The sequence below is a fragment of the Pseudoalteromonas luteoviolacea CPMOR-1 genome (assembly GCF_001625685.1).
Taxonomy (GTDB): Bacteria; Pseudomonadota; Gammaproteobacteria; order Enterobacterales; family Alteromonadaceae; genus Pseudoalteromonas; species Pseudoalteromonas luteoviolacea_K.
The window spans coordinates 57175-146836 of record NZ_AUYC01000011.1 but is presented as its reverse complement, the minus strand read 5'-3'; the positions used below and the strand labels follow the sequence as shown (position 1 = coordinate 146836).

At 44.6% G+C, this 89662-nt stretch carries 64 protein-coding genes and 3 tRNA genes; 53 read left to right on the top strand and 14 right to left on the bottom strand.

Annotated features, from left to right (window positions below):
• Window positions 1-98: 98 nt before the first annotated feature.
• The 16 genes from N473_RS01730 (at window position 99) to alr (ending at window position 10895) form a co-directional block, all read left to right on the top strand.
• Window positions 99-174: transfer RNA gene (locus tag N473_RS01730), tRNA-Gly, on the top strand.
• A 124-nt stretch (window positions 175-298) separates the two neighbouring features.
• A tRNA-Gly gene (locus tag N473_RS01725) sits at window positions 299-374 on the top strand.
• Window positions 375-570: 196 nt separating this feature from the next.
• Window positions 571-912 (top strand): 30S ribosomal protein S6, encoded by a 342-nt coding sequence (gene rpsF / locus N473_RS01720; RefSeq protein ID WP_023400735.1) that lies wholly within the window; start codon window positions 571-573, stop codon window positions 910-912.
• A gap of 38 nt (window positions 913-950) precedes the next feature.
• The gene (priB, locus tag N473_RS01715; protein WP_039607617.1) at window positions 951-1280 is read left to right on the top strand and encodes a primosomal replication protein N; all 330 of its coding nucleotides are present in this window, start codon (window positions 951-953) and stop codon (window positions 1278-1280) included.
• Between the two features lie 11 nt (window positions 1281-1291).
• Window positions 1292-1519 carry a 30S ribosomal protein S18 gene (gene rpsR / locus N473_RS01710; RefSeq protein WP_005493466.1) on the top strand — a complete coding sequence of 76 codons (228 nt, stop codon included), beginning with the start codon at window positions 1292-1294 and terminating at the stop codon, window positions 1517-1519.
• 36 nt (window positions 1520-1555) lie between these two features.
• Window positions 1556-2008: a 50S ribosomal protein L9 gene (rplI, locus tag N473_RS01705; protein WP_039607618.1), complete on the top strand. Its 453-nt coding sequence runs from the start codon at window positions 1556-1558 to the stop codon at window positions 2006-2008.
• Window positions 2009-2360: 352 nt separating this feature from the next.
• Window positions 2361-2780, top strand: coding sequence for a type IV pilin protein (locus tag N473_RS01700; protein ID WP_063366443.1), 420 nt, complete (start codon window positions 2361-2363; stop codon window positions 2778-2780).
• Window positions 2767-3228 carry a GspH/FimT family pseudopilin gene (locus N473_RS01695; RefSeq protein WP_063366442.1) on the top strand — a complete coding sequence of 154 codons (462 nt, stop codon included), beginning with the start codon at window positions 2767-2769 and terminating at the stop codon, window positions 3226-3228. Before N473_RS01700 ends, N473_RS01695 begins: the two co-directional genes overlap by 14 nt.
• On the top strand, window positions 3219-3662 hold the full coding sequence (locus N473_RS01690) for a type IV pilus modification PilV family protein (RefSeq protein ID WP_063366441.1): 444 nt from the start codon (window positions 3219-3221) through the stop codon (window positions 3660-3662). The genes N473_RS01695 and N473_RS01690 overlap by 10 nt, the downstream gene beginning before the upstream one ends.
• Entirely contained in the window at window positions 3637-4200 is a 564-nt protein-coding gene (locus N473_RS01685) for a PilW family protein (RefSeq protein WP_063366440.1), read from the top strand. The genes N473_RS01690 and N473_RS01685 overlap by 26 nt, the downstream gene beginning before the upstream one ends.
• Window positions 4200-6026 (top strand): pilus assembly PilX N-terminal domain-containing protein, encoded by a 1827-nt coding sequence (locus N473_RS01680; protein ID WP_063366439.1) that lies wholly within the window; start codon window positions 4200-4202, stop codon window positions 6024-6026. Before N473_RS01685 ends, N473_RS01680 begins: the two co-directional genes overlap by 1 nt.
• Before the next feature lie 256 nt (window positions 6027-6282).
• Complete coding sequence (locus tag N473_RS01675; protein WP_063366438.1) at window positions 6283-6828, top strand: RNA polymerase sigma factor; 546 nt, start codon at window positions 6283-6285, stop codon at window positions 6826-6828.
• Complete coding sequence (locus N473_RS01670; protein ID WP_063366449.1) at window positions 6821-7321, top strand: hypothetical protein; 501 nt, start codon at window positions 6821-6823, stop codon at window positions 7319-7321. Before N473_RS01675 ends, N473_RS01670 begins: the two co-directional genes overlap by 8 nt.
• A gap of 10 nt (window positions 7322-7331) precedes the next feature.
• Window positions 7332-8276, top strand: coding sequence for a DUF4097 family beta strand repeat-containing protein (locus tag N473_RS01665; RefSeq protein WP_063366437.1), 945 nt, complete (start codon window positions 7332-7334; stop codon window positions 8274-8276).
• 130 nt (window positions 8277-8406) lie between these two features.
• On the top strand, window positions 8407-9786 hold the full coding sequence (gene dnaB, locus N473_RS01660) for a replicative DNA helicase (protein WP_039607625.1): 1380 nt from the start codon (window positions 8407-8409) through the stop codon (window positions 9784-9786).
• A 26-nt stretch (window positions 9787-9812) separates the two neighbouring features.
• Window positions 9813-10895, top strand: a complete 1083-nt coding sequence (gene alr, locus N473_RS01655) for an alanine racemase (RefSeq protein WP_063366436.1) — start codon at window positions 9813-9815, stop codon at window positions 10893-10895.
• Between the two features lie 7 nt (window positions 10896-10902).
• On the opposite strand, the gene N473_RS01650 is transcribed toward alr, so the two are convergent.
• The 4 genes from N473_RS01650 to N473_RS01635 form a co-directional block, all read right to left on the bottom strand.
• Window positions 10903-11334 carry a secondary thiamine-phosphate synthase enzyme YjbQ gene (locus N473_RS01650; protein ID WP_039607627.1) on the bottom strand — a complete coding sequence of 144 codons (432 nt, stop codon included), beginning with the start codon at window positions 11332-11334 and terminating at the stop codon, window positions 10903-10905.
• Complete coding sequence (locus N473_RS01645; RefSeq protein ID WP_023400721.1) at window positions 11331-11798, bottom strand: chemotaxis protein CheX; 468 nt, start codon at window positions 11796-11798, stop codon at window positions 11331-11333. The genes N473_RS01650 and N473_RS01645 overlap by 4 nt, the downstream gene beginning before the upstream one ends.
• Window positions 11799-11869: 71 nt before the next feature.
• Window positions 11870-12304 carry a zinc uptake transcriptional repressor Zur gene (gene zur / locus N473_RS01640; protein ID WP_046355917.1) on the bottom strand — a complete coding sequence of 145 codons (435 nt, stop codon included), beginning with the start codon at window positions 12302-12304 and terminating at the stop codon, window positions 11870-11872.
• A gap of 43 nt (window positions 12305-12347) precedes the next feature.
• Window positions 12348-14831: an EAL domain-containing protein gene (locus N473_RS01635; protein ID WP_063366435.1), complete on the bottom strand. Its 2484-nt coding sequence runs from the start codon at window positions 14829-14831 to the stop codon at window positions 12348-12350.
• A gap of 929 nt (window positions 14832-15760) precedes the next feature.
• On the opposite strand from N473_RS01635, the gene N473_RS01630 reads away from it, so the two are divergent.
• From N473_RS01630 to N473_RS01475, 33 genes are all read left to right on the top strand, one after another.
• Window positions 15761-25789, top strand: a complete 10029-nt coding sequence (locus tag N473_RS01630) for a hybrid non-ribosomal peptide synthetase/type I polyketide synthase (RefSeq protein ID WP_063366434.1) — start codon at window positions 15761-15763, stop codon at window positions 25787-25789.
• Window positions 25790-25791: 2 nt separating this feature from the next.
• Window positions 25792-35673, top strand: coding sequence for a non-ribosomal peptide synthetase (locus tag N473_RS01625; RefSeq protein ID WP_063366433.1), 9882 nt, complete (start codon window positions 25792-25794; stop codon window positions 35671-35673).
• A complete protein-coding gene (locus N473_RS01620) occupies window positions 35670-47714 on the top strand; it encodes a non-ribosomal peptide synthetase (protein ID WP_081220888.1) in 12045 nt (4014 codons plus the stop codon). Before N473_RS01625 ends, N473_RS01620 begins: the two co-directional genes overlap by 4 nt.
• A gap of 52 nt (window positions 47715-47766) precedes the next feature.
• Window positions 47767-48732, top strand: coding sequence for a TauD/TfdA family dioxygenase (locus tag N473_RS01615; RefSeq protein ID WP_063366432.1), 966 nt, complete (start codon window positions 47767-47769; stop codon window positions 48730-48732).
• An 87-nt stretch (window positions 48733-48819) separates the two neighbouring features.
• The gene (locus N473_RS01610) at window positions 48820-50190 is read left to right on the top strand and encodes a serine hydrolase domain-containing protein (protein WP_039607632.1); all 1371 of its coding nucleotides are present in this window, start codon (window positions 48820-48822) and stop codon (window positions 50188-50190) included.
• Between the two features lie 214 nt (window positions 50191-50404).
• Window positions 50405-50968: a YcjF family protein gene (locus N473_RS01605; RefSeq protein ID WP_039607633.1), complete on the top strand. Its 564-nt coding sequence runs from the start codon at window positions 50405-50407 to the stop codon at window positions 50966-50968.
• A gap of 79 nt (window positions 50969-51047) precedes the next feature.
• The gene (locus N473_RS26450; protein ID WP_196766350.1) at window positions 51048-51224 is read left to right on the top strand and encodes a hypothetical protein; all 177 of its coding nucleotides are present in this window, start codon (window positions 51048-51050) and stop codon (window positions 51222-51224) included.
• A gap of 140 nt (window positions 51225-51364) precedes the next feature.
• On the top strand, window positions 51365-52969 hold the full coding sequence (locus N473_RS01600; protein ID WP_231099501.1) for a cyclic peptide export ABC transporter: 1605 nt from the start codon (window positions 51365-51367) through the stop codon (window positions 52967-52969).
• Window positions 52966-54168: a prohibitin family protein gene (locus N473_RS01595; protein WP_080760058.1), complete on the top strand. Its 1203-nt coding sequence runs from the start codon at window positions 52966-52968 to the stop codon at window positions 54166-54168. Before N473_RS01600 ends, N473_RS01595 begins: the two co-directional genes overlap by 4 nt.
• Before the next feature lie 490 nt (window positions 54169-54658).
• Complete coding sequence (locus N473_RS01590; RefSeq protein ID WP_081220886.1) at window positions 54659-55921, top strand: AAA family ATPase; 1263 nt, start codon at window positions 54659-54661, stop codon at window positions 55919-55921.
• Between the two features lie 111 nt (window positions 55922-56032).
• Window positions 56033-57250, top strand: a complete 1218-nt coding sequence (locus N473_RS01585; RefSeq protein ID WP_063366430.1) for an AraC family transcriptional regulator — start codon at window positions 56033-56035, stop codon at window positions 57248-57250.
• A 231-nt stretch (window positions 57251-57481) separates the two neighbouring features.
• A complete protein-coding gene (locus N473_RS01580) occupies window positions 57482-57781 on the top strand; it encodes a RebB family R body protein (RefSeq protein ID WP_039607636.1) in 300 nt (99 codons plus the stop codon).
• A 126-nt stretch (window positions 57782-57907) separates the two neighbouring features.
• Entirely contained in the window at window positions 57908-58174 is a 267-nt protein-coding gene (locus tag N473_RS01575; protein ID WP_010380819.1) for a RebB family R body protein, read from the top strand.
• Between the two features lie 71 nt (window positions 58175-58245).
• Entirely contained in the window at window positions 58246-58512 is a 267-nt protein-coding gene (locus N473_RS01570) for a RebB family R body protein (protein WP_039607637.1), read from the top strand.
• Between the two features lie 77 nt (window positions 58513-58589).
• Entirely contained in the window at window positions 58590-58781 is a 192-nt protein-coding gene (locus N473_RS01565) for a RebB family R body protein (RefSeq protein ID WP_063366429.1), read from the top strand.
• A gap of 14 nt (window positions 58782-58795) precedes the next feature.
• Entirely contained in the window at window positions 58796-59131 is a 336-nt protein-coding gene (locus N473_RS01560; protein ID WP_063366428.1) for a RebB family R body protein, read from the top strand.
• Window positions 59132-59172: 41 nt separating this feature from the next.
• Complete coding sequence (locus tag N473_RS01555) at window positions 59173-59532, top strand: hypothetical protein (RefSeq protein WP_063361284.1); 360 nt, start codon at window positions 59173-59175, stop codon at window positions 59530-59532.
• A gap of 40 nt (window positions 59533-59572) precedes the next feature.
• Window positions 59573-60580 (top strand): hypothetical protein, encoded by a 1008-nt coding sequence (locus tag N473_RS01550; RefSeq protein ID WP_063366427.1) that lies wholly within the window; start codon window positions 59573-59575, stop codon window positions 60578-60580.
• Window positions 60581-60594: 14 nt separating this feature from the next.
• Window positions 60595-61080 carry a hypothetical protein gene (locus N473_RS01545; protein ID WP_063366426.1) on the top strand — a complete coding sequence of 162 codons (486 nt, stop codon included), beginning with the start codon at window positions 60595-60597 and terminating at the stop codon, window positions 61078-61080.
• A 37-nt stretch (window positions 61081-61117) separates the two neighbouring features.
• Complete coding sequence (locus N473_RS01540) at window positions 61118-62551, top strand: hypothetical protein (RefSeq protein WP_063366425.1); 1434 nt, start codon at window positions 61118-61120, stop codon at window positions 62549-62551.
• Window positions 62552-62578: 27 nt separating this feature from the next.
• On the top strand, window positions 62579-62836 hold the full coding sequence (locus tag N473_RS01535) for a hypothetical protein (RefSeq protein WP_063366424.1): 258 nt from the start codon (window positions 62579-62581) through the stop codon (window positions 62834-62836).
• Window positions 62837-63012: 176 nt separating this feature from the next.
• Window positions 63013-63450, top strand: coding sequence for a DUF4157 domain-containing protein (locus tag N473_RS01530; RefSeq protein ID WP_063366423.1), 438 nt, complete (start codon window positions 63013-63015; stop codon window positions 63448-63450).
• A 36-nt stretch (window positions 63451-63486) separates the two neighbouring features.
• Entirely contained in the window at window positions 63487-63828 is a 342-nt protein-coding gene (locus N473_RS01525) for a hypothetical protein (RefSeq protein ID WP_063366422.1), read from the top strand.
• A gap of 1255 nt (window positions 63829-65083) precedes the next feature.
• A complete protein-coding gene (locus tag N473_RS01520; RefSeq protein WP_155735504.1) occupies window positions 65084-65782 on the top strand; it encodes a hypothetical protein in 699 nt (232 codons plus the stop codon).
• Window positions 65783-66006: 224 nt separating this feature from the next.
• Window positions 66007-66531: a hypothetical protein gene (locus N473_RS01515; protein ID WP_063366420.1), complete on the top strand. Its 525-nt coding sequence runs from the start codon at window positions 66007-66009 to the stop codon at window positions 66529-66531.
• 297 nt (window positions 66532-66828) lie between these two features.
• The gene (locus tag N473_RS01510) at window positions 66829-67671 is read left to right on the top strand and encodes a glycosyl hydrolase family 18 protein (RefSeq protein WP_063366419.1); all 843 of its coding nucleotides are present in this window, start codon (window positions 66829-66831) and stop codon (window positions 67669-67671) included.
• A gap of 217 nt (window positions 67672-67888) precedes the next feature.
• Complete coding sequence (locus tag N473_RS01505; protein ID WP_231099500.1) at window positions 67889-68629, top strand: hypothetical protein; 741 nt, start codon at window positions 67889-67891, stop codon at window positions 68627-68629.
• A gap of 64 nt (window positions 68630-68693) precedes the next feature.
• Window positions 68694-69086, top strand: coding sequence for a LysM peptidoglycan-binding domain-containing protein (locus N473_RS01500; RefSeq protein WP_063366418.1), 393 nt, complete (start codon window positions 68694-68696; stop codon window positions 69084-69086).
• A 130-nt stretch (window positions 69087-69216) separates the two neighbouring features.
• Window positions 69217-70614, top strand: coding sequence for an ATP-binding protein (locus N473_RS01495; protein WP_063366417.1), 1398 nt, complete (start codon window positions 69217-69219; stop codon window positions 70612-70614).
• A gap of 369 nt (window positions 70615-70983) precedes the next feature.
• Window positions 70984-71256: a RebB family R body protein gene (locus N473_RS01490; protein WP_039607656.1), complete on the top strand. Its 273-nt coding sequence runs from the start codon at window positions 70984-70986 to the stop codon at window positions 71254-71256.
• 58 nt (window positions 71257-71314) lie between these two features.
• Window positions 71315-72343, top strand: coding sequence for a hypothetical protein (locus N473_RS01485; protein ID WP_063366416.1), 1029 nt, complete (start codon window positions 71315-71317; stop codon window positions 72341-72343).
• Window positions 72344-72361: 18 nt separating this feature from the next.
• Window positions 72362-73159: a hypothetical protein gene (locus N473_RS01480; RefSeq protein ID WP_063366415.1), complete on the top strand. Its 798-nt coding sequence runs from the start codon at window positions 72362-72364 to the stop codon at window positions 73157-73159.
• Between the two features lie 9 nt (window positions 73160-73168).
• Entirely contained in the window at window positions 73169-74092 is a 924-nt protein-coding gene (locus N473_RS01475) for a hypothetical protein (RefSeq protein WP_063366414.1), read from the top strand.
• A gap of 680 nt (window positions 74093-74772) precedes the next feature.
• On the opposite strand, the gene N473_RS01470 is transcribed toward N473_RS01475, so the two are convergent.
• From N473_RS01470 to cutA, 6 genes are all read right to left on the bottom strand, one after another.
• Window positions 74773-74849, bottom strand: a tRNA-Ile gene (locus tag N473_RS01470).
• 188 nt (window positions 74850-75037) lie between these two features.
• Window positions 75038-76378, bottom strand: a complete 1341-nt coding sequence (gene accC, locus N473_RS01465) for an acetyl-CoA carboxylase biotin carboxylase subunit (RefSeq protein ID WP_023400706.1) — start codon at window positions 76376-76378, stop codon at window positions 75038-75040.
• Window positions 76379-76398: 20 nt separating this feature from the next.
• Entirely contained in the window at window positions 76399-76860 is a 462-nt protein-coding gene (accB, locus tag N473_RS01460; protein ID WP_023400705.1) for an acetyl-CoA carboxylase biotin carboxyl carrier protein, read from the bottom strand.
• Between the two features lie 19 nt (window positions 76861-76879).
• On the bottom strand, window positions 76880-77341 hold the full coding sequence (gene aroQ / locus N473_RS01455; protein ID WP_039607660.1) for a type II 3-dehydroquinate dehydratase: 462 nt from the start codon (window positions 77339-77341) through the stop codon (window positions 76880-76882).
• Between the two features lie 217 nt (window positions 77342-77558).
• Window positions 77559-79394, bottom strand: a complete 1836-nt coding sequence (locus N473_RS01450) for a protein-disulfide reductase DsbD (RefSeq protein ID WP_063366413.1) — start codon at window positions 79392-79394, stop codon at window positions 77559-77561.
• Window positions 79394-79714, bottom strand: a complete 321-nt coding sequence (gene cutA / locus N473_RS01445) for a divalent-cation tolerance protein CutA (protein ID WP_039607662.1) — start codon at window positions 79712-79714, stop codon at window positions 79394-79396. The genes N473_RS01450 and cutA overlap by 1 nt, the downstream gene beginning before the upstream one ends.
• Before the next feature lie 243 nt (window positions 79715-79957).
• Between cutA and N473_RS01440 the strand changes: the two genes are divergently transcribed.
• The 3 genes from N473_RS01440 to groL all read left to right on the top strand — a co-directional run bounded on the left by N473_RS01440 (window position 79958) and on the right by groL (window position 82653).
• Window positions 79958-80491, top strand: coding sequence for an FxsA family protein (locus tag N473_RS01440; protein WP_063366412.1), 534 nt, complete (start codon window positions 79958-79960; stop codon window positions 80489-80491).
• 166 nt (window positions 80492-80657) lie between these two features.
• A complete protein-coding gene (locus tag N473_RS01435) occupies window positions 80658-80945 on the top strand; it encodes a co-chaperone GroES (protein ID WP_023400700.1) in 288 nt (95 codons plus the stop codon).
• A 58-nt stretch (window positions 80946-81003) separates the two neighbouring features.
• Window positions 81004-82653, top strand: a complete 1650-nt coding sequence (gene groL, locus N473_RS01430; protein ID WP_063366411.1) for a chaperonin GroEL — start codon at window positions 81004-81006, stop codon at window positions 82651-82653.
• Between the two features lie 295 nt (window positions 82654-82948).
• Here groL and N473_RS01425 read toward each other — a convergent pair whose 3' ends face one another.
• From N473_RS01425 to N473_RS01410, 4 genes are all read right to left on the bottom strand, one after another.
• Window positions 82949-84094 carry a cysteine desulfurase family protein gene (locus N473_RS01425; protein WP_063366410.1) on the bottom strand — a complete coding sequence of 382 codons (1146 nt, stop codon included), beginning with the start codon at window positions 84092-84094 and terminating at the stop codon, window positions 82949-82951.
• Window positions 84095-84161: 67 nt separating this feature from the next.
• Complete coding sequence (locus tag N473_RS01420) at window positions 84162-84929, bottom strand: sulfite exporter TauE/SafE family protein (RefSeq protein ID WP_063366409.1); 768 nt, start codon at window positions 84927-84929, stop codon at window positions 84162-84164.
• The gene (gene selD, locus N473_RS01415; protein ID WP_063366408.1) at window positions 84926-85975 is read right to left on the bottom strand and encodes a selenide, water dikinase SelD; all 1050 of its coding nucleotides are present in this window, start codon (window positions 85973-85975) and stop codon (window positions 84926-84928) included. The genes N473_RS01420 and selD overlap by 4 nt, the downstream gene beginning before the upstream one ends.
• A gap of 425 nt (window positions 85976-86400) precedes the next feature.
• Entirely contained in the window at window positions 86401-88548 is a 2148-nt protein-coding gene (locus tag N473_RS01410) for a winged helix-turn-helix domain-containing protein (protein WP_063366407.1), read from the bottom strand.
• A gap of 276 nt (window positions 88549-88824) precedes the next feature.
• On the opposite strand from N473_RS01410, the gene N473_RS01405 reads away from it, so the two are divergent.
• The gene (locus N473_RS01405) at window positions 88825-89658 is read left to right on the top strand and encodes an alpha/beta hydrolase (protein WP_081220885.1); all 834 of its coding nucleotides are present in this window, start codon (window positions 88825-88827) and stop codon (window positions 89656-89658) included.
• Window positions 89659-89662 lie beyond the last annotated feature (4 nt).

Genomic DNA, 89662 nt, shown 5'->3' with positions numbered 1-89662 from the left:
AAATAAAGAATAGACTTATGAAGCGGCACTAGCTCAGCTGCTAAAACGTTAGACGCGACCCGTCGCGCTCCAGCGGACAATTTAGAGCAAACTATGAAGCGGCACTAGCTCAGCTGGTAGAGCGCGACCTTGCCAAGGTCGAGGTCACGAGTTCGAACCTCGTGTGCCGCTCCAAACTTTCAGTTTTTATTCGACTGTTAAAATAAAGAATAGACTTATGAAGCGGCACTAGCTCAGCTGCTAAAACGTTAGACGCGACCTGTTGCGCTCCAGCGGACAATTTAGAGCAAACTATAAAGCGGCACTAGCTCAGCTGGTAGAGCGCGACCTTGCCAAGGTCGAGGTCACGAGTTCGAACCTCGTGTGCCGCTCCAACTCTCTCCTTACTATTTTCTATTTTTCAAATTCTTATAACTTTTCTCTCTATTCTTTCTGATTTCTTGCATAAAACGATTGCTTATTTTTAGCACTATGCGTAAAATACGCGCTCTTTCGGCCATATTAGTCGTTCCTTGCCTTAACCCGGCCGGCCGAAACGGGACGAGGCTATACTAACCGTAAGGAATATCCATGCGTCATTACGAAATCGTATTCATGGTTCACCCAGACCAAAGTGAGCAAGTTCCAGGTATGATCGAGCGTTATACTGGTTCTATCACTGAAGCTGGCGGTACTATCCACCGTTTAGAAGACTGGGGTCGTCGTCAACTGGCTTACCCAATCGAAAAGCTTCACAAAGCACACTATGTTCTTTTGAACGTTGAAGCGCCAACTGAAGTAATCAACGAACTTGAAACTTCTTTCCGCTACAACGATGCAGTGCTACGTAACCTAGTTATGCGTACTAAGAACGCTGTAACAGAAGCTTCTCCTCTTGCTAAAGAAGAGAAAAAAGAAGCAGCATCTGCTTAATCGTTATTGATTCGGATTTGACTCACCTCTAGAGGTAATTGGTGCAAACTCAGGCAGACCCTTATACAAACCAGTTCGTTTTATCTGGGATTGTTTGCAAAACACCAAAATATAGTCAAAGTCCTGCTGGCATTGCGCATTGTATTTTTGTTTTAGAACATAAGTCGATGCAAATTGAAGCCGACCTTAACCGTAATAGTTATGTGCGAATTCAAGTTGTTGCTAGCGGTGATAAATTCCGAAATCAACTAGAGCATTTATACGTTGGGCAAGGGTTGCAAGTGAGGGGGTTTTTAAACCGCCACGAGAGCCGAAATGGCTTGAGTCAGCTTGTACTTCATGCACAACATATTGAAAGAATTAATTGAGGAAATTACTCATGGCACGTTATTTCAGACGTCGTAAGTTCTGCCGTTTCAAAGCAGAAGGCGTACAACAAATCGATTACAAAGATCTAGCTACTCTTAAAAACTATGTAACTGAAAGTGGCAAAATCGTACCTAGCCGTATCACAGGTACAAGCGCTAAGTACCAGCGTCAGCTAGCAGCAGCTATCAAGCGTGCTCGCTACCTAGCCCTTCTTCCGTACACTGACTTACATAAGTAAGCCGGCTGATTAATAGTTTTTAAAAGGTGTAGAGACATGCAAGTTATTCTACTAGACAAGATCGCTAACCTAGGTAACCTAGGTGACCAGGTTTCTGTTAAATCTGGCTTCGCACGTAACTTCTTATTCCCTAAGGGTAAAGCAGTTCCTGCAAACAAAGCTAACATCGAAACTTTCGAAGCTCGCCGCGCTGAGCTAGAAGCAAAAATCGCAGAAGAACTAACAGCTTCTCAAGCTCGTGCTGAAAAACTTGAAGCACTAGCTGAAGTTACTCTAGTTTCTAAAGCGGGTGACGAAGGTAAGCTATTTGGCTCTATCGGTACTCGTGACATCGCTGACGCGATTTCTGCAGTTGGTGTTGAAGTAGCTAAAGCTGAAGTTCGCCTACCTCTAGGTACTATCCGTGAGACTGGTGAATTCGACGTAGCTATCCAAGTACACTCTGACGTAACGGCAACTATCAAAGTTATCGTTATCGCAGAAGCTTAATTTATTAAGCGTAAACCGCACACTCTGTGTGCGGTTTTATCCCTCCTCTGAAAAAATTACAACGACATAAATTTTCAGTATAAAAAATCGGTGAATATCACGATTGATTACGGAAGATTCATATACAAGTTGAAAAATTAATCTAAATCACAAATACGGCAAAATGGCGCCTATATATTAAAATGATAGGTACACATTAGTAATGTCATGTAATATCGTACCCATTTTATATAAAATTGATTTGTGATAATTTAGTTAACTCTTTTTTATTAGATACTTTTTTTTGCTGTCCAAATATCATACAGTGGTGTTTCTGAGATATGACAGCGTTATCATTCAGATTTGGAGAATAATGTTTAATCGTCGTAGTATGCGTGGCTTTACGTTAATTGAATTACTCATGGTTGTGGCGCTGGTGGCTGTGCTTGCGAGTATCGCGTTGCCTAGTTATTTAGATTACTTACGAAAGGGTAATCGAGCTGATGTGCAGCAATTGATGTATCAGAAAGCGGTTTCGCTGGAGCGTCTTTACTCAAGAAATGGAGGCTATCCCAATGAATATAAAATTGAGAAAGAGTCTAAGTATTATACATTAACTTACACGCCCCTTGGTAAGCCTCCTGGTGTGCAAGGCGATTTTAGAAATCTGAAGTTTATGATTAGCGCAGTGCCTATTAGTGGGTCGATTCAGGCCTCTGATATGTGTGGTACGTTAAAGTTGGATGAGCAAGGTGCTGAATTCTCTGATGGGCCGAAAGATGAATGTTGGTAGTGTCTCACAACGTGGGGTGACATTGATTGAGTTGCTTGTTTGTGTTGCGCTGGTAGCCGTCTTGGCGAGTTTGGCGATGCCTTCTGTTATCACCTACATTAAACAAGACCGTATTAATTCGAGTATTCATCATTTAAATAGTGTGTACCAATTTGCTCGCAGTGAAGCTGTGAAAAGAGAAAAGCCCATCAAGTTAGTTAAAAATAATACACAGTGGGATGTGACAATCGTGGAAAACCAACAAGCAACGGTGTTACGTACTTTTACAATTGAGCACGAATCTATACGGGTACAGTTGGTTGATCGTGAGATAAGATCCACTGGTGAATTAAACCAAGTAAGTAATATCTTAGTCACTGATAATGATAACAGTACGCTCGATTACCGTTTATGTATATTGCGAAGCGGTCAGAGTTGGATAAGTGAGGCTGCTGAAAATTGCGTATAGAAAAAGGCTTTTCGTTGATTGAAGTGATGGTGTCAATCGTGATCGCGGGTGTTGCGTTGTTGGGCTTAGCCGGCGCACAATTGAAATCATTGCAATTTGCGAGCAATAGCTTCAATTACACAGTTGCTTTAGTACAGGGGCAAAATGCCATTGAGCGTATGTGGACTGATTTATGTCATTTTGAACATGTGAATCAAAGCTTGGTCGTGGCTAATAACGAGAACGTGGCCAATCTATATCCTGCAGATGACCGTTATCAGTTAAGCATCTTCCCAACTGTATACAACGATGCTGCGACGCCTGCAGCTGATCGTCGAGACGTTAGATTTACCGTAAGTTGGCAAGATGAGCGAATAAAAGATACCACTAATGCATTAAATCAAATTACTTTAGTAGCAAGCTATGTACATGTTCCAACGTCCCCATGCTCTTAATTTGAACGAGCAGGGATATACTTTGATTGAATTGCTCGTTGCGATGGCTGCTGGGCTTTTTTTGTTATCTGGTATCGCGATGTCTTACACGGCGATTAAAAGTACCGTAGTGGCAAGTAAAGAGTTGTCTCATGCACAGGAAGTGATCCGTTATACCAGTCAAGTGATGACACGCAGTATTAAGCAGACCAATGAAGTGCCAGAAGTGGTACAAGCTGGTGGAGTAGGTATTGCATTGCGGGTGAAGCAAGAGGCTGCGCACTTAGCGTGTGATGGCAGTGTGCCAAGTACGGAGTATACCGAATACTATACATTAACGAATGGGTATTTGACTTGTGATATTGGTAATGGGCCCGTTCAGTTACTGAGAGGGCTCCAAGCGTTAGCGTTCTCAGATAGTGGGATATTAATCTCCATAAAAGTGACGCCTAAAGATCTACCAAAACAATTTGGTGATGGTATTCAAATTGATATTGCTGCCAATCGCCTTGTGTTGAAAGGTGCTGTGTGGCAAAAACCTTTAGATGCGAGTAATTGATGAATAGTTTTTCACGACAATCTGGATTTACACTTATCAAAGTGATGCTATTGAGCACTATGGCCAGTGTCGTGGTGTTTACGTCAATGAAAGATACCTTGGTACAAGAACGCTTGAGTGGTAATTTTCAAAAAGATTTGAACGCGCGGTTACAAGCTGAAAAAGGGGTATTTGCCAGTGCGGATGAAATAAACCACTATATGACAGTCACAAATACAAGCGCGACACTGGATGACATTGTAAATAGTATGCCAGCCCCAAGCGATGGTGACTTCACTGACGGTCAATTCTCTACCACAATTACTTCTCCAGAGGCTGGTATTATAGAAGTGGGCAGTCTTGGTAACAAATATGGTGACGACGCTGCCAATAATATGGTGGCGGTCTTTAAATTCACAGATGCCGTTGTTGAGCCAGTGTTTAATAACCCAGTCACAGGGTGTAAAGGGGTCAACTTATCAGGTAGTGGCTTGGTCGACAGTTACGATTCAAAAACGGGTAGCTACGAAGACACCAAAAGTAATAATGGTGATGTGAATACTGTGATTGGCGATTCGGATGTGGTGCTATCGGGTCACTCTCCCATCAGAGGAGATGTGAAAGCGTCCGGTATTCTTTATCTGAAAGGCTCTTCACCTGTGATTGGTAATGTGCAATCAAATACTGGCATCGATATTTCTCATGGTAGTGGTACCCGAGTCCAAGGCGATGCGTTGACGCAAGGGTTTATTATTCACCGAGGTGGTGATATTACCGGTGTTGTAAGGGCTAATGGCAATGTTGAGATGCTGTGGGGCGCAGATATTTTAAATGATGGTAATGACCCTTTAGATATTCAATATGGTGGCACAGGTCAATTTGAGCTAGCAACAGAGCACTCTCAAGATGGGGTGTATTATTCCGCTGCAAAATTTAATGTAAATCCGAATGTAGAGGCGGTGCGGGTATACGATCCGGACTCGCCAAACCACGATGCAAGTACGGTGGATGAATGCGATCCGCTAGCATTGCCAGGCAACATGCCAACCATCATGGCTGCCAACAACAGTCAAGAAAACCTCGTCGTTAAATCTAATCAGATATTTACATTTCGTCCACAGCGCGCCGGGCTTGAGGAGAAAGTCCAAGGGCAATGGCAAGAGACCAGAGAGTGGATATCTAGCGAGACAGATATTTATTTATTTGGCGTGAACAAACAGGTTCATGGCAGACTCAATGAAGACAGTGAATATGTGTATAACATGAAAAGCCTCACCATAGGAGGTGATGGATTAGTCAATGTGAAAACTGTTGCTTCCAATGACATTGGTGGGGGCGATGTGATTTGGTTGATAGATGGCGACTTTATTATGACAGGTAATAGTCGATTGCATATTGCCAAGGGGACCAGCTTAACGATATTTGTGACGGGCAAAGTGAGGCTAGGAGGGAGTGCGCAAGTGATCACAGAAGAGCCCGGTATTACAGAGAGTGGACTGGGTACTTTCAATATTTTCTCATCCTATAAGCCTGAGCCGAATAATAATAGCGCTGATAATAAAAATGGTGTGATTGTCAGTGGTACATCTTCTTTATATGCGGTGATTTATGCGCCATTGACCTCTATTTCTATGAATGGCAGTGGGCAGTTTTTTGGTACAGTGCGTGGTGCCACAATCGAAGCAAATGGGGGAAGCGGGATCCATTTTGATGAAGCGTTGAAAGAGCTCAAGCTGGGCAATGCGGGTACGGTGAAAGAGCCTGCAAAGTTAGAGTTTATGGGTTGGCGTTATAAACACCCTGAAGAGTTTACGGACGATACTGATACCACAAGTAAGGGGGAATAAGCCGTTTAGGCGATAATTTAATTTTACCTGTCATTACGTGCTCAGCCAAAGTCGGGCACGCCTTTTAAAAAACTTTTCTAAATCATTTAAACCTTTTTTAACCTGCTTGCGTCTTAAAAACTATGAAAGGTACTGTTCGGGTAGAGCTGGTTTTCTTATCTACAGTAAAATAAGACTGTTTATATAGTGTGTTGAAAGTCTTCTATTTTTGAGTAGGTATGTCATCATCATTACCTCGCGGTAAAGGAATTTAAATATGTTAGTTGACGCTGTACACCCATTTGATGAGCTTGATGAATTGGTTAAGCGTACTCAGCAGGGCGATCAAGCTGCATTTGCTGCTTTATATGAGCAATGTCACCGGCGCGTTTATGCGTTATGCCTGAGGCTGTTGGCTGATCAGGCTCATGCTGAAGATGCATGCCAGGAAGTATTTGTGCAGCTATGGCATAAAATTACTCAATTTGACGGAAAATCAAAGTTTACGACTTGGCTACATAGTGTGACATCCAATATTGCGATCAGCTATTTGCGTAAACATAAAAACTGGTTGCAAAAAGTGGTTAGTTTTGAAAACAGTGGTATGGATGAGGCGGGGATCGCACTTTGCGGTGACTTAAATGGGTTGGATAAATTAATCCTCAAACTACCAGAGCGAGCGCGACTTGTGTTTGTGTTACACGGGGTTGAAGGCTACCGTCATGAGGAAATCGCAGAAATGTTAAATATGGCGGTGGGATCAAGTAAATCTCAGTATCACAGAGCAAAAAAGTTGTTACAGGAGTGGTATGAAAATGACTAAGCCAACATTTGACGAGTTTTTGTCTGAAGAACTGAGTAAGGCAAAAAAGCAAGAGGGTTTGCCTAAACCCCAGCAGCCACTTTGGCAAGGTATTGATAAAGCTATTAATGCACAAAATGATGCCGTGAGGAGTGCAACACCTAAATCTACTGGGGTGTGGCGTCAAGTGTCGGCGATAGCGGCTGCGACCTGTATTGGCATGTGTGTCATGTATTTCAGTATGAGCACACCCGAGCAGAACAATATGCTGCAAATGAGCCAATATTTTGAGCAGCAAAAGCAAATAATGCTTGTTCAATATAGTAGTCAGCCTGCACTGACAAATGATTGGCAAGTACAGTTACAAGAATTAGAAGAAGCTGAGCAAGCCATCAAGCTTGCACTTGAGAATGACGCACAAAATGCAGCTTTGTTGCAAATGTTGGCTCAGGTTTATCAGCAACAATTAGATTTAATTGAGCGAGTGCATCAACCTCGTTGGCAAGAAATTTAGGAGAAGTAGGATGAAAGCATTGATGTTGAGTTTAGCCATGTTCCCTTTGGCGACGTTGGCAGGTGAGAAGATCGATAAAGAAATTGATATCCCTTTAGATGGTAAAGTGTATATCGAAAATCAGCGCGGTCACGTAGAGATCAAAACATGGGATAAACCCGCATTTAAAGTGGTGGGTGAACTAGATGAAGAGGCCAAGGGCTATCAGCTCGAAAATAAGGGCAGTAAAACCAAGTTTATTGTTAAGATGCCTTCGAGTTCAAGAAATTGGGGCCGTCAGCAAGATGGATCTGAACTGACAATTTTTATGCCTAAGCAAAGTGAATTGGAATTTAAAGGTGTACAAGTCGATGTGGAGGCGGCAGAGCTAGCGGCGGGTGCTTATATCAAAACGGTGAATGGTGATATTAAAGCCGCACAGATCAAGGGTAAAGTGCGCCTTGAGACCGTGAACGGGGATATTGATAGTAAAGGCTTGGATGGTCGAATTCGCTATGAGACAGTGAATGGTGACATAGAAGATATCGATTCGAAGGGCAAGGTGCGTTTCAATGCGGTCAATGGTTCAGTAGAGAGTAAAACACAAGCGACAGAAGTTAGACTAGAAAATGTCAACGGTGAAGTCGATTTTGAGATTGCCCAATTACAAGAGCTAAGGCTGAATACGGTCAATGGTGAAATTGAAGTCAAAGTCGCTAAATTACTGCCCAATGCCAGAGTAAACCTTGAGTCAGTGAGTGGCGATGCTGAGCTTTACCTCCCAGCAGATATTTCAGCCAAATTTGATATTGATGCACATGCAGGTGGTAAAATTTCAAATGAGCTGAGCAATGACAAAGTACACAAAGCTAAATATGGCCCATCAAGAGAGCTTGAATTTACCATTGGCTCGGGTGACGCAGACATTGAGATAGATACGGTCAGTGGCCGCATTGAGCTGAAAAAAAATCGTTAAATGATTTTGGCCCAACCATGTTGGGCCACTACTTTTTCACTATAAGCTTCTATCTCTGAGCTTATCAGCATTCAGTTTTACTAGATTTAAGGTTACAATAACAAATCCACTCATTTGTTTTTGTCGTACTATGGCCAAACCTGATCAACAAGTCGATACACTAAAAGTTCCACCGCACTCCATTGAAGCAGAACAGTCTGTTTTAGGAGGCCTAATGCTTGATAACCAAGCATTTGACCGCGTTGCGGAGCTGGTTGTTGCACAAGACTTTTACACACGCACGCATAAACTGATCTTCGAAGCCATGACTAAACTCGTTGAGCTTGGTCAGCCAATAGATCTCATTACCATTTCTGAAAACTTGGAAAAGAACAACCAATTGGACTCAATTGGTGGGTTCGCTTATTTGGCAGAAATTGCTAAAAATACGCCAAGTGCCGCCAACATTGATGCTTATGCGAGTATTGTACGTGAACGTGCTGTTGTTCGAGAGATGATCTCGGTCGCCAATGAAATTGCAGAAGCAGGCTTTAACCCGGAAGGGCGCACAAGTCATGATTTATTGGATTTGGCTGAAAGTAAAGTTTTCAAAATTGCAGAGCAGCGCAGTAAGAGTACTGAGGGTCCGCAAAATATCCACAGTATTTTAGAAAAGACCATAGATAAAATTGAAGAGCTTTATCAGTCACCACAAGATGGTGTGACTGGGGTCAGCTCCGGTTACTCAGACTTAGATCAGATGACGGCAGGTTTACAACCATCTGATTTGATCATTGTTGCAGCACGTCCATCAATGGGTAAAACCACATTTGCGATGAACTTGGCTGAACATGCGGCAATGACTCAGGATAAACCTGTGCTTATCTATTCACTAGAGATGCCTTCAGAACAGATCATGATGAGGATGTTGGCATCACTTGGTCGGATTAACCAAACCAAAGTAAGAACGGGTCAATTAGATGACGATGATTGGGCGCGTTTATCATCAACCATGGGCCTATTGATGGAAAAAGGGCAAATGTATATCGATGACGCTTCAGGTTTGACACCGACCGATGTCCGTTCTAGAGCACGACGCATTGCACGGGATCATGGCGGGATCAGTATGATCATGGTCGACTACCTGCAGCTGATGCGTGTGCCGAGCTTGTCGGACAACCGTACTTTGGAAATCGCAGAGATATCTCGTTCACTCAAAGCGCTGGCAAAAGAGCTAGAGTGCCCTGTTATCGCACTTTCTCAGCTAAACCGTACCCTAGAGCAACGTGCGGATAAACGCCCGGTTAACTCAGACTTGAGGGAATCTGGTTCAATCGAGCAGGATGCCGACTTAATCATGTTTATTTATCGTGATGAAGTGTATAACGATGATAGCCCAGATAAAGGCACGGCAGAAATTATCATAGGTAAACAGCGTAATGGTCCAATTGGTAAGGTTAGGTTAACCTTCCAAGGACAATACTCTCGCTTTGATAATTATGCTGGGCCAGCTATGGATGATGAGTACTAAACCCAAATTGATGAGGGTCACTGCGAATGCGTTTAGCCACCGCTGAAATTAATATATCCGCACTGCGTTACAACTTAGCTCGTGTAAAAGAAATGGCACCTAGTTCTAAAGTGATGGCGGTATTGAAAGCCAATGCTTATGGGCATGGTTTAGTTAAAATTGCCCAATGCTTGTCCGATGCGGATGCTTTTGCTGTGGCGCGTATTGATGAAGCGTTGGCGCTGCGTGCTGGTGGGTTAACCAAACCCATCATTTTGCTGGAAGGGTTTTTTGATCCTAGTGATTTACCTATTTTGCTTGCCAACAATTTTGAAACAGTGGTTCATGATGAAAGCCAGTTGGCAGCGATTGAGCAAAGCAACCTCGATATGCCTATTTCCGTGTGGCTAAAGATCGATACGGGCATGCATCGTTTAGGCGTTGAGCCTGCGCAGTTCGACGGCTTTTATCGGCGACTAAAGCAGTGTGCCAATGTAAAGCCTGCGGTTAACCTCATGACGCACTTTCCGTGTGCTGACGATACCAACAATGATTTTACGCAAAGACAGATAGATTTATTTTCGTCCATAGTGTCTGGTACCAAAGAGGCGTTATGTTTAGCGAATTCTGCGGGGGTCATTGGTTGGCCGGATGCGCATTTTGACTGGGTGAGATCTGGCCTGATGTTATATGGTGTGTCGCCCATGTTAGGTCAAATAGGCACGGAGCATCAATTACAGCCTGTTATGCGATTGAAAACCCGTGTGATTGCCATTAAGCAGGTTGTAGAAGGTGATCTTGTCGGTTATGGCGGTCGCTGGCAGTGTCCAAATCGGACGACATTAGCTGTGGTAGCCATGGGGTATGGTGATGGTTATCCGCGGCATGCCAAGCAAGGGACACCGGTGGTGATAAAAGGTCAGCGCTATGGCATTGTTGGCAGTGTCTCTATGGATATGATCAGTGTTGATATTGGCTGCAACGAAACACACATTCAGGTGGGTGATGAAGTTGAAATGTGGGGACCTAGTTTACCGGTTGAAGAGGTTGCTGAGTGTGCTGGTACCATTCCCTATGAATTGCTTTGTAACGTGACGCCACGTGTGAGCTATGAATATTGCTGTGAGTGAGCCTCGCTCACTCTAGTAGTTGCCCCTGCAGGGTCGCGACAACTCGTCTTGGTCCACCATGGTCTCTATGTTCACCCAAATAAACACCTTGCCAAGTTCCTAAATTGAGTTGCCCTTGATAGATTGGAATAGTCACTTCGCATCCTAATGTACTGGACTTTATATGCGCAGGCATATCGTCATCTCCTTCATAATCATGACGATAATAATGTTGGTTTTGCGGTACAAAGTGGTTGAAATGGCTTTCCATATCCATTCTAACCGTCGGATCTGCATTTTCGTTAATGGTCAGGCTTGCCGAGGTGTGCTGAATAAATAAATGAAGTAAGCCAACTTTGTAATAGCTCAGTTGTGGGATCTGGGTGAGTAGCTCATCATCAATGAGATGAAAGCCTCGTGTACGAGGCCTCAGTGTAATAATAGATTGGTGCCAACTCATAGCTTGTCGAAGCTGACCTCTATATTTGCATTGCCATCTTCAGAGGTAAAAGGCATGATGATTTTTGCACCTTCACACTTGTGAGTAATGGTGTGCCCAGGTCCAGAGACAACCAATGGCGTCGCCATGTCAAAGTCATAGCCTTTTTCACCAAGCAGATTTTTTGCGCCACCAGTCACCATATTGGTGATCTCACCCACCATATCGGTGACTTCTTCATTGATTTTTTCTGGTCGTTCACCGAGCATTCTTTCCATGATTGCCAAAGCAAGGCTTTCATCAAAGGTAATTGAAAACGAGCCTTTGGTTTGTGGGCCAACCATACCTATTAGCCCAGATACGTCTCCACGGGCGACTTCATCTTTTTTTATCTTTGGTTTACCAGGCGTCAACTCTGTTTGCGCCATCGTCGCTAATACATTTATTAGTGAAGATAAAAAAGGGTTGATGAACTCAACATTCATATTATAGATCCCTTGTTTTATTCGTTATAACTGACATTAGTTTAAGTGTAGTGGCTTTTTTTCTCGCTGCACTACTCTTGACACTTTTCACAAAGACCATGGGCTTCGATTGTCTGTGCTTTTACTTTAAAGCCTTTCTCCGCTGATAAGTTGTTCAACTCGTGAGAAATGGCCCCAGAATGTAATTCTTGTACATGTCCACAGCTGTCACAAATTAAGAGTTGTACAGGGTGGATATGGTCAAAGTGGTGGCACAACATAAATGAGTTTGTGCTTTCGATTTTATGGATGAAACCTAGCTCAGACAAAAAGTCCAGTGCACGATAAACCGTTGCAGGTTTGGCACTACTCTCTGTTATTTTTAATTCTTCTAGCAAATCATAAGCGCCAACACCACCTTGTTTCGTGGCCAGTAAGCGAAATACTTTTTCTCTAATTGGCGTGAAGCGTGCTCCGCGATTGTCGCAGACTTGCTTAGCTTTTGTAACGAGCAGTTCTATATTCATATTCTAAATCCTTACACTACTTCTCAATACTAACATATTCAATTTAATAGTCTTGTATCGACAAGGATTTATTCTCAATATTCAAAGGTTGTTGTGCATATTGCGCTAACCAAGCTTCAAAATCAATTTTTGACATAGGTTTACCTAAAAAGTAACCTTGGCCCAAGTCACAGCCAAGTGCCGCTAAAGTATCTAATTGTAGCTGGGTTTCGATACCTTCGGCGATTACTTTTATACTTAAGTTGTGGGCCATGGTGATGATGGTCTTGACCAGTTGTCTTACTTGTTCGCTGGTGTGCATATCAAAAATAAAGCTCTGATCGATTTTAACCACATCAAATGGATATAAACGCAGATAATTCAAAGAAGAATAGCCTGTGCCAAAGTCATCCATTGAAACAATCACACCGAGTTGATGAAATTCAAACAGGGCATCTTTAACTAGTGCGTCCCCAGTCAGTAAAACCCCTTCTGTGATCTCTAATTCAAGATACTGAGTGTCGATTTGGTACTTGTGGATCATATGGCTTATGGTATTGACCAGATTGGGATCTTTAAATTGCCGAGGTGATAAATTGACAGCAATACGGTATGGCGTAGGGTGTAATGTTTGTAAATAGACGATTTGTAAAAGGGCTTGCTCTAATACAAACTCACCCAGTTCAATGATATACCCTGTTTGCTCTGCGAGGGGAATAAACTCCGCAGGAGAGATCCAGCCTAACTCTTCATTATGCCAGCGTAGTAGCGCTTCTGCACCGACTACAAAACCGTTGGATAAATCGTATTGGGGCTGAAAGTAAACTTCAAACTCTTGTTTGGCAAGCGCACTGCGCATGTGTTCTTCTAGTTTTAAGCGACGGTTTAGATCTTGGCTCATACTTTCGGTAAAAAATGAAAAGGTATTGCGACCCATTTGCTTGGCGCTATACATGGCGGAGTCTGCTTTTCTTAATAGTTCGTTAGGAGAGTCTGCGTCATCAGGAAATACTGCGATACCTAAACTCAAAGAGATCGTAAATGCACGTTCGTCAATCTCAAACGGAGAGCGAAACAATTGCACGAGTTTGGTGGCTATGGCGGTGATATCGTGATGAGTTTGAATGTCGCCAAGTAAGAGAATGAACTCATCGCCGCCAAGGCGAGCGACGGTGTCGTGTTTACGCAATGCTGTTTTTAAGACATTGGCAGAATGGATCAATACTTTATCACCCACTTCATGGCCCATTGAGTCATTCACTTTTTTAAAATCATCTAAATCGATAAAGCCGACAGCAATGAGTTGTTGGTTACGTTTCGCTTCATGGATCATTTGTTGTAATCGATCAAGTGCCAAAAACCGGTTGGGCAGACTGGTCAACGTATCGTAAAAGGCATGTTTGAGTATGACTTCTTCTTGGCGCTTTTGATCTGTGATATCTCGCACTGCAATGACTAACTTATCTGAGTTTGGGATCGCATTGAGGCGCGCTTCGAAATGTTTGCTTTGCTCACCGCTTTCCAACTTATAATCTATTTGCGTCAATTGGCCATTTTGCTCAATCGTTGATATGGCTTTTGAAAAGTGTTTTGCTGCATGTGCTGGGAGTATATCGACCAGTTTTTGGCCGACAAACTGTGTCTCTGGCATCGGTAGATTATCACCATTGCCGTAATGACATTCTAAAATTTTTCCCTGTTTATCGATGATAAAAAAGATATCTGGCAGGGCAGAAAAAATCCCCTCGAGCATACTGTGTTGCTCTATCGCCGTTTGCTCTGCATATTTTTGTTGTTTAAATCCGATCTCAAGGGTGTATGAGGCCCTCGCAATGTTGTTTGCCAACTGTTTGAGCTCACCTTTGCCTTCAATAGTGTGCTCACGAATAAATTTAAAGTCTCCCAGTTGGTTACTGTATCTGATCAATGCAGCGATAGGGCGATGAATAAAATAATAAGTGATGATAAGTGCTAGCAGAGAAATAAAAATAATAGCCAGTACGATAAACCAAGCATTGTGATTGTAGTGAATCAATAAGCGGGCAAAAGTGTCAGATAAGTCATATTGGCTGTAGACAATGAATTTAGACTCTGGTGATGCATTGTTTTGATTGGTGGGAGTTGACACCAATTGATAAGTAGCCAACACACTGGCCGGTTCATCAAAATAATGTACAAACGCTGTAGACGATTGATGCAGCAACACTTTATCGGTAAACGGAAACAAGGTTTTGGCATTCAGCCCAATGTGTTTTTTTTCTGCACTATATAAAATATTGAATTGCTGATCTGCAATGATGATAGTGGGGCGTGGCGGCAACTGTATTTTGGTACGCAGTACTGCATGAATATCTGCAGTAGGATCAGTACCGATAATTTGCGCCATAGACATGGATACTTGCTTGGCCGATATCAGTGTTTGTTCGACAATAAAGTTTTTTTTAACTTGATAACTGAAAACAATGAGTACGAGCGCAAATGCAGCTGCGGAAATAGTGGAAAGGATCGTCAACCAAATTTTGAGGTTAATTGAATACGCTTTATCCATTGTTATTCCTTCACTACCGCGCCTGTCGTCAAACGCATATACCTGCTGCACATTGATTCATCCATTAATGACATTCGCTGGTGATGCTTGTGTGGCTTAACAAGCCGCTACCACAAACCTAAAAAGCCTTACAGCCAACATATTTTGTGGTTGTCCTACGGTTAGTATAGTTTAATTCGACAGATATAAATGGCCGATTGAAGTTTAAATAATTGACAGCGCTGGCATCTCAAAAAACGAACGCATAGGGTAGCCATTTATCTTCTGGTAGCGAGCTATGAGTCAAAATGCGTTCATACAGAGATGTTAGGTTAATGGCAGTAACATCTTGCGGTGTTCAAGAGTAGATAAGATAGCAGTTAATAAAACTATGAGTTGAAGGGAGGGGGGCTCTATAAGTGAATAGCTAGGTATCGAAGAAAGTTATAAAGTTTAAACTTTACGAAGGGTTATATCTTATCCATTTGTTAATTTTTAGTAATTTTGATTTATTTTTTTATTTTGTATGATAGCATCTTAAAGGCAGTAATAAATTAATAAAGAATATTCTGACTTTTTAGGTAATGAGTGTCGTAGTCTGGTTGTATTGCCTGCATGGATAGCATTTTCTTTTATAAAACCCTATAAATATCATTTTTTTATGGTTTTTTGGGTGGTAGTAAAAGGTGTAGTCTATTAACTTAACTTGCAGTGTTTAGTGGTTAATTAACCTTCATAATTTTGCACGTCTAAGAACAGAATCTAGGCCATGTTGGCTATAGGTATTGGTGTTGTTAGTTCGTTGTGAATTTCAAATTGATTAATTTTTTTCAATTTTGTGGTTAGAGCTAGGATTGCGGTAACAGCCTTCATTGCATAAAACTAAAAGCCTGTAGAGCGGCCAGATCCTAGTACAGAGATCACTTAATCACTCTTTGTGTGGGCATGGCATGAAAACAGACTTAGTGACTGCGTTAGTTACATTAGCGAATACACGTGGTGATGACACTGCGTACCAATATTTTTTCTCCGACGACCTTCCAAGTCAATCATTGACTTATCGACAGCTAGATCAACGAGCTAGGCAGATTGCTTACTACTTAGGAGCGCATTTTGAGCAAGGTGATCGTGCACTGTTGCTGTACAACTCCGGGTTTGAATTTATAGAAGCGTTTTTTGCCTGCCTTTATGCTGGGATTGTGGCGGTGCCAGTTTATCCACCAAAAAAGAATCAAAATATCACTCGATTGCGCAGTATCATTGAAGATGCAGGGGCTAAAGGAGTATTGACCAGTGAAAAGGTTAATGAGATCGCTCGGCCACTGTTTGAGTCCGAAGCAAGCTTAAATGATTTGGCCTTGTTCACCACAGACTCCATTGAATGCGAAGTAGCAAATGATTGGCAAGCCATTGCAGTCAATGGCGAAGATTTGGCGTTTTTACAGTATACGTCAGGTTCTACAGGGGCTCCGAAGGGGGTCATGGTGACACACGATAACATCACTGATAATGAAGAAATGATGAAGGTGGCATTCGGCCACAGCAGTCAAACCCCCATTGTGAGCTGGTTACCGCATTTTCATGATATGGGGCTGATTTTCGGCATTTTGCAGCCTATTTATATTGGTGCTCCTGCCTGTTTAATGAATCCAACTTACTTCTTACAAAAACCATTGCGCTGGCTTAAATTGCTGAGTGAGTTCAAAGGCGTGACATCCAGTGCGCCGAATTTTGCTTATGATTTGTGTGTCGATACCATTAAAGAGGAAGAACTGAGCGGACTGGACCTGTCACACTGGCAATCGGCTTTGAATGGAGCGGAGCCAGTTCGCGCGAGCACGCTTGAGCGCTTTTACCATAAATTCAAGCGCTGTGGGCTGCGTAAAGAGAGTTTGTCTCCTTGTTATGGCATGGCTGAAACCACGTTGTTTGCGACCGGAGGCACTTTGCTCGCGCAACCGACAGTACTGACGTTGAACAATAACAAAATGCTCGATGGTGTGGCTAGAATTCAGGAGTCTGCCATTGACGATAGGTGCAATCCCGAGACGTTGGCTTATCAAGCTGTATCCAGTGGTCATGTTTGGTGCGACCATGAAGTGGCCATTGTATCACCAAATACATTGCGGCGCTGTGAGGAAGGGGAAGTCGGAGAGATTTGGGTAAAAGGTGCCAGTGTCGCAAAAGGTTATTGGAATAAACCTGAGCAAACAAAGGAGACCTTTCACGCAACCATTGTCGGAGAAAATGGTGGGCCTTATTTGCGCACCGGGGATCTAGGCTTTTTATATCAGCAGGAGTTATTTGTTACGGGGCGTTGTAAAGATGTATTGATTTTTCGAGGGAAGAATTATTACCCACAAGATATTGAACTCACTGTCAGTGATTGTGATGAGGCACTTGAGAGCAATGGTGGCGCTGCATTTTATATTCATGCAGAGCATGAAGACCGACTGGTAGTAGTACAACAAGTCAAACGCACCGCGATTCGCAAGCTTAATCATAAACAGGTGATAGACAAAATCATCAGTGCTATTGTCGATCAACATGGTATAGCGCCCTATGACGTTGTTTTGATAAAGCCAGGTCGTTTGTGCAAAACATCCAGTGGTAAAGTGCAACGTCAAGAAAATAAAGCGCATTACGAGCAAGCGCGTTTTGACGTTTTGGCTGCGTATAAATCAGCACAATCGAATGACCACACAGCAACTTTGCCTGCACATGAGGTCACTTCTACAGCTGATCCTACTTTATACAATGCCGCGTGTCAGCTTTTACAAAATATCATTGCCATAGAGGTGGGTGCAGAGGGTACGGCGTTAGATATTGATGCCTCATTTTTATCACTGGGCGTTGATTCGATGAAAGCGGTACGTATTTCTGGTGAGTTGATAGAGCTACACGGTATTGAGCTGGAGTCGACCATATTATATGAGTACCCCAATATCAGCGAACTGGCGAAGTATCTGTGTCAATTTGATGAAGTGAAGGCGGCATTAAGTGCGTCAGGTGCAGAGAGCCTAGACTGTGATACCGATACCCAGCGCGCACCAATACAGCCGCAAAATCAGTCACAAAAAAGCACTGCGTCCAGCGTTAATCGTCGCGACACTGATATTGCTGTGATTGGCATGGCTTGTCGGTATCCAAGTGCGAACAATTTGGATGAATTATGGCACCTGATCATGAATGAACAGGACGCAATTAGCACGCCAAGTGACAGTCGTCAGCAGTTGTGCCCCGAGGTAAATGCACAGCGTTTGGGAGGCTATATCGATGATATATCTCACTTTGACCATACGCTTTTCGGTATTTCACCGAACGAGGCAAAGCACATCGATCCTCAGCAGCGCGTATTGTTAGAAAACACCTTTCATGCCATTCAATCAGCAGGGTATATGCCAGCACAATTGGCGGGGATGAAGGTTGGGATTTATGTTGGGATCTCACAAAGTGACTATTTTTCACTTTCACAACAGGTGCAAAAAAGTACCGCTTATCTAGGTACTGGGACGGCGCTGAGTATTGCAGCAAATCGATTATCGTATTTTTATAACTTTACTGGCCCAAGCTTGGCCATTGATACGGCATGCTCTTCGTCGTTGGTGGCTTTGCACCATGCGGTACAAGCCATAAGAAGCGGCGATATTCCTCAAGCGTTAGTGGCGGGCGTTAATCTCATTTTAAGTGATGATGTATCTCAAGCATGTGATAACGCGCAGATGTTGGCTGCAGATGGCCGATGCAAGACGTTTTCTGATAGTGCCAATGGGTATGTGCGCAGTGAAGGGGTAGGCTCGGTTTTACTAAAGCCCTTATCGCAAGCCATTGAAGATAATGACCCTATATATGGTGTGATCAAAGGTAGTGCCGTTAATCAAGATGGCCGTAGTAATGGGATCACTGCACCAAATGGCCGAGCACAGCAACAAGTGATCAAAGCGGCACTCAGTCATGCGGGTGTCAATGCACAGGATGTTAATTATGTAGAAGCTCATGGTACTGGTACTAAGCTGGGCGATCCCATAGAGGTGTCGGCATTACAACAGGTGTATGGTGAGCAGCGCAGCAATCAGCTTATAGTGGGCTCGATCAAAGCCAACATTGGCCATTTAGAGTCAGCCGCAGGGTTAGCTGGGTTAATTAAAACACTATTGTGTTTTAGGCATAAAAAAATTCCCGCACAGCGTTACAGTGATGTGCTCAATAGTCATATTCCTTGGCAAAAATGTGCTATTACGGTGCCAACAACACACACACCTTGGCCCGGAAACCATGAAGCGTTAGGCTTAGCAGGGGTCAGCTCATTTGGCTTTGGTGGCACGAACGCACATGTCATTGTGGCGCCGCCAATTGCGGCAAACACGTCGCAACATAAACCCATTAAGCAACCCAGTTGCTATGTACTGCCTTTGGCTGCAAAGTCGCCGCAGGCATTATCAAAGTGGGTTAAACAATTTGCTCACCAAGCCCAAAATCAGTCCAGTTCGGCATTCAGTGATTTAGTTAAGCAGGTATCGACATTGCCGGCTGTAAAAGGCATTAAAAAAGCGTTTCACGGTGCCGATTTGCAGGCTTTACAGCAACACTTGAGCAATGTGAGTGAGGCTGAGCTCACGCAGCAAACCCCGCTGCGTATAAATGCGCCACAAACGGTGTTTTTATTTACTGGCCAAGGCTCACAATATCCGGATATGGGTCAAGCTTTGTATCACACTGATGACGTATTTAAAGCCGCCATCGATGAGTGCGAATCCTTGTTGCTTGCCCATTATGATACGCGCTTGACTGATGTGCTCTATGGCAAACACCAAGCGGCGCTAAATCAAATCCGCTGGACGCAAGTGGCCATTTTCGCTGTTGAATATGCATTGGCACAGCGGCTCTGTGCGTTGGGGATATCCCCTGATCTATTAATCAGTCATAGTGTTGGTGAATATGCAGCGGCGTGCATTGCAGGCGTATTGTCTTTGGCTGATGCGATTAAGTTGGTGAGTGCGCGAGCGACACTGATGCATGAATTAGGTGCCGGAGGGCAAATGGTCGCTGCAAGGTGTTCACTCGAACAGGCGCAGTCTATCATTTCAGGCCATGAAAAAACGGCAGCGATCTCCGCCTATCATGGCGAGGCTGGAGTGGTATTTTCTGGCAGTGATGATGCCATTGATCACATTTGTCAGCAGCTAACGAGTAGAGAAGTGCGATTTAAGGCACTAAATACGGGGGCTGCATTTCATTCACCTCTTATGTTGCCTATGTTGCAAGCATTTGCTGAGGTTGTAGGCTCAGTTACATTGCATAAGCCAACACTGAATTTTGTCTCTTCAGTGACAGGTCAAATTGAGCAAGACAGACTGACAGATGTACGTTATTGGTGTGAGCAAATTACGAACCCCGTGCGATTTGATGCCAGCTTACAGGCATTGGGAGATATGACATCCATTTGTTTTATCGAACTCGGTCCAAAGCCTATTTTAAGTGGTTTGATCCAGGAAAACTTACCGCGCATCGATGCCACTTATTTATCCGTGTTACGTGATAAGGGAGACGACCGCGAACGATTAGGTGAGTGTATTGCGACTTTGTATGAACTCGGGTTTGAAATTAACTGGCGCGATTTTTATTTGGCTCAATCTGAATCTCTTGCTCAGCGCCAAGCTTTACCACCCTATCCATTTGATAAGCATGTGCACTGGATAGGGGAGGAGGATACACAACCCTCTGCACCACCTAGTATCACACAGCCTCAACCAGCGACTGATGAACTGCATAGAGTGCAAGCCATAGAAGAGTTTATTTTGTCGACGTTGGCAAAAGAACTAGGGATGGATGCTGTGCAAATAGATCCACATTTGGCCTTGCTAGAAATGGGGGTGGACTCCTTAATGATAATGCGCGCAGTGCGTATTTTTGAGAAGCAATTCGATTTAGAGTTCAGCGTGCGGCAGTTTTATGAAGAGCTGAGCAATGTTGCGAGTCTAGTGACTTATGTCGCGCAACATAGTGACTATCTCGCGTTAGATAGGGCCCCTGTCGAGGTCGAAGCGCTGACACAAACAGCATCGTCGCAATTTGATAATCCCTCCACGCAAGCGATTGAACATAGTGTGCTCATTGAGCGTATTTGTCATGCACAGTTGCAAGCTGCGGCGAGCGTAAATACGGAAGCTGCACAGCTCAGTGTTTCCGACGTCACTGCACAGCAATTAGCATGGCTCAGACAACAACCAAGCGATCCTGTAAAGCAAGGGGCGCTGAATGTGAGTGTGGACCCAACTCCACGTATGGCGTCAAAACTTGAAGCATCTAGCGAAGCGCGTGCAGACACTGCCGCCGTTTCAGTATTACCAGGTTTTCAAGCCAAACAGTTGCAGCGCCAAGCAAGTACGCAGGAGATGCGCCAACATCATGAGATGCTGAGCCAGCAGTATTGTGAAAAGACGGCTTCTTCCAAATTACTCGTCTCTGAACATCGCGCCCATTTAGCTGATTGTCGAGCGTCAGCTGGGTTTCGATTATCGAGTAAAGAAATGCTCTACCCAATTTTTGCCAAGCGCTGTGAGGGATCACGCATTTGGGATATTGATGACAATGAATACATCGATATTACTATGGATTTTGGGGTGAATTTATTTGGTCATAAACCGGCCTTTGTTAATGAGGCCATAGCACAACAGCTAGACAATGGTATTCAGTTAGGGTTGGCGAGCCCGTTAGCCTGTGAGGCAGCTTCACTTATCAGTGAGTTAACAGGGTTGGCGCGTGTGTCATTTTGTAACTCTGGCACTGAAGCGGTGATGACGGCACTGAGACTGGCTAGAAATAAAACGAAGCGACAGCGTATTGTCCAGTTTGAAGGGGCTTATCATGGTCATTTTGATGGCACATTGGCGGCAATGGCGCCTGATGGAGAGCGTGTTGAGCCGATGTGCTCGGGCGTACGTCATGAAGCAATTGCGGATAACTTAGTGCTTAAATATGGTGATTTTTCAGCACTTGAACAGATCAAACTGCAGGGGCATGAGATTGCGGCAGTATTGGTCGAGCCTGTGCAAAGTCGTCATCCTGAACTACAGCCATTTGAGTTTTTGAAGCAGCTGAGAGTGCTCACTCGCACACTGGGGATCGCTTTAATTTTTGATGAGATGATCACTGGGTTTCGCGCTCATCCCGGTGGTGTGCAAGGGTTACTCGATATTCAAGCAGATATGGCTACTTATGGAAAAATCGTCGGTGGTGGCTTGCCTATCGGGGTGGTTGCGGGTAGCAGTGAGTATCTAGATGGTATTGATGGTGGGGTATGGCAATATGGGGATCAGTCTTTTCCACAAGCCGATACCACATTTTTTGCGGGGACGTTTTGCAAGCATCCACTGAGCATGGCAAGTGCCGTTGCAGTACTCAAAGAGATTAAGCGCCAAGGTGTTGAACTACAAAACGAGTTGACGCGCAAAACCGTTTATTTACAGGACCAGCTGAACGCATTTTTCACTGAACAGGCGATCCCGATCTCGATAAATACATTTGCCTCGCTCTTTCGTTTTCAATTTAGTCAAAATTTAGATGTCTTCTTTTATGAGCTACTTAATCGTGGCGTATTTATTTGGGAGGGCCGTAATTGCTTCATTAGTGCTGCGCACAGTGATGCAGATATTGCGTTTGTCATCAATGCGATTAAAGAGAGCGCATTGGCATTAAAGCAGGCAGGCTATTTTGGCCGAGACTTACAATCAACCCAGTTGGAAACAATACACAAAAATGGCTGTTTGCTCACTCAAGGTCAAAAGCAATTATTAGCCTTGGCACTGCGAAGTCCAAATGGTGCCTTTGCTTATCATTTGCAGGCCAGTGTGAGTTTAGCGGGCGCATTAGATGTGGAGAAGCTCAAGTGTGCAGTAGGTCAGGTAGTGCGGAGTTTCCCGTTACTGCGCTTTGGTGTCGATGTGGCTGAGCTTACCCATGTGATGCGTAACGAGCCTGAACTAGAGAGTGTGTCTATAGCCCCGGGAGAAACGAAGTCTGAGGTGACACAACATTTGTCAAAATTGCGCTACCACACATTTGATTTTGAGCATGACGGCCTGTGTCGATTTTATTTATTGACGGATCACTTACATCGTCACTACTTGAGTGTGGTGGCCCACCACATTGTCTGTGATGGCATCTCATTACAATTGATCTTGGCAAAAATAGCACACAGTTATTCTACAGGTGAATCCATAGCGTGCCCAAGTGCCCCGAGTTTTGATGATTACACTCGTGCGGTGACAAAATATGCTCAGACTAAGATTTATCAAGAAGACGCGCAGTATTGGCAAGCGCAGCTATCAGCGAGTGAACAGTTAGCACTGCCTCTGAGGCGAGATGCAAAAGCCCAATCTAATTATCAAGTTAAACAACTTAGGTATGAACTCAGTGCGCAAGCAGTGCAAAACCTTCAATCTGTTGCACAGGCACAAAAGTGTGGCCTCTTTGCGACCTTATTGGCGTGCTATGTAGCTTGGTTACATAAGCTATCTCAACAAACGCGCATTGCGGTGAATGTGCCTGTGTCAGACCGCCAATTACTTTCACCCGATGTAGAAGCGGAGGTCTTAGATGAACATTTGTTGGGCTATTGCACCAATATGTTGCCACTGCAACTGGATGTCACTGCGACCATGACGTTTGGTGAATTGGTGTCGCAGGTGCAAGACAAATTGCTCACTGGGTTTGAGCACCAACATCTTCCTTATGCCCATTTGTGTGAACAAGATTGGATCATGCCAAGTACGGTGTTTAATTTTGATCGGGTGCAGGCGCTCCCCGAATTCAGTGGCTTGACACTGACTCCGATGGCAAATAATACCTGTTTTGGTCAATTTGATCTCTCCTGCAATATTTTGAATATCGCTGAGCAGTGGTGGTTTGAACTCGACTATCAAAGTGATAAATATGATGACGAGATGTTTGTGAGTTTTGCGCAATTTTGGTTAACCATGGCGACTCGCATTTGCGCTGATCACACGCTTTTAAGCGACTTGTTTGCGTTACATAAAGAAGAGCGTTACAGCGATATGCTATCCCAGCAGCTCGTCAACTCTGGTGCGTGTTCGGGATACGATATATTGACCAAGATGTTGAGTCTGCAGGTGTTAAAAACGCCACAAAAAATTGCGGTGGAGGATGATTTTACACAGCTGAGTTACCAACAGCTTGAAACGCATTCTAATCAATTAGCAAACTACCTCATCAGCCAAAACATAGGCAAAGGCAGTTTGGTGGCGGTCGCAATGTCACGTACTAGCAAGCTGGTCATTACTTTATTGGCGGTATTAAAAACGGGTGCGGCTTATTTACCCATTGATATCACTTATCCGCAGTCTCGAGTGAGGGACGTTCTGTCAGATTCTCAAGCTGATTTACTTCTGTGTGATGCTCCGTGTGCAGAAATCAAGACCATGATAGATACAAACATGATGTGCATTGATATCGACATGGAAAGTAATGCAGTGTCGTCAAGCCCAAGCACACAGCCAAGTTGTCACATTGGTCATGAGCAGCGCGCTTATGTGATTTACACTTCTGGATCAAGTGGTCGGCCTAAAGGTGTTGAAATTACTCATGGCGCTTTGGCAAACTTTCTTAACTCGATGCAAGATAAGCCCGGTATTGTGCAACAAGATCGTGTACTGGCCATCACGACTATGGCGTTTGATATTGCGGCCTTAGAGTTATTCCTCCCATTGATTTGCGGAGCGAGCATTGTGATTGCCAGTGAAGCGTCGTGTAGTGATCCGCTGGCAATCGCCGAGCTCATTGAGCGACAACAAATCTCCTTTATGCAAGCAACGCCCACGCTATGGAGCCTGATGGTCCAAGCTGCACCTAGTTGTGTGACTGGATTAAAAGTATTGTGTGGGGGTGAGCCGTTAGATGCCAGTTTAGCTAACAAGTTATTGGACCAAGGCGCGCAGCTATGGAATATGTACGGACCGACAGAAACCACGATTTGGTCGAGCATTGCGCACATTACCGATGCGCAGAATATTACTGTCGGCAATGGGATTGCTAACACTGGGCTGTTTGTAATGCCTGAACAAGCCAATGAGCAGTGCCTACCTCTGCCTGTGGGGGTTTGGGGAGAGCTTTGGATAAGTGGTGCAGGTGTATCAACGGGCTACCTCAATCGTGAAACACTCACCGCACAGCAATTTGTGACACACACCATTAATCAGCAACCGCTGAGATTATACAAAACGGGTGATAGAGCACGGTATTTGCCCTGTGGTCAAATTGAATTGCAGGGGCGCCTAGATAACCAAGTGAAGCTGCATGGCCACCGTATTGAGTTGGCTGAAGTCGAGTACCAATTACGTAAATTACTAGGTCATGATGATGTGCGCGTGTTGGTGAAAAAGACGCCTGAAGGTACGGCGCACTTATGTGCATTTTGTATGCTTGGCCCTCAACAGGGTGTGCAATGGGAATACAGTGCAATTCGTCAGCACTTGATGATGAAATTACCCAGTTACATGGTGCCCGAGTTTGTTAGTTGGCTAGAGCAATGGCCGCGAACACCCAATGGCAAAATTGACACTCAAGCTTTAGTGATTCCGCAGATGAAAACCGGTTATATAGCACGTCATCGCGCGCCGGATACGCCGATAGAGCAGGCTTTACTTACGTACTTTATCGAACTGTTACCCGTGGAGCAGATCAGCACCGACAGTGGCTTTTTTGACTGTGGTGGCAATTCGGTAATGGCAATGCAGTTGGTATCACGTATTAATCGTCACTTTGATATTCGCTGTACTGTCGCTGATGTGTTTGACTTTAGCAGTGTCGTATTACTTGCACAGCGCATTGATGTCATTAAGGCACATCCTGAGCAAGCTCAACAGGGTGAGACACGTGTAGAAGCTATCAGTGACATAGTTAGCGGGCGTGATATTAGCGCCGCTTTTGATGATCAATCCATGACAGAGATGGACTTGTAAAAATGGAAAATTCAGCGATTGAAACTTTATTGGCCGAGTTAGATGGCCAAGGCATTTTTGTATATGTGCAAGATGGGCGTTTGAAGCTCAGAAGTCGGCAAAGTGAGATACCCCCGCAAAAGTTAGCGCAGATAAGGGCTCATAAGCAAGCACTGATTGCATACATGCAGCGCCATCATCAAAAGTCAGGCAAGCTGTCACGCGCACAGCAGCGCATTTGGTTTATAGAGCAATATGAAACACACCTTAGCGCTTATAATATGGCCGGATTACTTCGCTTATCAAAGGCGTATAGTGCTGCACAGATAGAAAATGCCTTAAATGTGGTTTTGCAGCGTTATGACATATTGCGCAGTCAATTTAAGCAGCAAGATGGTGAGGCAATACAAAGCGTCAATCAGGATGTGAGGTTGGTATTACAAGTACAAGAGCGTGCCGCGCTCACCGGTTTTGAGTCTGCGGCTCGCTGCATACAGGATGAATTGTCTTATCAATTTGATTTAGATAATGAGTTATTAGTGCGCGCGCGGTTATTAACCGAGCAAGGTCGTGGTTATTGGTTATATGTGTGTATGCATCATATTGTTGCGGATGGATGGTCTATTCGCTTGTTTACGCAGTCGCTCATCGATGAACTTGAAGGGCAAAGTGCAACAGAAAAAACCTTGCAGTACTTGGATTTTGTACATTGGGAAAATAAATATCAGCAAAGCAGTGTCTATCAACAGCATTTGCGTTATTGGCAGCAACAATTAGCGGATCTCAGCGTGTTTGAGCTGCCGACCAGCACACCACGTGAAGCGCATAAGCAATATCATGGTGAAAAATTAGAGGCCTCCCTTTCACAGGAGCAGGCACACCACTTTTCATTGCGTTGTCAGCAATTGGGGATCACCGCATTTGCAGGTTACTTAGGGGTTTTTTACGCTCTGTTACATCGCTATGGGCAAGCTGAAGACATTACCGTTGGTGTGCCTGTTTTAAATCGTACTCAAGCTGAGTTTGAACAGGTTGTCGGCTGTTTTATTAATACCCTGCCAATGCGCAACTTACTTGATGGTCATCAGTCACTGCAACACGTGCTTAGCGAAACTCATCAACTGGTAAAAGCGGGACTTGAACATCAAAGTGTCGCGGTGGAAGAGATCATCGATGCGTTAGATTTAGCAAAATCGACCGCACACTCAGCGTTGTTCCAAGTGTTATTTAACTACAACGGAGTCGCTGAACAGGTGGTGCGCAATGATGGGGTCAGTGCGGAACTATTCGCGCTGGACAATCATACTGCTAAATATGATTTAACTTTAAATATCACAGACTTCAACAGTGGCGTGGTGTTGAGTTTTGATTATGCAAAACAGTTATTTGATGGCCGATTTATTGAGCAATTAAGTACAGATTATATCGCTTTAATTGATTTGGTTTGTGAGGGGGCTGAACAGGGAATTGGACAACTAACACTGCCTTCTACAAGGCAAGCCTCACCCCTTAAACAGATAGAACCGATTATTGCGCCAGTGAGCGTGATAGCGAGGCTTTATCAAAGTGCTCAGCGACACCCAGAGCGCACAGCCTTGATCCAGGCCAATGTTCAAAATGAACAAGGTCCATCCATCATGTGTTATGACACGTTGATCACGCAATTGGAAGGCGTTGCACGGCGATTATATACAGTACATCAGCCGGTATCATCACCGCTGACTTTATTAGTTCAACGTGATATTCAGAGTTTAATCTGGATGCTTGGCGCGATGCGAGCTGGCATTGCATATTTACCCATAGATGTTGACACGCCAACAGAACGTATCTTGGAAGTTATGTCGCAGGCGGACAGTCAGCGTATCGTGTGTGCCAGTGATAAAGTTGCGCATATTGCTGCTTTAAAAGCCAATGGGATAGAAATATTAGATGACAATGACCTATATGCGCTAAGTACTGAGCAACACTTACCGGCGATGCCGTCAGGTGAAGACATCGCTTATGTGATGTTCACCTCGGGTAGCACTGGTAAACCAAAAGGGGTAGTGATATCTCATCATGCATTGGCAAGCTATGTCATCGGCGTGTCTGAGCGTATCACGTTCAACCAAGAGACACGATCGGCTGTGGTAACCGGCCTTGCGACTGATTTAGGGCTAACGGGGATATTCCCGGTGTTTAGCGGGGGCGGGAGCATTTTACTGTGTGATGGTGCCGAACCTGAGAGTCTAGTGCAAGCATGTCATCAACACGAGGTGAATCTGATCAAGCTCACCCCTTCTTTTGCACACGCCTTACTTCCTTGGTTGCAGCAATCTGCTTTAAAAGTCGAGCAATGGATACTTGGCGGTGAAGCGCTCAGTTTGGAATTAACTCAGCAGCTGCGCGATTTGAATCATGACGCGCGATTATTTAATCACTATGGACCAACCGAGACATGTATTGGCGTTTGCACTTTTGAGATCCCAACCACTCATAAAGGACAAGTTGTGCCCATTGGGTTGCCATTTAACCATACTCAATTTGTGATTTTAGATGCACAACAGCTCCCCGTTCCCGCTGGTGTGCCAGGTGAGTTATATATTGGCGGTGAGAGTTTAGCCAGTGGCTATATTAATGCGCCACAGGCCACAGGTGGCGCGTTTGTGACTTTGACAGTCACAGAGTGTGATGCACGTCGCTTTTATCGCACGGGTGATCATGTGAAGTGCAATTTTGATGGCCAGGTTGAATTTTTAGGTAGATTGGATAAGCAAATAAAAATTAACGGCTTTAGAGTCGATATTGCTGAAATTGAAAGTAAGTTACATGCACTTGAGCATGTACAGCAAGTGGCCGTGATTTGTCGCCAAGTCGCACTGCAAAATGTGCTTGTGGGCTATTTTGTTAGTGAGCATAAAAACTCGGATTTGGTTCAAACGGAACAGCAAATCCGTCAGCAGCTAAAACAACAATTACCCATGCACATGATCCCCGCCTATTTGATCCAGCAATCAGCGCTGCCAAAGCTTAGCAATGGCAAGATAGATCGCAAGGCGCTGGAATCTTTGAGTATAGAAGTGTCAGAGGCAACGCGTGCACCAGACTCTGAACTCCATCGTCAACTATTGGGCATTTTTGCGTCTTTGACAGGGTGTTCAGGTATTGGCATTGATCATAGTTTCTTTGCCATTGGTGGCCATTCGTTGCTTGCTATGCGTTTGCTTAATGAGATCCACACGCAATGTGGTGTATCGCTGAGCTTAAAGCATATTTTTGCTAACCCCAGTATTGCAGAGTTGGCGATGTGCATAGAATCACAGGGGGAACAGGCTGAGTCATTGCCAGTGAGAAACATGCCTGAGCAAGCGCGCTACCCCCTATCTTTTGCTCAGCAGCGAATTTGGTTTATTGATCACATGCAAGGCCACAGCGAGCAATATCAATTACAAGGTGCATATCAAATTGAGGGCAAGTTGGACCGTGGACGTTTAACTCGGGCGTTTTCATCGGTTATTCAAGCACATCCAATGTTGCGTTTTACCTTCCATCAGGATAGCGAGGGAACAGCGTATCAAAAAGACAATGCGGATTCGGTGTTTGTGCTTAATGATACTGATTTGTCTGCGTACGCTGGCAGTCATCAACAACATCTTATTGATGATATTGTGGCGGCTGATATCAAACGCGGTTTTGATTTAAGCTCAGATCTAATGCTCAGAGCGTCACTTATAAAATGCGCTCAAGACCGTCATATATTGCTGATCACCATGCATCATATTGTATCTGATGGGTGGTCTATTGCAGTATTGGCCGATGCGCTGAATGATGCATATCGAGTGTGTGAACAGCAAATGTGCGCTATCGAGGCGCCTCAATTCACTTATTTAGATTTCATTGATTGGCAACACAGAGCATCGGAAACGGCCAATTGGCAAGTGAGTATAGATTATTGGCGTGAGGCTCTGTCGGGTATTGCGCAAGTGCATACCTTACCTACAGATAGAGCAAGGTCAAACGAGGCTGTGAAAGGGGGGGAACTTGCTTGCTTTGACGTGCCTTCAGCGCTTCAAAATACGATAAAAACATTCTGTCAACGTCACGGTTGCACCCGTTTCCAAGTGTTAAAAACAGCGTTTAGTCTGTGGATGAGTCGTGCGCAGCAACAGCGAGATATTGTGCTGGCAACGCCGGTGTCAGGACGAGAAAAACAGGCGTTTGAACCTATTATTGGCAACTTCATTAATACCTTGGTATTGAGAGATACGTTTACTTCTGGTACGCAATTTTGCACGGCCTTGGAGAGTAGTAAAGCACAGTTTTTAGCGGCACAATCCCATCAAGTGGTGCCATTTGATGTGTTGGTTGAAGCGTTAGAAGTGCCGCGAAATTTGGCGATACATCCATTGGCGCAAGTGGTATTTCGGGTCAATACCGAAGTTAATGAAATACTCCAATTACAAGATTTAGATGTGCAGTTGATGGCGCAAACCACTCGCAGTGCCAAACTAGATTTGGAAGTCTGTGTCATTGATGATGATAAAACGTGTTGTGTGGAGTGGCTATTTGATACGGCCCTTTGGGATACGCAGAGTATCGCTGATTTTCATGATCAGTATTTATGGGTGATAGAGCAGTGCCTTAATAACCCCGATATTGCTTTGTCTCAATTGCTGTTATGGCGACCTGATGCTGCACAAGCGTTTGTACGTGCAAGTCAATCTATTGATGTGACCACGTGTGACATGACTACCTGGGTGAGTCAATTTAGTGACATTGCGCAACAACATCCGCATCGAACAGCGTTGTGCTTTAGAGCGCAGAGTTGGTCATACGCAGACATTGAACGTGCAACCAATCAGCTGGCGCACTGTTTATTAGAAATGGCGTTTGAGCCGCAATCACGTATTGCATTGTTACTCCCTGAAGGGCCTTTGGTGCTGATTGCTATGTTAGGGGTCGGTAAGGCCGGCCACGTATACGTGCCACTGCATCAGACTACCCCCTCGGCAACGCTAGCGCATATTGTGACTGACGCGGATGTGATGTTGACACTGACGCTCAGCGACAATGCAGAGCTGCTTATCGATGCTGGCAGCGACTTCTTACTACTTGACGATGTATGGGACGACGATGGGATGTTGTCGCCTTACCCTGATACTATGCCAACGACTCATGAGTTGCCTGCGTGTGAGGTCCCCGTAGAAGCACAGGATTGCTATATCATTTATACTTCCGGCTCAACGGGACAGCCAAAAGGGGTGCCGATAAGCCACGGTAATTTGCGAGGATACCTAAATCATGCGCTAAGCAGTTATGTCGTATCAGAGCCGTTGCACAGTGTGGTCAGTACACCTGCGGCATTTGATGCCACGGTAACAGCCATCATACCCACATTAATTAGTGGTGGTATGCTGACTATGTTGCCACAGGGGGCATCGCTTATCCCTGAACTAATTGATCAACTTTGGGCAAAACACGCTTCATTATTTAAGTTAACTCCCGCTCACTTGCGTGCTGTTTTATCTATGACGCATGACAAGTCAAAGTGTGAAACCATGCACCGATTAATTGTTGGTGGAGAAGCCCTGCAAACTGATTTAGTAATTAAATTCAAAGACAAACTACCGAACTGTCACATTGTCAATGAATATGGCCCGACTGAGAGTACTGTGGGGGTCAGTGTATTTGATATCCCCGCGACCATGTCACTGACTGAGTTGGCGGATACACCCGATACGCCCATAGGTAGCCCCATAGAAGGGGCGACTTTATTAGTGGTTGATGAATTTGACCAGCCAGTAGCGCGTAATATGTCAGGTGAGTTGCTCATTGCGGGCAACATGGTGAGTAAGGGATATATCAATCAAGCTGAATTAACTGCGCAAAAGTTCACATTGCGCGCCATTGTGGCGAACCAAATACAACCTGTTTATCGCTCGGGTGATGTGGTGAAGTGGCAGCTTGATGAGCTCGGAGCACCTGTGTATTTACGCTATCTTGGGCGTACTGATGAACAAGTTAAATTACGTGGCTATCGAATTGATTTAGATGCCGTATCACAGTTTATTTTGGCGGTTGAAGGCATTGTTGATTGCGCTCTGACTGTAGATGACCGTGCACAAACTTTAATTGCCCATATTTTATGGCAGGAAGAGCCCCATTATAGTGATCGGCAGTTACGCCAGCAACTGACAGAGAGGTTGCCTGGATATATGATCCCCGCGGCGTTTCATGCTGTCACAGCCATGCCGTTAACTCGTAATGGCAAAGTCGACAAAGCGGCTTTGATATCGACCTATGAAGACGCGCAACAACACCTTGAGAAAAGCAATGTGATAGCGCTGCAACACGCAGATCTGACACCCTTGCAACAAACGCTCATGATGTTATTTCAGGCTGCGTTACCATCAGCCAGTATTGGCTTAGAAGACAGCTTTTTTGAGTTGGGTGGTCACTCGTTATTAGCAATCAAATTAGTCAGCCAAATACGTCAACAATTGCAAGTTGATATCACCCTACCACAATTATTTAAAACCCCAAGTGTACAAGCGCTAGCAGACGCGTTGCCCAGCTTTGACAAGCTGATCAGCGGCGATGAGATCCCCATTGTGTCGCGTACACAAACACTGCCTCTCTCTTTCTCACAGCAGCGTTTATGGTTAATTGATCAGTTGCAAAATGGCAGTAGCCAATATCATATGCCGGCCAGCTTTGTGTTTAGCGGTGAATTAGATTTGGTGGCATTTAATGACGCACTAGCCAGTATCATCGCGCGTCATGAAGTATTACGCAGCATCATACTGCCAGGCGCGAGTAATGAGTCTCCTGAGCAGTTAGTGAGAGAACAGGTTGAAGTGCCTTTGATCTTTGAAGATATCTCACTATTGGATGAGCGTGAAAAATGCCAGAGGGAAAAGCTACTCAAGTCACAGTTTTGCCAAAAAGACTTTGATTTAAGTCAGGATGTTATGTTGCGCGTCACCGTCATAAAACGTGCTCATCAGCGCTATTGGGTACATTTCAATATGCACCATATTGCCAGTGATGGCTGGTCTATGGCTATCTTAGTCAAAGAAATTATCGCGTTTTATCGTCACCATAGAGGTGAGGTGGGTTATCAGTTGCCGCATATACTGGCTCAACCGCTGGATATTCAATATGCGGATTTTGCCCATTGGCAAAGAGCGCAGTTTACGTCTGATAAGCAGCAAGTTGCGATAGATTATTGGCGTGAGCAGTTGGTTGACTGTCCACCTATACACCAGCTACCGCTCGATTTTGCTCGTCCAACCGTGCAAGCACTGGCTGCACAGCAATTCAAAGTCACATTAGATGAAGCGACTACGTCGGCGATTAAGTCTCATTGCCAAGCCGAATCAGTCACCTTGTTTATGTGGTTACATAGCGTATTTTCGCTGTTGATGATGCGCATGAGTGGTGAAGATGATGTGGCCATTGGCTCGCCAGTTGCCGGGCGGACTCAAAAACAACTTAACGACCTCATCGGCTTTTTCGTAAATACAGTGGTTATTCGTGCTCAAGCTGATAAGCGCCTCACGTTTAATCAGTATCTTACTAAGCAAAAGGCAGTGATTTTAGATGCATTTAAACATCAATCGTTGCCATTCGAGCAAGTAGTTGAAGCGGTTAAGCCTGAGCGTAGTTTAAGCCACCAGCCATTATTTCAGATTTTATTTGCACTACAAAACAATGATGTTGTTGATATTGACTTACCTGATCTGCATATTGAAGAAGCGCCTTTAGAGTCACTTAACCTTAAATTTGATTTAGAGGTTAATGCCGTAGAGCAAGGGTCCGAGATTGAATTAGAGTGGCGCTACAGCTGTGCTTTGTTTAATGAAAGCACCATTAAGGCAATGGCAGGGGCATTTAATGTCCTTATCGACGCGGCGTTATCTGGTCCTGATTGGCCCGTAAGTCGCTTAGCCATTCTAACACCTGAGCAGCAGCGTTTACTGGCCGAAGAGGCTGGGCATACCTGTGAGCATGATATTCCGGTATGTTTGCATGAGCGTTTTGAAAATGTCATGTATATGCATAAGGACAAAGTGGCTGTTATCGACGCAGGCGGTGACTCATTCAGTTATGAAACGCTTTGGCAGCGAGCGGGCTCCTTTGCAAGTCACCTATTGGCAAATGGGGTAAAGGCTGATGACAAATTGGCGGTATGCTTATCACCGAGCGCGGATATGGTGGTTGCATTACTTGCTGTATTACGTGCTGGGTGTGCATATGTACCGATTGACCCTAAATTGCCTGCCGCACGCATTCAATATATTTTGCAGGACAGCGAGTCGGCGGGAGTGATCAGTTGTGATGAATTGCTACGAGGATTGGCAAATTTGTCAGACTCTATTACACAATCCCCGCTGACCTTATTTTCAACAAACGATGATGGAAATTGGCCGGCACCGTGTGATCAAGGAGCACTGCCTAAACCGCATGTTGATGCGTTGGCCTATGTGATATACACCTCGGGGACTACAGGGCAGCCAAAAGGTGTCCAAATCAGTCATCAAAATCTTCATCACTATTTGTCATTCGCTATCAGAGAGTACACCAATTGTGCCTTGTCACGGGCGATTGTAAGCACACCAGTCGCTTTTGATGCCACTGTGACTTCCTTATGGGGCGGTTTGTTGGCAGGGCTAGGTATCGAACTGATTGATGACAATGACACCTTGTTAGCTGAACTAGCTAAGCGCTTGTTTAGTCATGAGTCTTATTTATTAAAAGTGACCCCTGCGCACCTAAAAGGTGTGTTAGAAGTGGCCAAACAGCTGTCATTAACACGCCAATTCAATGGACAGCACCGAGTGGTCATTGGCGGTGAGGTATTGTCATGCCAATTGCTCAAGGCATTGGATGTCTTTTTACCTAATACACAATGGTTCAATGAATATGGTCCAACAGAGGCCACGGTAGGCACCAGCACTTATCGCTGTGACAGCCATGTGATAGATCAGCTGATAGGCTCCGGTCAACATGATGTGCCAATTGGTCAAGCAATGCCTTACAGCCACTGTGTGGTGTTAGATGAGCTACAGCAATTTGTGCCAAATGGCGTATTGGGGGAGCTGTATGTGTCTGGTGATGCTATCAGCGATGGCTATTTAGGTAAGTCAGAACTGACAGACGAGAAATTTATCACATTGTCGTTGCAGCCTTCAGGGCAAGCGGTGCGTTTTTATCGCACTGGTGATAAAGCCAAGTGGCAATTTGATGAAGCATCAAATGCCATGCAATTACGGTTTGCCGGACGCATTGATCAGCAAGTGAAATTGCGTGGTTATCGTATTGAGCTGGATGAAATTGCGCACTATTTAGTGCAACAAGCAGAGATTAAAGAAGCTCAGGTGTTGTTGAACGATAAGGGAGACAATATCGAGGCATTTGTGGTGCTTGAAAATGACGGGCAAACAGTGCCATTGCCGCGGTTAGTCGATGAAATACGTGGTATCCAATATTGTGAGCAGCTTGCATTACAGTTACCAACTTATATGTTGCCGCATCGCTTTATTCAAGTAGCGCATTTGCCTTTGACCAATAATGGCAAGCTAGATACTCATTCCTTGAGAAGTTGGGCACAGCAGTGTCAAAGCAAGACTGAGGTAGTTGTGCCAAGCTCTGAGCTTGAAAAAGCGCTGCATCAAATTTTTGCTACTGTGCTGGCGGTAGACGAGTTTGGGATCACAGATAATTTCTTTACTCTGGGCGGGCACTCTTTGTTGGCAATTCAATGTGCTGGATTAATTCAAGAGCAGTTGAATATCGCTGTGCCGATGCGGGTATTGTTTGAGCGACCCACTATAACCGCATTGGTGAAGTGGATCCGGATCCACACTGCTTATGAACAAGCGCAGCTTAGTGATAGTGATTCATCAGAGGAGATGTTCCTGTGATAACGAGTCAGACACTAGAACTTGAATCGCTGATTGCCGAAGCGCTAGATGCAGGCGTCACGTTATACGAAAAAGATGGCCGCTTGGCATTTCGTCAAAAAGATGCTTTTCCCGAGGCACTTAAAAGCAAGGTCATCGCCAATAAAGCAGATTTAGTGGCTTATTTTCAACAACAGCAAACGCACACCGTGACGGCATATGATGGTGTTATCAGCCCGATAGCGCGCACCGAACTACTGCCGCTGAGTTTCGCTCAAGAGAGTATATGGTTTATTGAGCAGCTGCATGGTGGTCAACAGTATCACATGCCTGCCTCTTTTCGTATCTCAGGGAAGCTCAATGTTGATGCATTAAAATGTGCCATGACACAAGTGATTGCACGTCATGAAAGCTTACGTTGTCAGTTTCTTGCTGGGGAGGAATCAAATGGCAAGCCTTATGCGCGCATTATGCGAGACTTTGATACACCGTTTGAGTGGTTTGATGTCAGCCAGTTACCCAATGATGAGCAAGCCACACAGATTGAAAACCATATCCATGATTTTTGTACACGTGAATTTAAACTTGATAAAGGGGGGTTAATACGTGTTCTAGTGCTGTCTGATAAGGATCACCATCAGCTATTTTTTAATATGCACCATATCATTTCAGATGGCGCATCGATGGCGAATTTAGTGCACGAAGTGGCGACTATTTACAACGCCATTCTCGGTAACTTGCAGGTACAATTACCCACTTTAGCGCTGCAGTATGTTGATTATGCGGCGTGGCAACGAGCACAATTGGGTGATGATGACTTTGCGCCCCACCTGGCTTATTTTAAATCGCAATTAGCGGGCTTGGATCCGCTTCAGTCACTGCCTAGTGATAAACCGAGAATGGCCGTGCAAACTGATCAGGGGGCACGTTATGTGCAACGTCTGTCTCGTGATCTGACAGAGCGCATAATATCACTATCTAATGCGCAGCAGAGTTCACTTTTTATGTGGATGAGTAGTAGTGTTATGCTGTTTATTGGGCGATTGACCCAGCAATCTCGGGCGGTAATAGGTACACCAGTACTCGGGCGTGATAACCCTCAACTGGAACACTTGATAGGCCTGTTCGTGAACACCTTAGTGATGCATGCCGAAGTCGATGAGCAGCTTTCTTGTGAGCAATGGTTTGCAGCGCAAAAAGCGCGTAATTTGGCTGCGTTGGAATATCGAGCACTCCCCTTTGATAAACTAGTTGAACACCTAGGGCAGACACGAGATTTAAGTCATCATCCTGTGGTGCAAATCTTATTTTCATTAACCCAGCCTGATGCGCAAACTCTGACGTTAAATGGGCTTGAAGTGGAAGAGTACAAAGCATTAGATGCACAAAGCGTTGCGGTAAAGTGTGACCTAGAGCTACACGCTCAGTTTGACGGAGAGGCATTGGTTATTCACTGGAAATATGACAATGACCTTTACCACAGGGAAACGATTCAAAATTGGGCAAGTAGCTTTACGGTGATGCTCGAAGGCATAGTCAATCACCCGACTATGGCTGTGGGTGATGTGCCATTATTGGATGTATTACATGCCAACCAACTGCTCTCTCAGCCGCAGTGCCAGTCCAGTTGGCCACAGCAACACAGTATCGTTTCGTTACTTGAACAGCAAATCATGCATGCAGGTTTGCGCATTGCGGTGAAAGATGGTGCGTCTTCACTGACTTATACCCAGCTTGGACAGCGTGTTGATGCGCTTGCCTGTGCGTTAATTGCTGAAGGCGTAAAGCCTCAGCAGTTGGTACCTGTGAGTATGACGCGCAGCACCGACATGGTGGTTGCATTATTGGCGATTCTAAAAGCGGGCGGTGCTTATGTCCCTATCGACCCAGATTACCCACAAGAGCGAATTGAATACATCCTATCGGATATCAACAGTGATTTGTTGGTGTGTGATGAGCAAAGTGCTGCGTTGTTTTCCCAGCTTGCAGTGCGATGCATTGTCGCAGATAGAGCGATTGACACGCACAGTGGACGTCAATTTGTTGCGCCAAAGGTACTGCCGGATCACCTAGCCTATGTGATCTATACCTCAGGGACCACAGGCAAGCCTAAAGGGGTGCAAATAGAGCATCGCCATGTCGTGCGGTTGCTGTTCACAGAGCCAAGTTTATTTGATTTTAATGAGCAAGATGTGTGGAGTCTATTTCACTCGTTTTGCTTTGACTTTTCGGTCTGGGAAATGTACGGCGCGCTCTTGTTTGGCGGCAAGTTAGTGGTGGTTGATAGTCACACGGCAAAAGACACCGAGGCGTTTGCTAGGCTACTGCTTCGCGAAGGCGTGACGGTATTAAATCAAACGCCGAGTGCGTTTTATGTGCTACAAAGCTGTATGCAACGGCTGGTGGAAGAAACCCATCAGCCGCCAGCAACTCGATACGTTATTTTTGGTGGCGAAGCGCTGCAACCGAGCAAAATAAAACTCTGGCGCAAGCTGTTGCCGTCATGTCAGTTAATCAACATGTATGGGATCACAGAAACCACGGTACATGTCACCTTTAAGCGCCTCAGTGATGACGACCTTGCTGTTGGTCAAAGTAACATAGGTAAACCCATCCACACGACATCTAGCTATGTGTTAGACAACCAACAGCGCTTACTGCCGCAAGGTGCCATTGGCGAGCTATATGTCGGCGGTGAAGGTGTTGCACGGGGTTATTGGCAACGACCAGAGCTCAATCAGCAGCGCTTTGTTGAGCTGAGTTTAGCAAAGGGGCATAGCGAAAGGCTGTATCGCTCAGGAGACTTGGTACGACTGCTACCGGACGGCGAAATGACGTATATTGGTCGTATTGATGATCAAGTTAAGGTACGTGGATACCGTATTGAGTTGGGGGAAATAGAAAATCAGATCAGGATGCACCCTTGGGTTGATGAAGCGGTAGTGATACTCAATCAGCACCCAGTTAAAGGGGCGTACATTGCGGCATTTATTACTGAAGGTACTGGTGCGGACTTTACTGATTTAAGTGTCCAGCTAAACACCTTTCTAAAAGTGAATCTACCTGATTTTATGTTACCGAGTTTTACGCGCACCGTGTCCAGAATACCACTGACAGTGAATGGCAAGGTAGATAAAAAAGCGTTGTTATCTTTGACTGAAACAGATAACGATAAAGCTCCCTTTGAAGCGCCAATGACACCTGTCGAAATACACGTTGCAGAAGCGTTCAAATCGGTATTGCAATGCCAGCACGAAGTTGGTTTGCAGGATGACTTTTTTACACTGGGTGGGCATTCATTACTGGCAGTGGAGCTGTGTTATTACTTAAAAGCACAGTTTGGCTTAGATGCTGTGCTTTTTGAGCTGTTCCAATATTCAAGTGTTAAAGCGTTAGCGCAGCGACTGGCTGATAAAGCCTCTGTAAGTGAGACATCGGTTGACCCAGTATTGTCGTGTAAACAGCGAATACAGGGCCCTGTATCGTTTGCTCAGCAGCGGTTGTGGGCGTTAGATAACATTCAGGGCGCTGAGCAAGCAGGGGCTGTTTATCACGTTCCCATGTCATTTTTACTTAAAGGGGAATTGAATGTAAGGGCTTTTGAAGCCGCTTTACAGCAGGTGATTCAGCACCACGCTATTTTAAGAACAGTGATCTGCACAGATCAATCCGGCGCACCGCAACAGCGCGTTCTTGTCCATTATTGTCCACCTTTGCAGATTGTAGATGTCGCTGATAAGTCTACTCAGCAGAGCGCCCTCGCATGGCTAAAACTACAACGCGATGATGACCAGCAGGCGTTCGACCTTGAGCGAGACTTGATGATCAGAGTGTACTTGCTGAAATTATCGCAAAGAGAGTTTAAGTTACGCATAAATGTGCACCATATTGCCTGTGATGCGCACTCTTTACGACTTATCGTTGATGACCTCGCCCTTGCATATCGGCACGCGTGCGATGGCACTAAAGCTGACTTGGGTTGTGAAGCAGCTAAACAAGTGACCTATCTTGATTATGCAATATGGCAACAAGCACAGTGCCAAGATGCGACACATCACGCATTTTGGCAAGACTATTTGGCAGGGGCTCCTCAGGTGCATGAGCTGGCCTTGGATGGGGTGCGTAACAACAAATCTCAGCAACTCGGTGCAAAACACACAAGCCATTTTGATAGCACTTTGTCTGAACACATCACTTTGCAATGCCAGCGTTTAGGGATGAGCCATTTTATGTGGCTACACACGTTATTCTCTTTGTGTATTGCCCGTTGCAGTCAAGTATCTGATGTGGTGATTGGTTCGCCTTTTTCAGGGCGTCATCATGCTCAGCTCAAAGACATCGTTGGCTTTTTTGTCAATGTACTCCCCATCCGCATGCAATTTACACCAGAGATGACGATCGAATCCTTATTGGCTGCGCAAAAAGCACAAATTTTAGCGATACATGAGCATCAAGCGGTGCCGTTTGAGCAAATATCAGCGCTTTGTGAACCGCGAACAGACCTGAGCCATCACAGCTTATTTCAAATCAGCTTTGCGTTTGACCCCAAAGATCACACTGAATTGACATTAGGCGACATACAAGTCACTGCATTGGATGAGCTTAATAGTCAGGCAAAGTTTGAGCTCGACTTAACCTGTAGTGAGCAGTCTGATGGCATACGGCTCAATTGGGTTTATGATAAAACCCTATTTTCTCATCATTCAATCGCGGGATTGGCTGAAGCGTTTGAGGTCATGGTGACAGCAGCGGTGACAAACCTAGATCAGCGGGTAACTGAACTGCCATTAGTAAAAACTGAAACATGGCAAAAACAGATATTATGCGGTGAGCAACACGTGCTGTGCTCGCCGAGCGTACTGCAGCCTATTTGGGCTCATCAGAATACCGAGTCTGCCAATCGAACGGCACTTGTCGACAGAGATGGCACATGCATTACTTATGGCGAGCTGCTATCAGCTGCCGAGCAGCTTGCTGTGTATTTAACTGAGCAAGGGCTACAAAATGACGACCGAGTTATGGTCTGCCTACCAGCTGGGAGTCGGTGGATCACCTCACTGCTTGCGGTGATGCGAGTTGGCGCATGTTATGTGCCAGTTGACCCTAGCTATCCACAGTCTCGGATCCACTTTATTGCCAAAGATAGTGAGTGTAAGTTTGTGCTAACAAACTCTTTGGGTTTTGATTTGTTTAATAATAAGGAAGCGAGCTCGGCTCAACTGATTGATGTAGAAGCCCTTGATGTGATGTCTGCTCAAGGGAGGGCGTTGCCGTTGCTCCCTGCAAATTCCGCGCAGCTCGCTTACGTGATCTACACCTCGGGGACTACAGGTCAACCAAAAGGGGTTATGAATACCCATCAAGGATTAATGAACTTGTGCCAGTGGCATCAGCGTGCGTTTGCCGTAGATAGCCACTCTGTAGCGACACAAACAGCCAGTGTGGCATTTGATGCCGCGGCATGGGAAGTGTGGCCTTATTTGGTGGCGGGTGCGCAATTGGTATTTTTACCAAAAACTACCTTTAGTGATGCACGGCGTTTGACGCAAGCAATGCACACGCACCAAGTGACCCATAGCTTTTTAGCCACACCGGTTGCGCAGGCGGTTTTAGCTGACAGCGAGTTTAGCCCGAAGTCATTGCGTTACTTGTTGGTTGGTGGTGACAAATTAGCGCCAGTGGATACCGCGGGGCATCCATTTGTCCTCATTAATAATTATGGGCCGACGGAAAGCGCAGTGGTAGCCACTTCTGGCCTCGTTGACTCGGGCGCAACAACGCCAGATATTGGTCTGCCTATTGATAATACCCAACTACTCATTTTAAACGCGCAGCAACAATTGCAACCCATCGGTGCGATCGGCGAGCTTTGCATTGCAGGCGCCAGTTTGGCAAGTGGATACTTGGGCCGCACAGCGCTTACCAATGAGCGCTTTATTAACTGGCGTACGGCCACTGGTGAGTCAATACGAGTATATCGCACGGGGGATTTGGTCAGGCAGCTTGAAAATGGGCGATTAGCTTATATTGGCCGCAATGATGACCAAATAAAACTGCGCGGCTATCGCATTGAACTGGATGAAATTGAAAGCCAACTACATGCCTTACCTGAAGTAGAGCAAGCCACTGTCTTGTTGTGTGATTCAGGTAATGCGGGCGCCTGTTTAGTGGCCTTTGTCTGTCAAACAGCTGCTTTGGGTGAGCAAACACTTTCTAAGCAGTTAGAAGGTCAACTTCGTGATGAGTTGCCAGCGCATATGCTACCCAGTGAGTATGTATTGTTGACTGAGATGCCGCTGACGCCCCATGGCAAGGTGGATAAGCAAGCATTATGCATGCAAGCAAAACATCATATCAGTGTGCCAATAGCAGGTTCGAAAGGCATTGAAGAAGTACTCCCAAAATCGAGCCGTGCGTTATTACAGGTTTATCGTACATTACTGAAACGGCCTGATTTACAGCCTGCTGATGACTTTTTTGCCATGGGTGGAGATTCAATCTTAAGTATTCAAATTGCCACTCGGGCACGGACACTAGGCTTTGATTTATCCGTCTCTGATGTGTTGACTTATCCAAGTGTCGCGCAGTTAAGTGCACATATCTCGCAGGCCTCTCTGAGCATAGACCACGTATCGAGCAATCAAGTGACTTATATGCCCGGTCGTGGAGAAGCGGATCGATTGCCCACACAGCACTGGTTCTTTGAGCAGCAATTTGCATTGCCTACGCACTGGAATCAAGCGGTGATGTTGGGGCTAGATAAAAATGTCTCAGCGGGGCAATTAGAAGCCGCCGTTACAGCGCTTATCGCACGTCATGACAGTTTAAGGTTGGCGGTAGCGGCTTGCAACACATTGCATTTTATTGATGGGCTTTGTGCATCTAAGGTTGTTCATAAGTGTGACCTGAGCTCTAAGGATGACTGGCAGGGCACATGGCAGACTACCTGTCAGCAATGGCAGCAGAGTTTTCAATTTAATGGCTCGCCTTTAGTGCGTTTTATCATGGCAGATACGGGTCAGCAAGACGACAAAAACCGCGTGTGTATCATTGCCCATCACTTGATCATTGATGGGGTATCTTGGCGTCTTGTATTAGAAGATTTAGCTCATGCTTTGCACGCCACTGTTACTGAAGAGCCCCTCTCCTTAGTGCCTCCTAAAGTCAGTATTCAACAAGTGTCGCAGGCACTGCAAGGTCATGTTGCACATCGCGCTAAAATGGATGATTGGTTGCCAGCAGTGCAAGCTGCTCGTAAGCAAACATACTTTGACATACGCGAAGAAACAACCGCACAGGTATCAGTTCACAGTCTGCAATTAAAGCTGACGACAGCGCAGACGCAAGCTCTACTGACAGAGGCCAATACGGCTTATGGTACGCAAATTCAAACCTTATTACTGGCCGCGGTGCATCTGGCATTATTTAAGTTAACTGATGCGCAATCTCATGTGTTGATGATGGAAGGGCATGGTCGAGAGGCATTACAGGGCCAGATTGATGGCAGCGAGACTCTGGGGTGGTTGACTGCCCTGTACCCACTGCATCTCTTTATAAATGCCACGACAGTGGGAGACATGATCTGCGCAGCTAAAGAGGCACTGGCTGCAGTGCAAGACAAAGCCAGTGATTATGGTACATTGCGTTACTTGCATTCAGATGTAAAAGTGAGAGAGGCATTGGTGATAGACACCAGAAAATTGGTGTTTTTTAACTACCTTGGTCAACTAGATAGCGTGATCCACAGTGCGGGTCCACTTAGTGATGTGCATGAGTCTTGTGGGGACTTGATAGCACTAGAAAATCATTGTTTTTACGCGATGCAGCTGACGTCTTCGATTCAAGCTGAGTGTTTGCGCATGCACTGTGACTTTGATGCAAAGCAAATATCTCAGGCCACGGCTGAGGCGTTTGTCGCTCAATTACAAAGCGCGATAGATGAGGTACTTACGCATTGCTCACAGCAAACAACGCGTCATTACACGCAAAGTGACTTTAAGTTACTGCCCACCTGTTCTAATCGAGGACTCGCTCAGCTACTCGCCCAATACCCTGAGCAGGCTGTCGCAGACATTTACCCGCTTAGTCCACTACAGCAAGGGATGTGGTTTCAAACTCAGCTAGCAGAAGCGCAGGCCCAAGCAACAAGTCCTTACCTCGAGCAATGTTGCTTTACGTTTGCTGGCGACTTTGATTGCGAGGCGTTTATCTATGCGTGGCAACAAGTCATCAAGCAGCACAGTATTTTACGCAGCGCGTTTACAACGCTTGACGGCCAGCCAGTGCAAGTGGTGTTAGAGCAGGCTGCAGCCCCAGTTGAGTTGGTGGATAGTCAAGGGCAGGAAGAGCAAGGGGGTTGTTTTGAACAGCTAGCTCAACAAGCGTATCAGCAAGGTATAGTACTGAACCAAGCATCCTGTATGCGATTGCAACTGGTGTTAATGTCTGAGCAGCGTGTTGGCTTTATCTGGACCTATCACCATATGATCATGGATGGCTGGTCATTGCCAGTTTTATTTAGTGAGTTGCTGCGCTTTTATGCTGCGCGCATAGATGGTCAAGCTGCGGCGATACACTCAGATAACTTTGCAGAGTATATTGCCCATACACAACAGCGTGATCGCGCTGAAGAAGCCGCATTTTGGCAAGCATATCTTGGCGATATGGACTCACCGACTTTGATTAGTGACAGTTTTAAAGCCACACCATCTGAACCTGTGCAATATCATGAATACCATCAGGTACTGAGCGAATCACAGTGCCAAGTGATGGCTAAAACAGCCTCAGGGCTTGGGCTGACTACCAATCAACTTATCCAAGCTGTCTTCGCTTATTGGCTGAGTGTTTGCTTGGGTCGCAATCAGGTGATGTTTGGTCAAACAGTTGCTGGACGCCCGACTGCGCTTAGCAATATGGCCAGCCGTGTTGGTCCTTACATTAATACCCAAGCGGTTTATACCCAGATAGATATGCAGATGTGTGTCGCTGACTATTTGCAGGGGTTCAAAGCCAATGTGACTGCACTCAGTCAATATCCACATAGCAGCTTAAGTGATGTGCAAACATGGAGCCAAATAGACAATCAGCAAGATTTGTTTGATGTACTGTATGTGTTTGAGAACTATCCGACCGATCCCTTGTCCCAAGGGCCGAGCCTGCCATTTGAAATCGTAAGTAGCGACTATCAAGATCAAACCCACTATCCGCTCTCCCTTGTGGTGGGGGGAGATAAGCAATTGTCTTTGACTCTGTGTTATCAAACCAGTGTACTAAGCGAAACACACAGCCAGCACTTTGTATCAATGTTGGCCCAGTTGCTCGAACAAGTCTGTGAGCAACCGACACAACAGCTGTGCACATTGTCACACACCTTACATGGGCAAATTGAGATCGAATTTACCCGCTTTGAAATGGTCGATAAGGCACATATGTTAGACGAGCCTGCGTCACAGGCTGAGACACTTGCAGATGCATTTGTACAAACAGCGGCTGTAAACAGCAGTGAGACGGCCTTGGTCTACTTTGATAGCGGGGATACCAGCCCCAACGCGTGTTTAAGCTATAAAGAGCTAGATGTGCAGAGTAATCGACTCGCCCACTGGCTGGTGGAGCAGGTGGGACACAGTGACTCGCAGCCGATTGTCGGAATTGCGATTGAGCCCGGACCTGATCTGATTATTGCCGTTTTGGCGGTATTAAAAGCGGGCGCGGCGTATGTACCGATGACATCGGCATTGCCGCTACAAAGAAAACAGCTGATAGTGGCATCGTGCCAAGCCGCATTAGTATTAACGGATAGCGCGATTTGGCAAGATCAGGATGTACCATGCCCCACTTATCAAGTTGGTGATATTAATGCGCAACTAGATTGCTATTCAGGCGACGCTTTAAAATCAACAAGCTTAGGGTCTGATCTGGGCTATGTGATTTATACCTCAGGCACCACAGGCGTGCCAAAAGGAGTAATGGTAGAGCAACGCAGTATCCTTAATTATGTGCGCAGCTTGTCTGCGCAATATGAAATAACACGCGCAGATAACTACCTGCAATTTGCGAGTTTTAGCTTTGATGTATTTGCAGAGGAAGTATTTTGCGCCTTGCTCAGTGGCGCAACATTAGTGATGGCTGAGCCGTCTCAGCTGCTTGATTCTGCAAGATTATGCGAATTAACCCATGATGCAGACATTAGCTTAATGAGTTTGCCCACAGCCTATTGGCATCAACTGTGTGCAGCACCTCAAGCATTTAGCTCATCGCTGAGATTGATCACCATTGGGGGTGAGCAAATGCAGCTGGCAGCACTCAAATCATGGCAAAAAAATCAAGGCCCTCAGATACGATTGATCAATGCTTACGGGCCAACTGAGAGCACCATTTCAGCTACCTTGCAAGAAGTAACGGATTGGCAAGATGAAGACATTGCCATAGGTCGTCCTGTCAACGGCTTGCAATTACATGTGCTAGATGCGCAGCTCAGGCCGCTACCTCAGTATGTGACTGGTGAGCTTTATATTAGTGGTATCGGCCTTGCGAGAGGCTATTTAGGAGATACGAAAAAAACCGCTGAGGCATTCATCATTGACTCTCATACCGGGTTGAGATTGTATAAAACTGGTGACTTGGTGAAGGTGAATGCGCGCAACGAAGTTGTCTTTTTAGGTCGCCGAGATGGTCAAGTCAAGGTTAGAGGGTATCGTATTGAACTTGCTGATATTGAAAGTCAGGTGATGGCCATAGAGGGCATTGGTAATTGTGCGGTTGTGGTGCGCCAAGACAGCAGTGGCAATGAGCAATTGGTGGCGTTTATCGAGTCGGCATGTTTACAGGTGGATGCATCAGCGCTGCGCGAGATACTAAGCACTCAGCTACCAAGTTATATGGTCCCACAACTTATCACCTCAATCGATGCGCTGCCCCATACCAGCAGCGGTAAGCTAGACCGCAAAGCGTTAGTGGCGCGTGCAAAAGGGCTCAGCGTGCAAACTCACGCGAAGGAAAAGCCGCAAAGTCGCCTTGAGATTGGTATTGCAGCGCAATTTGCTCAGCTGCTTAAAGTTGACCTTGTCGGGCTAGACGATGACTTTTTTGTGCTCGGTGGTCACTCCTTGTTAGTCATGCAGTTGGTGGCCGAGATCCAATCTCAATTAGCAATTACGGTGCCTTTAGCTGCTGTGATGCAACATAGCACAGTGCGGTCGCTGGCCAATTTTATAGATACCCAGTGTGCCACGCAGTCTCAGCAGGATACATCACCGACAAGCATCATGTGTTTACAGCAAGGGGAAGTGGGCTTTACGCCTGTGGTGCTGATAGCGGGCGCAGGCGGCTTGCTCATTTCATTTGTTCAACTAGTAGATAAACTTGACGCACGCATTCCTGTTTATGGTTTGCAGCCAGATTTAATAGCCGACAAACCTGACGTGATAGGCGATATTCATCAGACAGCGAAACATTACCAGCAAGCACTGGAGCGCGATTTTGAACAAGTCCACGTCGTGACACATTCATTTGGTGCATTCATTGGCTATGAACTGTGTCTTCTGTCGCAGCACAGTGAATTGACGTGTGCCTCGTTGACCATTTTAGATACCCCGCTGCCCAGTCAGCCCTGCGCGTCTGTTGATGAACGGCAAATTGACGCATTTGTGTTACATGACTTATGTGAATTTTTCAGTCTTTCGCCGCGACAAAATGAAATTGAGCACTATAGTCAAATGGCTGGAATGGCAAAGTTTGCGCTTTTATCGGATTGGCTCTCACACGTTGACGTGCATATGTCAGCACAGCAATTAGCAACATTTTATCAAGTATATAAAGCTCAGTTGTTATCGAATGTGGTGATTGATACGCCGTTGTTGAATGTGAAAGTCAACATCATCAAAGCGGCAGACACCAAAGAGTTTGAGGGGCGAGCAGTGAAATTAGACATGGGCTGGCAGCGTGTGGTGGCGAACCTTACTGCACTGGAAGTAGCAGGAGATCATCTATCAATTTTACAAAACAAGGCGGACATGCAAGCGCTTGTTACGCAGATAGAAAAGCACTACATACTGTACAGTTAAATGTAAATATTATGTTGTAATTTTATCTTACCTAGTTAAGGATGGGAATAGAATGGATCAGTTACTAGCGCTCGACAAAGAGGACACGAGGACCGAGTTGGATAGTTTTGTGCATGATCTTTCAGCGCAAAAGCAAAGTGGTTTGGCTTGGGTTAAAAGCCATATTAAAGAAATTAATGAGTGGGTAGATAGAGATGGCGTGGCCTTGCTGCGCGGCTTGAATATTGCGAGCACCCATCAGTTCAGCACGATTTTGGAGGCAATTTTTGGCGAGCAACTCAGCCAGTATATTTATCGCTCCTCACCACGCACTGCACTGAGAAACAACATTTATACGACCACGGAGTATCATGCTGATCAGGTTATTTTGCAGCACAACGAAAATGCCTACTCCAACTGTTGGCCAATGCGTATGGGATTTTTCTGTGTGGTCCCTGCAAAAACAGGTGGTAATACGCCGCTGGCAGACAGCCGCTTAGTGTATCAGCAATTACCTTTGGCGCTTCGGGAGAAATTTGAAAAGTTGGGTGTGATGTATGTACGCAACTATGGCGATATTGACCTGCCATGGCAGGAAGTATTTCAAACTCAGAATAAAGAGGAAGTTGAAGCGTATTGCTGGAAAAACGACATTATTTTTGAGTGGAAGTCTGATAACCACTTGCAGACCAAGCAAATCCGTCCTGCGGTTGCGACTCATCCGCAAACGGGTGAAAAGGTTTGGTTTAATCAGGCGCATTTATTTCACTGCTCAAGCATCGACAATCAGTTACCTGAGTCAATGCGAGAAAGTATTGGGCTAGAAAATTTACCGCGCAATGCCTATTACGGAGACGGCAGCGAGATAGCAGCCAGTGATATTGCCATCATCAATGAGGTTTATCGCTCGCTGACTTTTGCTTATCAGTGGCAGCGCAATGACATTATGCTGCTCGACAACATGTTATACACCCATGGTCGAGAAGCATATACGGGCACCAGAAAGGTGCTAGTGGGTATGGCAAAAGCGGCGTACTAATATGGACGTAATTGTCGTACTGAATATGAGTTTTGTTAGTAGTAAAGAAGTTAGCAAAGTAACTGAGCAACGCTAGGGAAACACACAATGAACGGGCTTTATCAGCAACAACTCAAGGTTTTATGCCTATGCTGTATGAGTTTACTTCTGACCTCTTGTTTTAAAAATGGGGTGGCAAAAGATCACACCATTACTGCCGAACAGATAGAAATGTTCGAAGTCACTGTCAAAGACTACTGCGATAAGATGGTATTTTTTGGCAGTATTTACGTTACTTCCGGTGAGGATGTGGTGTACAAGGCCAATTGTGGCCCACAAAATATTCAATATGATGTCGCTAATACGTCAGACTCTAAATATCGAATTGGGTCGAATACCAAAGAGTTTGCCGCGGCAATTTTATTACGCATGTTGGCAGACGAGGATTTAAAAACCAAAACGGTGGGCGATTACCTGCCTTGGTATCCTAAAAACCAATGTGCGGATGTCTCATTACATAACCTGTTGAGCATGTCCTCAGGCATAGATAACTACAGTGATAACCCCGACGTATATCTTGATTGGGGCTGGCGACCGTATTTATACGATGACTCGTTAGATTTAAATGGCCCAGAAGGCTTTGGCAATCGCTTTTGTACTTGCACAGAGCAAGATAACAAACCAAGCTTCGAGCCGGGTTCCAAGTTTACCTACAGCAATTGTAATTACTACCTCATTGGTAACATCATTGAACAGTTAGCCGCAGGTAAGCAAGGTCAAATAGACCCAAGCTTCTATTTCAGAAATATCGTTAAAGAGCAAATATTGGACCCACTCAATATGCAAGACAGCGGTGCGTTTAATGCCATTGGCATTTATGAAAATATGACCACCGGCTATGTCTTTGATGAAAATCAATATTTGCCACTCACAACGGGTCGCCCACCAGAAACCGGAGGGCCTGCACCTTATGAAAACATCTTCAAAAACCCGTATAGCAACCCGTTAGTGCTGTATTCCGCTGGCGACATGTATTCCACGGTAAAAGACATGCACAAGTGGGATCAGGGCTTATATGGCGACTTAATCTTAAATGCAGAGCAAAAAGAAATGGCGTTTGCGCCGTACCAAAATACCCAAAGTGATGATGAATGTGAGTACTTTGGCTACGGCTGGTTTGTAACTTATATCGACCCAAATCAGTATGGCAAAGTCGCCGATTGCCCCGATGACCCTAACAGTACCAATTTGAACAAATACGAGAAGTTTTTACAGTACTCAGGCAGTTATCCGTATTCATGGGTGACCAGCTTTTCAAGGCTGTTAGAGCGTGACCAAACCGTGATGGCGTTTAGTAATTACCATAAAACCGGTTATGAGTCTGATTGTATCGCAGAAGAGCTGCGCAACATTATTTTCTATAACGATAGACACCGTACTGAGCAATGCCAAGGTGTGCTTGATGGCACGGTGAATTAGTACCAGTAACAAAATGAGTAAAAGGCTGCCTGCATTAGAGTGTTGGGTGAAGTGTGTCTCTGTACTTTTGTCGGCCTTAATAAGGAATTTCTGCAATTTCGCATGGAATTGCAGTGATAAGGGCAAGTAAATGCAAAGTTTAATGATGTTTAAACACTTCGCATGAACTTGGTGGGTTCACAACTGTTTAAATCTACATCATAGAGGATGAATTATGACAGCGACAAAAACAGCAAAGGACGACAAGGCAAATGAAGCGAATGCTTCTGCTACGGAGCCGCAAAGCACTGTAGTTCAGGCAGAAGACCGAGCAGCCGTGGCGCAGATCATTGTCGATAAGTACTCTAAATGGTCGTTTGGTTCTGGGTTAATCCCAATTCCAGCGGTTGATTTAGTGGCTTTGACGGGTATCCAAATGAAGATGATTGGTGAAATTGCCAACGTGTATGGCCAATCATACAGCGACAATAAACTGCGTGGCACGGTCAGTGCTGTGATCGGTGGTTCATTTCCGCAAACGCTTGGGGGGGCTGGTTTAAGCAGCTTCTTAAAAGCAGTGCCGGTCATTGGAACATTGAGTGCAATCGCATTTATGCCTGTAGTGTCTGCCGCATCGACGCATGCAGTGGGCAGTACATTTATTCGTCATTTTGAAAATGGTGGCACTTTAATCGACCTTAATCTTTCTAGCATTAAGGGTGATATTGCAGACATTGCAGCGAAATATCGCAAAGATAAGGGTAATGCCAGCACACAACCGAGCAATGCCACTGTGTAACCACAGTGGCTGAACCTTGATAAACCAACAGGTTAACTGTTGGTTTATTTCTCAACATTGGGCTTTTGAGGAGGTCATTATGATAGTGGCATTGTATTTGGTGTTATGTATTTTATCTGGCTATTGGGGACGTAATACGTTTGCGGGGCCGGTGGGCTTTTTTCTGATTTCTTTATTTTTGACGCCGATAGTGAGCTTGTTGATATTACTGCTTACTCAAGATCGTAACCCACAGCAAGAAAGTGAGGAAGACTAGCTTTAATTCATATTAAGTGCGCTTGGCGATAATTGTCGCTGTAAGGCTATTTAGCCGATAACAAAAATGATAAGAAAATCAAAATGGTATTATACGATCTGATCAGTCGGAATATAAAAATAAAGAAAAGGACTTTCGTGATGTTGGGCTGCATATCTGGCCTTGCTAATGCGTTAGTCCTTGCCTTGATAAATAACGTGTCGGAGAACATTTCAGATATCCATAAAGAGAACCATATTCTCTATTATCTGGTGTTGTTTATTCTGACCATTTCAATTTATGGTCTGACGCAGCAGAGGCTGATGACCAAAGCTGCTAAAATGGTGGAAAAGGCCATTGATAGACTGCGTGTTGAGTTATTTGAGTGCGTGCGTCATACCGAGCTGTCCACCCTTGAAACCATAGGTAAAGAGCGCATTTTTAATACGCTCAGTAAAGAGTTGCAAACCATTTCGCAGTCCGCGCAATTGTTTGTGATCATTGGTCAGTCAATCAGCTTGGTGTTTTTTACCTCTTTATATATTGCGTGGCACTCATTTGTGGCGTTTTTGGTTATCTCCATTTTAATTTTAATGGGGGCCAGCATTCATCGGCTGCGCGCCAACGAAATTCAACGCAACATGCAGCTGTCATTTGAGAGCGAAAACAAGCTGATCCAACGCTTATCTGACTTGTTAGATGGCTTTAAAGAAGTGAAACTGAGCGTACCGCGAGCCGATGACTTAGAACATGAATTTGTTATGGACTCAGCGCGAGCTAAAAAAGCCAAAACTACCACACAAACCTTATTTGCCACTGATTTTGTGCTCTCGCAAATCACTTTTTTTGCCGCCACAGGGGCCATGGTGTTTATCGTGCCTAGCCTGTCTCATGTATACACAGATGTGGTGATCAAAGTCACTACGGCGTCACTGTTTTTAATTGGTCCCATTACCAGTATTGTGGGCGGGATCCCAATTTACACCACTGCAACGGAAGCGGCGCAAAACGTACTGACTTTGGAAGAAGATCTCAAACGTGCCAAAGTGGATAATTCAAACTTAGATACCGAGCACTTTTCCTATGTGCATAATTTTGATGAGCTGAAACTAGAAGGGGCTTATTACCAGCATGGCCAAAAAGGTGGTGACAGGCCGTTTTTTGTTGGTCCTGTGGATTTGAGCTTGAAGCGCGGGCAGGTCACCTTTATCACCGGTGGTAATGGTAGCGGTAAAACCACATTTATCCGTATGTTAACTGGGTTGTATGAACTACAAGGCGGGCAAATATTAGTTGATGACCAACCTATTACAGATAACCTCAAAGAAGCTTATCGCAGCTTATTTACGGCGGTGTTCGCAGACTTTCATTTATTCAAACAGCTTTATGGTATTCACCATACTAGCCAAGAAGAAATTGATGATTGGTTAGCGTTTTTAGAGATGAACACCAAGGTCAAAGTGGTGGATGGGGAGTTCAGTAGCATTGACCTATCGTCCGGTCAGCGCAAGCGACTGGCACTTTTGAGCACCATTTTAGAAAACCGACCTATTTATATCTTTGATGAGTGGGCGGCGGATCAGGACCCTATTTTTAGGCGTAAGTTTTATGAGCAGGTGCTGCCAAAACTTAAAGCTCGCGGTAACACCGTCATTGCCATCACCCATGATGATGCGTATTTCCATTTGGCCGATGTGCACTTAAAAATGGTCGAAGGACAGTTAATGGAACACCATGAAGTTGAGGGTAAAGGAGTAACATCATGAACATCATTCTCCCTTCTGATATCACGCTGACGATTATAATTAGCGCCATCTTGGCGATAATATTGTCGAATATTCTGATGCGCTTGCTGAAGCGTTATCAACCTAAGTTGAGACGACGCATTTTATCTTGGCGCTTTCGCGCAGGGTTGACCTTGTTGATTGCGATCTTTTTGGTGATTGCGCTCATTCCAGTGATTTTTATTAAGGTCGACTCGGGTGAAGTAGGCGTGCTTTGGAAGCGTTTTGGTGGCGGTACCTATTTGGATGCGCCATTACATGAAGGCACAGTATTGGTGTTTCCATGGGATACGCTCACCATTTATTCTAGCCGCTACCAAACTGCGCATACCAATGTGTATGCCATCACTAATGAGGGCTTGCGGATCACTCTAGATATTACGGTACGTTATCGTCCTGAAGTAGACTTTATCCCCTATTTGCACAAGTTAGTCGGACCAGATTATGTCGATGAAATCATTCTCCCAGAAGTGAGCTCTGGGGTGCGCATGATTGTATCGCAATATGATGCTGAACAAGTGTACGGCAACCAGCGCAAAGAGGTGCAAGAAGAATTACTTGGACAAGTGCTCAATGAACTGGAACTAAAAGAAAAGTCGATGCTACGCCAAGAGGCGCAAAAAATGGCGGGCCACCACTTGGTGAACTTGGATGATGTGCTGATCAAGCGCGTTGATTTACCTGACAAAGTACACAGTGCGATCATTTCCAAAGTGAATCAAAACTACATTTTGGAAGAGTACAAAATGCGTGTTGAAGTCGCGAAAAAAGAAGCGCTGCGTAAAGAGGAAGAAGCCAAAGGTATCGCCCTTTTTCAAGAAATGGTCAGCGATGGTATTTCTGAGGCCTATCTTAAATGGCGCGGTATTGAAGCCACCATCGAGCTGGCAAAATCGAATAATGCCAAAGTGGTGGTGATTGGCAGTGGCAAAGATGGCCTACCGTTAATTTTAAATACAGAGAGTAGTCTGACACCGCAAAACAGCAGCTTTAAAGAAACCCACAAGCCTGGTGAGCTAAAAGCAGAGCTGGAAGCCTCAGGAGAAATACGCGATAAAGACGACTATTTAAATAGCGTCGATAAGTATGGCCACAAGTTAAAACCGGATCTTCGCCAACCCGATAAAACCCTAACGGATAGATCGCTGCAAACCGGCGAACCCATGGAATATTTAAAGTAGAGACTAAAGCGCCTCTGGTAAAACAGGGGCGTTTTTTTTGATAAATGTGAATTGATCTCTACGTGTTATTTTAAGCAATAAATATCACCTTGTTAGGCGCTTATTGCTATCTCATCACATAACGCAATTTTCAAAGATGATAAGCTTCATTTTATTCATATTTATGTCATATAGATGTCAATACTTGTAGGTTCACTCGTCCAGTTATAGCCCTGTAATAACGCGTAATACAAATGTTGTTAACATATCTGCAAAATGGATTTTGTCGATATAACGAACAAAGCAAACAGTACTTTCAACCATTTATTATCATTATTTAAAGGAGTAACTATGAGTGTTTCTAGCAACGGCAGAGTTGCATTAAATAAGACAGTATTACGTTTACTGAGAAAAAAAAGCCCTTAGTCGAGAGCAGCTTGCTGAAGAGTGTGCAAGCCGTCGGTTACCTGTTTCAGTTTCGACAATAAAAAGGGCTGAAGCTGGCAAGCAGGTGTTATGTCGCACCATTAAAAGCTTGGCCAGTTATTTTGAGGTCAGTATTGATACCTTACTTCAAGATACTGACACACCGCCTTGGGTTTATAGCCACTTGATCAAAGATATGCCGCTCCCTTGCTTTGGCAGAGAGTGGGAGTTACAACAGTTCCACACAGTTTTAAATCAAGCAATTAAACATGTAGCGTTACAGACTATTTATCTGCAAGGAATGACGGGGGCTGGTAAAACCGCATTGTTGAATACCTTTATAGCCCAGCTCAGGGCAGCAAATCAATCGAGTCTTTATTTCTTATGTCCAACTCACTCACTGAAAAACCAAGGCGGTTCAGCCATTGCCAGTTTAGTACGTGCCTTGTTATCGATTAGTAAAGACACCTCTTATGCTGCGATTGAGAGTAAGGTCAACACAGTTGCTACTGGGCCTTTGAGTATTCTGCGCTTATATCAGTGGTTGGGGATCGCGTTAAATGAACATCAATCACAGGCACTGGACGTACTTTGTGCGGTGCGTCAGCAGCAACTTGACGCGCAGTTGATACAGCAATTGTTACGCTATATTGCCCATAAAGGCATCGTGAGTATGGTCATTGATGATGCACATAATTTAACTGCTAAAGAACTGTACTTTGTCAGTCAACTTGCCCAAAGTGACTGCCCACAACCTATGCTACTCATTATTTCGGCGCAGCAAAAAAGGTTTTTTGTACAACCACCAAGCTGGCTTACCCGCGCCCATTCCATTGCAGTGAAACCACTGGATAAGCAGTCGATGCATCAGCTTGCAAATTACATCCTTAGAAGCCAAGGCGTGTTAGTCGCAAGTCAACAAAGACGGGCCATCGCTGCGATTGAGCGCGCTGAAGGCAACCCTTCTTTTTTAAAACAATTACTCTGTGATGACTATCCACCGACAGAAGTCCCTGACACATTGCAATTACTGGCTCGAAGTAGCCTCAATAATATGCCTTGCGACGTGGCCAAAACGTTGAAATTTGCCGCCAGTCTTGGTCAGTATTTTGATACCCAGCAGTTACAGTCATTTAATGAATACCATGAAATTCGAGCCCCACTGTGTGTGCTGCATAAAATGCTGTGCAGTGGACTGATCAGGCAAAATGAGGATCGCTTTAGTTTTGTGCACCCTTTGATCCAAGAAGCGCTCAAAAGCCTCGTACATGAAACAGAGTTTAGTTGGTATATCTCTGGCTCGTTTGGTCATATTCAGGGCAAGACAGAGCAAGTGACCCGTATCTGACCCAATATTAGGGAGCGTAAAAAAATATCTTTTCCTTGACCACACGGCATGCCATTCAGTACGCGGTTGAATGCGCATGTTTTCTGTACTTTGAGAAAACAAGGAAAAACCATGTCTACAGTTTTAAAATTAACACCCGCCGTACAACCTTGGATTGGTACGAGTGATGCATTGTTTAAATTAAATCAGCAGATAAACCAACTTGCCCATTGTAACTTGCCTGTTCACATCATTGGCGAGCCAGGCAGTGGAAAGCATCTCGCTGCGTGTCACCTGCACAATTTAGGGAAAGCCAGCTCTGAGTCACTGATTGTCTCGAACGTCGCTAATTGGAGGGAACATTGTGCAGCGGCTCAGTTGGAACAGCTCATTGCACAAACACAAAATGGCTCACTTTATCTGAAAAACATAGATATGCTCAGTTCAGCGCAAGCGGAATCGGTTAAAGACTACTGGCTCAATATATCAACAGAGTATCCTACTTTACGATTGATCACGTCTACCACGCGTGAAAAGCAAGCTGAGGCATTAGGACAAAGTCAGCAGCATTCATTTTTGAGTTGGTTACATTATCATTGTCTTGAACTCTGTGTGCCTTCTCTACATGAACGCAAAGAAGACATCGACGCACTGGTTAAGCATTATCGTGGGGCTTGTCAGCACATTGCGGATTTGCAGCTTCACCCCCAGGCATTAGAGATATTGAAAGCGTACAACTGGCCGCATAATGTGAAACAACTGAAGCGTTGTTTAGATAAACTGTCTTTTTTGAGCAATCAGCAAGCGGTGTCTAGTCAGACCTTGCTCAGCATTTTTCCTGCAATGCATACTGAGGCCACGCCAAATCCGATGGCGATGCATGTTTTAAAACCTGTCGAGCCGAGCTTGACCGAAGAAGTGCAGTCGCTAATTCAATGTAATGATGAACATGACTTGCTTGTTGCAGAGCAAAGGGGAGAGGCCATAGCTGCCACACCGGCTACGCCGCATCCTCATAAATCCCACCCAGCCCTTATTCGCGCCTTACAATTTGTCGATAAAAACTTTGAAAAGCCACTGAGTTTAAGTGAAGTGGCCAGTTATGCCTGTGTGAGCCCTTCACATTTGTCTTTTTTGTTCAAACGTTTTGTTGGTCAGTCATTTAAGCAAACCTTGCTGCGAATTAGGATCAAAAGAGCGATGGTGTTATTGCGTGAAGACCCTTATAGCCAAGTCACCGAGGTCTGCGATGATGTCGGCTTTTCTGATTTAAGCTTTTTTGTGAGGAAATTTAAGTCGGTGGTTGGGGTGAGCCCCGGTGTATATCGTGATCAACGGACAAAACACTAACTTAGCATCAAGGTGCATGCTGATTTCACCGATAGATATCAGCATGCAGCGGTTTAGATATATTTACCAATTAGTCGCTTTATTATACCAACCACTTTAAGCAGTACTGCCAATTCTCACCTTGCTAGATTTCTTATACTGACCTCAGTGTTTAGGCGATGACGCAAAGATATATGCGCTGAACACCACATATGTTTTTTATTCTAAAACTTAAAGCAAATAGGTGAAATTATGGCATTTCCAACAGCAGTTAACGATCAAATTACTGATTCCGTCACACAAGCCAATGTAAAAGTGCTGGGCGATGCGCCCGCGATGTCCATGGGCAACCTGTTTCAGGCGACCTCTCAAGCGCTAGCAAACGCAGCACACAATGCAACATCTGCGCAGCAACAGTCAGCAATGACAGCGCAAGCGGCTACAACGATGGGCGTCACAACGCTGTACTCGATTGATACTGCAACAACAGGCATTGCAACCAAACGTATTCTTCAGCCACAAAAACAGCCAGTTGCTGGGTTAGGTAACTAAGGTGTTTTATGCGTGTTTGCTCTGGAAAGACCTTGAATCGATGAATGAGCAAATATGGCGCAAGCCCCAAAGTATTAAGCTGACAACAATTAGGCTGAATTTGTAAACAACCATAAGGACGACACGATGGCTTTTCCAACCGCAGTGAACAGTCAAATAACCGACTCTGTAACACAAGCCAATGTACAGGTGCTAGGCGATGCGCCGTCTATTGCTATGGGTAACCTGTTTCAGGCGACCTCACAGGCGCTGGCGAACGCAGCCCATAATGCAACTGCTGCACAGCAACAAGCAAATATTACCGCGCAAGCGGTAACCACAATGGGCGTAAATATTCTTTACTCCATTGACACTGCAACGACTGGTGTTGCGACCAGCAAAATTTTTGCGTAGCGGTCTCTACTCAGTCTTAAACAATCAGGCGATGACGCCTATTTATTAAAAACTTTAAAAGGAAAATAGTTATGGCATTTCCAACCGCTGTAAATAGTCAAATTACCGATTCAGTTTCACAAGTAAATACTAAAGTTCTGGGTGATGCGCCAGCTATCGCAACCGGTAACTTTATGATTGCAACCAGTCAGGCGCTGTCTAATGCGGCACACAATGCGACTTCTGGTCAGCAAAATAGCTCAGTCACAGCACAAGCTGCGCTTGTTCAAGGCGTAGATACGTTGCTTGGCATTAATACGGCCACGACAGCGGAAGGCATTTCAAAAGTTTTCCGTTAAGCCGGTTTGGGTACTGATACGCTGTATCAGTACCATTTTGGCCGGTTTTAATCCGTAATGAACACAGGAGAAACACCGTGCTTAATACGCTCAATGCACAAACCTTTTCATTGGCTGCTGCATCCACCTCTATGGGTCAATCCATTTCGTTGCTGATGGACAATGCAGTTCAAAATGAAGCGAGAAGTCAAGTTACATCCAGCGCGGCTGTTGCGCAGTGTTGTGCGCTGATGATTTCAGCGGGTGCAGCAGCCATTAAACCAGGGTAAAAAAGGAAGTCTTTATGAGTACTGTAAATGACCAAATTACTGACTCGGTAAACGAAGTGAACACGCTATTGATGGGGTCTGCGCCTGCGCAATCCATAGGCATGCTCAATGTTGCCGCGACAGAAACCATCGGTATGTCCATGTTTAATGCCATTTCAACACAGCAAAATGCGCAAACATCGGCATCGGCAGCCGTGGCAGCAAGCTGTGCAAAAATGCTTCAACAATCATCGCCATTGCCAGAAAAAGCCCCCGCGCCTGATCCGAAGGTAGATGTAGGCCAAATAGAAGCGCTTGTGAAAGAGTTGCTGAAACAGCAAAGCGACCCTAAAGATAAATCAGAATCCTAGGGGCGCATAGAGCATAAGATTAATTAACTAAGGCACAGCATATGAATGAGTTAACAAATGTCGGGCCATCGACACAGACTTCACTGGATATAGTAAATAGTGCCAGTTTGACTGGTGAGTTAAACAAGCTCTCTGGTGCCGGTAAAGCCTATCAATCTGTCTCGCAGTCGACGGCCATTGCAATCCAAGATGCCACAGACAACCTTAGGAATATCAACACAATGGCAACGACAGCTATGGGTGTTGCCATTTCACAGATGTTGGCAACAGGTAAAGTCGATGATTACGCAGGCATTATCGAAGCGGCAAACAAAATGGTTGAAAATGGCACCAAAAACTTTGGCGAAGTAGGTAGCTCAGCAAGTAATTTGCTAGATAAGTTTCCAAGTGGTGGTAGCTAGATAAACGTCGGCAAATGACGCGTCGGCTAAAGAGGCAATTATGACAATCATAGTGAACAACAAAGAGATTGAGCAATTGGAGCAGTTTTCTGACAAAACACAGACCCTGATCCAATTTCTTAATCAAGGTGCGCACAGCACTGATGCACTTATACAACAAAGTGAAGTAATGACCTTCACTTCAGAAGCGCAGTTTATCGAGCAGCTTTACTTGGGGCTGATGAATTCAACGCTGCTCTATTTACATCAAATCCCTTTGTCTGTTGATATCAAAAAGTTACTTGAGCTTAGTACCAATGATCTCAGAGACTTGGCGACATTCAGTAATCGGGATTCTGAAACAGATAAGGCGAGGTTGGCGAATATACTGGCTAAATATCGTCTGGTGGACAGTGCTATTTTAAATAAAATTGCGCTGTTTTATCGACGCTATAACCTGAATTACCATGCATTAGGGTGGGGCGCATCGTTTCATGACCAGCTCACGCTGTACAGTATTATCTGTTATTGCGAACAGGCGTATGATCTGTCTAATCAAACAGTGCATCCCGCTTGTCAGTGGGCAACTGAAAAAGCCCAAAACTTGAGTGAGTTTGCACGCTATTTTTGTCTCTATTTGGCTTGGAAAAATGCGAAACAAGGCGGACAAGGCACACCAGATCACCTTGTTGAAACACTCGCACCTGTCGTAAACAATACTTTAGATTCTCCAGTGGTCACCTTTGAGTTGCAAGCCGTTGATCTTCACAATGCCATAAAACAGTGGCATGAGGGAGGAAACAATCTCGGCTTCAGCAGTTTTAGCGCGGGGTTACTCAATATTGTGCTTAACATCGACCTTCAGAGTGACGATCTAGTTAAAGCCGCTAATGAGTATATTAGTGGGCTGCAAACCACGTTGACCAATGCCTTGGCGAGTGACAGTTATATCTGTCAGGCTGGGTTATGTCGTCACTATTTATTCAATTTACATCACAGCGAAGCCTTACTTAACGTGGATGGTCAAGGCTGTTTGAGTTTGTTTAACCACTGGCCAATTGCCGCCTAAAGTAGGGAGTTATCATGGATCCAGCACAACAAAAAAAAGCGGCATGTCAGGCGCTGTCGCAGGTTGTTATGCCGTCGCAGTTAAACTCGATTTTGTCAGACATAGACACCATGTTGGCCACGGCGAGACAGACCATAGATCAGTCATTACAGCAATCGTCGCAACTTGTTGATCAATCACGTCAGCACCTTGCTCGTATCAATCAAGTGCTGGAGAGTGATGCACCTTCAGGTGCGTTATCCGAGGAAAGCGCTGACAATGACGCCACATTGGGCGCGTTTAGCCGTTATCAGGACGCCCAACTTGAGGCGCAAGCACATCACCTTGAAGAGCAAAACGCCCATATGAAACAGGTTTTTACCGAGCAAGAAATGGCGGCACAAAAAAGTGCTCAAGCCGCACAGCAGGCAATGGAAGAGACACTGAAAAACATGGAGCAACAGCTAATACAGCAAAATCAGGACTTTCAAAATGAGGTCATGCAGCGCGGTGCTGAATAGCCCAGTGCATAGCCTTGAATCATAGGAGCCATACGCCATGATCAAAATAGACTTCAAGCCTGTTGATTGGCTGCCGGATGAAAAAGTGAAAACAGCCGCGGCAACTCGGCAAATGCAGGAGTTGGTTGCGCGTTTGGCTGATGCACCTAAATACCACACGCTGACAACGGAAGATCGCAACCAGTTAATTGCAGAAGGGTATGCGCCCGATTTAGTCGACAACTTGGTATTAGTTACGCAAAGAGCCGATGATTTGCCTGATGATACGATAAATACTGGCTTTAATTACGCGGCTTTTGATACGGCATTATTTTCTGCTGAGCACCTTAAAGCCCACTTACAAGGCTTAACTCAGGGCTGTTGTGCCTATTGCGAAAGTTACTTATTGGCGAGTAATGCGGGAAAAGTAGGGCATTTCAGACCTGTAGAATTACTTGAAAAAAGCACCTTATTGCAGCAAAACCAGAGTATTAGCTGCTCACCTTATTATGCACTGGCCTATCAGCAAGAAAATCTAGTGTATGTCTGTGATGGATGCAATGATAAGCACAAAGGTGGTCAATTTCCGCTGATTGGTCAACGATTTCCTCTGATCCGTTTGGAACAAGAGCAGTCGTTGCTGGTCAATCCATACTTGGATGACCCTCGCCAGTATATTCGTTTTGACCCTATAACAGCGCGTGCTTATCCATTTGATTTATTGTGTGCCTATTTGATGGAGACAGATGAGCTCAGCTTCACTGAGGCTGAGACAAAGATCTGGTCCTCCCCTGACTTGCTTGGTTATGCGCCTGGGTTCGAAAACTTACCCGGCTTTTCACTTTGGCTTGAGTCCCTCAGCGAGAAGAAAATCGCTCAGCTTGGCAAAGGCTATACCAGTATTGAGGTACTTGGTTTAAACCGCCCCGAACTTGTGGTTGCGCGGCTCAATACTTTGGGCCAATTACACCTAGCCTACGGGCAATTTAAACAGGGGAAACATGGTGAATTTGACCTGTTTATAGATGCATTACCGACTTTACAATACAGAAGCATGTGCATAGATGTTTTACAGTCATTGCATCATCAGCACAGCACATCGCTTGTATCAGCGAGCGCAGAAAAAGCGCCGCCTTCTCATGAGATATTACCGCATGTGGCTGCCAAAGGAGACGCTTTTGCGAATTGGTTTAAGGCATCATTGCGCTACTGCGTAGAAGAGTCGCAGTTAATGGAAACGCAGCGACGCAACCTCGTCTTTTTGTCTGCAAGAGATAAGCTCTACGGACAAAAGGCCAAAGAGAAGTGCATTTTTTTGCCACTGGATTGGCAACGAGACCAGCATAAACTGATTAAAGTACGTTCTCATCGTAATATTTGGGAGACCTCGTTGTCTGAACTTGCCAGTTCTCGACCAATGGAGCTACTGAACTTGTTTACCCATAACCAGATCTGGGCTGAAGGCCCATTCGACGCACTTCACAGTGCCTAATTTTGTCATTAGTAAGGAAGAACCATCATGACCAGTACATCCGAACAAGAAATTTTAAACGCAGAGCAACAAGCCACAGACGCGGTGGCTCAATCTGACATTGACACCGCAGCACAGTCTACTGGGTATGCGACCTCTACACCCTTTGAGGCAGAAAGAGTCGCAAGGGATGCGGTTGTTGCGGCAGATCAAGCCGTCTATAACCAAGCTTGTAATCCCCCGTCAAGCCCGACCCCAGATCAGGCAGAGCAAATAGCAACACAGGCCGTTGCTGATACCGAATAAACAGAAACTCCCTACCATCTAATACCCGACTAGTTCGGGTATTTTTATGTCACTTTAGAGCCAAATAATCGGTATGTATATTCCATAACTAATACCAACGAGACCCGACTTTATACCAATCACTCACATCATTGTCAGCCTATAGTAAAACCATCACACAAAGATGGAATAACAGCATGGGCTTTAATCAACTTGTGACCAAACCTAGCCGCAGTGCCCAGCCTCAACAACCGAGGTTGGTACAGCGCAGAGGCACATCTGTATCAGGTAAGCGGATGGCGGCGCCGCACAGCCGCTCATTGCCGCCCAGACTCAGGCGCGGCATGGAAAAACTCACCGGTGTGAATCTGGCCAGTGTGAGGGTGCACTATAACTCGCCTAAACCAGCGCTGGTGCAGGCGCATGCGTATGCGCAGGGCAAGGACATTTATTTATCACCTGGGCAAGAGAAACATCTCCCCCATGAGTTGGGGCATATTGCTCAGCAAGCGCTTGGGATGGTAAAGCCCACCACAGAGGTCAATGGTGTGGCGGTCAATGACGACCCAAAACTGGAGCAGCAAGCGACGGATTGGGGTGAGATGGCGCTGCGTTTAGGTGGACAGGGTTGGTGAATATGTTTTTCCGTAACTAAGATGAAAGGGTATAAAATGTACGAAAAAAAGCTGGTTAGATTGAAAGTCAGCCGTCCTCTAGGTAACTCAAAGGTTGGCTCAAATCGAAAAATGACGATATGTAAAGGGCATTTGAGCAAAGGGAAAAGTCCAGTTACGCAGCGCGTTGATTTTCCGCCCGGAATATGGAACGGGCTCATGAGTGCGACGCTTGATGGGATACCATTCTCATTTGGGCATCAAGAAACTGTGCAAGATCTGATCAACAGGGTAGCAGCTATCACTGGGCAGATAATTCGCATAGGGAATGGAAATGGTTTTCCGATCCATGGTAACAATGGACTAATAGACAACTACCACTATCAGATATTGGTTTAAAAAGATATTGACGCAGATTGCATGTTGAAGATGAGTCGTAAGCTTTAGTAGCTAAAGCTTGCATATTCCAAAAGGTTGGCGCGACATAGTTAACCTTTTTTGAAGGCTTGTCCTGCGACTGATGTTTACCAAGCATTGTCTACCTGTGATAAAAAATATATTGAATTTTTCGCATAAGTCAAAGGGGTCATTATCTGCCAATAATCAAAAATGGGTAGTGGGGTATTGGCATTAATACATTATGAATAAGCTGCACTCGATGTAGACTTTCATTAAATGAAGCACTTCAAAACATGCATGCAAACCCAGATACTCACTTGGTATGCTCAAAACCATGGTAATAAACAGGCCATATCAGCCGCCTTTTTGGCGGGACAATATATTCATAGGTTAATTATAAAAAGCACTTGGGTTTTACTACTTCACTGTGAGCATCGCAGTTGCTATCGGCGAATAAGGCATTAATTATAAATAACTTAACATAAAAAATATTCAGTTATTTTTACGCCAAATTAGAGTTAAATAGTGCCGTCTGAATTCCATAACTAATACCAATCAAACCGGATTTTATACCAATCGATTACATCACTGTCAGCCTATAGTAAAACCATTAAGTAAATGACATAGCACCGTGGTGATGTATCAATTTTGGTCAAAATTAGCCATAAGGTTTAGCTACAGTGACATGGGAAATATTATGGGCGTGAATCTGATGAATGTTTAGTTGCACTATAACTTATCAAACCCTTATTGGCGTAGCTTTACGCTTATGTTCAGGGTAAAAATATTTATTTTCAAGGAAGAAATGGTACCTCGGAAGGCCTTATAGAGTAGCTAGGCTAACAATTTGGTTTGGTATTGCTCTGTACGTCTTAAGGTGGGTTTGTTAGACAAGTGAAGCATGCGGAATTTACTAACAAGCACAAATTTACTGACTAATAGTGAGTCTAGTTCTCAAATGTAAGTACAGTCAATACTTGGTCCTTACTGTGAGGTTGAGCGAAAAAAATCATAAATCTTAATGAGGTAATGAAAAATAACCTATGGTCATTTTTTAATCATGTAACAGGCAGTAAAAAGCCTACAACACGGATAAACCCAATTTAGAAAGGTTTTAATTATGTATGAACAAGTTAAAAAGGCACGTGATAATCGATCAAGTTTAGTAAGCAAAAAAGCGAGGTCTAATTGTAAGTTTGTGGAAAAAAATGTAGTTCAAAGAGGAACGGGATTAACGACTCTTAATGACTATATTATGTACCCAACACCTGAAGGAAAGAAAGATTTATGGGATCCCAGGCGCTGGAGATTGAATCCGCTTAATATTCTAGAGGGATGGAGAAACGAGAAAGAAGAGAGAACGACAGGAGGTTATCATGCGAGCTCTAGGCATGGTGCTCATAACACTGTGCTTAACTCTATGGGGCGAGTTCTTAATCCATCTAAAATGGTAAATAATTATGGTGGAGGTGATGTGCGGCATGCCAATGACCAAGGTCGGTTTAACTCTGAAGCATGGGAAGCGTATGCTTGGCGAAAAGCAAAGGCACTGTTTGAGAATAATGCACATATGCCAGTACGTTGGTTGAGTGGTAGGCCTAATCCACCGCCAGCTAATCAGTCTACTTGGGCTGTGGTTATGGATTTTCCTAATGCAGATGTAGGTATTACAGCATCGGCAAATAACGGTGGAATAGGCAATATAGCTTCTGTTTCTGGTGTCAGGGTTGCGGTTAACTATGCTGCTGATCCTGCGGGAGCAGGCCTGATAGCATGGCATGGACAGATGTACCCTTGCACAGTCCCACCTGGCGGTGCAGGAGCTGCTATACCAAATGCTCCAGCTCTACCACAGCCTGGACCCCCTGTAGGAAGTAATGGGCAGGTTGTTATCATTCCTGCACCTGTAAATTGGCAGGAAAAGCTAAAATATAGCTTAGGCCTAGACTATTGATTTTATATTAAATTAATTGACTGAGTGATGTAAGTGAGTGGGGTTAGACTTTGTATTGTATATTCACTTAAGTTAGCAACAAATCGCAACTTATTGGAATTACAAAGTTAATAGTGAACTGCCCCACGATAGTCCCATAAACATAAAAAATACCAAGCGCCGCGTAAAGTTACTGATTAAGTTACTCATAACTCAACCTGCTAAACAACTGAATAGGATAAGTTATGGATACGCTACATTCCTCACCCAATAACAATGACGCTGAGCAAACAGATTTGGTCCATTCTGAACAACACGAGGCAACGATTGCGCTTCCACCTGAAAAGGGGCCACTTCAGGGGACTGCGAGTCTTGATATTTTCACCACGCAAAAAACCACGGCACTGGCCTTCATTGCCAAGTTATTGGCTTTTTTTCCTGGGTTTACGAATCCGCAGCGGGATGACGTGATCATCGCTAATCGTATTTTAAACTTTGGGTTGGATGAGTTGAAAACGTCCGACCTGCCCATTGCCAAAGACGCCATGGACTCAGCCCGAAGCTTTTATAGCAAATATGCAAGCTTGCTTGGGCTTGCCGTTGGCGGTGCAATCAGCGCTGGCGTTGAGTGGCTGCAACATACTTACCCAGAATATCAGGCGATCCGCGCGGCACATGTTGGTAGCGGGGTGATCGCCAGCTGGGTAGTTCACAATATTATGGGCGAGTATGAACGGCGCATACATCAGCTCAAAGAACATCTGAATTAACTCAGGTGCTGTCTTTGTTGGATGCCAAAGCCTTTCATCTCATTAAGGGGAGTCTGATATAAGTGCGTACTTGCCACAGTGTAATTGCTTTGTAATACAAAACATCTGCGGACTGAGCTAGTTTTTCAAACAGATGACGTTTACCCCGAATGATGATTGAAAATTCTCCCAACCCTAAGGGGAGGCATTTTATCGTCAGCATGCTGAGCATCGTGACTTTTGCCAAGTCAGACAATGCTGGTGCCGCTAAGCTGATAACGTAATCTCACTTTAGTTAAATAGATATAAGGAGCTATCATGTCTAAAACCATTACTTACTATAACTCGGGTGCAATCCCACTGATTAATGCCAGCGAACTGCCATATGATGTGGTGAATCTGGCATTTCTAACTTCATCGTCTGACAGCCCGTTCAATTTAGTTTTAAGTGGTGGCATTGCCGCTACAACCTCTAGTTTTACAAGTCGCACTATTGAGGCCATAAAAGCAATGCAACAAAAGGGGCAGAAAGTGCTGATCTCATTTGGTGGCGGTACGATGACTTCTGACGCTTATCGTGCGTTGTCAGCGGACACAGCAAAGCTGGCAGACTCTTTAGCAAGCTTTGTGAAAAATAACCATTTAGATGGTGTTGATATAGATTATGAAGACACCGCCGCATTTGTCGGTCAAGCAGGATACAACGGTGCACAATTTTTGGTTTCATTGACTCAGGAGCTCAGAAAGCGCCTTCCGAGCCCCGACTATGTGATTTCTCATGCACCTCAACCTCCGTATTTAGAGCAGGGGGGATACATGGCAGGGTATGTTGAAGTGGTTGAGCAGGCAGGGCAAGACATTGACTGGCTAAATGTGCAGTTTTACAACAACCCGCCATGGAGTGCCAACCCTGACCAAATTGTGAGCTCATACTTGAATTATACAAAGCTACCTAACCTGTCTCCAGAGAAGGTCATTGCTGGCTTTCCTGTCACGCAGAGCGATGCGGGTTCGGGGTATATGCCAGTGCAAACAATCATTAATGAAGTGATTAAACCAATCCAAGCACACTCAGGTCTTGGTGGCATTATGAACTGGCAGTTCTCAAGTGACCCAGGTGGCGTCTGGATCACCGAAATTGCACAAGCGCTAGATAGTTAGAGCAGCATGTGAGGGGGTTGGTACAGGCCGCCTTTGGTGGCCTGTTTTGCTATAGGTATCAAGACGCGTTAAGGAAAGATCAATTAACGTAAAAAATACCAATCTAAACCCCACTTTTACCAAGTTGGTAAAACCCACCTCTTTTATAGTTAATTCAACCAATTCATGTGTTTGGTTTTTCACCTTCAAATTTATGACACTTAAATAGAGAGAGTTTATGATGGGTAATACATCCCCTTTAGGTTCAAAAGATAACCCAGGCTATGTAAAAGTAACTAATACACCAGAATTACAGCTAGCTTATGCAGAGGTTGCACACCCTCATGCAAAAGGGATTATCTACAATGGCACAATGAAGCCAAGCATTGCAAACAAGTACAAAAGTGAAGGTTATAGCTTTTGTATGCGAAGCCTTAATACCTCAACTGGTTCATCTACCTCAGGTTCTGAAAATACGGAGCTGTGCATGATACCGTTGACGGCACAAGAAACGAATCGAATCACAGGTGCAAGTGACAAACATGGTTATGGGCTGGCCTTAATGCCATTCTATATACTTAATGTGTCAAACATTGTTGATCCGACAAGTACTGGCTCAAAAAATGATGGCTCAACAAGTGCACCAGCTGAGAATACGCCGGTATATATCGCCGCAAAGGTGATCGACATGGTGAGTGAAGCCGCAATTCCGATAGGGACTACTGTTTGGTTACAGTTGCAAAATACTGGTGATGGTACAAATTTATCTCTAGTCCAGCAAATTGAACAGCAGATCTTTCAATCCGGTTACTCAGTGGGGATCTTGGGTGACGAAGTTCAGCAACAGCAGCAAACTAACGGTCGCGTTTTGGAGTCTACTTATACGCCGTTTGAGCAATCTGCTAGTGGTACCCAAATACGCACGATCGCCATTGGTGACAATACAGGCTCATACCCCATTTACTGGGCGATTCAATAATCTTTCCCGTCTTATATGAGCAGGTAAGTGATATCTGACCTGCTCTTAACTTAGGTTATTCTCTATGCGTACTGTACTTAAATATACCATTCAGCCCGGTGATTCATTGGCTTTAATTAGCATCTCCTTGCGTGCTTGTGCAGGGGTCACTCCCATCGATATAGAGCACGCGAATCCTACACTCTTATCGCAGGAAATCATAAGTGGTACCCTTATCAAAGTACCTTATTTTAAAGCCAGTGGTTACCTAAATTATGAAGTGATCAATGGAGATACACTGGAATCGATTTGTGAAGCTTTGGTCAATGCAGCCGGCGTCACCGTGATGGACATCATTGAGCACAACCCCCATGCTCATCTCAATCAACTCACGGCTGGTCAGGTTTTACTGGTGCCTTTTGTGCCTCGAGTTGGCTATATGGCGCCGCAGCGCTCCGCGCTTGCTCCATCCGAGTAACGCTTGCATTTTCATTAAAATTACCAAAAAGTTCCTCATAGTTACCACCTAGCATAGACACGCATCAGGCTACACTCTCAGGGTAAACCCGCTGATAAAAGTCACCCATTATGACTATGAGGAAAAAGCCATGTGGCAACCTGCAAGCAAAGACGCTATACCTTCACCATCTGACGCTATCTTGAATGCCCATGATTTGGAGCGCGAATGCCGCTGGTTAGATAACGTCATTCAATATCGAGTTTCACATTACTTCGGTGCAGCGAAAGACCCTGAGTTGCGCGTCTCAGAGGCGCCAGAGTTGTTACCCATGCCCGCGCCGCCATCATTACAAACCAGTGACTCTCCATTTGCGACTTTCCTCACTGCAAACCATGCCACGGTGACCGAACGATTACTCATCATGCTTGCTTTGGCCCCGATTGTGCGTCCCACTGTGTTTGATGTTTTTCTTTCTATTAACGAGCAGACGAATCGGCCATTTACAGAGTTTGGTATGCGAGAGCAGCAAGGGGCGGTGCTTGCAACTGGTGCAACAGCGGCTTTCATAGAGGATGAAAATCAGCTGGTGACTCAATTTAAGGTGCTGGAAAAGCTAAAAAGGAGTGCCTTGCTGAGCCAAATACTCGACATGGATACTGAGTCATCAGCGCAGTCAAGTTTGCACACTCCGCTTGTGCTGAAGCCTGAGTTTGTACAGATGTTCACAACTGCTGAACCTTATCACCCTGAAACCAGCAGCCATTTCCCTGCCAGCTTGGTTGACACCCAACTGGACTGGCGCGATTTAAAACTGCCAGATTCGACACGTGAACAGCTCAATGACATTATCGAGGGGATCCGGTATGGACAGGCACTACGCACAGATTGGAAAATTGGCAGACAACTGAGAGCGGGCTACCGCGCGCTTTTTTATGGCCCGCCGGGCACCGGAAAAACCCTAACTGCCAGTGTGCTGGGTAAAGTGTTAGATAAAGCGGTTTATAAGGTTGATCTGTCTCTGATCACGTCCAAATATATTGGTGAAACAGAGAAAAACCTAGAGCAATTGTTTAGCTTGGCTGAACATCGAGACTGGGTGCTTTTTTTTGATGAAGCGGATGCCCTGTTTGGTAAGCGACTGCAAACCAGTTCTTCTAATGATCAGTTTGCCAACCAAAATGTTGCCTATTTACTGCAGCGTATAGAGCAGTTTGATGGCACTGTGATCTTGGCATCAAATTATAAAGACAATATAGATGATGCGTTTTTCCGTCGTTTTGAGTCCATTGTTGAGTTTCAACCGCCTCAATCTGCGCAGCGTTTGGAGATATGGCAAAGTGGCTTGTGTGGTCAATCTCAGCTGTCCTCTGAAGTCTGTTTAACCAGACTGTCTGATGAGTATCCGCTCAGTGGTGCTGAGATCATAAATGTATTGCGGTTTGTGTCTTTACGCTTGCTAGCTCAAAACCGCAGTGAAATTCAGCTGTGTGATATTCGAGAGGGAATAGCCAGACTGTCAGATCATCGCACTCAGCTAAGATGGTAGTTGGACAAGATAAAACCTTACTTGAGCAATAGAATCGTAACTTTTACCAAGTTGGTAAAAGTACCTAGCGTTATAGTTAAAAGCGCCAACTCAAGTTGGAAATGTCAATCTAGTTGCTAGCCCTGTTACACGCAATATATGGAGCCCGTAGCAGGGCTATTTAGACACGGAAAAAAGCACGCAAGCGGTATTGGTGAAAGTAGCCACCTAGGTATTAAAAACCACTGTTTACTGTTAAAAACGCCAGTGAAAAAGCCATTTAATATACCATTCAATCAATCGGTTAAACCAAAACAATTGATCAAGAACACGCTAAATTATTCTTTACTTTCTAACCATAAACAGTAATTAACCATTAAGGAATAAATCATGGCATTTCCAACTTCAGTCAATGACCAAATCACAGACTCAGTTACGCAAGCGAATGTAAAAGTGCTTGGTGACGCCCCCGCAATGTCGATGGGTAACTTGTTTCAGGCGACTTCACAGGCATTGGCTAATGCAGCGCATAATGCGACAACGGCTCAACAGCAAATGGCTGTAACAGCACAAGCTGCCACAACCATGGGTGTGACTACGTTGTATTCAATTGACACTGCAACAACGGGCGTTGCAACTAAAACAATACTAGCAAGTAGCTAACTTTCCATTGGAAGTGCTGTGCTCCATCAGCACTTCTCACACGCTATGAGAAACCATTATGAGCGAACAAAATAATGATGGCGCGCCAATGGATCCTACACTTGCAAACACTGAGCAATCAGAGGATATCCAAGCGTCTTCGCAAAACGAATCATTGGTAACCCCAGAGGTAACCCCCGAAGCAATGGCATTGTCAGATCAGCAAACTGAGCTGGAAACACAGCAGGAACAGGCGGCGCCGTTACAGTTGCAATCGAATGAATCCCCACCGCCTATTCAGCGCAATGCCCATGACTATATTTATGCATTGGGTCAGCTGAACATTGTATTTCCAAATGAAGGCATTAAGCGGCAATTTTTGAGTGTGGCCATGGATCTTGGTGTCAATGAGAAAGCCTACTATGAAGTGTTTACCAATAAGGCTTTACCAGTCACCAACCCTGCCCGTGATAAATACTTGTATCTTGCAGAGCAAGTAGACTGGGTATTGCATATCGACCAACAACCTCGCTATGTATTGATGCCAACAACGCCCGTTGAATTACAACAACTCATTGCGGCTCTTAAACCCCCTTCAGATACGCTCGAACCGATTTATACATGTGTGATTGGCCATGTAAGCGCTGCTCAAAATGATTTATCGTTACCTGAGGTGATCTGTCAGCAGGTATATCATCTTACGCTGACTGACTTGCACAATACGATACAACAAATTTCGAGTGCTGAAACCAACGCCATTCAGGATGTGATCAGAGAGTTGGAATTAAAGCCAAACCTTGGCCGCAATGATTATGATCGGGCTAAAAACTTTGTGGCTTTTCGCTATCCTGACATCTATGTGCAAACCCATAAGATGCTGACAGGTTCGAATGCGATACCTAATGCCTCGTTGCTCCGTATTGCGTTTACCCACTTTGACTCACAATCTGAGCATCAACTGGTGGACATCACATTGACCTATAAAGAAAATGCGTCACCACGGCATCACTATTATTTTCTGCGTGTCGATGTCAGTGGGTTATATCCTTTTATCAATACAGAGATACAGCCATTCATGCCGCTTCAGACAATGATTGCTTCTGGCTAATGCAAAGGAAAAAGTACAATGAACACACCAGACAATGTCTGCGCGCCAGCCCCTGTGCAGCGTGCTTCTAATCAAGCCAACGGCGAACTGGTATATGCCATTGGCAAAATACAGCCGAGCTTTCCGACATTGAACCTCGAAAAACAATACGAGGCTGCCGCATTATCAATAAAGGCCAACCTAGATGAGTTTTACAAGGTGTTTAGTTATCAGGTGACGGCAGATAACCAACCGGATCTCACCTATCGGCCCTTTTTATATTTGGCGCAGCAGGCAACTTGGGTACTGACAATTAACCTCGTCGACTCTTACGTCCTGATACCTGATACGCCCACACAGCTTGATGCGTTGATTGATACTACTAATCATCTACAAGACGACTACGTGATGAATGGCAAATTGGTTGGCTTTGATATGCCAAATAGCAGGGCGGATTACATGCTGCCTATGGTGAAAGTCAAACACTTGATCAATACCGCAGACATTAGTATTCCGGTGTTGGCCGATGGTCAACCTGCTAATCGTCAGTTGGCATTGCCGGCGTTGAAACCCACCACAGGCTTAAGTGGGCAAGACAGAGCGGGTAATTATTTTAAGAGTCACTTTTACCAGATTGTCGTGGGTAGTGATCAACAGCTTTTACTTGAAGATGTGCAGGCAATACATGTGCAAGTGCAAGACACGGAGCCGACTCGCCAAGTTTACGAGTTTATATTGAGTAGTTCGGATCGCAGTCGTTATGCCTGCAATATAGATGTGACCAATCAGTATCCTTTTGTTTCATCCCGATTAGCAACGTTTGCTAAAAGTAATTAGGAGGCGACCATGACGTTACCAATGCCAGTTCAGCCCAATAAACCAGTACACCAGTCAGATACCGCTCAGCGCATGAACGCCGAAGACATTGACATTAATTATAGTGGGGCAATGAGCCGATATGTTTATGCTGTGGGGTACATCAATGCCAAGTTTCCATCACTGAACTTAGAGAAAGAACTGTATCAAAACAGCCTTATGGATAAGCATGGTACGCCTTTGCCCATGCTCAAAAACATCAATGACGATATTGCGCTGCAACGACTCAACCGCAACACTCAGCTATATCAGACCTTGTTTAAAGGCTTAAACGTCAGCACCAATCGTTATATTGCACGTAGTATGGAGTGGGTATTTGACAACCGCTACAATGAACAATTGTATACACTCGTTATCTCAACCGAAGCACTGCTTACACAATGTATTTCCGCGCTGGGGCGTGCCCAAAATAATGAGATAGGGCAGGTTGTCATTGTCGGTGAAATATTGGCGCAAGGTGATGTGTTTGTGCATACCATCGTGCCTGTCAGTGCGCTGCCATTTAGTGACGTTATTCACAGTGAAAGCCATAATAATGCCCAGTTTAAAAGTCTGGTTACTGAGATCACATCATTGGACACCTTTGCCGGTGATACCGATGCGACGCGTGCGTTGAACTATGCCCTTTATAATAACGCAGCCATTTACCAAAACTCTTATCATCTGTGTTATCAAAGCCGTTCAGATGGTCCAAACCCTAATGGCTATCAATTGGTTAAGGTGGACGTGAATATGAATCAAAGTGGCGATAGGCTGGTGGCGGATGTGATCTTTGCTTACCAAGGGATCAACTCCGGCGCGATGCAATTTTGGCGAAGCCGAGTTGACGTCACAGGGGAGTACCCTTTTACGGTTGAAGCTTGGCAGCAATACTTACCCAATAACCTCGATTAAAATAAGCAGCTAGGCAGTGAAACGCCTTTAAAGTGAAATCGCTGAGGTAACCGAATAGGTTTTCCTTAATTAGCAAGTGGCCGAATTAGCGCATGGATAATCGTGCGGTATAGAGGCCACCAGAGAGCCAGCCCTATGTGGCCTAATCGTAAATACTGTTCAAATGTATTAATTGAGGTAGTCTACACACCGAGAATAAATGCGTGGTAAAGATGATTAAATCAAATAAATAAGTCTTAACCCTCGTTAAAACTTGATTTACCCCTGCCATATAAAATCTAACGAACTGACAGAATACTTAATGCTGCTATTAAAAAGTTTTTAAAGTCAGGGTGAATAGGTTGGCGACTTTAATTTGTTTTAAATTCAAATGTTCTTTAGAAATATATAAGCCATGATATTTTTATATTTAGAGGGGGTTATAAAATTTTGCTAAATTTATCAATGAAATATGTTATTTCAGGCATTGGCAAAGGGGGAAGCCCTAAAAAATAATTAGCCAAAAGGCGATACGCAAAATACAAGATGCTTAGAAAATTCAACCGTCAACGAATCTAAATTAGAAGTTAATTTGGGCTGGGTGTTTTGTGCTCATTTTAGGTCGTATTACAACATTTAATTATGAGAGTACTATCAGTGAAGAATAGAAGTTTGAAGTCATAAGATATGTGATAAGAAAATGGTGGCCCCACCTGGACTCGAACCAGGGACCTACCGATTATGAGTCGGGTGCTCTAACCAACTGAGCTATAGGGCCATTTTCAGCGATTGTGTGAAAACAATCTTTTGAAGCGCTGGCAGTATATGAATTTTTGCGCCGCTTGTCACTAGCTAAAGTGGAAAAATATAACTTATCTTGTTCAATTGATTAATAAAAAAGCAGAAAAGTGCTGGGTTGAAAAACAAAAAAGCCGGTATAAACCGGCTTTTTTACGAAAACATCGATTACAGACCGAGTTTCTTCTCTAGATAGTGGATGTTTGTACCACCATTTTGGAAGTTCTCGTCTGCTAAGATCTTCTTGTGTAACGGTGTATTTGTTTTGATACCGTCAATCACAAGTTCGTTTAATGCATTGCGAGCACGGGCGATTGCAACGTCACGGTTTTCACCATAAGTGATTAATTTACCGATCATTGAATCGTAGTGCGGCGGTACTGTGTAGTCAGCGTAAATGTGGCTGTCCCAACGAATACCTAGGCCACCTGCAGGGTGGAAACGCGTGATTTTACCTGGAGACGGAATGAACGACTCTGGATCTTCAGCGTTAATACGACACTCGATAGCGTGACCTTTGATCACAACGTCATCTTGTGTGATTGATAGAGGCTGACCAGCAGCAATTTTTAGCTGCTCTTTGATTAGGTCAACGCCTGTAACCATTTCAGTTACTGGGTGCTCTACCTGAATACGTGTATTCATTTCGATGAAGTAGAATTCGCCATTCTCGTATAGGAATTCGAATGTACCTGCACCGCGATAACCGATTTCGATACATGCACGTGTACAACGGTCACCGATGAACTTACGCATTTCTGCTGTGATACCCGGTGCTGGCGCTTCTTCCACTACTTTCTGGTGACGACGCTGCATTGAACAGTCACGCTCACCTAGGTGAATGGCATTGCCTTGACCGTCAGCAAGTACCTGTACTTCGATGTGACGTGGGTTTTCTAGGAATTTTTCCATGTAAACCATGCCGTTGCCGAAGAACTGTTGTGCTTCAGTTTGCGTCAGTGCGATTGAGTCTAGTAGCTCTTCTTCTGAGCGAACAACACGCATACCACGACCACCGCCGCCGCCTGCTGCTTTGATGATAACAGGGTAACCGATGCGCTTAGCGATTTGCACGTTGCGCTCGTTGTCTTCTGTCAGTGGGCCGTCAGAACCAGGTACACACGGTACGCCAGCTTTGCGCATTGCTTCGATTGCAGAAACTTTATCACCCATTAGACGAATTGTGTCGCCCTTTGGACCGATAAAGATAAAGCCACTTTGCTCAACTTGGTCAGCAAAGTCAGCGTTTTCTGATAAGAAACCGTATCCTGGGTGGATAGCAACAGCATCTGTTACTTCTGCCGCAGCGATAATGCGAGGAATATCAAGGTAACTCTCAGCCGCAGCTGGTTTACCGATACAAATTGTTTCGTCTGCAAGTAGAACGTGTTTAAGGTCACGGTCGGCAGTTGAGTGCACAGCAACCGTTTTAATCCCAAGCTCCTTGCAGGCACGCAATACGCGAAGTGCAATTTCACCTCGGTTCGCAATGACTACTTTATCTAACATAGTGTTTGCCTTCTTGGGAATTATTCGATGATGAATAGTGGCTGATCAAATTCTACTGGCTCGCCGTTTTCAACTAGGATAGCTTTAACAGTACCTGCCTTGTCAGATTCGATCTGGTTCATCATCTTCATCGCTTCAACGATGCAAAGCGTGTCGCCAACGTTTACTTTTGTACCAACTTCAACGTATGCCGCAGCGGTTGGAGAAGACGCAGAGTAGAAAGTACCAACCATTGGAGACTTCACTTGGTGGCCTGCAGGTGTTGCTGCTTCTGCTGGCGCGTCAGCTGCTGGCGCCGCCGCTGGTGCTGCTACTGGTGCCGCTGCAGGTGCAGGTACTGCGAATTGCTGAGGCTGAGCCATAACCGGTGCACTGCTGTGACGGTTAATACGTACTGATTCTTCACCTTCGGTGATCTCTAGCTCTGCAATACCTGATTCTTCTACTAGTTCGATTAGTTTTTTAATCTTGCGAATATCCATAACTTGGCCCGCCTGTTAGTTAATTTGAGTTATCTTGTTTGCGCAACTGGTCAATCGCTGCCATTAATGCAGCTTGATAGCCAATTGCACCTAATCCACATATGACGCCTTTCGCTACATCCGAGAAGTAGGAGGTATGTCGAAATGGCTCACGTGCGTGCACATTGGAAATATGCACTTCATAAAATGGGACGCTGATACTGAGCAACGCATCGCGCATGGCGATACTGGTGTGTGTGAAAGCCGCTGGGTTGATAATAATACAATCCACTTTGCCATAATGGTCATGGATGGTATTGATAAGCTCTGCTTCACTGTTGCTCTGAAAATGAGTCAGCACCACATCGTGTTGTTCTGCGCACTTTGTCAGTGACTGCATTATCTCTGCTAAGGTCTGTGTGCCATATTTATCTGGCTCGCGACGGCCCAACATGTTCAAATTTGGACCATTAAGTACTAAAACCTTAAAATTTGCTGACATAATGCGTGAAATTCCTTTAAATGGGAAATAACGAGACTTTTTGTCTCTTGCTGTGTCTAACTTAAGCGCTTGCGCGATAAATAGCAAATATTTCTCACGTTCGTGAACTATTATAGAGTGTTCGAGGTAAATAGCAGCAAAATACTGGTCTAATCAGAGATAAAGCACAGCCTATGTAAGTCAGTTGCTTACATAGGCTGTTGGAAGAGGAGTGGATTTATTGGTAATTACGTACTTTACGTAGGTGATCTGCAAAGTCTTCTGCGTTCATAAAACCAGTTACGCGCAGTTCGGGGATTTCATTACCTTGTTCGTCGAAGAACAGCATGCTTGGCAAGCCGAATACGGTAAAGAACTCCATAATTTCAAAAGTGGTGTCATTACTTTCAGTCAAGTCGAGCTTTAATAACTCAAAGTGTTGGAACTCAGCCTGTACTTGCGCCTCTGGAAAGGTGTACTTCTCAAACTCTTTACAGGCCACACACCAATCAGCATATAAGTCGACGACGGCAATCTTGCCTTGTTGATTGGCTTTGTCCACTTCGCTATGCAGCCCCTCCAATCCTTCGATAAGTCGGAACTTTTTCTCCTCCATCACACCGGCAGCAACACTCACTTGTGGTTGAGGTGCTGGGAAAAGCACAGATTTTGCCATAAAGAAGGCACTGACAAATAAGGTCATCGACAGCGCCCATAAGAAGGTTTTGCCTTTGCCTTGTGTTTGCGCACTTTGCCAATAGTGAAGATATAGTGCTGTAGCAATGGCCAATACTGAAGCCAGCATCACAATAATGTCAAAGTCTAAGATGCGCTCGAGTAAAATCAGTGGCACAAACAACATTAAGAAACCGAACAGCGTTTTCACCTGCTCCATCCAGCCGCCAGCTTTGGGGAGCAATTTACCACCTGAGGTGCCAAGTAATAGCAGTGGTAGACCCATACCTAAGCTCAGTGCATATAAAGTCAAACCACCAACAAGGTAGTCACCACTTTGCGCAACATATAATAGTGCAGCAGACAGCGGCGCGGTTGTACAAGGACTGGCGATTAAGCCTGATAGCACACCCATCATAAAGACGCCGGTATAATTGCCGCCTTTTTGCTGGTTACTAATCTCTGTTAATTTGCTCATCATGCCGCTTGGCAGTTTTAGCTCAAACCAGCCAAACATGGCAAAGGCTAAAATAACAAACAAAATACTGAAGCTAATCAGTACAGCAGGGTGTTGAATATAGCCTTGGATATGACCCCCAAAATAAGCCACAACCAAACCCAGAGCTGCATACGTGACCGCCATGCCTTGCACATACACAAATGACAGTGAAAATGCCTTTTTGGTAGATAGGTTTTGTTGACCGGCAATGAGGCTCGACAAAATTGGGAACATTGGAAATACACAAGGCGTGAATGCCAATAAAACGCCCACTAAGAAAAACGCGCCTAAGTTGGTAACAAAGCTTTGCTGCGCCAATTTATCACTGAAAGACAGCTCACCGTCTTCATTGTTGCTAACAGCTTTTGGTTGTGGTGCCGGTTTAGCCGCCGTTTGTTGCGTGTTAGCGTCACTTTCACCTTGCTTGGCAACTGTATTCGTTGCACCAGCCAGCGCTGTGAGTGGGATCTCAATGATCTCTGGTGGGTAGCATAGTCCCGCTTCTGCGCAGCCTTGGTAGCGAATTTTCACCATGGCATCTTGGCCAATATTGCTCAATTTTGAGACCACAGAAAGTTCATCAAAGTATACTTCGGTGCGGCCAAAAAACTCATCTTCAATCATTTTACCTGTGCTTAGCTCAGGTACTTTGATGTCTGCGCCCTTGGCGACAAATTCCAGCTTGTGCTTATAAATGTAATAACCAGAGGCAATATCCCAGCCAGTAAATAACACGGAACCTTGCTGGTCGAAATCAAACTCAAAAGCTTGATCAACCGGTAAAAAGGTTTGTTGTTTTGGTTCTAATAAGCTGTCTAAGACCGAATTATTGGCCACAGCTTGAAAGCTGCCTATAAATAGCAGCGTTAAAAAAGAAAATAAGAGCGTCGTCAGTCGCATTAATTTAGTACCTCTTCCATCCAGTTAAAATATTGCTGCGAGCCTTCAGTGATTTCAATCACTTGTACTTCAGGCACATCGTAACTGTGCTCAGCTTGGATCGCATCAATGACCTTACTAACCAGTGCGGATTTTGTTTTGACTAGTAGTTTAACTTCTTCATCTTGCGTGACTTTTCCTTGCCACACGTAGATTGACTCTATTTTTGGCAAGATGTTCACACAAGCGGCTAATTTATTTAAAACTAAATGCGCCGCGATGTGGCGGGCATTGTCTTGATTATCACAAGTGGTCATGACCATTCTATATGGGGTACTCATCGTGTTTTTGCCGACTAAGTTGGTTTTGCCCTTATAGTAACGAATGACAACCCGGATCCCAAGGTGTGCTCGTTGAGTTGCATTTATATACTCTGAACTTTCAAACTCGGTTTTGTTCTAACGAAGAGTTTCGATGTAAAACCGATGCAGTAAGTGATCACCAGAGTGCGATTAGATGCTGACTGTAAGCTTGAAATTAGACCTGACAAGCCATACATCTATTTCAGTTTATTTGGAGAATCTATGTTTAAAGTTCTTTTTTTGTTATTCATTGTCGTGCCCATTGTTGAAATTGCGCTGCTTATTCAAGTCAGTGATGTGATTGGTGGGCTTGCTACCATTGCGCTGGTCATTGCCACAGCGGTGTTAGGTGCAAAATTGGTTAAGCAGCAGGGATTGGGTGCGTACTCTAATGTACAACAGCAAATGTCGTCAGGTAAGTTACCTGGACAAGATTTATTTACAGGCTTGTGCGTGATCATCGCGGGTGTATTTTTAATGACCCCAGGGATCATGACTGATGCCATTGGTTTTATGCTATTAACTCCCGTAATTCGCGAAAAAATAGCAAAAGCATTGATTGAGCAAGCCAGTGTGAAAATGCAAAGCTCTGCGCAAAGCAGCATGTTTGGCCAAGGTTTTGGTCAGTCCCAAGCGCATCAAGAAGCACAACCTTCCTTTGAAGAGCAGAAATTTGACCCGTTTGAGCGCAAAGCGCCGAAGTCAGAATCGCAATCCTCTACCACCATTGAAGGTGAATATCAGAGAAAAGATTAAAATTTTTTAGTTTTTTCTCTTGGGTTTTAAATATCCACCCCCATCTAGAATTGCAAGTTACAAATTAATCCAGAGAGTCGCGTTTGCGCCGTTAGTCGGGCCGCGGCTCACTCTGAGTAAACAGATTATTCTGTCCTTGTTCAGAAAAGTTAGGAGAACTAAATCAATGAACATTCGTCCTTTACATGATCGCGTTATTGTTAAGCGTCTAGAAGAAGAAACTAAATCTGCTGGCGGTATCGTATTGACTGGCTCAGCAGCTGAAAAATCAACTCGTGGTGAAGTTGTTGCTGTAGGTAATGGCCGCGTGTTGGACAGTGGTGAAGTAAGAGCACTAGAAGTAAAAGCAGGTGACACAGTACTTTTCGGCTCATACGTTGAAAAGACTGAAAAGATCGAAGGTCAAGAGTACCTGATCATGCGTGAAGACAATATCCTAGGTATTGTTGGCTAAGCAGTAGCTTGTAACCAAAATAGCAGCTTTAACGAAAAGAATTTAGAGGAATAAAAACATGGCAGCAAAAGAAGTTCGTTTTGCAGGTGACGCTCGCACTAAAATGCTTCAGGGCGTTAACGTATTGGCTGACGCAGTAAAAGTAACACTGGGTCCTAAAGGTCGTAACGTCGTACTTGATAAGTCATTCGGCGCACCAACTATCACTAAAGATGGTGTATCTGTAGCGAAAGAAATTGAACTTGAAGACAAGTTTGAGAACATGGGCGCACAGATGGTTAAAGAAGTTGCGTCAAAAGCAAATGATGCAGCTGGTGACGGTACAACAACTGCAACGGTTCTTGCGCAAGCAATCGTAAACGAAGGCCTTAAGTCTGTTGCAGCGGGTATGAACCCAATGGACCTTAAGCGCGGTATCGACAAAGCTGTTGCTGCAGCAGTTGAAGAGCTAAAAGCACTTTCTGCACCATGTGCTGACACAAAAGCAATTGCACAGGTAGGTACTATCTCTGCAAACTCTGACAAAGAAATTGGTGACATCATTGCTGAAGCAATGGAAAAAGTAGGCCGTGAATCAGGTGTTATCACGGTTGAAGAAGGTCAATCTTTAGAAAATGAACTAGACGTTGTAGAAGGTATGCAATTTGACCGCGGTTACCTATCTCCGTATTTCATCAACAACGCTGAAAAAGGCCAAGTTGAGCTAGACAACCCACACATTCTACTTGTAGACAAGAAAGTATCTAACATTCGTGAGCTACTTCCTACACTAGAAGGCGTGGCTAAGACAAGCAAGCCACTTCTTATCATTGCTGAAGACCTTGAAGGTGAAGCATTGGCAACACTAGTTGTGAACAACATGCGTGGCATCGTAAAAGTAGCTGCGGTTAAAGCACCTGGTTTCGGTGACCGTCGTAAGGCAATGTTACAAGACATCGCTATCCTAACGGGCGGTACTGTGATTTCTGAAGAAATCGGTCTAGAGCTTGAGAAAGCAACACTAGAAGACCTAGGTACAGCTAAGCGCGTTGTTATCACGAAAGATGACACAACTATCATCGATGGTGTTGGTGAGCAAGCTGCTATTGACGGCCGCGTTTCGCAAATCAAAGCACAAATCGAAGAAGCAACGTCTGACTACGACAAAGAAAAACTACAAGAGCGCATGGCGAAACTTGCTGGCGGTGTTGCAGTAATCAAAGTTGGCGCAGCAACTGAAGTTGAAATGAAAGAGAAGAAAGACCGCGTTGAAGATGCTCTACACGCAACTCGCGCAGCGGTTGAAGAAGGTGTGGTACCAGGTGGTGGTGTTGCACTAGTTCGTGTTGCTAGCAAGATCGCAGGTCTTGAAGGTGACAACGAAGATCAAAACCACGGTGTTAATGTTGCACTACGTGCGATGGAAGCGCCACTTCGTCAAATCGTTTCAAACGCAGGTGACGAAGCGTCAGTTGTTGTTAACGCTGTAAAAGCAGGCGAAGGTAACTACGGTTACAACGCAGCAAACGGCCAGTACGACGACATGATCGAAATGGGTATCCTTGACCCAACTAAAGTAACGCGTTCTGCACTACAGTTCGCAGCGTCAGTAGCGGGTCTGATGATCACAACTGAAGCTATGGTTGCTGAAATTCCAAAGGATGAAGCAGCTGCTGCACCAGATATGGGCGGCATGGGCGGTATGGGCGGCATGGGCGGTATGATGTAATCTGCCCCTAGCGCATAAGCTAATACGAAAAACCCAAGCAATTGCTTGGGTTTTTTGATCTTTGCTACCAGTAAGTTCATTCGTTTGACGGTGAATCACTTGCTGATAATACTCGGTTTGGCACGCAAGAAGAAAACTTACGAGCTCACTTTTTTCGATAGATCTCCCTTTCCTAAACTGAGTGATGTGGCTGTACTACCAACACCGCTTTTTATAGGCGTTTTGTGTAGTGAGCAAACGCCTATACAAGTCGGCTAGCTAAAAGTGGGATGTAGCCAATCGGAAAATGAAAGCATCATGCCACCAAATCATGCGTTGTAAGTTCATCAAGTAGGCTGGTAAGTTGGCGATAAGTGGACTCTGATGCGCCTAAACCTAAACTGATTCTTATAGTTTCTTGCGCGATATGTTTATCATAACCCAAGTGTAAAGCCGTCCTTGAAGCTGCGTTCTTTTTATCAGAACAGGCAGAACCAGATGTGATTAAAATGCCTTCTTGGTCAAATAGGTTTTGAATTTTACTGCGCTTTAAGCCGCCTAATGCGCAAAATGTAATACCGGGTACCCGTTTTACACTGTCACCTAAAATTGTGCTAGATGGGAACTTGGTTTTTAAATCGTGTTCAAAAGCGTGTTGAACTGACTCAATTTCTTCGTTCTTTTTCATATCTTCTGATGCCGCTTTCAAAGCGATTGCCAGTGATGAGATCCCCAAATAGTTTTGGGTTCCTGCTCTTAGCGAGTTTTCTTGCCCTCCCCCTATTATCAATGGTCTAAAGTGCCATGGATTTTCTATCAATAAAAAGCCTGAGCCGGGCAATGCGCCAAATTTGTGTCCTGAGGCGACAGCGAAATCGATATTGCTAGATTCAAAACAAAAGGGTAACTTGCCTATTAATTGCGTGGTGTCGCTAAAGTACTTCGCATTGAAGCGGTGTGCCAGAGCACCTATTTGCTGATAATCTTGAATAATACCGGTCTCATTATGCGCCGCCATTACTGCGATAAGGATATTGCTTTTGTGGCAGTTTTCCAGCTTTGCTCGTAAATCTTCAATGTTGAGTAAACCATTTTTAAAATGTGGTATTTCAACGGCTTCAATACCTTTGTCTTGATAGTATTTGATATTTTCAAGTGTCGCTGAGTGCTCTAGAGCAGAATAAAAAATAATGGAGTTATTAATTTCCCCATGCTCAAATAAATGGAAAAAAATCGAGCGAATGCCTTCGGTAGAGCCACTATTAAATGCGATATTTTCAGCATCACAGCCGAGTAATGCACACAACTCACCTCGACTTTGTTCCATTTCATTATATAGTTGACAGCCTAAGCGGTGATTTGAATTGGGGTTGGCAAACTTATTGAGTTTCAAGTACTCATTTAATAGTTCAATCACTTCCGGTTTGACGGGGGCAGAGCCACTAATATCCGCATTAATCATAATTTTCCTTAATAATTTTTAGTTCTATAGCAGGTTTAAGCCCTGCTTTTTTGATGAGATCGTCTGTCTAAAGTGCCATAGAGATAATTTTTAATGAGCTCAAAAGAATGAATACATTGATACACTTTTTTAAAATAGTTTCATTGAGCCTAAGGGAAACAAGAGCCCCAATTTTGGCGCCAATAAAAATGCCTATGACTAAGTAAAGGCATAGCCACCAATCCAGAGTGTCGCTCAGCGCTCGACCAAAAAAAAGACTGACTGAAGACAACACGCCAATAATGGGGGCAGAGGCTATGGCTACTTTGGGACTGCATCGAAAGATATATATCATAATAGGTAGGTAAATAAACCCGCCGCCTTGACCGACAGCGCCGCATAATAAACCAAGCAAGATGCCAATGACTGGCAGGGCGGGAGTACGCTTGAGGTTAATATCTGAGCAGTACTTTTCCAATGTGCGGTCAAGCAAAGCTATCAGCACAGAGCAAACCGCCAACAAAGAAAACACAATGAGTACTATTTTCTCCGGGATATGAAGCGCAAAGAATGAGATCGCTAAACTTGCAAGGCCCATAGGGATACCAAAACGATAAATTAAGGTATTGTCCTGCATTTTGCTTTTAGCAAGGTGAAACATGGCACTACTTGAACCAAAAAAGCTTTGTGCAGTTGTTAACCCCGTAATTGTGAGCAAAGTGAGTTGCACACTGCTTATTAACGGCATGAAAATAATCAATAATGGCGCAAGTAGGATCCCACCACCAATACCTAATAGTCCTGAAAGGCACCCTGTTAAGATGCCAAAAAGTCCAACAAGTAGCTCTGGATTCATTTTAGTACTATCTTCCCAGAACCTTGATTAACTTGACCAATAACATGAAACTGGTCAGGGTAGGAGTCAGATAAAGCTGCTAATTGGCTTTCATAGGTGTGTTGGTCAACGGTAATTAATAAACCGCCATTGGTTTGCGGGTCATGTAAAAGTAACTTAAGCTCTTCGCTGATATCATTTCTATACTGTAAGTATTTAGCATATCGGCTGATGTTGTTAAATGTCCCGCTGGGATTTTTAGTTGCCTTGATACACAGATCTTTCACGCCATCAATCAGCGGGATATCTGATGTGTTAATAGAAACATCGAAATTCGAATTCTCGACCATTTCACTTAGGTGACCAATGAGACCAAATCCTGTTATATCGGTCATAGAGTGCACACCGGATAGTTTGCCTAACTCATAGCCTATCTTATTTACTCGGGTGATATATTCAATTGTATGTTCAGGTAATATATCTTCATTAAGTAAATTCATTTTTAATGCGTTGGAAAGTACACCAATCCCAATTGGCTTCGTGATGATGACTAAGTCGCCTACTTGCGGGGTGTTATTCCTTTTTATCTGGTGCTGTTGCGCTTCTCCGATAACTGCAAATCCATATAAAGGTTGGGCATTTTTTATGGTATGGCCACCGACATTTTTTGCATTACATTGTGTGAGTACTTCTTGTGCGCCTTTGATCATATCCTCGACATAGGGCATTGGAATATCTTCAGGAGGGAATGCCAAAATAGAATTAACGATCAATGGCTTTCCACCGGTTGCATAAATGTCACTGAGCGCATTTGCTGCTGCGATTTTTCCAAATAAGTAAGGAGAGTTGACGGTGGAACTAAAAAAGTCAGTAGAAAATAGAAGATGCTTGTCGCCAAAATTATATACTGCGCAATCATCCGATGTTTCAAATCCTAGAAGTAAATTAGGGTCGATAGCATCATTGTTTTGGCTGGTTGTCTTTAAAATCCTTCCCAGCATATTGGGTGGAATTTTACACCCACATCCACCTGACTCTGAAAGTTCTAGCAAGTTACAGCTTGTCATAAGTATTCCTTTGTTGCTTTGTTAAATTTATCTTTCCTTTTGGTGAACATATTAATAATTAAATATTTCAAATTTATTTCTTTTTTATGTCATTTTGGTTTTTTACTTTTTGCTGTGTGCTTTATAGGTATAATTTATTCAATCAAGTTGAGTGTTTTTTATCGATATCTATTCGTGCGAGCTGGGTTGGGAGGTGTGTGAATTCTCGCTGTGGCTTTATAAATTTATTATATAATTGTGTAGACTCCCTGTTGGCTGGATTTAAAAACCACAGCCTAGTACCGCGATGTCCGGTAGGGATGTAATAGATAAGTCATTGCCATTTTTATTCCAATTACAGCTTACCAAGTTAAAAAGCACACACTGCGATTAAACGACAACAAAGTTGATTGAAGTGCGTTTGAACTTGGATTTTTAACTTGTAGTTATTGGCTGATAGTTAGCTCTGCGAGCTCTTTTTTAGCATTAATACGCAGTGACACTAATGCGGTTGAGCCTCTAACATCGGTAAGGTAGTCAAGGGTTTTTGGCAGTTTCATTAGCTTTGTAAACTGTTGCTGTTCCAGATGATAGCGCCATAACTCAAACTGTTCGTTCACCCCATAGAGGACGTAATTATCAAGCATGAATCGTTTGTCGCTGCCTTGATCAATCAGCGCTTCGATGAGCGTATCTTCGACCCCACCAGTTTGCCAAAATCGATCGAGTTGATCTGTGTACACAACATGTCCATTTTCAGTACGCTGTGCCCAGTTGACTGGCGTATCTCTAAGGATGGTAAACGTCAAATCAGACAGGTTAAGCTGCGCAAATTTTAGTAGTCCTGCGACACGAATATTGGCCAATGCAGTTTGCTGTTCGCTATCCCAATCGAAAAGCTGTTCAATAGGAACTGTATAAGGAAAGTGCAGATGATTGCCACCCAGTGATAGTTGGGTTAGCTCTTTGCTTGAACTGGTTAGGAGACTTTGTCCATTTTGGGCCCAAACTAGTCCATCAATATAACTATCCATCGCAAAGTTTGATAGCTGTTGACTCGTTGTACCATCACTGATCCAAACTTGGTCAATACCCGAACGCTGTGAACGAAAAGCGAGTTTAGTGCCATTTGGTTGAAATAAGGCACTGCCTTCAGAAGAAATTGATCGCTCAATAATATCGAATTTGGGTTGATTGGCATGGCCTTGTGTGTCGCCAGCTTTTGGTTCTGAGAGTGTCAGCAGTGCGATATCTCGGTCATAAAAGCCTTTAATGACCAACATTCGGTCGCCATCCGGGTGAAAGCTTGGCGATCCCATGGGTTCATCGAGAGGCAAGCTGACTTTATTAATGATACCGTCATAAGCCAGTGTAAATAACTGCCGCCCAGTGCTGAATACCAGCTTTTCATCAAATGGGGAGAAGCTGGGATAGATAAAGCGGTATTTGGCAATTTCTTGCGGGTATTGAATGGCGACTTTTGAGCGTACCTCTCCTTCGGGGGTGACGAGCTGCAGGTGATATTGGCCTGCTGTGTTTAATGTGGTCAGCGCAAGCAGATTTTCCTTTGCTGAATAGGCATATGAAATCACGTTATCATTTTCTGAGCCAAAAATTACCAGGCTCTCTTTACTGTCAATGGTGTAACGTATCAACGCCCATCGGGCTTGGTGCTGTTGCAATAATGCGAGGTGACCACCATGCATCCAACTGGGTGAGCGCAGTCGTGAATTTTTGCATTCCATGATACTTGTGGGCTGTTGCGGTGAGGTGAGCGATTTGGCAAAGTCTAAACGCATAAGCTGATAACACTGCTTTTGAGTAATGGGTTGTCGACAATCTTGCTCTTGTACAAAGTACAGTGTTTTTCCATCTTCTGAGAAGGTATGTGTGCCGTTTGAATTGAGCGCTTGTGTGAGTTGGAATTCAGCTTGAGTTTGGGTGTGTTTAGCCCATAGGTTATTGATACACAGGCGGTCTTCATAACGATGGAATACCACATAGTCACCATCAGGTGAATAGATCCCTGCGTTTTCTCTATTATCGGTTGCTGTGAGCGCGGTGAGCTTTTCAACATGAAATGTGTCGGATTTTGGTTGGTCTAGCAGAGTCATTGCACCAATCGCGATTACGCCACCTAATATTGTGAGTGAAATCGTATACCAAAAGGGACGTCTACTTTTAGTGGGCGTTACGGGCAATTCAGAGGCTGTTGTTTGCTCTGTTTGCTCGTGGCTGTGCGATGGTAGTGTGCTTTTAGGTATCGCAGTGCTTTTATCATCCCATCTGACCTTTGCCTCTAAGCTGTATCCTTGCTTAGCATGGGTTTTGATGAACACTTGTTCTCTGCCGTCATCACCAAATGCTTTTCTGAGCTGTACGATGCTACGCTGTAGTGTATTTGGTGAGACGATAACATCTTGCCATACAGCATCAAGTAGCTTGTCTTGACTCAGTACTTCGCCTTGATACTGGGCTAAGACGCTCAGCACAGCAAGTGCTTTAGGAGCAAGTGTTTGGGTGTGTTGTTGATAGGTGATCTGATTTCTGGATACATCTATATAAAAGTCGCCTACCCAATACTGTTGTTGCATAGCCCTTCCTACTGATCGTTGGCAGTGAATGTGATTATTTTAGTGCGTATAAAACAAGGTTAACATACGTATTAGATTGCGAAATATCAAATTATAACCACCTGAATTATTTGCTATTTTATTTTTCATTGCAAAGTCAATGAGACGTCAGCAAAACATCAAGTCTCTCATTCCGAATACGCTAACCTGCTTTCCTAGTTAACCAATAACATGTAGGCGAGTAAGCAATAAAGCAGCTGTTTAGCCTAGTGTGTTGCACCTAAATAACGAGGAAGAATGATGAAAAAATTTGTACAGACATTGATATGTATGATGCTGCCGCTGTGGAGTTTGCAAGCAATGGAGTTTGAGGCGTATGCCATGCCTAGAACGCAAGTTGTCCCAATCACCAATTCAGTGAATGGTGGCCAATATGAACTGCTGGTCAAGTTGCCTGAGGACTATGGCAAAGACTCAAAACATCGTTACCCTGTGGTGTATTTCACCGATGCCGTATGGCAACTCGATCTGTTGTCTGCAGCAACGACATTTTTAATGGATGATGTGATCTTAGTGGGAATTTCTTGGCAAAAAGACATGCCTAAGGTTGATGGTCAGATTGCAGCGCCACATGCCAGCCGATTTCGAGACTATACAGCGACTGCATCAACGGATAAGGCTCGTCAAGCCAAGTATCATTTTGGTCAAGCCGAAAAACATTTAGCTTTCATTCGCGAGGACGTCATCAAGCGGGTTGATTCGCTGTATAGAACCAAACCAGATCAACGTGCCTATTTTGGCTATTCACTGGGTGGGCAATTTGGAATGTATGCCTTGGTTACACAGCCAGATACATTTAATCACTACATCTTAGGCAGTCCTGCTTTAGGAGGCAGCGTGGACTATTTAAGTGAATTATTGAGTAAGCAGAAACAACTTAACGCCAATGTGTTTATTTCTTATGGTGACCAAGAAGCGCGCCTAAAAACACATGTTGATCGATTGCTTGTTAAATTAAACGCCCACACGCAGAGCAAGTTGTTTTTAACCCATGAAGTGATGGAGGGGAACCATTCACAAGCGGTACCCATGACGGTCGCGCGTGGTGTGTCATGGTTGTCAAATCTATAAATAA

Coding starts and splice junctions, on each gene's coding strand:
- N473_RS01520 (WP_155735504.1), top strand. CDS start 65,084: ATGTACCCAACACCTGAAGGAAAGAAAGATTTATGGGATCCCAGGCGC.
- N473_RS01635 (WP_063366435.1), bottom strand. CDS start 14,831: ATGGATAAAGCGTATTCAATTAACCTCAAAATTTGGTTGACGATCCTT.
- zur (WP_046355917.1), bottom strand. CDS start 12,304: ATGAATATAGAACTGCTCGTTACAAAAGCTAAGCAAGTCTGCGACAAT.
- N473_RS01525 (WP_063366422.1), top strand. CDS start 63,487: ATGTACGAAAAAAAGCTGGTTAGATTGAAAGTCAGCCGTCCTCTAGGT.
- N473_RS01495 (WP_063366417.1), top strand. CDS start 69,217: ATGTGGCAACCTGCAAGCAAAGACGCTATACCTTCACCATCTGACGCT.
- N473_RS01555 (WP_063361284.1), top strand. CDS start 59,173: ATGAATGAGTTAACAAATGTCGGGCCATCGACACAGACTTCACTGGAT.
- N473_RS01410 (WP_063366407.1), bottom strand. CDS start 88,548: ATGCAACAACAGTATTGGGTAGGCGACTTTTATATAGATGTATCCAGA.
- N473_RS01545 (WP_063366426.1), top strand. CDS start 60,595: ATGGATCCAGCACAACAAAAAAAAGCGGCATGTCAGGCGCTGTCGCAG.
- N473_RS01625 (WP_063366433.1), top strand. CDS start 25,792: ATGGAAAATTCAGCGATTGAAACTTTATTGGCCGAGTTAGATGGCCAA.
- accB (WP_023400705.1), bottom strand. CDS start 76,860: ATGGATATTCGCAAGATTAAAAAACTAATCGAACTAGTAGAAGAATCA.
- N473_RS01630 (WP_063366434.1), top strand. CDS start 15,761: ATGAAAACAGACTTAGTGACTGCGTTAGTTACATTAGCGAATACACGT.
- N473_RS01615 (WP_063366432.1), top strand. CDS start 47,767: ATGGATCAGTTACTAGCGCTCGACAAAGAGGACACGAGGACCGAGTTG.
- N473_RS01665 (WP_063366437.1), top strand. CDS start 7,332: ATGAAAGCATTGATGTTGAGTTTAGCCATGTTCCCTTTGGCGACGTTG.
- N473_RS01425 (WP_063366410.1), bottom strand. CDS start 84,094: ATGATTAATGCGGATATTAGTGGCTCTGCCCCCGTCAAACCGGAAGTG.
- N473_RS01450 (WP_063366413.1), bottom strand. CDS start 79,394: ATGCGACTGACGACGCTCTTATTTTCTTTTTTAACGCTGCTATTTATA.
- N473_RS01570 (WP_039607637.1), top strand. CDS start 58,246: ATGGCATTTCCAACCGCTGTAAATAGTCAAATTACCGATTCAGTTTCA.
- N473_RS01550 (WP_063366427.1), top strand. CDS start 59,573: ATGACAATCATAGTGAACAACAAAGAGATTGAGCAATTGGAGCAGTTT.
- N473_RS01600 (WP_231099501.1), top strand. CDS start 51,365: ATGTTGGGCTGCATATCTGGCCTTGCTAATGCGTTAGTCCTTGCCTTG.
- cutA (WP_039607662.1), bottom strand. CDS start 79,714: ATGAGTACCCCATATAGAATGGTCATGACCACTTGTGATAATCAAGAC.
- N473_RS01575 (WP_010380819.1), top strand. CDS start 57,908: ATGGCTTTTCCAACCGCAGTGAACAGTCAAATAACCGACTCTGTAACA.
- rpsR (WP_005493466.1), top strand. CDS start 1,292: ATGGCACGTTATTTCAGACGTCGTAAGTTCTGCCGTTTCAAAGCAGAA.
- N473_RS01585 (WP_063366430.1), top strand. CDS start 56,033: ATGTCTACAGTTTTAAAATTAACACCCGCCGTACAACCTTGGATTGGT.
- N473_RS01405 (WP_081220885.1), top strand. CDS start 88,825: ATGATGAAAAAATTTGTACAGACATTGATATGTATGATGCTGCCGCTG.
- N473_RS01645 (WP_023400721.1), bottom strand. CDS start 11,798: ATGAATGTTGAGTTCATCAACCCTTTTTTATCTTCACTAATAAATGTA.
- alr (WP_063366436.1), top strand. CDS start 9,813: ATGCGTTTAGCCACCGCTGAAATTAATATATCCGCACTGCGTTACAAC.
- N473_RS01650 (WP_039607627.1), bottom strand. CDS start 11,334: ATGAGTTGGCACCAATCTATTATTACACTGAGGCCTCGTACACGAGGC.
- selD (WP_063366408.1), bottom strand. CDS start 85,975: ATGACAAGCTGTAACTTGCTAGAACTTTCAGAGTCAGGTGGATGTGGG.
- N473_RS01485 (WP_063366416.1), top strand. CDS start 71,315: ATGAGCGAACAAAATAATGATGGCGCGCCAATGGATCCTACACTTGCA.
- groL (WP_063366411.1), top strand. CDS start 81,004: ATGGCAGCAAAAGAAGTTCGTTTTGCAGGTGACGCTCGCACTAAAATG.
- N473_RS01490 (WP_039607656.1), top strand. CDS start 70,984: ATGGCATTTCCAACTTCAGTCAATGACCAAATCACAGACTCAGTTACG.
- N473_RS01610 (WP_039607632.1), top strand. CDS start 48,820: ATGAACGGGCTTTATCAGCAACAACTCAAGGTTTTATGCCTATGCTGT.
- N473_RS01530 (WP_063366423.1), top strand. CDS start 63,013: ATGGGCTTTAATCAACTTGTGACCAAACCTAGCCGCAGTGCCCAGCCT.
- N473_RS01480 (WP_063366415.1), top strand. CDS start 72,362: ATGAACACACCAGACAATGTCTGCGCGCCAGCCCCTGTGCAGCGTGCT.
- N473_RS01510 (WP_063366419.1), top strand. CDS start 66,829: ATGTCTAAAACCATTACTTACTATAACTCGGGTGCAATCCCACTGATT.
- dnaB (WP_039607625.1), top strand. CDS start 8,407: ATGGCCAAACCTGATCAACAAGTCGATACACTAAAAGTTCCACCGCAC.
- N473_RS01580 (WP_039607636.1), top strand. CDS start 57,482: ATGGCATTTCCAACAGCAGTTAACGATCAAATTACTGATTCCGTCACA.
- N473_RS01680 (WP_063366439.1), top strand. CDS start 4,200: ATGAATAGTTTTTCACGACAATCTGGATTTACACTTATCAAAGTGATG.
- N473_RS01435 (WP_023400700.1), top strand. CDS start 80,658: ATGAACATTCGTCCTTTACATGATCGCGTTATTGTTAAGCGTCTAGAA.
- N473_RS01420 (WP_063366409.1), bottom strand. CDS start 84,929: ATGAATCCAGAGCTACTTGTTGGACTTTTTGGCATCTTAACAGGGTGC.
- N473_RS01695 (WP_063366442.1), top strand. CDS start 2,767: ATGAATGTTGGTAGTGTCTCACAACGTGGGGTGACATTGATTGAGTTG.
- N473_RS01560 (WP_063366428.1), top strand. CDS start 58,796: ATGAGTACTGTAAATGACCAAATTACTGACTCGGTAAACGAAGTGAAC.
- N473_RS01670 (WP_063366449.1), top strand. CDS start 6,821: ATGACTAAGCCAACATTTGACGAGTTTTTGTCTGAAGAACTGAGTAAG.
- N473_RS01685 (WP_063366440.1), top strand. CDS start 3,637: ATGTTCCAACGTCCCCATGCTCTTAATTTGAACGAGCAGGGATATACT.
- N473_RS01475 (WP_063366414.1), top strand. CDS start 73,169: ATGACGTTACCAATGCCAGTTCAGCCCAATAAACCAGTACACCAGTCA.
- N473_RS01700 (WP_063366443.1), top strand. CDS start 2,361: ATGTTTAATCGTCGTAGTATGCGTGGCTTTACGTTAATTGAATTACTC.
- N473_RS01500 (WP_063366418.1), top strand. CDS start 68,694: ATGCGTACTGTACTTAAATATACCATTCAGCCCGGTGATTCATTGGCT.
- N473_RS01440 (WP_063366412.1), top strand. CDS start 79,958: ATGTTTAAAGTTCTTTTTTTGTTATTCATTGTCGTGCCCATTGTTGAA.
- N473_RS01540 (WP_063366425.1), top strand. CDS start 61,118: ATGATCAAAATAGACTTCAAGCCTGTTGATTGGCTGCCGGATGAAAAA.
- aroQ (WP_039607660.1), bottom strand. CDS start 77,341: ATGTCAGCAAATTTTAAGGTTTTAGTACTTAATGGTCCAAATTTGAAC.
- N473_RS01595 (WP_080760058.1), top strand. CDS start 52,966: ATGAACATCATTCTCCCTTCTGATATCACGCTGACGATTATAATTAGC.
- N473_RS01605 (WP_039607633.1), top strand. CDS start 50,405: ATGACAGCGACAAAAACAGCAAAGGACGACAAGGCAAATGAAGCGAAT.
- rplI (WP_039607618.1), top strand. CDS start 1,556: ATGCAAGTTATTCTACTAGACAAGATCGCTAACCTAGGTAACCTAGGT.
- accC (WP_023400706.1), bottom strand. CDS start 76,378: ATGTTAGATAAAGTAGTCATTGCGAACCGAGGTGAAATTGCACTTCGC.
- N473_RS01535 (WP_063366424.1), top strand. CDS start 62,579: ATGACCAGTACATCCGAACAAGAAATTTTAAACGCAGAGCAACAAGCC.
- N473_RS01505 (WP_231099500.1), top strand. CDS start 67,889: ATGATGGGTAATACATCCCCTTTAGGTTCAAAAGATAACCCAGGCTAT.
- rpsF (WP_023400735.1), top strand. CDS start 571: ATGCGTCATTACGAAATCGTATTCATGGTTCACCCAGACCAAAGTGAG.
- N473_RS01675 (WP_063366438.1), top strand. CDS start 6,283: ATGTTAGTTGACGCTGTACACCCATTTGATGAGCTTGATGAATTGGTT.
- N473_RS01515 (WP_063366420.1), top strand. CDS start 66,007: ATGGATACGCTACATTCCTCACCCAATAACAATGACGCTGAGCAAACA.
- N473_RS26450 (WP_196766350.1), top strand. CDS start 51,048: ATGATAGTGGCATTGTATTTGGTGTTATGTATTTTATCTGGCTATTGG.